We start from the raw sequence: 114290 nt of genomic DNA, 5'->3' as shown, positions 1-114290 counted from the left end.
TGCCAACTTTGCCGAGTCTTACCTCTTGACGGCCAAGTTTGTTAATATCGGTGGCTTGAAGGTTCGGGCGCCGGTGAAGAGTGCGGGCGTGGTCGTCGGGCGGGTCGCCGAGGTACATTTCGACCCGGAAACGTATGAGGCGGTGGTGACCTTCAGCATCGACGGCCGCTATCGCTTTCCCAAGGATACCTTCGCCTTGATCCTGACCGCTGGCTTGCTGGGCGAGCAGTACATCGGACTGGACCCTGGCGGCGATGAGAAGATGCTCAAGGCGGGCGACGTGATCGCTAAGACGCAGTCGGCAGTGGTTCTGGAGAAACTGATCAGCCAATTCATGTTCAACAAGGCATCGGAATGACCCAGTGAACAATAGTATGAAAGGACAAAAGTGAAGCCTGACCGAAGCACGCGCCGGTCGTTCCTGGTCTGTGCCGCCACGATTGTCGCTGCCAGCGGATGCGCGACGACGGCGAACAATCCCAAGGACCCCTTCGAGGGCTTCAACCGTGCGATGTTCGCCGTCAATGAAGGCCTTGATGTCGTCGTCAAACCGGTGGCGCAGGGCTACGATACGGTGGCTCCGCTGCCGGTCAAGGTGGTCGTCGGCAATTTCTTCGGGAATCTCTGGGATGCCTGGACCGCGCTCAACAACCTGCTGCAGGGCAAGGGCGGGGATGCCCTGTCGGATGTCGGGCGGGTGTTGATCAATAGCACGGTCGGGATCGGCGGCGCCTTTGACGTGGCGGGTGAAATGGGGCTGACCAAGCATTCCGAAGAGTTCGGCCAGACGCTTGCCGTGTGGGGCGTCGGTGACGGCCCCTACTTCTACTGGCCACTAATCGGACCGCGTACGACCCGTGATACCTTTGGCTGGATGGTCGACACCTTTTACGATCCGGTGTGGCGACTGGATGACATGGCGCTGCGCAACAGCCTCGTCGCGACGCGATACATCGACTTGCGCGCTACGCTCCTGCCTTCCGACAAGGTGGTCGAAGAGGCCGCTTTTGACAAGTACAACTACATCAGGGATGCATATCTGCAGCATCGCCGCAATGAGGTCTTTGATGGTGATCCGCCGCGCGTCCCCCTTGACGATTAGTCTTCCGCGTCGGCCAACGCAACGGCTGCGCTCACCAGATCTACCCACACTTGCCGGAAAATGTTCATGAAATCACTGGTATCACTGCTGTTTGGCTTGTTTGTCGTGCTCACCTCGTCCTTTGCCCAGGAGAGTTCGCCGGATGGAATGATTCGCCAGGTGACCGACGATGTGCTGACCATCGTTCGCCAGGACACGGACATCCAGAGCGGTAATACGCGCAAGGCGATCGAACTGGTCGATGCCAAGGTGATCCCTTATTTCGATTTTCAGCGAATGACCGCACTGGCCATGGGGCGTGACTGGAACAAGGCGACGCCGGAGCAAAGGAAACGCCTGTCGGAAGAGTTCAAGACACTCTTGGTACGTACCTATTCGAATGCGCTGACCTCCTACAAGAACCAGACCGTGTCCTACAAGCCAAGCAAATTGCAGGCGGGGGACAACGATGTAATCGTCAGGACCGAAATCGTCCAGCCGGGCAGCAAGGCGGTGCCACTCGATTACGCGCTGGCCAAGGAGGGTGACAAATGGAAGGTCTACGATGTCATCGTCGCCGGCGTCAGCCTGGTCACCAATTACCGCGATACTTTCCGCCAGGAAGTTCGCAACAATGGCATTGACGGACTGATCCAGATGCTGGGGAATCGCAACAAGCAACTCGAAGCCGGCAAGAAATGATCGAGCGGACCGAAGGCGGACTGTCCGTCACGGTGCCCATGGTGATCGCCAACGCGCGCACCCTGCTTGAGACAGGGCGCCTCCTCCTGGACACCAGGGGCCAGCAGCCTGCTGCTTCGGTCGTCGACCTGCAGGCCGTCGGAGAGGTGGATTCGTCGGCCTTGGGCGTCGTTCTTGGCTGGCTGCGCACCGCCGGCGAGCGTGACCTGGTGGGGCTGCGTATTGCGAATCCGCCGGCCAGCCTGATCAGCCTGGCGACGCTCTACGGCGTTTCCGAACTACTCCCGCTCGCCTGAACAGGCGGCGCGCCGCCTGTTCGCCAGTGTAGATGCCGTGAGCGTCGCCGTAGCCATTGATCGCGTCGAAAAGCGCTTTGCTTCATTGCGCGCACTGGCCGGCGTTTCGTTGCGGATCGCCGAGGGCGAGTTCTTTGGTCTCCTCGGCCCCAACGGGGCGGGCAAGACCACCCTGATCTCCTGCCTGGCAGGTCTGGCGCGTCCGGATTCGGGCACCCTGACCGTCATGGGACACGACGTCGTCACCGGCTACCGGGACGCGCGGCGCTTGCTTGGCGTGGTGCCGCAGGAACTGGTTTTCGACCCTTTTTTTTCGGTGCGGGAGAGCCTGCGCATCCAGTCGGGCTACTTCGGGATACGCCACAACGACGACTGGATCGACGAGATTCTGGCCAACCTCGATCTGACGGCCAAGGCCGACACCAACATGCGCCGTCTGTCGGGTGGCATGAAGCGGCGGGTGCTGGTCGCGCAGGCGCTGGTGCACAAGCCGCCAGTCATCGTTCTCGACGAACCGACGGCCGGCGTCGATGTCGAGTTGCGGCAGGGCTTGTGGCAATTCGTCCGGCGCCTCAATCGCGACGGCCATACGGTGATCCTGACCACGCATTACCTCGAGGAAGCCGAAGCCTTGTGCGGGCGAATCGCGATGCTCAAAGAGGGGCGTGTGGTCGCCCTCGACACTACTCGCAACCTGCTGGCCCGCGTCTCGGGCCAGGCCCTGCACTTGCGCCTCTCTGGTCCGGCGCCGCTGCCGCCAGCGCTGCGCGCACGGGCGAGCGAAAGCGAGGGGATGTGGACCTTCCAACTCGCGGGCGTCGGCGAGATCGAGCCTTTATTGGTGGCGGTGCGCGAAGCCGGCTGCCTGATGGATGACCTGCGGCTGACCCAGACCGATCTCGAAGACGTCTTTCTCGGCGTCATGCAGAGCAGCAGCCCCCGGCAGGAAACCTCGCGGCCATGAGCGGCTTCCGAACCTTGCTCTACAAGGAGGTGCTGCGCTTCTGGAAGGTGAGTTTCCAGACGGTCGGCGCGCCGGTGCTGACGGCGATGCTCTACCTGATGATCTTCTCGCATGTTCTCGAAGCGCACGTGCAAGTCCACGGGGTGTCCTACGCCGCCTTTCTCATTCCCGGACTGGTGATGATGTCTGCACTGCAGAACGCCTTTGCCAACAGTTCTTCCAGCCTGATTCAGTCGAAGGTGACCGGCAGCGTGGTGTTCGTCCTTCTGCCGCCGATCTCGTACGTCGAGTTTTTTCTGGCCTATGTCGTTGCCGCGATGCTGCGCGGCATGATGGTCGGAGTGGGCGTTCTGCTGGTGACCGTGTGGTTTGCGCTACCGACCTTCGTCGAGCCGCTCTGGATCCTGACCTTCATCGTTCTCGGCGGCGGCATCATGGGAGCGCTGGGTATGGTCGCCGGAATATGGGCCGACAAATTCGACCAGTTGGCGGCCTTTCAGAACTTCCTGATCATGCCGCTGACGATGCTCTCCGGCGTTTTCTACTCGATCCATTCACTACCGCATTTCTGGCAGCAGGTATCGCGTTTCAATCCCGTGTTCTATATGATCGACGGTTTCCGCTTCGGCTTTTTCGGCGTCTCCGACGTGGCGCCCGAGACCAGCCTGGCCGTCGTCGCCACAAGTTTCCTGCTGGTGTCGGCGGCGACGCTGATGCTTCTCAGGAGCGGTTACAAACTGAGGTCCTGAATCATGATGCACCCCGAACAAGTTCACACCATCATAGCGGCAGGTCTGCCCTGCGAGCACCTGCAGGTCATCGGCGATGGCCACCACTTCGAAGCCCTGATCGTCAGTGCCGACTTCGTCGGCAAGAGTCGCGTGCAAAGGCAGCAGCGAGTGAACGAAATTCTGCGTGGGCACTTCAACAGTGGCGAGTTGCACGCCCTTTCGATGAAAACGCAGACCCCCGAAGAGTGGAGTGCCGCGCATGGATAGGCTACTGATCCAAGGCGGCACACCACTGTGTGGCGAAATTGCCATTTCCGGAGCCAAGAACGCGGCCTTGCCGATTCTCTGCGCCTGTCTGCTGACCTCTGAGCCTCTGCAACTCTCCAACGTGCCGCAGCTCAGGGATATCTCGACCATGCTGCGCCTGATCGAGCAGATGGGCGTTGAGGTCAGCCCTGATGGCAGCAATGGCCTGGTACTCGACAGCAAGGGGCTCAATAACCCGCTTGCCCCGTACGACATGGTCAAGACCATGCGCGCATCGATCCTGGTCCTCGGCCCCTTGCTTGCGCGTCACGGTGAGGCACGGGTGTCGTTGCCCGGCGGCTGCGCGATTGGTGCGCGGCCGGTCGAACAGCACATTCGGGGACTGCAGGCCATGGGCGCCGAGATCACTGTCGAGCACGGCTACATCCAGGCCAAGGCCGGGGCTGGCCGCCTCAAGGGTGCCTGCATCGTCACCGACATGGTCACGGTGACCGGTACCGAGAACCTGATGATGGCAGCGGTGCTGGCCGAGGGCGAGACGATCATCGAAAACGCGGCTCGCGAGCCGGAAGTGGTCGACCTGGCCAACTGCCTCGTTTCGATGGGGGCGCAAATCTCCGGGGCCGGTACCGACAAGATTCGCATCCGCGGTGTGGAACGTTTACATGGCGCAAGGCACGCGATCATGGCCGACCGCATCGAGACGGGTACCTACCTTTGTGCTGCCGCAGCTACCGGCGGCAGCATTCGTCTGACCGGGACTTCAGCTGCCTATCTCGACGCAGTGGTCGACAAGCTGCTCGACACCGGCTGTGACATCGTCATCGAGCGCGAGGCGATCACGCTGAACGCGCCGCAGAAACTCCGGGCAGTCAGCATCCGCACCTCACCGTACCCGGCTTTTCCGACCGACATGCAAGCCCAGTTCATGGCCATCAACTGTATTGCCGAGGGGTCGGCGGTGATTCGCGAGACGATCTTCGAGAATCGCTTCATGCACGCCGTCGAACTGATCCGCATGGGAGCCGACATCAGAATCGACGCCAGCAATGCCATGGTCACCGGCGTCGAGCGCCTCGATGGTGCGACGGTAATGGCCACCGACCTGCGCGCGTCAGCCAGTTTGGTCATCGCCGGCCTGGTAGCGCAGGGCGAGACGGTGATCGACCGAATCTATCATCTCGACCGGGGTTACGAACGAATCGAGGAGAAGCTCGGCCAGCTCGGGGCACACGTCAGGCGGGTTCGCTGAGAGCCGACCCGGCCTCCTCCGGTACGTGCGCTGGAGCAGTCCCAGTACCGGGCTTCGCTGGTTGAACCGCAGCCGCCTGCAGTGAAAATCTGCCTACGCTGACTTGCTCTGCTGATCCGCTGGCGAGTCTTCGTGGATCAACTGCAGATCGTTGTCCTGTGCGAAGTGGAGAACAAAGCGATAAGCCATGGGCTCGACTTCATAAAGGCTGCCGTTTACGAAAACGGCCTTTTCACCTTTGTAGTTCCTGGGGCCAACGTAGGGCGAATAACGCATTCGCTTCTCGGCCCCGAACACCGATAACACCCCGCACAGCCGCTCGGCCCAGTCGCTGGGGCGAAACTTCTTGCCGGTGCTGGTTAGGCCGACGATGATGAAAGAGGAGTGCGGTGAAGTGGTCATATCTCGGCAACGTCGTAACAAGGAGACCCGCGAATTACGCTCTTCGATGGTCGTTGAATGCCGGCGACAGAGCCGACGTATCCATTCTACCAGAAACGTGGCCATTTTAGCCGGCGCTTGGAGGCCATTTGCAACGAGGTCGTGGGGATAATCAAGAGGGGGCAACCAGCTCGTCAAGCCGGATGGTGGGCGATAGTGGGATCGAACCACTGACTTCCACCGTGTGAAGGTGGCACTCTACCGCTGAGTTAATCGCCCTGCATTGGTGCAACGATGACCAGCCAGCCCGCTGAAGATGCGCCGCAGCGGCAGGAATCATCCAGACTGTCGGTGTGCGCCCCTTTCTGTTGCCGCCAGCCCCGGACCCTTGTGCGGGCCAGGCTCCAGCCCGCACCACCGGCCGGACAGAGGTGTGGATTACATCACAAGTAGGCAGTTGGGTCAATCAGGAGCTTGTCCAACCAGCCCTGACGCATGACCCCGTCGAATCGGGCCCGTTTGCCGGTAACGCCCGCTTTGGCCGCTGAGGCGGTCAGATGCGGTCAGCTGGCGGCAAAGGAGCGCTTGCGGAGCGCGTGGTGTGGGGTCAGTCAGTGGGATGTGAGAGGTCGTGGGGGCTTCGGTACGATCGCCAAGTGTGCTGGGTCAAGCCAGGGCGCGGCGCAGGAGTTGCGCATGAAGGCGATGGTGCCGCGCACACCGAATTCTTGATACAGGTTGCGTAACTGCCGGGTAAAACGTGCCGCTGTCGTTGACCCGGCCGAAGGCGCCCCGCTGGAAACCCAGCGGCTGCCAGCGCGCCACCAGCGCATCCCACTGTGCCACCACGGCCGCGTCGCGAACGACTTTCCAGGGAGAGCGGTGTGAGTGCCGACAGGGCGCAGTACACGGGAAGCGCCCCAGTGATCACGGGTAAAAAACGTACAGCCGGTAACCTGCCGCGTCAAGCGGTTTCACATCAAGCCACAGGCGCGCCTCGAGGTCGGCGTTGGGCGCAAACGCTTTCTGCTCCAGCGTAGTGGGTGGCAGATAGTCGTCGGGCAGCAGGACGCGGCGGGCGATGGTCCTGTCGCTGGTATCGGTGAGCGCCAGGTCGAGCGCCGGGTACGCCTGCGCATGGCTCGCTCTATTGTGGAGCGTGACTTGCAGCGCCAACAGGGTGCTGCGCCCCGGCTCGCTCTGCAGATCAGAAGCTTCGATGCTGATCTGGTCAGCATCGCGTGGCAGTGGCATGTCGCTGCCCAACGCGCCGCTCAGCGCTTCGAGGGTGGGCTGCAGGCCGGGTGACGCGATGGCGATGGCGGTGCGAAAATGAAAGGCAAGCTGGCCAGCGAGCGTCGCGACAAGGAGCATGGCAACGACCGCGAAAGGCTTGTTGAAGTGCCTGGCAGCCGGTGATCCGCTCGGTTGATTCATCACCCCTCCCAGCCTTCGGCTGTCACCCGCAACCTCTCTTGTTGCGCGCGGCAGATCCAGGCTGTCTGTGGCGGCCGATGCATGGCTGGAAAGCGCACAGCCAGCACCTTCGGCAGACGAGTGGGCAGGCAGATCGGCAAACAGCGCGTCACTCGCCTGCGGGGGAAGGACGCCGGTCGATCCGCCCTCGGCATGAAGCGCGTCTTCCTCGTCAGGCAGCGGAGGCGCGGCAGCAGGAGTCTCGTGGTCAGCGTGGCCCGGCGGCGAGGGGCTGAGAGCGACCACCGACTCGCTGTCGTCGAGCAGCCTCTCGAAGCCACTGAATACCGTGCGGCATTGCCCGCAGCGGACTCTCCCGGCGCGCGCACCGAGCTGCTCGGCGGTGACCAGAAAGATCGTCCGGCAGTTAGGGCAGCAGGTTTTCAAGGCTCTAGGCCTTGACGCCAGTGAGGCATACCCAGCCGTCGCGCGTATCGGCAACAGCGAGCGGCAGCCAGGGGGCGTAGGCAGCGATCAAGTCGTCGGTCTGCTCGAGCAAAATGCCTGAAAGTGCCAGGCGTCCGCCGCGACGGACGTGCCCACTGATCGCCGGCGCCAGTACCTTGAGCGGGTTGGCGAGAATGTTGGCCACGACGACGTCGAACTGCCCGCTCAACTCGCGGCCAGAGTCCTGAAAGCGGGCGCTGACCCCGTTGCGCTGAGCATTGCTTGTCGACGCGGTCACCGCCTGCTCGTCTATATCGACCCCGAGGACTTCGGCGGCTCCGAGTCGGGCGGCGGCAATGGCCAGAATACCGGAACCGCAACCATAATCGAGTACCGACATACCCGTGCTGATGGTTCGCTCAAGCCACTCCAGGCACAGGCGTGTGGTCGGGTGCGAGCCGGTGCCGAAGGCCATTCCCGGGTCCATGACGAGAACCATGGCCGCCGGATCAGGCGCGTCGTGCCATGAGGGAACGATCCACAGGCGCTCCGAGACGCGGATCGGTTCGAACTGCGATTGCGTCACCTGGACCCAGTCCTGCTCGGCGACCTCCTCGTGCGTGAAGGTCGGCAACGCGTCGAGACCCGCCTGCGCAGCACAGGTGCCGATCAGTAGACGGCTATCGGTGTCCGGTTTGACCAGTGCGCTGACGCGTGAGCGGTCCCAGCCCGGTCTGGTAATCGAACCGGGCTCGCCAAACTGTGGTTTTTCGTCCGCCGTCCCGGCGTCCGCATCCTCGATGCTGACGGCCAGCGCGCCGGCCTCGAGCAGCGCGTCAGCAAGCGCCTCGGCGTGCAGGCAGTCGGTCTCGATGCTCAGGGATAGCCAGGCCATCTGATCGGCGCCGGTCAACCGCCCTTCTTGACTTCGTCCTTGGCCGCCAGGCGATGCTCAAGGTAGTGAATGCTCGTCCCGCCCTCCATGAAGCGGGCATCGTGCATCAGTTCCTGATGCAGGGCGATGTTGGTCTTGATGCCTTCGATGCTCATTTCCGACAGTGCTATGCGCATGCGGCGAATGGCCTGGTCGCGGCTATCGCCGTAAGAAATTACCTTGGCGACCATCGAGTCGTAGTTCGGTGGAACGGTGTAACCCTGATAGATGTGCGAGTCGACGCGAATGCCTGGCCCGCCGGGTGGATGATAGAAGCTGATCTTGCCCGGCGACGGGACGAAGGTGTAGGGATCTTCGGCGTTGATGCGGCATTCGATCGCGTGCCCACGAAAACTGAGATCGCGCTGTCTGAAGCGCAGCTTCTCACCCGCAGCGATACGAATCTGCTCGGCCACGAGATCGACGCCGGTAATCTGTTCAGTGACCGGATGCTCGACCTGGATACGGGTGTTCATCTCGATGAAAAAGAACTCGCCGTTCTCGTAGAGGAATTCGAAGGTTCCCGCGCCGCGATAGTTGATCTTTCTGCACGCTTCGGCACAACGTTCGCCGATGCGCACGATGTGGCGGCTCGCAATACCCGGAGCCGGCGCCTCCTCGATGATTTTCTGATGACGACGCTGCATCGAACAATCGCGTTCGCCAAGATAAACCGCATTCCTGAAACTGTCGGCGAGCACCTGAATCTCGATGTGCCGCGGATTCTCAAGGTACTTCTCAAGGTAAACGTTCGGATTGCCGAAGAAGCTCTGCGCCTCTGAACGGGTCATGGTGACGCCGTTGATGAGCGCCGCTTCGGTATGAATGACGCGCATCCCGCGACCGCCACCGCCGCCCGCCGCCTTGATGATCACGGGGTAGCCGACGGCCTTGGCAATCAGCAAGACTTCCCTGGGATCCTCGGGTAACACACCCTCCGAGCCTGGCACACAGGGAACCCCGGTGAGTCGCATGGCCTCCTTGGCCGAGACCTTGTCGCCCATCAGCCGGATCGTTTCGGGACGCGGACCGATAAAGACGAAACCCGACGACTCCACTCGCTCGGCAAAATCGGCGTTCTCGGAGAGGAAACCGTAGCCGGGGTGAATGGCCTGCGCATCGGTGACTTCGGCCGCCGAGATGATGGCGGGAACATTGAGGTAGCTCAGGGCGGAAGGTGCCGGACCAATGCATACCGATTCGTCGGCAAGCCGGACGTACTTGGCCTCACGATCTGCCTCGGAGTGCACGACGACGGTCTTGATGCCCAGTTCGCGACATGCACGCTGGATACGGAGCGCAATCTCTCCGCGATTGGCTATGAGGACTTTCCCGAACATGGCCGAAGGCTCTCCTTACTGTTAAAGTCGCGCCAGCGACTCACGAATCACCCCTCTCCCGCAAGCCGGAATGCGCCCTGCAAGGGAGGGAAACGGTCGTGACCGTTAGCCGATGACGAACAGCGGCTCACCGTATTCTACCGGCTGGCCGTTTTCGATCAGAATAGCCTTGACCGTACCCGCATCTTCGGCTTCGATCTCGTTGAGCAATTTCATGGCTTCAATAATGCACAGCGTGTCGCCAACCTTGACCACACTGCCGACTTCGACAAAGGGCTCGGCGCCCGGACTCGAGGCCCGGTAAAACGTGCCAACCATCGGCGCTTTAAGGACATCACCCTCGGGTAGCTTGGGTTCGAGCGGCACAGTGGCCGCAGCAGGCGCCGTCGCCGAGGTGGGGACAACCGGTGGCGGCGCGTAGGCGTGTTGAGCGCTCGCGCCACCGTTCTTGACGATGCGAACCCGCTCCTCGGCGTCGTTGATCTCGAGTTCGGTGATACTGGACTCTTCGACAAGATCAATGAGTTTCTTCAGTTTTCGCAGATCCATGGATTTTTCTCCCGATGATAATTCTTGCTGACGGTCGTGCCAGGGCCTGGCGCCAGTCCCCCCGATGATCGAAATGCTCTCTGGGCAGGGATTCTACTCCATCCCTCTTCAGGGAGCCGGCGCCATGGCAAGGATCCGTTCCAGTTCGCTCTCCGAGAGGGGCCCCATACGGATCAGGAGCGGCTCGCGCTGAGGACTCAAGACCAGCGTATACGGAAGGCTCAGGCTCGAGTTTCCCAAAGCCTGGGCCAGCACCACGCCTTCCGGTCCGCCAATCAGCAGCGGATAGTTGACCGGCGAGCGTCCGGCAAAGGCTCGCACGCTCTCGGTGGAGTCGAGCGCAATGCCGACGAACTGAACGCCCTGCGCCGCATAGCGGTCCTGCAGACGCGAAAATACCGGCATCTCCTGCCGACAAGGGGGGCACCAGGTGGCCCAGAAGTTAACGACCAGCGTCTTGCCTTGCCATCGCGAGAACGCATGGGGCTGGCCCTGTACATCGTCCAGGTGACTGGCAAAGAGCTGGGCTACCGCATCGGTCGTGACCGCCGACGAAACCATGGGCCTCGTCGCGACAGACTCGGCCCCAAAGTAGAGTCCGGCCAGCAAGGCTGTAATGACGGCAGCCAGGCTGGCCGTCACGACGCTTCCCAGTTTCATCGCCAGGGCCATCAGCTCGCCGCCAACAGCAAATTGACTTCATGCAGGCGCGCTCGTTCGCGAACTCGGCCATCGCGGGTCTTGAAGCTGATGCGTTCGTCGTCACGCGGGTAGATGACCAGGTTGGCGATCACGTCATCATCGGCAACAAGTGTCAGCACCGCCTCGGCACGATCGCTGCGCGGCACGCTGTGCCGGAAAGCGATGCTTTCGTTGAGCAGGAAGATCTCGACGTCCTTGGCGCTGTCGGTGAACAACTGAATATCGATTTCCGTGAAGCGACCTGCCATACCTTCGAGCACCGCGCCGCTCAGATACGGATTGAAACGTTCCATGGTCGCCATCAGTCGGACGGCGGCGCGCAGCAGGTGAAGGTTTCTTGCCTCCTGTTCCTCATGCTGAAACAGCCGCTGATAGGTCCGTAATTCGGCCTCGACTTCGCTGTCGTCGGGCATGGCCACACTGTCCGGCAGGCCAAGATTGCGCGCCGCCTTTCGTTTGGCAAGCGCCAGGTCGGTGATGCCGTCTTCGGCCATCAGTCGCGCAGCCGCGCTGGCAATGAGGGTACGCTGCTGCAAGTTGCGTTGGCGAAGCTGGCGGCTGCTCATGGCGGCGTCCGGTAGTGACGGGGAGGGGCAGCATGTGGTTGGCGACGTTCTGCAACGTCTCGAAAGGTATCTACAGGTTGCAGAACAGCATGTCGAATTCGACATCGTTGTCACAATGGCGTGGCCGATGGTCGCTGTCGGGGCGCGTAAAACGAATGTTCAGGGCATATTTGTTGGCGCTGATTTCGGGAATGAAGGGGTCATGCAGCTTGAGGGAAATGCGTACCATCTGCGAACTGCTCCCGCCAAGCATCAACTGGAAAGCGCCGCCGGTAGCCACGTGATGCTCGGGGTGCCCACTGGCGCGCAACAGGCGGAGAACGATGGTCAACGCGTCACGCAGCGGCAACATTGGCTGCAGCCAGGAAAGCAGCGCCTCGCGCCGAATTCCGGGTGCTTGATGGCGCCAGTAGTGATACGAAGGCAGATCGAATTCGCAGACCCCCCCAGGAATGCTGGCACGACTCTTGATGCTCATCAGCCAGTCGTTGTCGCGCAGGTGCTGGCCGATCTTTCCGGTCATGCCGAGCAGCGCCGCCGAAGCGTGCTCAATCTCGTACAGTGCGCTGGACAGTGCGTCCTCCGAGATATCCGGATTGTTGCGAAAAACCAGCAGGCTTTGCCGTTGGCGTTCGAGTTCCTGGATCAGATCCATTTTCAGGTCGGCGCGCCCAGCCACATCGAGGATCTCGAAGAGTGTCAGGAGCACCACGTGGTGTTCCTGCGAAGCGTCACGCTCCATGAAGCTGCCCGCCTTCTGGAACAGATCCTCCAGGCGCAGCAGTGTGCGTATGCGTTCGTTGAAAGGATATTCGTAGGTGATCACACCTGGCGCCAGCGTCAGTAACAAGAATTTGCCATGATTCTGAATCATTTGCAGCAAAACCTCAACGGCCAGCATGAAGTTACTATCAAAGTCGCGCCGGCGACTCACAAATCTCCCCTCTCCCGCGCGCGCGGGAGAGGGGTCGGGGGGTGAGGGGAAACGGTCATGAATTTCATGATCCGCAGTGTCCTGACAGGTCATGACCGTTTCCCCCGAGCCAGATCAAGATAGTGCTGGTGCAGGGCATCTACCTGCGGTGCCAAAGCATCGAGGCCGCCATCGTTGTGCACCACATCGTCGGCCGCCGCCCGCCGCTCGGCCCGCGAGGCCTGCGTCGCCATGATCGCCCTGACCGCTTCTGCCGTGAGACCGCTGCGCGCCATGACGCGCGAAACCTGCACCGCCTCATCGCAGTCGACGACCAGGATCCGGTCCGCGCGCTGGCGGTAGCCGCCCGACTCAACGAGCAAAGGAACGACGAGCAGCACGTAAGGCGCGGCCACCGCAGCCGCGCAGAGAACTTCACTCTGCTGCCTGATCAGCGGATGAAGTATGGCTTCCAGACCCGCCTTGGCTGACCGATCGGAGAAAACCATGCGGCGCATCACCACCCGGTCCAGGGCCCCGTCCGCCCGTAGCACGTCATCGCCAAAAGCGGCAGCAATTTCCCTCATTGCTCCGCCCTGCGGCCCGGTCAGTTGGTGAGCAATGGCATCCGTATCTACCAGCGCAGCCCCTCGTCGGGCAAAAGAATCGGCGACCGTGCTCTTGCCACTGCCGATGCCACCGGTCAAGCCGACCACGAAACTCATGGCGCTGACTCGCCGTTCACGACGTTCGCTTTGCAGGCGGCGGAACTGGCCTTTGGCAGGAGCGCGACAATCGCCTGGTGCAGCGTTTCGGCCTGTGCTTCAGGTCCACGAATTTCGAGCGTGTTGACCGGCTTGCCGCGACGCTCGCCGACGCGGGCGGATTTGACCCCCTTGGCACGCAGCGCTTCAAGACGCGTGTTGGCGCCAGCCTCGGTACGGTAGGTGCCGAGCGAAATGGCCAACTGGTAGGGCCCGCCGCCCTGCACGACGAAAAACTCCTGGACGCCCAGTTCTTCCAGTTCGGCCGTCTTCCGTTTCGCCTCCTCCTTGCTGGCCAGTGGCGGGACGAAGACCCAGTAGCCGCTGATTTCCGCGCTTGTGCGGCGCGCCGCCTTGAAGCCTGCAAAATGTTCGCCCAGCAATCGCTCGACCTGGTCGGCATCGGCGTTGGCCAGATCCGCCCACAGTTGACAGCTCTCGCCGTCCTTCTTGTTGGTCACTGCCGCCTCCGCCTCGTCCTTCCTGTTCGCGGCGCGCGGTGGCTCACCCCGCGAGACGACCTTCACCTGCTCGGGATGCAACTGCTGCCCGAAGCGGCGCGCGTCCGGGTTGCCCGGCTTGCCGAGGTGACCCTGCGCCCAGGCAAAAAAGAGCAGGTTGGCCAGGACCAGAAGGAAAACGGCGAGACGCAGCAAGACCGTCACCTGATCTTCGGCAGATGTTCCAGCGAAGCCCGGATGGCCTCAGCCGGGTACTCGAAATCCTCCAGATCGCCGGCGAAATAGCGGTCGTACGCGGCCATGTCGAAATGCCCGTGCCCCGTGAGATTGAAAAAGATCGTCCGGGCTTCGCCGTTCTGCCGGCAAAGCACGGCCTCGTCGATCGCCGCGCGGATGGCGTGGTTGGACTCGGGTGCAGGGATGACCCCCTCGGCGCGGGCAAACATCACACCGGCTTCAAAAGTCGCCAGTTGTGCGACGGCCACCGCCTCGATCAGGCCTTCATGGTAGAGCTGTGAGACCAGTGGCGAATCGCCATGGTAGCGCAGGCCGCCGGCATGGATTCCCGGGGGCATGAAATCATGGCCAAGGGTGTACATCTTCATCAGCGGCGTGAAGCCGGACGCGTCGCCGAAGTCGTAGGCGTAGGTGCCCTTGGTCAGCGTCGGACACGAGCTTGGTTCGACGGCAACCAGCCGTGTCGGCCGGCCGTTCCGTCCCCCGGCTGCGTTGTCGGCGACGAACGGAAAAGCAACGCCGGCAAACGACGAACCGCCGCCACAGGGCGCGAAGATCACATCCGGCCAGTCGCCGACCTTCTCGAACTGCTTCCGTGCCTCCTGACCAATGATCGTCTGGTGCAGGGCCACGTGATTGAGCACCGAGCCCAGCGCGTAGCTGGTGTCCGCCCTCGAGGCGGCCTCCTCGACTGCTTCGGAAATGGCGATGCCCAGCGAGCCCTGGTTCTCCGGGTCCCTGGCCAGCAGATCACGGCCGCTCTGGGTCATCTTCGACGGGCTGGCAAACACCTCGGCGCCCCAGGTCTGCATCATCGACCGGCGGAAGGGTTTCTGCTGGTAGCTGATCTTGACCATGTAGACGCGCACCTCGAGGCCAAACATCTGGCCGGCAAAGGCCATCGAACAACCCCATTGTCCGGCGCCGGTTTCGGTCGTGATGCGCTTGATGCCCGCCTGCTGGTTATAGTAGGCCTGTGGTACGGCCGTATTCGGCTTGTGCGAACCGGCCGGAGAAACGCCCTCGTACTTGTAGTAGATTCTCGCCGGGGTGCCGAGCACTTCTTCGAGCCGCCGGGCGCGAATCAGCGGCGACGGGCGCCACAGCCGATAGATTTCGCGCACCGGATCGGGGATCGGGATCCAGCGCTCGGCCGACATTTCCTGCGCCAGGATCGCCGGCGGAAAGATCATTCCCATCTGTTCCGGCGACACCGGCTGGTGATCCGGACCGAGCGGCGGCAGCGGCGGATTGGGCATGTCGGCGACGACGTTGTACCAGTGGGTCGGGATCTCGGACTGTTCGAGCGTGATGCGAAGCGATTCCACGCAGCCTCCCTGCATTTGTTGTTGATCGGTGGTTGATGGCCAAGCGCGAGTATACCCCTTGCGGCCAGCGCTAATCACTCCGGCCAGCCGTACCCGGAGCGCGGGCAAGGTCGGCCACGCCACGTTCGATCTCGCGCTGGACCACTCGGCAGGGGGCAAACGCGGTCATCAGTCGTTGCCAGGCGGCTCGCGCGGCCGCGCTGTTTTCCTGGCTGAAATTGCAGACATAGAGATCCAGCGTCACCGCCTGGGCCTCTGGCCAGGTATGGATGGCAAGATGCGACTCGGCGAGCACCACCGCACCGGTCGCCCCGGCGGGCTCCACGGCGCTGCCGAACTGGTGAAAGAGCAGCCCGACGGGCGTCAGCCCCGGTGTCGAACAGACGGCCAGGCAAAGCTCCCGCAGCACCACCGCGTCAACGAGCAGGCGCGCTGCGCAGCGGCAGTCGTAGAGTTCAGCGATCAGATGCAGGCCGTGCATGGCGTCCTTTCCAATTCCCAGGCCGGGATGCAGTCGCCGATACAGCCTTGGCTACGATGCGGTCCCGGCGCGCGCTGGTCAGCGAAAGAATTTCGCAGACCCAGTCCCGAACCACTTCGCAGCGGTGGTCGTCGGGTACCCGCGGCATGCATTCGTGTCGCCAGCCGGCGAGGTCGGGCACCGCCACCTCGCTATCGCGAACGAAGTGCACTTCCGGCTCAGGGCTGATCCACCAGCCGCCATGGCCGTTGCGAGCGAAGTCGTAAGGCCCGCCGAGGTCGGCGTTGAGCGTGCAAATGATCGTTGATGACCTCGCCGGTCAGGTTGTCGGGCAGCTCGCAGAGTTGCTCGTAGAGGGAGGCAGCGTTCGGTGCGGGCACGGCAGTCATCGAGGTCTCCGTCGGATGGGTCATCTTACCTCAGGCCCAGCCAGAGCCATTGACCATGTCAGCGAAGAGTGCGCGTTTCCAGTCGAGCAGTTTGTCCAGTTTTTCGTCAAAGGTCAGGAAATCGTCGGCGACCCTTAAGGGGTCCACTTTAGGCTCACTGGTCGCCGACCAAGCCCGACGATACGCTCTTCAGCAACCAGGCGGCCTCTCAAGCGCTGGGCAGGAATCATGCGCTGATCCTTGATGTGATCAAGGCTCGTAGGCGCTCTGAGCTCGCGCGTGGTGTGTGGACGCGTCGACCACCTCGAAGCCGCCGTCGGCCGGGAAACCCGGCAGCGTCATCCCGGGCGGCAGCGGCACGCTGTCGAGCGTGGCGTCGATGCTGTTGCGGATGAATTGACCGCGCCACACGCTGTAGAGCGTTGCCGCGACGAGGACCGGGCTTGCTCTGGATAAGTTCGGTAATGCGGCCGGCGCGAAAGCCCGCGTCGTAGCCCGCGTTCAGATAGTAGAGGCCGCCTCCTGGGCGGAGCTGGTTCAGCGGATTGTTGTCCAGCACCGTCCCCGCCGGGTCGTTATTGGCGTTCACGAACCACCCGGCCGGCGGGTTGATCAGATGCGGCATTTCGTCCATCGGCAGGATCTGGTACGGAATCGCCTGATCCGCCTGTGGCGGCCGCGGTAGCCACTCGTTGCCGCCACTGCCGTTGCGGATGAACCATGGCGGCAGGCCGACGACCGTCCCAGCCTGCAAATCCTCTCGCAGTGGGACCTCCGAAGCGGCGAAGTATGCGATGTTGCCCTGAATATCGGCGTAGGCGAAGTTCTGCGTCCCCGAGTCGAAGCACTGCAGGCCGCGCCTGAAGTCGTCAAGGTTGCGCGCACGATTCCAGGTCCAGAAGGTATCCATTTCGCGTGTGCCGCTGAAACCGGTGTACTGCACGCTGATTGCCTGGCCGGCGGCGAGGTCGATCTGCACGATCGGTCCGTTGTTCCGCCGCGGCACGATGAGTGTGGCGGAGGGAACCGACCCGTCCGGAGGAGAAACGAGGTTGTCGGACACGCCATCGCCAATGACGTTGACCAGGTACGCCTCGGGTATCGCGATCACGTGTTCCGGCGCACCCTTGTAAACCTTGTAAACCGTGCTCAGGCCACCCGGCGAACCTGCGTCCGAAATGACCTGCTCCTGGAAGACATCGGTGACATCCAGCGGGCTGACCGTGGAACCCCACGCCATTCCGGTTTCACATCCGCGAGGCGAGGATATGGGTCAGCTCGGTGTCGCTGAGCACGATCGGATTGGTCTTCATGCTCCCGCCGCGGCTGGCGCAGACGATGCGCGCCAGATCGCCATCGCCGATGCCGTAGGCCGCCAGTCGCGGCAGGTCGAGTTCACCTTTTCCTTCCCAGATGCGCAGTGATTCGATGAGCAAGCGGCGCGCGTCGGCGCCGTTGAGTCCCTTCTGCATGGCGAAGCGGCGGCCGATCTCGGCGTATTTCGGCAGGGCCGGGTTGTCCGGGTCGCGCGCTTCGAGCGCGGCGATGTTCGTTGCCGTGGCGCTGGCCACCAACGTTCCACAGACGACACCATGCGGAATCGGGAAGAAGGCGCCGAGCGGCGAGGCCAGACCATGCACCGAACCGAGCCCCGCCTGTGCCAGGCAGATGCCCGACAGCAGCGAAGCGTAGGCCATCTGAGCGCGCGCTGCGGCCGACTGCTGGCGGTGGAGAGTGGGCAGCGCAGCGCGCGCGGCCATGATCCCTGAGCGGGCGAGCGAATCGGTCAGCGGGTTGGCACGCGTCGAGACGAAGGATTCGAGGAGTTGCGTAAACGCATCGAGTCCGTTGGCAGCGATCAGCGCCGGCGTACAGGTGGCAAGCAGATCCGGGTCGACTATTGCCCATTCGGCGACCAGCCTGTCGTCGCGGAACGACTTCTTGAAGCCCCCGGGGACCGACAGCACCGCGTTCTTCGTCGCCTCCGAGCCGGTGCCAGCGGTGGTCGGCACAGCGATGAACGGCGTCGCCGGTCCGCTGTAGGGCAGCTCCGGGCCGACGCCCTCGAGGTGCTCGATCACCGAATTGCCGGGCCGGAGCAGACCGGCGATCGCTTTGGCCGCGTCGAGCGCGCTGCCACCGCCGATGCCGACAACTGCCTCGACTCGCGTGCCACGCAAGGCGGCAACGGTGGCATCGACGAACTCCGGCGACGGCTCGCCGGAGACGCTGACGTGGTCCCACGACAGCTTGTGCGCGCCAAGATTGGCAAAAAGCCGCGTCCCGGCTGCCGATTCGGCAAACGAACGCGCGCCGGTGACGACCAGCAGATGCCGGCCGTAGCCGGCAGCAATGCCGGGCACCTTTCCCAGGCTGCCGCTGCCGAACTCGATGCGCGGCAGGCGGGCGATCGAGAAGGGGGAAAAATGGTGGCTCATGCGGGCAGGAGTCCGTTCATCGGCTCGCCGCGGCGCGGCTCGGCCATCATGCCGGCGACGGCCTCGCGCCAGGCGAGATAGTGCGCGGTTTCCTTGTGCGCTGCGGCGTCGGCGGCCGACGCGTAGGCCTCGTAGAGAATGAAGCGCGCCGGGTCGTCGGGCGCCTGAAGGACATCGAAGCGGCGGTTGCCCGGCTCGCTGATCGACGCCTCGTGATTCGCCCGCGTTGCAAGGATGAAGGCATCGACATCCTCAGGTCTGACGCGAACATGGACGAGCGTGACATGCATGGCGACCTCCCTTGAATTGACCCACACGATTCTACGCTCGGCGCGGGAGCTTCGTGAGCTCCCGAACGAACATCGGTGACCTCGCGCATGAAAGCCCAACAGCCCGCAGCGCCAGCGCAGCGGATTCGGCATGCATCGGTCCTTGAAAGAACAGCGCGGTCAGGACGGCACCGAGGTCGCTCGTCACTTCCGGGCAACCATCAGGAAGACCGGGTATACGGTCGGATTCGGACCATCACCCTTGGTCATTCTGAATACGGTCGTGAAACGTATGTCCTGGAAGCCGGCGGATTCGGCGGTGGCCCCGAGGGCGTCGCGGTCAAAGCCATGGTGACCCTCAAATCCCGGGCCGTGAAAGGATCCGTCTTCGGCATCGAGATCGGCAACGCAGAGGTAACCCGGGGATGCCAGCAGCGCATGGAGATTCTTGAGCATGCCGCTGGTGTCGCTGACGTGATGGAGCGTCATCAAGCTGTAGATCAGGTCGTAACTTTCCTGCGGAAGTGGGTCGGTGACCAGATCCAGTTGCCGGGGCCACATGTTCGTGATGCCGTTGGCAGTGATCTTTTCGTTCAGCACCGCCAGCATTCCTGGCGAGCTATCGGCCAGCGAAATGTGCTCGAGATCGGGCTGCAGGGCGAAGCTCAGCAAGCCGGTTCCACAGCCATATTCGAGCGCGTGCATGGCGGGCGACAGAGGCACCTGGCTTCGGATGCCTTCGGCTACCGCCAGGGCTCGGGAATGCTTGTCTGGATCGGCGTCCCAGGTTGTCGCGCGGGAGTCAAAGTGATGGGTCGAGGGTAGTGTGGTCATGTTTTCAGGGAGACTTTCGGCAGGTGGAAGAGGCGATTGAGAAGACACTTCGCCGTTGATGGATCAGGGTGGCGAAAGCGCCGAGGAGCAGCAGGCCGCCCATGCCGAGCGCCAGACTCAGCGTCGATCCCCAGAGGGCGGGGGCAATCAGGCCGGCAGCGAGCGAGTTGAAACCGGCTTGCAGAAAAGTCTGGCATGAAGCCGCCAGACCGCGCTGTTCGGGGAACAGGTCCAGCGCCTGCAGCGTCAGGCACGGCATGGCCAGCGACATGCCGAGCGTGAAGCCGAAGATCGGTATCACACTCCACGGCAGGGCCGGCGGCAGGGCCACATTCAGACCGATGTTGACCGCTGCGGCGGTAGCCATGATCAGGTAAGCGACGGTGATCGTTCGCGCCAGCGAGAGCTTGCCCGCCAGACGACCGGACAGCCAGGCGCCGATCACCAGCCCGCTCATCGCCGGGCCGAACAACCAGAGAAAACCGGTTTCCGACACCCCCAGATGGCGCATCAAGAAGACTGGCGCCGACAGCACGTAGATGAAGAAGGCGGCGAAATTGAGCGCCAGTGCGCCACAGATCAACAAGAAGGCGGGCGAAGTCAGCACCCTCCAGTAGCTGCGTGCCAGATAGCCGGCGTGCAGCGACTGACGCTGCCCTTGAGGCAGGGTTTCCGGCAACAGATACCAGCACGCCAGCCACAGGGCGACGCTCATCAGCACCAGGAAGGCAAACACCGAACGCCAGCCGAACCACAATTGCAGCCAGCCGCCAAGTACCGGAGCCACCGCCGGCGCGAGGGCGAACATCATGGTGATTTGCGAGATCAGGCGCTGCGCTTGCGGGCCATCGTACAGGTCACGGACGATGGCCCGGCCGATGACGATGCCCGCACCGCCGGTCATTCCCTGCAAGCCGCGCAGCAGCCAGAGGTGTTCGATGCGCGTCGCCAGCATACAACCGGCCGAAGCCAAGGCAAAAAGCGCGACGGTTACCAGGATCACCCGTCGACGCCCGAGCGCATCCGAGATCGCGCCATGCCACAGGGTCATCAGCGAAAAAGGCAGCAGGTAGGCGGTCAGCGTCTGCTGGACTTGCAGGGGACTGGCCTGCAGCGACGCGCCGATGTCGTGAAACGACGGCAGGTAGGTGTCGATCGAGAAGGGGCCGAGCGCTGCCAGCGCTGCCAGCACCAGGGCAATGCCGCGCGGCGCCGGCGTCATTCTCGAATCAGGCACATCAATCCTTCGTAAAGCGGCGGTACTGCACGGCTTCGGCCACATGCTGCGCGTCGATGGTCTGGCAGGCGGCCATGTCGGCAATCGTTCGCGCCACTTTGAGCAAGCGGTGGAAGGCGCGCGCCGACAATTCGAAGCGGCTGATCGCGTGCTTGAGCAGGGCAGCCGCCGCCGCTTCAGGATGGCAGTACTGGTCGATTTCCTTCACCGTCAGACGAGCGTTGGCTTTTCCCTGCCGGGTCATCTGCCTCTCGCGCGCCGCGGCGACACGCGCGCGAACCTTCGCCGACGGTTCGCCGCCAGGCGCCTGTTGCAGCACTTCGGCAGGCAAGGCAGGGACTTCGATCTGCAGATCGATACGGTCGAGCAGAGGGCCCGATAGCTTGCTGCGATAACGCAGAACCTGGTCCGGCGTGCACCGGCATCGGCCGCGCGAGTCGCCGTGATAGCCGCAGGGACAGGGGTTCATTGCCGCGACGAGTTGGAACCGGGCTGGAAACTCGGCCTGCCGCGCGGCCCGCGAGATGTGTATCCGCCCCGCGTCGAGCGGCTCGCGCAGCGCTTCCAGTACCCGGCGATCGAACTCAGTGATCTCATCGAGGAACAGTACACCCTCGTGGGCCAGCGAGATTTCACCCGGATGGGGTACGCTGCCGCCGCCCACCAGTGCCGCTGCGGAGGCGGTATGGTGCGGTGCCCGATAGGGGTGGCAGCGGAAACGCTCGGGACGGAACTGTCCGGCCAGAGAAAGGACGGCCGCCGATTCGAGAGCAGCGTCCAGTGTCATGGGCGGCAGCAGGCCCGGCAGGCGACTGGCGAGCATCGACTTGCCGGTCCCCGGTGGACCGGCAAGGAGGATCGAATGCGCCCCTGCGGCGGCGATTTCCAGCGCGCGCTTGGCGTACGCCTGGCCGCGAACGTCGGCGAGGTCGGCATAGTCGCTGCTGTCGTCGCAGGCCTCATCGACGGCAAGGCACTCGGTCAGCATGCCCTGCCCGGTCAGGTGGGCACAGACTTCGAGCAGGGTGTCGGCGGTGAGTACGCGCACCGTGCTGGCCAGAGCGGCCTCGCGTGCGCTGCTGGCCGGCAGGACAAAGCTGCGCCCGCAGCCGCCGGCGGCGAGGACCATGGCCAGCGCGCCGCGGATCGGCCGCAATTCGCCCGACAGCGACAGCTCGCCGGCAAACTCATGGTCGGCCAGGGCCTGTCTGGGGATCTGACCCGAGGCGGCGAGGATGCCGAGTGCGATCGGCAAATCGAAGCGGCCGGATTCCTTCGGCAGATCGGCCGGCGCGAGGTTCACCGTGATGCGCTTGCTCGGAAAATCGAAACCCGAGTTCTGCAAAGCAGCCCTGACCCGATCACGAGCTTCCTTGACTTCGATCTCGGGCAGCCCAACCAGCGTGACGCTCGGCAAGCCGCCGGCCAGGTGCACCTCGACAGCGACTTCCGGGGCGGAGAGTCCGTCGAGACCACGACTGTGGACGATGGCGAGCGGCATGGCGATGGCTTCGGGAAACCCGCAGTCTAAACAATCCGGGCGAAAAAGGGGCTGCCTGAAGTTCCCGGAGACATACTTCACTGACTGACTCTAGGCCATCGACTGCCGACAGTTCCGTAGGTCGGGGTGACGCAGGAACCCCAACGTAATTCCCGCCCTTCAAATGTTGGGGTTCGTGCCTCACCCCAACAAGCTACAGCGGAACGAGTCCGATTCACAAGGCTGACGCTCAGCGGGCAAGTTAGGGCTCAACGGGCAATGCATATGACACTTTGGTGCCCTCGACCTTCACAACACCGCGGCTGCACAACGAGGCGACTAACTGGGTGAGCTGCTGTTCGGAAAGCTCCTTCTTAAATAGCGCGTGCAGCGTACTCAGAAGGGTCTTTTGTGTCCGGGGCCTTGATGCTTTGCGGCGTATGAGGTCTACGACGGCGACTTCAACCTGAGTCTCTGACGTGCCCGAAAGAGCAGGCTTGAAATAAGGGATGTCCGCGATACATGTGGACCGCTGAGCAAAGACTTTCTTTCCCTTGAGATGCTTTATCAAGGGGTCGAAGCCCGAGTCTTTGGAGATGATGTGAAAGTAGGCAGTCGGGTCTTCGGACGAAAGAACGCCGATGTAGTAGGCAATGTGGAAGTCTAGGGCGTTGTTCCCTGCTGTCTCCAGGACCACGTATTCGGCATTACTGCCAAGGGACTGTAGAGCAGCAGCGAGCGCAACTGGCACCTTCGACTGATTCGGTCCAAGAAATGCCTTCACCTTAAATGGTCCGTCCTTGAGCAAGCCAAGATCCTTTGGCTGGACATTCTCAAAATCGACAAGGACGAAATTTGTTCGCATCGCGTCACCATTTGCGGGATAGGAGGGCCGGCCGAAAGAACTTGAAAACCATCGGGAGACAGTTCTTGGCCCTAACTGCGGCGAATGAGAAAGAGGAGCGTCCGTACTGGCGAAACGGATTACTTCACCGCTGACCACGCGCGGCGCGCCCCAGCGATCAGCGATCCAACTATCCCATGGTCAAGCCGGCTGAGCTGGCTCGTGCGGCGAATTCTCCAGCCGGTCGAGCCGCGCCTCGAGCGCCTTCAGCTTTTCTCGGGTGCGCTGCAGTACCTGCGTCTGGATATCGAACTCTTCACGACTCACCAGATCGAGCTTGGCGAAGACGCTGCCGAGTAGAGCACGGGCGTTCTTTTCGATGTCCGCAGCCGGACTGGCTGCGATCAGCCCACTCAGCCGGGCACCGAGTTCTTCAAGGATTCTGGGGTCGAGCATGGGAGTCTCCGTCAGGCCAAGGGTTTGCAGGGTCAGGCCAGTTTAGCACAGGCACAGCGTATGGCAGTCTGCGCACCAATGTGGTGCGGCGCATCCCGTCGCTGCGCTATCGCAGTGCAGTCTCCCCGCGCGGACGGGATTGGCAAGATCCAACACACTGCTTTATAGAAAAAAATCCTCCTGGCACGGAAAATGCTGAGGACTAGTCAGCATTTCCTTTCTTTCTCTCTTATTCGTTCAACCGGGGTGGTCCAGCCGCCCCAGATTTGGAGTGCACTATGAAACTGGTTACCGCCATCATCAAGCCGTTCAAGCTTGACGAAGTACGAGAAGCGCTGTCGGCGATCGGCGTACAGGGGATCACCGTCACCGAAGTCAAGGGCTTCGGGCGCCAGAAGGGCCACACCGAACTCTATCGCGGAGCCGAATACGTCGTCGACTTCCTGCCCAAGGTGAAAGTCGAAGCGGCGATCAAGGACGATCTCCTGGACCAGGTGATCGAAGCGATCGAAAAATCTGCCAGCACCGGCAAGATCGGCGACGGCAAGATCTTCATCACGACCGTTGAACAAGTCATCCGCATCCGCACCGGCGAAACCGGTGAGGAAGCCCTGTAAGGAGCAAACCATGAGACGCACATTCGCCATTCTCGCCCTGCTCGGCGCCATCAGCATCGGCGCTCCGGCATGGGCTGACGACAAGCCCGCAGCAGCCCCTGCCACAACAACAGCGGTCGCTGCACCGGCGGCAACTCCTGCTGCCGCCTCCACAGCGAGCGCTGAACCGGGTGCTGCAGCCACACCGGCACCGCTGGTGGCCAACAAGGGCGACAACGCTTGGGTGATGGTCAGCGCAGCGCTGGTCATCCTGATGTCTATCCCCGGGCTGGCGCTGTTCTACGGCGGTCTGGTACGCACGAAGAACATGCTCTCGGTGCTGATGCAGGTCTTCGTGACCTTCTCGGTGATCAGCGTGCTGTGGGTGGTCTACGGCTACTCGGTCGCGTTTACCGAGGGCGGCGGCTTCTTTGGCGTGCTCGACAAGGTCTTCCTGAAAGGCGTCACCGTGGAGTCGGTCGCCGCGACCTTCTCCAAGGGGGTGGTTATCTCCGAGTTCGCCTACGTGATTTTCCAGGGCGCTTTCGCAGCGATTACCTGTGGTCTGATCGTCGGTGCCTTCGCCGAACGGGCCAAGTTTGCCGCCATCCTGATCTTCATGGTGATCTGGTTTACGCTCTCCTACCTGCCGATGGCGCACATGGTTTGGTACTGGGCGGGTCCGGATGCCTATCTCGATGCAGCGGCCGGTGAAGCGGCGACCAAAACCGGCGGCTTCCTGTTCCAGAAAGGGGCTCTCGACTTCGCCGGCGGCACCGTCGTGCATATCAACGCCGCCGTGGCCGGTCTGGTCGGCGCGCTGGTCATCGGCAAGCGGATTGGCTACGGCCGCGAATCGATGGCTCCGCATAGCCTGACTTTCACGATGATCGGTGCTTCTCTGCTGTGGTTCGGCTGGTTCGGTTTCAACGCCGGTTCGGCGCTCGAAGCAAGCGGTGCAGCGGCGCTGGCGATGGTCAATACCTGGGTGGCAACCGCCTGTGCGGCGCTATCTTGGATGCTGGCCGAATGGATGATCAAGGGCAAGCCCTCGATGCTCGGTGCCGCTTCCGGTGCAGTCGCAGGCCTGGTGGCGATTACTCCGGCAGCCGGTTTCGTCGGCGTCATGGGCGCCATCGCCATCGGCCTGCTGGCCGGCGTGATCTGTCTGTGGGGCGTCAATGGTCTGAAACGACTGATCGGTGCCGACGATTCGCTCGATGTTTTCGGGGTGCATGGCGTCGGTGGAATTCTCGGTGCGATCCTGACCGGTGTCTTCGTCGACCCGGCGCTTGGCGGTACCGGCGTCTATGACTACGTGACCAACAAGGTCGGCGATTTCGACATGACCGCCCAGGTCATCAGCCAGTTGTGGGGTGTCGGGACGGTGATCATCTGGTCAGGTGTCGTTTCCCTGGTGGCCTTCAAACTGGTCGACATGGTCATCGGTCTGCGCGTGCCGGAAGAAGAAGAACGCGAAGGTCTCGACATCACCTCGCACGGCGAATCGGCCTACCACTACTGATCGGCCTGCCTGTCCGCACTCTCCGTACTCTCCCCTTGGGGCGCCCTTGTGGCGCCCTTTTTTTCTTGGGATTACCCCGGTTTCATTTCCGTTTTCCGGGCCTGGTGGTCCACGAGTCGCGCAGCGTCACGGTCCGGTTGAAGACCGGCGCACCGTCCTTCGCATCGACACGGTCGGCGACGAAGTAGCCGTGGCGCTCGAACTGGAAGCATTCTTCGGCTCTGGCACTCTTCAGGGCCGGTTCGACCCAGGCCTCGATGACCTGCATGCTGTGCGGATTGAGGTCTTCACGGAAGTCTCGGTCGACGCCTTCGGGGTCGCCTTCTTGCCTGGCGCCGGGCGAGGGAACGGAAAACAGGCGGTCGTACAAACGCACTTCGGCAAGCACGGCATCGGCCACCGAAACCCAGTGCAGGTTGCCCTTGACCTTGTAGTTGTCGGCACCGGCAGTGCCGCTCTTCGAGTCCGGCAGGTAGTCACAATGGACCGCGCGGACGGCGCCACTATCGTCGCAGTCGAAGCCGGTGCAGCGAACGACGTAGCCGTGACGCAGGCGCGCCATGTTGCCGGGGTAGAGGCGATGGTAGCCCTTGCTCGGCTGGGCCATGAAATCGTCGCGCTCGATCCACAGTTCGCGGCCAAAGGGTATCGCGCGCTTGCCCAGCTCGGGTTTGAGCGGATGATTGGGCGCCAAGCATTCTTCACTCTGGCCGGGCGGATAGTTGTCGATAATCACCCTGAGCGGGTCGAGGACGGCAATGCGCCGCTCAGCGGATTCGTTGAGCACCTCGCGCATCGTGTCTTCGAGCAGAGAGTACTCGATCAGCGAATCGGAACGTGAGACGCCAACGCGCTCGGCAAACAGGCGAAAGCCGGCAGCCGGATAGCCGCGGCGGCGCGCGCCGACCAGCGTTGGCAGGCGTGGGTCGTCCCAGCCGGCGACGTGCTTCTCCTCGACAAGCTGGATCAGCTTGCGCTTCGAGAGCACGATGTAAGTCAGGTTCAGGCGCGAGAATTCGATCTGCTGCGGCAGCGGCCGCTGCAACAGCCCACCTTCGGCCAGACGCTCGAGGAGCCAGTCGTAGAAGGGGCGCTGGTCAGCGAATTCGAGCGTGCAGATCGAGTGCGTGATGTTTTCCAGCGCGTCCTCGATCGGGTGGGCGTAGGTGTACATCGGATATACGCACCACTGGTCACCTGTGTTGTGGTGGCTGGCATGGCGGATGCGGTAGATCGCCGGATCGCGCAAATTGATGTTCGCCGCCGCCATGTCGATCTTGGCGCGCAGAACGTGTGCGCCGTCAGGGAACTCGCCTTTTTGCATCCGTTTGAAGAGATCCAGGTTCTCCTCGACGCTGCGCTGGCGAAAAACCGAGTCGGTGCCAGCTTCGGTGAGCGTACCGCGCGTCGCGCGCATCTCTTCGGGGCTCTGGCTTTCGACGTAGGCGTGGCCGCTACGGATCAGATATTCCGCGAACTCGACCATCCAGGCGAAGTAGTCGGAGGCAAAATACAGGTTGTCAGTGGCCTCCAACTCGCCTTCGGAGGCCAGTTCATGCCACGAAAAGCCGAGCCAGCGGACAGAATCGATGATCGAATCGACGTACTCCTGCTCCTCCCGCTCCGGATTGGTGTCATCGAAACGAAGGTGACAGCGACCGCCGTAATCCTGGGCCAGCCCGAAGTTGAGGCAGATCGACTTGGCATGACCAAAGTGCAGGTAGCCGTTTGGCTCGGGAGGAAAGCGGGTGCGGATCGTCGCCGGGTCAAGCGCCCCGGCGAGTTGCTGAGTGGCCGGACCGGGACGGCCCGACCATCTGCGCGCCGCGTGCTTGCCGCTGGCGAGATCACCCTCGATGATGTTGCGGATGAAGTTGGTACTGACGAGTGCTGCTGAACTCGCGGCAGTGCTGGTTGGCTCGTGGCTCACGGTGCAATCCTTGATTCGAGAAGCCTCGCATTTTAACCGGCCACCGTGACAAAACCGTCAGATTTCAGTACCTGAGGGCCCCGCGTCGAAGGATCATGTCGCGGCGCGCCGCTGGCCAGGCTTGCGCTGGCCGACCACCAGTCCGACCAGGCCAAGACTCATCAAGCCGAGGGTTAAGGGTTCCGGAACGGAATTGCCGCTATCAAACCGCACCTCGTCGATGAAGGTCCAGGGGCCGTTGGCCATCGCGGATACGCGCACATAGCGGCCGTCGATGCCGAGATCACTGAGGGTCAGGAAACCGTGTGGGGCGGTGCTATAGGCATTGACGTCGTTGGCCGAGGAAGGCGGTACGATCAGAGAGTCCACCAGAGACCAAATGAGGCCGTCAAGGCTGCTGAAGATATCCAGCGAGGGAAGTGTCACATCAAAAAGCGAGTCCTGGGTCGAGCCGACACGTACGCTGTCGATGTGGCGGGTGGTGCCGAAGTCGAAGTCGATATGCACTGTGGGCTTGGAATACCAGCCAACCCATTCACTGCCAGCGTTCGCAGCCCAACCCGCAGCGCCCAGCACGCCATCGGTCAGCTTGCTTGCGCTGGCGTCGTGGTAACACCAGCTACCGCAGCTGGTAGGCTGATCAAACGTGTAGGAGGCAGGTGTGATGGCCGAAGCGCTGGCTGTGCCTTGGGTGAAAAACAGGGCGCAGCCTGCCAGCGCCAGGGAGAGCTTGTGGAGTTCGATCTTGTTCATGTTCTGGGTCCCAGAAGAAATGTGGATGGATGTCGCCGAACAGCAAGTCGACGGACCGCATGTTCCGGCAAGAAGCCAGGGAACTGAGTGTCAAATGTCACCACCGGATGCATATCCTGCAATTGCCGAGTTACGGTTCTCGGCAATTGTCGTTGTGCCGGCAATAGGCGCGGCATGGGCGGTAGGGATTTCACGCAAGGGAATCTCATTCCGTAACGCGGAACGATGCCAACCCCCCCGTTTCTGGACCACAAAAAATATGTCTTATGTCTTATATAAGACTGTTGCCAACACGGGGAAAGGGTTCTATACTTCACTCCATTGGCCGCCCTGGGTTGCTCGCTGCAGTGGTTCCTGATTCGACTCCGGGGTGTCGCCATGGTCCTAACCGAACTTCATAATTTTTTGGAGAGTAAATCGTGAGCACGAGAGAACAGCAGATCGCCGAACTGGAAAAAGACTGGGCGGAAAACCCCCGCTGGAAGGGCATCAAGCGGGGTTACTCCGCGGCCGATGTCGTCCGCCTGCGTGGTTCCTTCCCGATCGAATACACCGTCGCGCGCCGCGGCGCCGAGAAGCTGTGGGATCTGGTCAATAGCGAGCCTTACGTTAACTGCCTCGGTGCGCTGACCGGTGGTCAGGCGATGCAGCAGGTCAAGGCTGGCGTCAAGGCGATCTATCTGTCGGGTTGGCAAGTTGCCGCTGACAACAACTCGTATGCCGCCATGTACCCCGACCAGTCGCTGTATCCAGTCGATTCGGTACCGAAGGTCGTCGAGCGGATCAATAACTCCTTCCGTCGTGCTGACGAAATTCAGTTCTCCAAGCACATCGACGCCGGCGACAAGGGCTACATCGACTACTTCGCGCCGATCGTGGCTGACGCAGAAGCGGGTTTTGGCGGCGTGCTGAACGCTTTTGAACTGATGAAGGCGATGATTCGCGCCGGGGCTGCCGGTGTGCACTGGGAAGACCAGCTCGCCTCGGTCAAGAAGTGCGGCCACATGGGTGGCAAGGTGCTGGTGCCGACGCAGGAGGCTGTCCAGAAGCTGATTGCCGCGCGCTTCGCCGCCGACGTCTGCGGCGTGCCGACGCTGGTCATTGCCCGTACGGATGCCGAAGCGGCTGACCTGCTGACTTCTGACTGCGACGCCAACGACACGCCTTTCGTCACTGGCGAACGGACCGCTGAGGGCTTCTACAAGACCAAAAAGGGTCTCCAGCAGGCGATCTCACGCGCCGTGGCCTACGCCGAATACGCCGATCTCGTGTGGTGTGAAACCGGCACCCCGGATCTCGAATTTGCTCGCCAGTTTGCCGAAGCCGTACGCGCCAAGCACCCCGGGAAGATGCTGGCCTACAACTGTTCGCCGTCGTTCAACTGGAAGAAAAACCTCGACGACGCGACGATCGCCACGTTCCAGAAAGACCTCGGCGCCATGGGCTACAAGTACCAGTTCATCACCCTGGCCGGGATCCACAACATGTGGTATCACATGTTCGATCTGGCGCAGGACTACGTCGCGCGTGGCATGACCGCTTACGTCGAAAAAGTGCAGGAGCCGGAATTCGCGGCGCGTGACCGTGGCTACAGCTTCGTCTCGCACCAGCAGGAAGTCGGTACCGGCTACTTCGACGAAGTCACCACCGTTATTCAGGGCGGTGCATCGTCGGTCACCGCGCTGACGGGTTCGACCGAAGAAGAGCAGTTCCACTAAGCGGCTCGACGCCATCGGACAAGCCGCGCTCTGGCGCGGCTTTTTTTTGCTCGAAGGCGTGCCGTCGTTGTACCTGGTCGCAGCCATTCCGCGAAGCGAGCCGATGGCCGGGGCGAGACTCATGCAGCCGGAGCAGATCGACCCGCGAGACGTGAATCGCCTTCTCGACGGCAGCGGCCACACGCGCCCCGCTGGCTGAGCGCCCGTCCGTCGAACGAGTAGTCGCTGCAACGTGGTCACGCGCACGACCATAAGCCAGGGCACAAGCCATTTGTCGAATAGATTCCGCTTATAATTGAGTGGTCAGTAGTGTCTTGGTACCTCCCCGCCAGGCTTCGCGTGGTGCGGCGCGGCACAGCACTTCGCGGGCTCCTTCTTGGTGGTGGGAGACCGGTGCCGCCAGCGAATGGTGGGCGCGAAAGATCGCGTCCGAACGACCGGAATGATTGAAAACAGGAAAAACGTCACTGATGACCCGGTGGATTGAAGCAATAATTTTCGTTATAGCAATCCGCTAACCAACCGTCATCACTCACCCGGTCAAGCCCATGAACACGAAAGTCTGCGTCAAGTGCAAGCAAGAGAAGACTGTGCTGGAGTTCCACAAGAACTCGCGCAGCTCTGATGGCCTTCATTCGTATTGCAAGGACTGCAATCGGGCTCAGGCGCTGGCGCACATCAGGGCTGAGAAAACCAGGAAAGCCCTGCTGCGAGCCGCGAAGAAAGCTGCGGTGTGTGTCGAGCAGTGAGCAGCAGGTCGGCAGGACCGCGACCGCTCTGTGTGGCAAACGCCGCTCCACCCCGGCTGAAAGTCGGCGTGTGTCGCCGACGCAGAAGCCAGCACTGGGCAGAATTGCTCTCCCGATGCTGGCACATCGCCACCGGCGGCCCCTCGGTCACGGCGCCCAATACTGTGGGTCGCCAAAAGTGGTCTTCAGCTGATCAATGAACAACCGGACGCGCAACGGCAAATGCCGGCGCTGGGGGAATACGGCATAGATGCCCACTGGTGGTGTGGCATAGTCGTCGAGCAAGGAAATCAGCCGCCCACGCCGTAAATCGTCGCCCACCTCCCACAACGATCGCCAGGCCAGGCCCTTGCCGGCCAGTGCCCATTCGTGCAGAACTGCGCCATCGTTGCACTCGAAGGTCCCCGACACCTTGCGGTTGGCCGCCTCACCGCCAGGCACTTCGCTCAGCGTCCAGCCACGCTGCTGGTCAAGAGACAGACAGTTGTGGCGCGACAAATCGCCGGGGGTGCGTGGTGTACCGTAGCGCTCAAGGTAGGCCGGACTGGCGACGACCAGACGGCGCATGTCGCCAAGTTTGCTGCCGGCCAGACTGGAATCGGGCATTTCGCCGATCCGCACGGCACAGTCAACGCCCTCGTTGTGCAGGTCGACCAGGCGATCGGTCAGATCCAGCCGCACGGTGACCTCCGGATTGGCATCCATGAAGGCGGCCACCTGCGGCGCGACGTGCCTGCGCCCGAAGCCGGCCGGTGCCGACACCCTGAGGTGACCGCTGGCACGGACGCCGCCAAGTGAAACCGCCACCTCGGCATTGGCCAGATCGTTGAGTATCCGCTGGCAGTCTTCCAGGAAGGCCTGTCCCTCGAAGGTCAGCGAAAGCTTTCGCGTCGTGCGCAGGAGCAACTTTACTCCGAGGCGCGTTTCAAGGGCATCCAGCCGACGCCCGATCACCGCCGGCGTCACGGACTGGCGCTTTGCCGCCGCCGAGAGGCTGCCGCGCGTCGCTGCCTCGACGAAGGCCTGGAGTTGTTTGATCTGATCCATCGGGCCTATTCGATACCTGGAGTAAAAGATACTTTGAGTTTATTCGCTCTTATCTTCCACTGCAGCATTCAATATAATTCTCGCACCGCACCCTAACCCATCGCCAGGAGCCACCTCATGAGCCTGAACCTGCCCGCCGGTATGCAAATCAACGCGCCGATCCAACCCGGTTACGAAACCATTCTCACCGCTGATGCACTGGCTCTGGTGGCCAAACTGCACCGCGCCTTCGAAGGTCGCCGGCAGGAACTTCTGCAGGCCCGCGTGGCCCGTCAGGCGCGCATCGATGCGGGCGAAATGCCCGACTTTCTGCCTGAAACAAAGCACATTCGTGACGGCGACTGGCGCATTGCGCCCTTGCCCAAGGCTCTGGAACGCCGTCGCACCGAAATCACCGGCCCGGTCGAAGCCAAGATGATCATCAACGCCTACAACTCGGGCGCCGACTCGTACATGAGCGATTTCGAGGACTCGAACAGCCCGAAGTGGGACAACCAGATCCAGGGTCAGGTCAACCTGTACAAGGCCATCCGCCGCCAGCTCTCGTTCACCAATGAAGCCGGCAAGGAATACACGCTCAACGAAAAGATCGCCACGCTGCAGATTCGTCCGCGCGGCTGGCACCTCGATGAGAAGCACGTAACCGTCGACGGCCAACGCGTTTCCGGCGGCATTTTCGACTTCGCTCTGGTCCTTTTCCACAACGCAAAGGAGCAGGTCGCGCGCGGCGATGGCCCGTTCTTCTACCTGCCGAAAATGGAATCGCATCTCGAAGCGCGCCTGTGGAACGACGTCTTCGTCATGGCCCAGGAACTCATCGGCCTGCCGCAGGGAACGATCAAGGCGACCGTTCTCGTCGAAACAATCCTCGCCACCTTCGAGATGGAGGAAATCCTGTACGAACTGCGTGAGCACTCCGCCGGTCTCAACGCCGGCCGCTGGGACTACATCTTTTCCTGTATCAAGAAGTTCAAGAAGAACGCCGACTTCTGCCTCGCCAATCGCGGTGCGATCACCATGGAAGTCCCCTTCATGCGCAGCTATGCCCTGCAACTGGTCAAGATCTGCCACAAGCGAGGGGCTCCGGCGATGGGCGGCATGAGCGCGCTGATTCCGATCAAGAACGATCCGGTGGCCAACGAAAAAGCGCTGGCCGGCATCCGTCACGACAAGACTCGCGACGCCAACGACGGCTTCGACGGCGGTTGGGTGGCCCACCCCGGACTGGTCGCGATCGCTGGCGAGGAGTTCCAGAAGGTGCTCGGCGAGCGCCCGAACCAATGGGAAAAGCAGCGCGACGAAACCTTCACCGCTGCTGACTTTCTCAACTTCCAGCCCGCGCAACCGATTACCGAAGCCGGCGTACGCAACAACATCAACGTCGGCATCCACTACCTCGGCAGTTGGCTCACCGGCAACGGCTGCGTGCCGATCCACAACCTGATGGAAGACGCCGCCACTGCCGAGATCTCTCGTTCGCAAGTCTGGCAGTGGGTCGTCTCACCGAAAGGAGTGCTCGATGACGGCCGCAAGGTCACCGCCGAGATGGTCCGTGGCATGATCGCCGAGGAACTGGTCAAGGTGAAGGCCACGGTCACCGCGCAGGGTGAAGATACCGCCAGCTACGATCAGGCGGCGGTGATTTTCGACAAGATGTCGCTGACACCCGAGTACCCCGAGTTCCTGACCCTGCCGCTGTACGAGGCCATGGACTGAAGTCGCCTGTCGGTTGCCATGGACAGAAAGAGGCCTTGCGCACGCACGTCAAGTTGGCTATCGTGGGGTACCGATCAAGGTTCGCCGTCTGCCAGCGGCGCCTTCATTGACGTATCTACCGTTCAGGCGTGATCTTGGCGGGTTTGAATGGAGACGAGTGTCCACAGCAGTCGCGAGCTTACAAGACAAACGATCTGTCGGGCGTATGTTCACCTTTTTCTCAAGGAGCATCATTCATGGCAATCAGTCTGCAAAAAGGCGGTAACGTCAATCTGAGCAAAGAAGCACCTTCCCTCAGGAAGCTGGTGATCGGGCTCGGTTGGGATCCGCGCGCAACGGATGGCGCCGGCTTCGATCTCGATGGCAGTGCCTTCATGCTGAAGGCGGATGGCAAGGTTCGCTCCGACGCCGACTTCATTTTCTACAACAACCTTAAATCCACCGACGGATCGGTCACCCACGGAGGCGACAATACCAGTGGCGCCGGTGAAGGCGACGACGAAAAGATCATGGTCGACCTGTCGATGGTTCCGCCTGACGTCGACAGAATCGCGGTCGGCGTCACCATTCACGAGGCCGATTCGCGCAAGCAGAACTTCGGCATGGTCGGCAGGGCCTACATCCGCTGCCTTGACGCCAATGGCGACAAGGAGATTGCACGCTACGACCTGTCGGAAGATAGTTCGACTGAAACGGCGATGATTTTCGGCGAGATCTATCGCGCTGGCGCTGAATGGAAATTCAAGGCCGTTGGCCAGGGCTTCGCGGGTGGCCTCGGCCCTCTCGCACGGTCGTTCGGCATCAACGCCTGACCAAACTTCCGGGGTGTCTGAATCCGGCATCCCGGAATGGCTCACTCGGACGAGCCACCTCGTCCCCGGGTAATTTTCTTTTCAGCGCCAGGAATACGGGAATACGCGACATGACAGTGTTTACCTCAACCGGCGATGTTGACCCATTTCTTCACGTCGCACTGCGTAGAGGCGACAAAATCTATTGCGAATCCGATGCAATGGTAATGATGGAGGCGACCCTTGATCTCAAAGGGCGCATGAGCGGGGGTATCGGTAGCGCCATCATGCGCCGTTTTGCCAATGGCGAGTCGTTCTTCCAGCAGCACATCGAAGCGGTCCGTGGCGATGGCGATTGCCTTCTGTCGCCGGTGTTGCCCGGCGCTCTGGAGATTCTCGACGTTGGTACTCGGCAGTACTTGTTGAGCGACGGAGCATTCGTCGCCGCGACATCGGGCACGGAAATGAAGGTGCGCATGCAGAACATCGCGAATGCCCTGTTTGCGCAGTCCGGCGGTTTTTTCGTGATGGAAACCTCTGGTACCGGTCAGGTGGTGGTGTCCGGTTTTGGCTCGATGTTCCAACTCGAAGTCATCCCCGGCAAGGATGTGATCATCGACAATTCCCATGTGGTGTGCTGGGACAGTACCCTGCATTACGAGATTTCCGTGACCACCAGTAGCAGTGCCAGTAGTGGCGGACTGGGTGGGATGATTGGCAACCTGGTCAACAGCGTCACCAGTGGCGAAGGCGTCGTGCTGCGGTTCAGTGGCTCGGGCAAGGTTTTTGTGTGTTCGCGCAATCGCGATGCGTTTGTCGAATGGATGAAGAAAGAGGTGTCCGGCAGCAAGACCAGTCGATAAACTTAGCCGACGTCAGGTAATCAACGACTCAATCAATTAAGGAGAACGGCATGCCGATCAGCCTGCAAAAAGGGCAAAAGATATCCCTCGACAAGGAGGCCGGTGTCCCCCTGACCAGGATAATCATGGGCCTTGCCTGGGATGCAGTGAAGTCCAAGGGCTTCCTCGGCTTTGGCGGCAAGACACCGGACATCGATCTTGATGCGTCATGCATAATGTTCGACGAACAGGGCAAACAGACCGACGCCGTGTGGTTTCGGCAGTTGAAGTCCAAGGATGGTTCGGTCGTTCACACTGGAGACAATCTTACCGGCGCAGGAGACGGCGATGATGAGCAGATCATCGTCGACCTGACGAGAGTACCCGCCAATGTCAAGAGCCTGGTGTTCACAGTCAACAGCTTCACCGGCCAGGATTTCTCGAAAATCGCCAACGCCAGCTGTCGCATCGTCAATGGCAGCGACAACAAGGAAGTGGCACGTTTCGACCTGTCGGCGTTGGGGTCGCACAACGCGCAGATCATGGCCAAAGTCTACCGCCATGGTGGCGAGTGGAAAATGCATGCGATCGGCGAAACCGGCAGTGGCCGCACCTTCGCTGAACTGTTGCCGCAGATTACCCCACACCTTTGAGGTGTTCATCATTCGCCTGGCCTTCAGTCCGGTTTAATACGACCTTCTGTTAAGCGTGGTCATAAAGGACCCGAAAGGCACCCTGGCGGAAGCGCGGACCGTCATCCTGCCGACCGGCCAGCTCGAGGTCAGGGCCGCCGCCGGTCGGTTCAGCCTGGATGAACTCGTCGGTTTTGCGGCGCGTGCCAACACCAAACGAGGCTTCCTCTTCCTGAGCAAGGTCCTGGGCAAGCACTGGCCGGTGACGCCGCAGTCGATGCGCGAAATTCACCTCGAACTGGCGGCTCGCGTACCGACCAATCTGCCGGGGCCGCTGCTCTTCGTCGCGATGGCCGAAACAGCAATCGGCCTGGGTCAGGGTGTTTTTGAAGCGTACCAGGCTGCCTGTCCGGAACGTGCGGCACTGTTCCTGCATACCTCGCGGTATCGCGTCGGTGACGCACCGATCATCGAGTTCGAAGAAGCCCATAGCCACGCGCCGCGACAGATTCTGCATCAGCCGACCGATGCCGCCCTACGTGATCTTTTCCTCACCGCCCGCTCGCTGGTGCTGGTCGATGATGAAATCAGCACGGGCAACACCTTCCTCAATCTGATCGCTGCCTACCGCGCGCTCAACCCGGTGATCAACCGCGTGCATCTGGCAACGATCACCAACTTCATGGGCCGGACCACAGATGCTGCGTTGCGGCGGCGATTCGGTGTCGGCGTGACGATCGGCGCGGCGCTCAGCGGTGAATTCACCTTCACCGTCGGCAAAATGCCGTTGGTAGCGGGCGCCGCCCAGTGCTTCGCCGCCGCCACCGAGAGTGGAGCAAGCGCTGCTTTTGGCAGGCTGGGCATCGATCGTTCCCTATCCGTGCCGACTGAGCTGATCGAAGGTCTGCTCGATACGATCCGCCCAAGCGAGCACACGCTGGTCCTTGGTAGCGGTGAATTCATGCACATGGCGTTTTTGCTGGCCCGCCGACTTGAGGAACAGGGTCTCGACGTAGTGGTTCAATCGACAACCCGTTCTCCGATCCTGCAGTGGGGCGCCGTCAGTCACACGCTGACCTTCCCCGACACCTACGGCGAAGGTGTGGCAAATTTCGTCTATAACGTCGCGCCCGGCCGCTACGACCACGTGTTGGTATGCCACGAGACGCCAGCCAATGCAGCTTTGCATCGACTCGCCAATGCGCTTGGCGGTCGGCTGTTCCATTTTCTTTCCGAGAACGCTGTTGAAGAAATTCCTGTTCGTCGACCTTGACGACACCCTCTTCCAGACGCCCGGCAAATGTGCCAGTGAAGCCGACCTGCGCCCTGCTGCGTCCTTGACAGACGGGTCCCCCTGTTCGTTCACGACTTCCCGACAGCGCGCTTTCTTCGAGTTGATGAACCGTGACATGACCTTGATCCCGGCGACGGCGCGTAATCGCGACGCCATGAATCGGGTCGCTCTGCCGTTCTCCAGTTATGCCATCATTGATTTTGGTGGGGTCGTCCTGGAGCCGGACGGGGCAGTCGATGCCGCCTGGCTCGCTACGATGCGAGTGGACATGGCGGGCGCGCTCGACGGCTTGCACGAGGCGATGGAGGTCATCGACAGTTACTCGAAGCGCGCCGGACTGCAAGGTCGGGCGCGGCTGATCGAAGATTTCTCGACCCCTTTTTACATCGTCCTCAAAGACCCCGAGAAGAAAGCCGAGCGCCTCGAGCAGGTGGACCGCGAGGCCGTCACACCGTGGCTTGAGACGGCGGGCCGGGATTTTTTCATCCATCGCAACGGCAACAATCTGGCGGTGCTGCCCAGGACGCTGAACAAGGCGCGCGCCGTAGAGCACCTGCGCCGGCGACTGGCCGATGAACACGGCGAAATCATGACCCTGGGAATGGGCGACAGCAGGTCGGATGCGCGCTTCATGGCCGCCTGCGACTACGCGATCATTCCCCGGGGTAGCCAGCTTGCGGCCCTGATGGTGGCTGCGTCATGAGTTTCTGCGGCAGCTATCGCCAGGGCGACGTCAGTTTTCTGCTCAAGCGTCTGGCGCAGCCGCCCTTGATTGACATCGTGAGCAAGGAAAGGTTGATCCAGTCCGGTGCGCGGCACTATAGCGAAATGCTCTCGCCGGAAGCGCTGCCGTCATCGCGCTACCTGAAGCTGTTCAAGGACGCTTGCGCCGCCAATCGTCAGCAGATGGCGGGGGATTGCCTGTCGCTGGCAGCGCTGATTGCCGCACGGCGTCACGGCGCTGTTACGCTGGTTTCGCTGGTTCGTGCCGGGACGCCGGTTGGTGTCATTCTCAGGCATCTCCTGCAGAGCGTGATGGGCCGCCAGGTGGTCCACTATTCGCTGTCGATCATTCGCGACCGCGGCATCGACGAAGTAGCGCTACAGCATATTCTGGAACAGGGCCATGCCCCGGAATCGATCGTCTTCATCGACGGGTGGACCGGTAAAGGGGTGATCTCACGCGAGCTTGCGCGGGCAACGTCCGACTTCAACCGACGCCACGGCGTGGCAATCGACAGCGGCCTGTACGTGCTGTCAGACCTCGCCGGGACGGCCGCGTGTGCGGCGTCGGCTATCGACTACCTGATTCCGTCGGGTATTCTCAATGCCACCGTCTCGGGATTGGTCAGCCGCTCGGTGCTGAACGAGTCGATCGGCGCCGGTGATTTTCACGGTTGCGTCTACTATGATATGTTCGAACCCTACGATCTATCGCGCCAGTTTGCCGACGGAATGATCGCCGAGGGCATCGCACAGGCCGCAGGGGCTGGTATCCGAGAAGCTTTGCCGATCGATCACCGCAAGCTGGCAGCCGTCTCCACTGAGTATCTCCTGGCAACGATGGCACAGCATGGGCTGAGTGATCCGAACCTGGTCAAACCCGGTATCGGCGAAGCGACCCGCGTGCTCTTGCGCAGGGTGCCGCGGCTGTTGATCGTGCGCGACGCCGATGCGCCGGATGTCGCGCACCTGAAAGCCCTCGCGACAGAGAAATCGGTGTCCTTGATCGTCGACCCACACTTGCCCTACCAAGCGGTATCGCTTATCAGGAGTGCCCTGGATGGCTAATACAAGAACGCTCGGCGCCTCGCTGTACGTCCCGGCAACGCACCAGGCCTTGCAGCAGATCGCCGATGGCGTATTGCTCGGGGATCTGCGCTCGGTGATCTTTTGTACCGAAGATGCGGTCGCTGATCATGATCTGAGTTACGCCCTGTTCAATCTGTCGCTGACGCTGCAACAGATGATCGAGCTGCCAGCCACGCAACGTTTCGTTCGTGTCCGTAACCCGGACGTAATGAAGCGAGTGCTGGCGATGCCGGGTTCGGAAAAGCTCACTGGCTTTGTCCTGCCGAAGGCGACCCGGCACAACTTCGACGCCTATTTCAGACAGGTTCGCCACACCCACCACCTGCTGATGCCGACGCTCGAGACGGCCGAGGTTTTTGACGAAGCGGAGATGAAGCTGTTTCGTCAATGTCTGGAGCGGCCTGGCGTGCGTGATCGCATTCTGGCACTGCGTATTGGTGGCAACGACCTGCTGGCGCTGCTGGGCTTGCGGCGACCTCGCCAGATGACCATTTACCGGACGCCGCTCGGACCCGTCATTGGCAAGCTGGTGACGACCTTTCGCCCTTACGGTTTTGTGCTGACGGGGCCGGTGTTCGAACATCTGGACACGCCGGCGCTGCTGGCGCAGGAAGTGGAAGAAGATCTGGCACACGGCATGGTCGGCAAGACTGCGATTCATCCGAGCCAGATCGCACTTATCGAGCAACACTATCGCGTAGCACGCCCCGATGTCGAAATGGCGCTACGGATCATCGATGAAGCGAGCCCGGCAGTCTTCAAAATGCACAACTCAATGTGTGAGGTCGCTACCCATCGTGCCTGGGCACATCGCGTCGTCGAGCAGGCGAGGGTTTTTGGCTTGCATCATACGGGTCAAGCGATTGATGCGGTCACTGATGAACATGAGGGTTGAGGATAATGACTGATTTTGCGCGTGGACAGAAGGGAAGACTGGCTGACATGGGATGCCAGGGCGCGTTTCCGATCGTGCTGAAACTTGCGGCGCAAGGAATGGACGTCGATATAGCCTGTTTCGGTCTCGATGCCAACGCTCAGTTGTCCGACGACCGCTACATGGTCTTTTTCAACCAGAAATCCTCCCCCGGCGGCGGCGTGGTGCTGGCCATCGGCGATGGTCAATCGACCTTCACGATCGATGTATCGCGCTTGCCGGATTCGATTCACAAGCTGGTTTTTGCGGCGTCGATTGGCGGCGAAGGAACGATGTGCAAGCTCGGTACGAGCTCGATGCGCCTGGGCAGCACGACCTTCAGTTTTTCTGGTGCCGATTTCCAGGATGAAAAGGCCGTCATCGTTGGAGAAGTGTACAAGCGCGATGGCCAATGGCGTTTTGGTGCGGTCGGTCAGGGGTTCAGCGGCGGACTATCGGCGCTTCTCAGGCATTTCGGCGGTACCGAGGTGGAGGGGACACCGGCACCACCAGTCGTTCCGGAGCCAAAAAAAGTGTCGCTCTCCAAGATCACCCTTGAGAAGCGAGGCGACAGGGTCTCGCTCGCTAAAGCCAGCGGACAGGGCTTTGGTCGCATTCGCGTCAACCTCAACTGGAATCAGGCCTCGCTGCCTGTCGCGGAGTCGAAAGGTTTCTTCAACAAGCTGCTCGGCAAGGAGCAGCCACCTCGTGGCATCGACCTTGATTTGGGGTGTTTTTTTGAACTGAGCAACGGTAGCCCGGGGGGGGTGCAGGCACTCGGCAACAGTTGGGGAAGCTTTGACAGGCCGCCCTTCATCCATCTCGAAGGCGATGATCGCTCCGGCGCCAGCGGCGACGGAGAGAATCTGTTCATCAACGGTGACCGCTTCGATCAGATCAAGCGTATTCTGATCTTCACCTTCATTTATGACGGCGCGCCGAACTGGGCGGTGACCAATGGTGTGGTGACCATCGAGGTGCCCGGTCGGGCGCCGGTGGAAGTCAGGCTAGACAACGGCACCGATGCATCGATGTGCGCGATTGCGATGATCGAGAACAGCGGCGGCAATCTGCAGGTAACCAAGCTGGTCGAGTACTTCAGTCAGGCGGGAAGTGTAAGCACGCACAAACTGGTGAATGATCGATTCGGCTTCGGGCTGCGATTCGCTGCCGGGTCGAAGGACTGATCGCCGCCGGAACCGCGTTGATTACCTTTTCCCTGACTGGAAAATTTTTTGCCGAAAGAATATCGGCAACTATAACGGAGAAAAAATGAAGCATTTTCGGGTGTCATTCGCCGTGACGGTCATCTGCCTGGCATTGGCGGGCTATTGGGGGGCGAAAAATGGCATGGGCGTTGTTCCTGCTGTCGTTCTGGCGATCATTCTGGGAGTGATGGAAGTCAGCTTGTCATTTGACAACGCAGTGGTCAATGCGTCGGTGATCAAGGATATGGATGAGAAGTGGCAGCAGATCTTCCTGACCGTCGGGATTTTGATTGCTGTTTTCGGCATGCGGCTGTTTTTTCCGATCCTGATCGTCTCAATAGCCACCGGACTCGGCTTCCTCAACGTCGCGACGATGGCTCTCGACACCCCCGATGTGTATGCCAGACACCTGCAGGGCAGCTACACCGGCATTGCCGCTTTTGGCGGAATCTTCCTGCTGCTGGTCTTTCTCTCGTTTCTCTTCGACGCCGGGCGGGAACTGCACTGGCTGGGGAAAATTGAAGAAAAACTGGCTTCGCTGGGCAAGATCGACTCCATCGGCATCATGGTGGCGCTGATCGTGCTGTTCGCGATGCAGTACTACCTGCCCGTCGATGACGCATCTCGCCTGACGATACTCATTGCCGGGATCGGCGGGGTTGTTCTGTACACGATCGTCAGCAGTCTCGACGGCTTTTTCGAGGATGAGGAGGCTGGCGGGGCGGCGGTGGCGGCAGGAAAACGCAACGGCGTTGCGGGTTTTCTTTACCTGGAGGTGCTGGACGCCTCGTTTTCTTTTGATGGCGTCATCGGTGCGTTTGCGATCACGCGTGACGTGGTGATCATCATGCTCGGCCTGGCCATCGGGGCAATGTTCGTTCGCTCCCTGACCGTGTATCTCGTTCGGAAAGGCACGCTCGATGAGTTTGTTTTTCTTGAGCACGGTGCCCACTACGCGATCGGTGCGCTTGCGCTGATCATGCTCGCAGGTATTGTCTACCACGTCTCGGAAGTGGTGACTGGCTTGATCGGCGTCGGGTTCATTGTCCTGGCGCTGATTTCATCGATCAAATATAAACGCAGGCTGGCCTCGCGCTCAGCCTGAAGCCATGATAGAGAATGGACGCCAGGTCGTCGCGGCCTTCGACTTCGATGTGACGATCACGACGAGAGACACCTTCCTTCCCTTCCTGACCACGGCGTTCGGCGGGAATGCGGTCGCGATGAAGCTCTTTTGTCTTGCGCCAGAGGCCGCGAAGGTGGCTTTGGGTCTGTCGAACAGGGATCATTTCAAGGAGCGGTTGGTGCGCTCGTTGTTCATGGGCCAGTCCGTAGAGCGCTTGCGCGGCGTCGGCCGGGAACATGCGGCTGAAATCCTGCGCTGGGTCAGGCCCGCCGCTCGTGAGAGGATTGACTGGCACAAGGGAAGAGGAGACCGGCTGGTAATGGTAAGTGCTTCGCTCGATCTCTACCTGGAACCAACGGCCGCGGCGCTGGGCTTCGACGACCTGCTGTGCACGAGCCCGTCGGCCAATCACCTGGTCTTCGACGGCGGCCTCGCGGGGAAGAACTGCCGAGGCCCGGAAAAAGTCAGCCGTTTGCGGAATCTACTGGGAAACCTTGCCGATTTCGAGATCTACGCCTATGGTGACTCGGCGGGCGATCGCGAACTGCTGGAAAAGGCGGATCACGCCTACTTCCGAGTCTTCGAACCCAATTTATCGCAGTCACGATAAGGGGCATTGCAGGGGCATAAGGCAGAGCAAAACCCACACCTGCAGACGTGGGTTACAGAACGTAGCGCGACAGATCCTCGTTCTGCGCCAGTTCGGCAAGACGGCTGTCGACATAGCCGGCATTGATGGCCAGCATTTCGCTGTTCCCCGTGCCGGCCGAGAACGACACCTCTTCGAGCAGCCGCTCCATGACCGTGTACAGTCGGCGCGCACCAATGTTTTCGGTCCGCTCGTTGACCGACCAGGCGATCTCGGCGAGACGCTTGATCCCCTCAGCGGCGAAGTCGAGGCTTACCCCTTCGGTGGCCAGCAGCGCCTGGTATTGCTTGGTCAGACAGGCGTCGGTCTGCGTCAGAATACATTCGAAGTCGGCGACCGACAGCGAATCGAGCTCGACGCGGATCGGAAAGCGGCCTTGCAACTCGGGAATCAGATCCGAGGGTTTGGCCAGGTGGAAAGCCCCGCTGGCAATGAACAGGACGTGATCGGTACGAATCATCCCGTACTTGGTCGACACGGTAGTCCCTTCGACGAGCGGCAGTAGATCGCGCTGCACGCCCTGACGCGAAACGTCGATGCCGTGCGTGTCGCTGCGCGAGGCGATCTTGTCAATTTCATCGAGAAAGACGATGCCGTTCTGCTCGACATTCCTGACCGCATCAAGCTTGACTTCCTCGTCGTTGACCTGCTTCGCCGCTTCCTCATCGATCAGCAGCTTGCGCGCCTCGGAAATCTTCAACTTCCGCGACTTCTTGCGTCCGCCTCCCATGTTCTGGAACATGCCCTGAATCTGCGAGGTCAGTTCCTCCATTCCCGGCGGGGCAAAGATCTCGGCCTGCATCGACGGCGCGGCAACCTCCACCTCGATCTCCTTGTCGTCGAGTTCGCCCTCGCGCAGCTTCTTGCGGAATTTCTGCCGCGTCGTGCTGTCTTCGGTCGTTTGCGCGTCGCTGAAGAAATTACCCCGCGCCGGCGGCAGCAGTGCGTCGAGAACCCGGTCTTCGGCAGCGCCTTCGGCGCGCTCACGAACGCCCTTCATTGCCTGCTCACGGCCACTCTTGACGGCGATCTCGACCAGATCGCGGATGATCGTCTCGACGTCGCGGCCAACGTAGCCGACCTCGGTAAACTTGCTCGCCTCGACCTTGATGAACGGCGCATTGGCCAGGCGTGCCAAACGGCGCGCAATTTCGGTCTTGCCGACGCCGGTTGGTCCGATCATCAGGATGTTCTTTGGCGTGATTTCCTGCCGCAGCGGCTCGGCCACCTGCGCGCGCCGCCAGCGGTTGCGCAGCGCGATGGCGACCGCCTTCTTGGCCTTGCCCTGACCAACGATGTGCTTGTCGAGTTCGTAGACGATTTCCTGCGGAGTCATGGACGACATCATTATTCCAGCACCTCGATGGTGAAGTTCTGATTGGTGTAGATGCACAGATCGCTGGCAATCTGCAGCGACTTGCGGACCACATCGGCGGGGTCGAGTTCGCTGTTTTCGACCAGCGCGCGCGCCGCCGAGTGGGCAAACGCACCACCCGAGCCAATGGCAACGATACCGTACTCGGGCTCGACGACGTCACCATTGCCGGTGATGATCAGTGAATTCTCGCGATCGGCCACCGCCAGCATGGCCTCCAGCCGCCGCAGTGCACGATCGCTGCGCCAGTCCTTGGCCAGTTCAACCGCCGAGCGCAGCAGATTGCCCTGATGCTTGTCGAGTTTGGCCTCGAAACGTTCGAAGAGGGTGAACGCGTCGGCGGTTCCGCCGGCAAAGCCGGCGAGGATCTGCCCCTGATGAATCCGCCGAACCTTGCGCGCGCTGGCCTTGATCACTATGTTGCCGAGCGTCACCTGCCCGTCACCGCCCATGGCCACACACTTGCCGCGACGAACCGACAGGATCGTCGTGCCGTGATACTGCTCCATGCGAAACTCCTGATGGTTGTCCTGATTAATTCCTGGCGAGAACGACGTCGGCCACGCTCTTCAGCCCAACGACGCGGAACAACTCGGCAAGCAAGTAGTTGGTGTGCAGGAAGACGATCTGTCTGCCCGTTCGTCTGACCGTCGTCAGCACGTTGAGCAGCGCTCCGGCACTGAGGAAATCCATCCGCGTCACGTCCGCACAGTCGATCAACACCGGATTATTGGCTGCCGCGTAGGCCGGCAGATCGCCAAAGCGCGCAGCTCTTATGTCGCCCTTGATCACGTACGCATCGGTCACCAACTGGTCGACTGCCGCCAGCGTCAGCGGAACGGCCTCGGCGTTCAGCACCCGATCGGCCTCCCAGGAAGGAGGGGAGATTTCAAAGGTCACTGCATAATTGATCGCCGCTTCTTCGAAAGCCTCCAACTGCCCGGCCAACTGGCAAAACTCGAGCCTCAACAGCCAGCAGCCCCGGTCTTCCGTACGACCCGGCGCAATCCGGCTGTCGAGCAGGGCGGCGACATAATCCCGGCCCAGCAGGTCGATCTCGCGTCGACCCTGGCGAGCCTTCCGCAGCAGGGCAAGAAAGCGCTCGCAGCCGGCAGCATCCAGCCGACGCACCTTTGACAGATCGACACGCAGACGGGAGGTCTTCTCGAGTGCCTGGCCAACGGCGTCGAAACCGACGTTGTTGTCACCGGTCAACTCACCCTTGAAAAACAAGGTTCCAGCCGCCTTGGCCTGCACCGGCAGCGCGACCGCGGCATCGCGCCAGCCTGGCGGTGATTTCTCGAACGATTGCGCGTACTCGATCTCGAGCGCCTCAAATGCGACTTTCTGGCTGGTCAGGCGGAATAGATCAAATAGCATCAGCCACAAGCGCTCACCGGCGCCAGAGCGGTGCAGGCGCGTCGAGTGCTCAAGCAATGCGCGCACCGCGCCATCCTGGCAATTGGCATACAGCATCGCCGCCTCTTCGGCTTCGGCATCGATCGGATCAACTTCGTCCTCGACCTGAAAGCGAGTCTCGGTCTCACTGAACACGAACTCACTCAGATCAAGCGGAGGTAGGTCAGAATCGACGACCGGTGTCGCGAACGGGATATCCGAACGGGCCAACCCGGCGGCAGGTGCCGGCGCAGGCGGCTTGCGCCTCCCGTCCGGCAGTTCGCCGGACAAAGGAGGTATCTCCTCGCGCGCGCGCGGGACGGCCGCTGGCCGAGCGACCATTTTCTTTTCCGGCGATTTCTTGAAAAACGAAAAAACCATGGGCGAGCGGGAGCGGGACTGCGGATGATTGTCGCGACAAAGATGTCGTTGTAACACATCACCCCGCCGACTGCAATTTTCAGCCTTGTCCAGCTATCTAGGAATCCATCGGGAGGCGTCGCTGGGCTTGTCCATGGCTATCGTTTGACAAGAGGTGTTGTTGTCCCGGCACCCGCAAAGGCTGGCGGGAGAGACGCTTGAATGGCCAGGAAGCGCTCGATGATCTCACGGGTAGCCTGTGACATCTTGCTGAAGGTGAGGTCAGGCTGCCTTTGATCGTAGAAATCGAGGGCCATGGCGTCATCGCCGGCGACCGGCGTCCCCGCTGCCGCTGCCCAGAAGACATTGTGGCAGTGGGTCGACGATTCGTGACTGAAAAGGAACAGCAGTGACTCGGCCCCCAGACGGGTTTCTTCGGCGAGTTCGCGGGCTGCCGCCTCAAGGCGGGTTTCATGCGCACCAATGCCCCCGCCAGGGAGTAGCAGTAGCCCGCCCCGGTTCTGCACCAGCAGAATCTGCCCATCGATCTCGACGATGACGGTGGCTCTCTGTCGCTTCATGGTCATTCTCCGATTGCGTCAGCCCGCCATCGGCGGTCGACCAGCGCGCTGCCTTCCAGGCAGCGCACTAGACCAGCGCCAGCCCGTTGTTCTCCACCGCGACCAGGGCCTTGGCCCGGTGGAGGTCCTCGGCGCGGCCGCAGGCGTAGAGGCAACAGGCAAGTTGATTGGCTATCGGTAGCGGCAGCAAGACCTCGCCGGCAAGGACTCGGCGCATCCAGGCGACCGTCGCCTGGGCATCGCAGTTCTCGGGCAGTTGCGGCAGCGTCCTGAGGCTGTCGTGCTCGGCTTCGAAGAGGACGTCGCTGACCCCGTCATGCAGGTACTCGATCATCGGGCGGCGCTTCGGATTGGCGAAGGGCTCGCCTTCGGTACCCCTGAGCAAGAGCGCATGTGCGCCGAGTCCGGTCAGTACAGCGCGCATGCTGGCGATGTAGTCAGGGTGCGTCGCGGCGGCCAGCAGAACGCCTTCGCCGAGGAACGGGTCGAGCATCTTGACCAGACTGTGGGCGCTGTTGCGCACACCGAGACGGCTGCGCAGCGCGAGTTGCCGGTCGAGGCCGGGAGCGATCAAGGGAAGCGGCAGGTAGGCCAGGCCGTGTTCGTCGATCGCCAACTGCGCCTGCTGCAGGCTGCTGCTCGGCAGGATTCCCCAGTGGCGGAAAATCTGCTCGCTGGTGACCCGTCCGTAGTCGTCACTCAAGCCGTGCACCAGGACCGGGACGCCGAAGCGCTGGAGCAGAAGCGCCAGCAGCGGCGTCAGATTGGCGCTGCGACGGGCACCGTTGTAGCTTGGAATGACGACCGGGCGGATGTGCCCGCGGGGGCGCTGCAGGGCAGGCAGGCGTTCATTGGCGGCGCCGAGGAAACCGACCATTTCGTCGACCGTCTCGGTCTTCACGCGCAGAGCGATGGCGATGGCTCCCAACTCGAGGTCGGGCACTTCGCCGTCGAGGATCGCCCCGTAGAGCTGCTGTGCTTGGGCACGAGACATGTCGCGCGCGCCGGTGGCGCCACGTCCGATCTCACTGATGAAAGCCGCGAAGTTCATGCCTCCTCCTGTCATCTGGTCAGACGATGGTTTCGCTGACCGTGCCCAACGCCTGGCTGGCGATCATCTGCTTGAGTTCCGGCAGGCACGAGCCGCAGAAGGTACCGCATTTCCGCTTGTCCTGCACCATCGCCAGCGTCGCGCCGGTGGCCAGGTCGGCGGTAATCTGCGCTACGGTGATGTCGGCACAGTTGCAGAGCACACGACTGCATTGCGGCAGTCTTCCCGGCCGTGTGCCGATCGGCGCCACGGCCCAGCGGATCAGCGCCGCATCGAGAGTCTCGTCGGCCATGACTTCCTTGAGCCAGGACTGGGCCTGCGTTTCGCCGGCCAGGCGAACGCCGATCAGGCGGCCATCCGGGGCCACCGCGCGCTTGCTGATCTGCCGCCGGTGATCGGCATAGACGATTGCGGCGTCGTCGTCGCCGAGACCGAACAAGGTATCGATCTCCCGCAAGCGACTTTCGGGCAGCGCGTGCGCGTTCGCCGCACGGAAAACGACCAGCGGCTCGGCACGTCCGTAGAGCCCGACGCTGGCAAAGGCAAACTCGCCGAGCAGGGTGCGCGCCCTGGCGAGCAGAGCGTGCGCGGTCGATTCTCCGGCCCCGGTCTTGCGCAGGACGACCAGTTGCCACGGCAGCGCCGCCTTGGCGACGGCGACCGCGGCGTGCTTGAGTTCGGGCTGGAATGAGTAGGGGTCGGTAGCCGACAGGGTAAGCGCGTTGACCCCGGCACTGTTCATGAACTGGCTTCCCCAGTGCATCGGCAACCAGGCCCGACCCGGCTTCAGGCCTCCATCGCCGCGGACGCGGATGACGATGCTGCCGCGCCGACTGTCGACCGTGGCCAGATCGCCGGTCGTCAGGCCGCGCTGGCTGAGGTCGGCAGGGTGCATCGAAAGCAGGGGCTCGTCGTCGAGATTGAACAGCCGCGCCACGGTGCCGGTGCGGCTCATGCCGTGCCACTGATCGCGCAGGCGACCGGAGAGCAGGCTGATCGGGTGTGCCGCGTCGGTCGTTTCGGCGCTTGGCCGGTGTTCGACACCGACAAAACGCGCACGGCCGCTGGCTGTTGGAAAGATCCCGTCGGCGTACAGTCGCTGCCGTCCGCTGGTCGCTCCCTCGGGCAGCGGCCACTGTTGCGGGCCGCGCGCGTCGAGCAGGGCATAGCTGATGCCGGTGATGTCGAGATCGCGCCCGCGCGTGCTTTCGCGATGCTCGTTGAAGATCGCTTCGCTGCCCGTGTAGGGAAAGAGTTCCTCGGCCAGCGGCTGTTCAAGGCGGGCACCCAGGCGGCGCGCGAAGTCGACGACGATCTGCCAGTCATGACGCGCTTCGCCGGGTCCGGCCACCGCCGGCATGATGTGCGTGATCCGCCGCTCGGAGTTGGTCAGCGTCCCTTCCTTCTCTCCCCAAGTCGTCGCCGGCAGCATCAGGTCGGCCCAGGCGGCGGTATCGGTATGCGCGTATGCTTCCTGCAGGACCACGAAATCAGCCACCTGCAGGGCTGCGCGTACTGCCGTCTGATCGGGAAGCGACTGCGCGGGGTTGGTGCAGGCGATCCACACGGCCTTGATTTCGCCGCTCTTCAGCGCGGCAAAGAGCTCGACGGCTGTCTTTCCGGGCTGTTCCGGGACCGATGGCACGCCCCACAGGCGTGCCACTTCGGCGCGGTGTTCGGCGTTCGCCAGGTCGCGGTGCGCCGACAGCACGTTGGCCAGGCCGCCCACTTCACGGCCGCCCATGGCGTTGGGCTGTCCGGTGAGCGAGAACGGACCGGCGCCAGGTCGGCCGATCTGAGCGCTTGCCAGATGCAGGTGGATCAACGCCGCGTTGTTGTGCGTTCCGTGCGCCGACTGGTTGAGTCCCTGGCAGTACAGCGACAGCGCTGCGCCGGCGGTGCCGAACCAGCGCGCGGCGGTGATGATGTCGGCTTCGGCGAGACCGCAGATCTCGGCCACGACGGCCGGCGGATAGGCGGCGACGATTTGCTCTAGCGCGGCGAAACCCTCGGTGTGAGCGGCGATGTACGGGCGATCGACCAGCTCCTCGGCGAGCATGACATTCAGCAGACCGTTGTAGAGCGCGATGTCCGTACCCGGCTTGAGCGCCAGGTGCAGGTCGGCAATGGCCGCGCTTTCGCTGCGCCGTGGGTCGATGACGATGATCCGCAGCGCTGGATTGGCGGCCCGGGCATCCTCGATGCGGCGGAAGACGATCGGATGCGCCACCGCCGGGTTGGCGCCGGCAATCAGCAGGCAGTCGGTGAGGGCGATATCCTCGTAGCAACAGGGCGGAGCATCCGCCCCCAGCGTTTGCTTGTAACCGGCAACCGCCGAAGACATGCACAGCCGCGAGTTGGTATCGATATTGTTGGTGCCGATCAGACCCTTGGCGAGCTTGTTGAAGACGTAGTAGTCCTCGGTCAGCAATTGTCCGGAGACGTAGAAGGCAACGCTGTCCGGGCCATGGCTGCGGATGATCGCGGCAAAGCGTTCGGCGGCATGATCCAGCGCGTCGTCCCAGCCGACGCGTTGACGCGGCAGCCCGCGCCGCCGGCGCAGTTCGGGATACAGCAGGCGATCGTCAGGGCGCGCCGTCAGGTGGAGCGAGGCACCCTTGGTGCACAGACGACCCGCGTTGGCCGGATGATCGGGGTCACCGCGCACGCCGACGATCTGCCCGGCTTCGGTGTCGACCAGCAGCCCGCAGCCGACGCCGCAGTAACAACAGGTGGATTTGACTGGTTTGTTCATGGCTTTTGCTCCCGGTAATTCAAAGCAAAAGACGTGCCATGTAAACAGATCAATGGATTGGCATGTCGACAGGCGAGTCGGGCCATGGAAACGCCTCATCGTGGTGCGCCGCAGCGCCTGGCTGCCTCAAGGCAGGGCGGCGGCCTTGCCGGCGGCACGAGCGCTGCTTGCTCGGCCAGTCGTGCCTCAGAGATACCCCTTGCGTTTGAGCATCTGGCCGACGAGCGCGCTGGGCTCGCGCATGGCGGGGGGTAGGGCCGGATTGTCGCAGATGCAGTTCAGGAGATTACGTACCGACATTTCATCCGAGGGCATGAGCATGATGGCGGTCTCCCAGGCCTCCTTCGCTTGCGCGAGATCCCCCAGCTCGTGGTAGGCCGTTCCCAGGTTATTCCAGGCCTCATTGAGGTGGAAGCGGTCGCTCCGCGGATAGTTGTCGATGGCCTTTCTGTACTCATCGATGGCGGCATCGATTCGCCCGTGCTCGCGGTGATCGATGCCCAACAGATAATGGGCGCGCGGGTGTTGCGGATTTTTTTCCAGGCATTGCCGATGACAGATCGCGGATTGCTCCTGGTCGATGTAGCTGTAGACGATGGCATAGCGACACAGAACCTCGGCCGACAGGCCGGCGATTTCTTCCGCCGCCTTCATCCAGCGCAGCGCTTCGCCGTAGTCACCTTCCTCCGACGCGGCCATGCACCCTTGCTCTCGCCGGCCACGGACTCGAAACCATGGACATACAGACTCGGGGCCTCGACGATGAGGTAGACGTCGACCGGGCTCGTGCTGACCATCGCGTCCGAGCGCACCAGGACCCACTCGCCGGCCACCGGTTTCCAGGGCAGCGCAGGGCCGGCGAGGCTTGTACTGGCGCGGCCCTTCATGGGTCAACGCCGTTTCTGCTGGACAGATCGCAGAGCATTCCGACTTCCGCGTGTTCAGCCGATCTGGAACATCAGCGAGTCGGCGCCTGAGTTGAGCGCGACGCTGATCGGTTGCTGATGGGTGGTCGGGCCCCAGAACTGGCGCGGACCGGGCGATGCGAAGAGGTCATTGCTGGCCCAGTCGTCGCGCCGTGAAACGAAGTACTGCATGGCCGGGGAATCCATCCTGACCAGCGCCTTCTCGATCACGAACTCGTCCTGGCCGTGCCGGCGTTCGATGTTCAGCAGGCCGGCAAGCGGGATCGCCTGCGGCGTGCCGCCGCTGGTCAGCCCGGTGATCGTCGCCATGTAGCCGGTGCGGCCGTCGAGGATCAGCGAGCCGGCAGTCAGGCCAAGGTTATAGGTGTAGGCCGCGTCGAACAGCGTCGGCGCGCCGCAACGGCCTTCGTAGCCGAGGAAGTGCTTGTGGGCGGCAAAGGGAACGGCGGCATCGAGTTCCTTGACCCGTTGCTTGGCCATGTCGATCAGCAACTGCTCGGTCGGGATCAGCGAAACCTGCAGGTTGCCGTGCGAGTCACGCTCGGCGAGCAGCATGTTGACGATGTAATCGGGCAGCGAGGCCAGCAGGCTGGCGTTGTCGGCACTGAGCTTGCTGCCGATGAACGCCGGCTTGGCGTCGTCGGCGAGAGCGGCGACCTCGGTCACGTGATGCGCGAGCACATCGTTGAGTTCTGCGATCATGGCGTTCATTTCCGGAATGAACTCGATCAGTCCTTCAGGCGCCAGCAGCACGCCGTAGTTCATTCCCTTGTGCGAGCGCTCGACGATGACCTGCGCGATGCCGTCGATGATGCTGGCCAGCGACATCTTCTTCGCCGCCACTTCTTCGGAGATCAGGGTCATCGCCGGCTTGGTCTGCAGGGCCACTTCGAGCGCGACGTGCGAGGCGGAGCGCCCCATCAGCTTGACGAAATGCCAGTACTTGAGCGAAGAACTGGTGTCCTGCAGGATGTTGCCGACCATTTCGCTGTAGATCCGCGTCGCGGTATCGAAGCCGAACGAAATCGCCAGCAGGTCGCCGATCTGCAGGTCGCCGTCGATCGTCTTCGGCACGCCGATCACCTGCACGCCGGAGCCGTCCGCCTTGACGCCGGAGAACAGCGACTCGGCGAGCACGGCGGCATTGGTGTTGGAATCGTCACCACCCACGACGACGATCGCATCGAGATTGTGCTTGACGCAGGTCTCCCTGACTTGGGCGAACTGCTCGTCGCTCTTGATCTTGGTGCGGTCCGAGCCGAGGAAGTCGAAACCGCCGGTGTTGAGAATGAAGTCGACGTGGGCATCGGTGATCTCGAACAGCGTTCCCTTGAGCAGGCCCTTGGGACCGGCCGTGACGCCGAAGAGCGTGTTGCCGGCGCCGAGAACACGCTTCAGACCACAGACGACGTTGTGGCCACCGGCGGCCGGGCCACCCGAGAAGAGTACGGCGACGCGCTTGCCGTGCACCGCTGCGCTGCTGGGTCCGGCCGAAGTGAGGACGACATTGCCCGACGCGGCGACACTTTGCGGGAACTGTGCGCGCACGCCAGCGCTGTCTTTGGTGCTCAGGACGCGGTCGGTGCTGCGGAAGCTGACCGGCTGCGGCTGGTCGGACGAGCCGAACGCGGCGCAGACCGGGAGGAGATTCTGGCGAACGGCCGATTCGAAAATCGACTTGTGCGCTTCGGTATTGAGTAACTGCTCGACCAGGGTGGTCATGGTGGGATCCTCGGTGGACAAGAAAGGCAAGAAAGGGCCGGCCCATGCCCATACTTGGGCCAGCCCGTTTTCATGCTGTGAACAGTCGCTTACGCCAGCGTGCCGATATTGTTCAGGTCGGTAAAGGCCTGCTTCAGACGGGCGCGGAAAGCGTCTTCACCCTTGCGCAGCCAGGCACGCGGGTCGTAGTACTTCTTGTTCGGTTTTTCGTCGCCTTCCGGATTGCCGATCTGGCCCTGGAGGTAGCCTTCGTTCTTCTTGTAGAAGCCCATCACGCCATCCCAGAAGGCCCACTGCAGGTCGGTGTCGATGTTCATCTTGACGACGCCGTAACCGATCGCTTCGCGGATTTCTTCGAGCGTCGACCCCGATCCACCGTGGAAAACGAAGTTGACCGGGCGGTCGCCTGTGCCGAACTTCTTCTGCACGTAGTCCTGCGAGTTCTTCAGGATGATCGGCTGCAGCTTCACGTTGCCCGGCTTGTAGACGCCGTGCACGTTGCCGAAGGCGGCGGCGATGGTGAAGCGATCGCTGACCTTGGAGAGTTCTTCGTAGGCCAGGGCCACGTCTTCGGGCTGGGTGTAGAGCTTGGAGCTGTCGACACCGGAATTGTCAACGCCGTCTTCTTCGCCACCGGTGACGCCCAGTTCGATTTCCAGCGTCATGCCCATCTTGCTCATACGTTCTAGGTAGCGCTTGCAGATTTCGATGTTCTCCTGGATCGGCTCTTCGGAGAGATCGAGCATGTGCGAGCTGTAGAGCGGCTTGCCGTGCGCCTTGAAGTACTGCTCGCCGGCATCGAGCAGGCCGTCGATCCAGGGCAGCAGTTTCTTGGCTGCGTGGTCGGTGTGCATGACGACGGTCGCGCCATACAGTTCGGCCATCAGATGGATGTGAAAGGCGCCGGAGACGGCGCCGGCGACGCAGGCGCGTTGACTGGCATTGTCGAGCCCCTTGCCGGCGAAGAACTGCGCGCCACCGTTGGAAAACTGAATGATCGCCGGAGCATTGAGTTCCTTGGCGGTTTCGATGACCGCGTTCACCGTGCTGGTGTTGATCACGTTCACCGCCGGAAGAGCGAAGTGCTTTTCCTTGGCCAGATCGAAGATTGCTTGCAACTGGTCGCCACTGGCGACGCCCGGTTTGATTTGTGTGCTCATTTTTTTGCTGGTCCAGATTCGGTTGATCGAGAAAGAGGGTCTCGTAGAGAGAGGAGAACGGACGCAATTCCGGCCGCTTCAGCCGAAGTATCTCTGGCGTTCAGCGACTCGTCAAGCTCCGTCTGCAGGACGCCTGCGCGCGCTCCGGGAAGCACCCGAAAGGCATGAAATGGAAGCGCCGGGAGGAGGGCCTCGCGCACAGCGGGCACTCGCCAACCGGCAATATTTATCGTTTCTTTACAGGTCGCGGCGCGTTCTCTCGGCTGGCATATTCAATGCCCTGATCATCATCGTACATCCGGGGCCGCTGAACCCGGCCCTGGCCGAAGCGGTCAAGACCCGCATCGAAGCCCTGCACCTCGCCGCTCCGGCAGACCGGACACCCGTGCCGATCAAGCTCGTCACGACTTCAGCGCAGCGCATTGCACTGCCGGTCGGCACAATACCCGTTGCGCCCTGGGCCAGAGCAGCGGAGACGCATCTCCCTGCGGCGACGAAAACAGAGAAAATGCCGATATTCCCACTCCGGAGCCGCGTTCATGCTGATCAACTGCGTTGCCTACCGCGAAGGCAAGAAGCTCGCTGATATCGATATCGAGGAAATCAGTGGCTACCTGCGGGATCAGGATTGCTTCGTCTGGGTCGCCCTGAGCGATGCTACCCAGGACGAACTGGAGAAGATGCGCGAGGAATTCGACCTCCATGCGCTTGCCGTCGAAGACGCGAATCACGGCCACCAACGGCCGAAACTCGAGGAGTATGGCGACGGCCTGTTCGCCGTTCTCCACCTGCTCGATATGGAGAACGGCGGGATCGCCGTCGGCGAGTTGGATATTTTTGTCGGCCACAATTTCATCCTCTCGGTACGTAACCGGAGCGGCCAGCATCTGCTGGGGATACGCGAGCGATGCGAACGCGAGCCCGAAGTTCTCAAACAAGGGTCGGGTTTCGTCCTCTATGCTCTGATGGACGCGGTGGTCGACCGCTATTTTCCGATTGTCGACACCATGGAAACGGAACTTGAAGGCATCGAGGAGCGCATCTTCGAGAAGGGGGCTGCGCGCTTCAACATCGAGCGGCTCTACGACCTCAAACGTCGTGTCACCGTCGTCAAGCATGCTGTAGCGCCGCTGATGGAAGCGGTCAGCAAACTTGCCAGCGGTCGCGTGCCGCCGGTCTCGGCGAGCAGCCGCCACTATTTTCGCGATGTCTATGACCACCTGACACGGATCAACGCTCACCTCGACACCCTACGCGACACCATCAGCACCGCCATCCAGGTCAGCCTGTCGTCGGTAGCCATCGAGCAGAACGATGTCGCCAAGCGCCTCGCCGCCTGGGCTGGAATCTTTGCCATCGCTACTGCCTTTGCCGGGATCTGGGGAATGAACTTCAGGTCGATGCCTGAATTGCAGTGGGAATACGGCTACCCCATGGCGCTGCTGATCATCGTCGGTGCCATGGGCTTGCTGTTTTTCCGCTTCCGGCGCATGGGATGGCTATGACCGGATGTCCCGATCCCGATCAACTTCTGGCTCGCGTTCAGGAGGAGGAAGCCAAGGCTACCCGCGGCAAGCTGAAGATCTACTTCGGCGCAGCCGCCGGTGTCGGCAAAACCTGCACCATGCTCAGCGCTGCGCGTGCTGGGTCGGGATGCATATCGACAGGTCGAGAGCTTTGCCAGTCTGGTGGCGATTGCCTTCGAGCGCATGCGCTATGCCGATGTCACGCTGATGGCTTGAGACGACGACGTTGCACGTCGTCGTCTCAAGCCGCCCCAAACGCTACATCACGACTTGCGTCCCCAATTCGACGACGCGATTTGCCGGCAGCCCGAAGAAATTTGCGGCGCTGCCGCCGTTGCGGAACATCGAGACAAAGAGCTTGCCGCGCCAGCGGCACATCTCGGTATTGAGTCGCGGAAGCAGCGTTTCCCGACCGAGGAAGAACGAGGTGTCCATCGGGTCGAAATGGAGCCCGTAGTCGGCACACCCTTCCAGCGCCAGCGGCAGGTTGGGTTGCTCCATGAAACCGTAGAACACCTTGACCTGCCAGAAGTCGCTGTTCATCTTCGCGACCTCGACTCGGCCGGCATCGGTGCCGCGCGGAACGTCGAGGATGTGGACCGAGACCAGCACCATGCGCTGGTGCAATACCTTGTAATGCTTCAGGCTGTGCAGCATGGCGTGAGGCACCTGGTCGGGGTTGGAGGTCAGGAAGACCGCGGTACCCGGTACTCGGGTCGCCTCTTCAACCCCTTTGACGAAAGTCCTGGTGTCCATCGCATCCATCGCCAGATGGGCACTGAGCAGGTCGCGGCCACGTTTCCAGGTCGACAGCAGCAAATAGACGCACAGGCCGAAGAGCAAGGGGAACCAGCCGCCATCGGCGATCTTGACCGAGTTGGCCGCGAAATAGGCCAGATCGATGATCGCGAAGGGCAGGGCACCCAGAAATGCGCGCCAGACCGGCCAGCCCCAGACGTATCTCGCGACGACAAAAGCCAGCAGGTCGGTGATGAACATCGTGCCCGTCACGGCGATGCCGTACGCCGCCGCCAGATTCGACGAACTACCGAAGCCGAGCACCAGCGCGACGACAGCGAAGAGCAGCGTCCAGTTGATGCCTGCCAGGTAGATTTGCCCCATCTGCTGATCCGAAGTGTGGCTGATCTCCATGCGCGGCGAGAAGCCGAGCTGGATCGCCTGCTGCGTGATCGAGAACGCGCCGGAAATCACCGCCTGCGAGGCGATCACCGTTGCCACGGCGGACAGAACGACCATCGGATAGAGCAGCCAGTCCGGCGCCAGCAGGTAGAACGGGTTGGCAATCGCTTGCGGATCGCGCAACAACAGCGCGCCCTGGCCGAAATAGTTGACCACCAGCGCCGGCAGTACCAAGCCAAACCAGGCGACCTGGATAGGCTTGCGCCCGAAGTGCCCCATGTCCGCATACAGCGCTTCGCCGCCCGTCAGCACCAGGACGGCGGCGCCCAGCGAAAAAAACCCGAGAATGGGCTTGTCGGCAAAGAAACGGACGGCGTGCCACGGCCCCAGCGCGCGCAGCACCGCCGGGTCGTGGGCGATGCTGATCAAGCCGAGGATGCCCAGGATCAGGAACCAGAGTACCATGATCGGTCCGAAAAACCTGCCCACGGCGGCTGTGCCGTGACGCTGAACCGCAAACAGCAGCACCAGGACGAGCAAGGAGATCGGCAGTACGTAGGGCTTGAAGGCGGGCGTTGCCACCTCCAGTCCCTCGATCGCCGAGAGCACAGAAATCGCCGGCGTGATGACGCCGTCGCCGTAGAACAGGGCCGCTCCGAACAGGCCAAGCAGCATGATCAGCCTGCGTTGCCACGAGCCCGGCTCGATCGGCCGCAGGGCCAGCGCCATCAAGGCCATGATGCCGCCTTCGCCCTTGTTGTTGGCGCGCATGATGAAGCTCACGTACTTCAGGCTGACGACGATCATCAGCGACCAGAAGATCAGCGAGAGAATGCCGAGGACGTTATCGGGCGTGATCGGGACCGGATGGTGCTCGCCGCCGAAGACCTCCTTCAGCGCATACAGCGGACTGGTACCGATGTCGCCATAGACGACGCCAAGGGCAGCCAGCGAAAGGCCGGCCAGACGGCTCTCGGCGGTGTTTGCAGACATGTTTTCTCTCTTGTTTCAGGATTCAGGATTGGAAGCGATAGCCGACGCCGGTCTCGGTCAGGATGTGCTGCGGCTGGGTGGGGTCCGTCTCGAGCTTCTGGCGTAGCCGGCCGACGTAGATGCGCAGGTAATGGCCCCGGTCGGCATGGCCCGGCCCCCATACCTCGTGGATCAGATGGCGATGGGTGAGCACCTTGCCGCTGTTGGCGAGCATCACCGCCAGCAGGCGATACTCGATTTGCGTCAGGTGAATCTCGGCGCCGCAACGGCTGACGATACGGCGCGAGAGGTCCACCTCGACCTCGCCAAACTGGTGCACAGGCTTCGCGTCACCGTGCCAGTGACGTCTGAGCAGGGCACGCACGCGCGCCAGCAGTTCGCCGACGCCGAAGGGTTTGGCCAGATAGTCATCGGCGCCGGTATCGAGGGCAGCGATCTTGTCGCGCTCCGCCGAGCGGGCCGACAGGATCAGGATCGGCACCGGCGACCAGGAGCGCAGATCGCGGATGAAGTCGATGCCGTTCATGTCGGGCAGGCCAAGGTCGAGGATCACCAGATCGGCCTTGCCGCCGGCGGCTTCGTCGAGCCCTTGTCGCGCCGTGGCCGCCTCGATCGCGACACAAGTCTCCCGGCGCAAGGCATCGCAGACGAAGCGACGGATTTGCGGTTCGTCCTCGACGACGATGACGCGCGCGGTCGTCTCGCTCATGGCGTCGCCTCTTCTTCCATGGCCGGGGGCGTGCCGAGGGGAAGCGTGAAGCGCACGCAGGCACCACCGGGACGGTTCTCGGCGACGATCGTGCCGCCATGGGCCTCGATGATCGCCTTGCAGATCGCCAGGCCCAGGCCCGTGCCAGCCACCGCCGGCTCCCGCTCACCCCTGGCAAACGGATCGAAAACGTGGTCGATGCGAGCGGCGGGAAAGCCGGGGCCGTCGTTCCCTATGCTGACCTCCAGCCATTCCTCGCGCGTGCCGGCGATCACCTGAATCCGCGCCTCTGGCGGCGAATACTTGGCGGCGTTTTCTAGCAGATTGCACAGGACACGTTCGAGCAGAACGGCATCGAAGTGCACCAAGGGAAGATTCCGCGACAGTCCGATTTCAAGTTTGCGGTGGGCGAGAAGACCGGTGAGCAGACGCGCACTCGAGCCGACAACCTCGTCGAAGGGCTGCCATTCCTTGTTCAGGGTGACGGCTCCCGCCTGCAGGCGCGCCATTTCGAGCAGATTCGACATCAGGTGATGCATCGCGTGCGCCTGATCGCGAATGATGCCTGCCGTCTCGATGGCGCCCTCGTCCAGCGGGGGCTGCCGTTGTACCAGCGTATCGGCGAGGCCGACCAGACTCGTCAGCGGTGTCCGCAAGTCGTGCGACAGCGACGACAGGATCGATGTCCGCAAGCGCTCGGCCGAAACCTGCAGTTCGCTGCTCTGCGCTGCCTCGGCGTAGTGCAGCCGTTCGAGCGTGATCGCCAACAGTGACGCGACCGCTTCCAGCAAAGGTCGCAGAGAGCGCACGTGGTCGACGTCGTCCGTCCGTGGCGCCAGGGCCAGCACGCCAAGGACGTGCGCCGGGGCCACGAGCGGCAGAAAGACGATGGCCACGCCCATCCCGGCCAGTGTATCCGTCTCGACGATTGTCCGCCGTTCGTAGGCCGAACGTGCGAAGCCCTGCTCCAGATCATTCAGGTGGTGGCCGCCGTATTCATGAAAGGAGGCAATTTCCCGCTGTGTGTCGGCAACCAGCACGGTGCCCTCCATGTCGACCGTAGCCAGAAAATGCTGTGTGATGTCGGCGACCTGGCCGACCGTCAGCGCGCCGCCAAGATCGCGTGCCAATTGGTACAAAGCTCGCGTCTCGTGTTCTCGCGACTGGGCCTCGGTCGTCCGCTCGGAAAGAAGTGCGCCCAGGTGGGAGGTGATCAGTCCGACGGCCAGCATGACCGCGAAAGTCACCAGATACTGTCCGTCAGCGACGGCAAACGACAGATGTGGCGGAACGAAAAAGAAGTCGAACAGGGCCACAGCAAGGAAGGCCGCCATCACCGCTGGACCTCGCCCAAGCCAGACGGCGGCCACGAACACGGTCAGCAGGAAGATCATCACGATGTTGGCGAGATCGAGCAACTCCCGCAGCGGAAGCGTCCCGAGCATCGTCAGCAGACAGAGGACGGCAGCGACTACGTATCGGGCCCTGCGCCAACTGGATGGCAATGCGGTGTCCATGGCCGGCAAGTGAAGTTCAGACGAGAGGTAGCCAGTGTGCTAAATCGAAAATAAAAATGGTGTAAACATTTGCCCCTGCCGGCAGGGAGCGCTTTTCTTGAGAGAGTGCCACCGAATGCAGCGAGATCGGTTCTCCAGACGACCGACCCGCCTTTTGTCATTGTCGTCGTCTATCTGACCAAGCCCTTTGGGACCGCTGAGTGGCGGCTCTGTGTCGTTTCGTGTAGAAACGGCAGCCAGCCGCCCTCGGACGCCACGCCTGCGCGCGAACCCCAAGCAGCGGGGTGGTGAGCGTTGTGCGCAATGGCAACCCGATCCACCTGACACCGATCGAATACCGGCTGCTCAGCGATCTGATCGCCAATCCCGATTGCGTGCTGACCCGTCGCCAACTGCTGAAAAACGTCTGGGGCCCGGCGCACGTCGAAGACCGAGTTCGCGCCGGAACGTGGAATGTATGGCGGAAGCGGTGGCCAACAGCCATTACCAAGCGCTGCATCACATGTTGAGCGAGTCAAACCGGGATCGGCGCGGCGTGCGTCGGCAGCCGGTCGTCGATGCCAACGCCCATTTACCGTGGGGCGTGACCAAACAAGAACGCAGATGACAAAAATGTAATTCCTGTGTCAGGTCGTTGTCGGTATCGATCGTCAATACTCGTGGATGTGGTGTATTGCCACAGACGAGCCGCTAACCAATCAGAGGAATAGCCATGAAAACCCTGTCCCGCAAGATCCTGATGATCACCTTGGTCACTGCGCTGAGCGCACCAGTCGCCTTGCTGGCTGCCGAGAAAACGGCGCCGGCGAACCCGCCGCACGATCAGATGCAGGCCCGAATGCAGACCATGCAGGCGCGTATGCAAACCATGCAGAAGACTGAAGGCGAAGCTCGCATGCCGATGATGGCGGCACAGATGGACGACATGCAAGCGATGATGAAAGACTTCGGCGCTGGCTGCCCGATGGGCGGTGGCCAAGGCAACACGGGCATGCAGGGTAAGCAAGGGATGCCCATGACGCCCGGAGCGCATGGCAGTCAAGGGAAATAAGGCAAATGATTCACTGGCTGAAACGACTTCTGGCCAGCTTTCGTGATTGGCGGAAGGCCAATGCAGAAGCACATGCCAAGCCGGTACCACATTCGTGCTGCTCGGCAGCGCCGCCAGGCGCTGGCCGCCATCACGACCATGGGGGAAACGCATAAGTGAACCAGTCACCCAATCGCTCGCTGGCGATTTCCGCAAACCAGCGCAACACCCGCCTGCAGCTTTGTCTGCTCGCGCTGGTAATCGTCGCGTTGGCGATCAGCCTGCCGGTCGCGGCGCAAGACATTCAAGTACCGCAGCCGAGCCCCGGGCTGATGCCCAACCCGACGGCAGGCAAGGTCCTGTTCGAGAAGAACTGCGCTTCCTGCCACGGCGCTAAACTGCAAGGCAGCGACAAGGGGCCGCCGATGCTGAGCAAGATCTATGAACCCTCGCATCACGGCGACGCGGCTTTCCAGTTGGCCGTAAAAAGTGGCTCGCGGGCGCACCACTGGCAGTTCGGCGACATGCCGCCTGTTCCCGGCCTGACCCCGGACGACGTCGCGCAGATCACCGCCTATGTGCGGCTCGAGCAGCGCAAGGCCGGCATCCGATAAGGTCACCCTCAGTCGTTGAACCGGATCGGTCGGATGCGTCGGCAACTCGCACCGGCACGTTTTGGCTGCCTGCACCTCGTCAATCGACGTGTACCGGCACCAGGCACGCGATGGCCATGGGCGGCTTAAAGGTGACCCCGGCAGCGCCGACTGACCGGGCTCGAAAACCGACAGTTTTGTAATGATGTGTTCATCTTCCTGACAGTGCCGCGTCGCTATGCCATGCTCGCTCCAGTGCAGTTTTCCCGCCTGCAGAGTGATCCGTCGCACCGCGCCGCACGGCGACGCCATTTCCGCTTGGAGACCATTGAAAGATGACGAATCGTTTGCCGTTTTCGCTCGCCGTTCCACACCCGCCACGGCGGCGATTTGTGCAGGGCCTTGCGGCCGGTGGGGTGCTGGCGGGACTGTCGTCCTTCGTTGGCCGCGCTCTGGCGGCTGCCAGCCAGGGCTCGGCAGCCGCGATGCCGATACTGTCGGGAGCGAACATCAATCTGGTCATCGCCGAAACCGCGGTGAACTTCACCGGCACTCCACGCATGGCGACGACCATCAACGGCTCGATTCCCGCACCCACGCTGCGCCTGCGCGAGGGTGATGAGGTCACCATCCGGGTCACCAATCGCCTGCCCGTAGCGACCTCGATCCACTGGCATGGAATCATCCTGCCCTACCAGATGGACGGCGTGCCCGGCATCAGCTTCCCTGGCATCGCGCCTGGTGCAACCTTCACCTATCGGTTCCGGATCGAGCAGAGTGGTACCTACTGGTACCACTCGCACTCCGGCATGCAGGAGATTACCGGCATGTACGGCACGATCATCATCGAGCCGCGTGACGGCGAAAGGATCCGCGCCGATCGAGACCTGGTGGTGCAGTTGTCCGACTGGACCGCCCAGGACCCGATGCAGGTGTTCGCCAAGCTGAAGAGCAAGAGCGACTACTACAACTACAACCAGCCAACGGCAGTCGAGTTCTTCCGCGATGCCTCGCGCGAGGGTCTGCAGGCGGCGGTCGGCAAGCGCAAGATGTGGAACGAAATGCGCATGAGTCCGACCGACCTGGCCGACCTGTCGGCGGCGACGCTCACCTACCTGATGAATGGCACCACGCCGGCCGGCAACTGGACCGGCCTGTTCCGTCCCGGCGAGCGGCTACGCCTGCGCTTCGTCAACGGCGCCGGCAACACCTTCTACGACGTGCGCATCCCGGGCCTGAAAATGACCGTGGTTCAGGCGGATGGCGTCGATGTCGAGGCGGTAAGCGTCGACGAGTTCCGCTTCGGCCCGGGTGAAACCTACGACGTAATCGTCGAGCCGAAAGACGAGGCCTACACCATTTTCGCGCAATCGATGGACCGCAGCGGGTATGCCCGCGGGACGCTGGCCGTGCGTGAAGGCGTGAGTGCAAACGTGCCCGAAGTCGACGCTCCGGAGCGGCTGACGATGGCCGACATGATGGGCGCGATGGGCACCGGGATGACCAGCCGCGCCATGGGCGGCATGGATCATGCTGCCGCAGGTCAGATGAACCACGGTGCCATGGCCGGCATGAACCACGGCGAGATGGCCATGGATCACAGCCAGCACGGCATGCCCACGGGCGGCCTGGCGACTGCCAGCCAGACCGTGCGTCATGCCCGCACCGAGTACGGCCCGAGTACCGACATGCGCGTGGATATGCCGCGCACCAATCTCGACGACCCGGGTGTCGGCCTGCGCAACAGTGGCCGCAGGGTGCTCACTCTCGCCGACCTGTCGACCATCGGCGGCCCGCTAGACCCGCGCGGGGCAGAGCGCGAGATCGAGCTCCATCTGACCGGCAACATGGAGCGCTACGCCTGGTCGGTCGACGGCCTCGAGTTTGGCCAATCGACCCCGGTGCATTTCAACTACGGCGAACGCCTGCGGGTCATCCTGCACAACGACACGATGATGACCCACCCCATGCACTTGCACGGCATGTGGAGCGAACTCGAATCATCAGACGGGAAATTCCAGGCCCGGCGGCACACGATTCCAGTGCAGCCCGCCCAGCGTTTGAGCTTTCTCGTAACATCGAACGCGCTCGGTCGCTGGGCCTGGCACTGCCACCTTCTGTTCCACATGGACGCGGGCATGTTCCGCGAGGTGGTGGTGACATGAGCGCTTCAGTCAGAAGGGAGAAAACGCTGCAGCGATTCAGCGCGCTGGCCCTGGCCATTGCCTTGTCGGGAGCAGCCACCGCGTGGGCGCAATCGGTGCCAACGGCCGACGAACACGCGGGACATCATGGCGATCCGTCACCAGCGCCCGCCGCCGCACCCGCGACGCCAATGTCCGGAATGAATCACGGAACCATGGAGTCTGCCACCGTGCCCGATGCCGACAGCGGCAAGACGAAGACCCATCCGGCTGATGCTCCGGGCGGCATGGCAGGCATGGACCATGGTGACCTGCAGATGCAGGGCGGCAGGGCGCCCGCCGACGCCCGTGACCCGAACGCTTACTCCGACGGCTATACGCTCGACACGGGCAAGTATGCCCTCCCCGGGCCGGAGCGCTTGCGTCTCGCCGATGAACACAGCTTTGGCACGGTGCTCTTCGACCGCCTGGAGCGGGTGTATGGCGGCGATGGCAATGCCACCTCCTACGATGCGCGAGCCTGGTTCGGCCGCGACTACAATCGCCTGGTACTCAAGGCGGAGGGCAACTACGCCAACAGCAAGCTGGAGGAAGCGCGCAGCGAAGTGCTCTGGGGTCACGCCATCGCCAGCTACTGGGACACGCAGATCGGCGTGCGCTTTGATTCGGGAAAAGGACCCAACCGAACCTGGGCCGCCTTCGGCGTACAAGGACTCGCGCCGTACTGGTTCGAGCTGGACTTGACCGGCTACGTGGGCGATGAAGGACGCACGGCATGGCGCCTGAGTGCCGAGTACGAGCTGCTGCTCACGCAGCGCCTGGTTCTCCAGCCGCGCGTCGAAATCGACGCCTACGGCAAGGACGATACCGCCCGCGGCACCGGCAGCGGCCTCTCCGACGCGGTAGCTGGCTTGCGCCTGCGCTACGAGGTCTCCCGCCAGTTCGCGCCGTATGTGGGCGTCGAATGGACCAGCAAGTTCGGCCAGACAGCCGACTTGGCCCGCGCCGAGGGCACCCGAACAAGTGACACTCTGTGGGTTGCCGGCCTGCGCTTCTGGTTTTGACAAAGAACGCAGAGCTTGCTGCTAAAGAAGCTCAGGAAGCGCGGCTTTATCCCCACCGCCGCCTTGGCAGCCGTACCTGTTGCACGGACTGGTCGGTTACGAGGCGCCGGCACCCAGATCATTTCCTGAAGCGCTGTGCTGGTTGCCGTTGCCACCGGGATGCACTGGGCAAGTTCTCGCACTCGCCGGAAAGGACAGCAGCACGCGCTGGCCGATGCCAACCGAACGGCCAAATGACCTCAAGCCCAAGATCAACTCACAAGAAAGTGATAGAGCCAAGATCTCCATGAACACTGCGATCCCTGTTAGACGAGTGACATCCCTGCTGGGAGGGTTGTTGGCTATCCTTATTTCCGGTTGCGATATGGGGCCGGGGCATATGATGAGCAACTCCGTGGTCCCGGATCGCTATGCGAACAACGGTGAGCGTATCTACTTCACTGGCACCAGCGCATCCGGCGATGCGATCACCCGCAAGGGTGGAAATCTGCACATGCGCATGATGGGCGGCGGTTGCGCAACCTGCCACGGCTCTGACCGTCACGGCGCGCGGATGATGCCCAAATTTTGGGAGACGGCACCGCCCCTTAGCCGCGAGGCACTTTTCGGCGAACACCACGACGGCGATGGTCACGGGGGGCACGAACGGTACACCGATGACACCCTGCGACGCGCAGTCTTCCAGGGTGCCGACCCGGCCGGGAATCCCCTGGATGAGGACATGCCGCGCTGGTCGATGGGCAGTCGCGACTGGGAAGACCTGCTTGCCTACCTGCGCAGCTAAGGAAGGCTTGATCAACTGACGAATCGTGCGAGTAGCTCCGCGCCAAGGCGTCGAGCCGACCTCGGCTAGCTGGTCGAGCGGGCACTTCGTCGTCGGACCCGACCGCGCGAGCCGATGTCTCACGATCTACCGATGTCAACGACGCCGGAGTGATCCGAGTTTGCGCCAGCGGACACCTGGAGAAAAGTGTATGGCTTTTGTTGACTCATCCAAGGCCCATCGATTTCCCTGGTACGTCAGGCTGTTCTTCTGGAATCAGCGGCGCCGCTATGGCTCGGTGCTTGAACCGGCAAAGCTGTGGGGCCGCACGCCCAAGGTTTTCGCCGCGCTCGCCACGCTCTATGGCGCGCTCGACCGGCGGGCATCGCCGTTGGCGCCCGCCTTGCGATCGCTGGTCACCGTGCGGGTGTCGCAGATCAACTGGTGTGCGTTCTGCGTGGATATCAATTCTGCGACCGTGCTGAAACGCGGCGTGGATCCGGGGAAGCTTGCCGACCTCCCGGTTTTCGAGGACAGCACGAAGTTCTCGGAGCAGGAAAAAGCTGCGCTCGCCTATGCAGAGGCGATGACGTGGTCTGACCGACAGACAACACCGAAGCACTTCGCCCGCCTGCGCGTACATTTCGACGATGATGCCATCATCGAGCTAACCGCACTCGTGGCGTTCCAGAATATGTCGAGCAAATTCAATGCAGCACTTGGCGTGGAACCTCAGGGATTTTGCACAGTTTCGCCACGTTGGTGAAGAAGGCGTCCAGTTCAGACTGCACTTTGGACGTGTATCCACCGAGCAGGCAGGCGATCAGGCGGGGAAAACTGAGAATGCCTGTTCGGGATAAAGCCTTCTCCGTCAAACGCGACTAAATGAAAAAAGATTGAGAAAATAGGAGGTTAGAGAACGAGTCAACGACGTTGACATAAAAATCACAGCATATAAAACTTTACCTCTGTATCAATGGGATAGCTACTTTGCCGGGTACATCCCCAACGTTCAACCAGTTTGCCGGCCGCGCTGATGTATTTATGCTATTGGCGTGCTACGTTGAGAGCATTGCTAAAGACCTAGCTGCAGCAGCCACCAGACTTGTGCTTCGGTTTGGCGTCAGCCGGAGTGGAGAAGAACTTTGTCCGACAGCACTCGCCGCAGAAGTAGAACGTTTTCCCATCGCGTTCGGCGTGGACGGCCGTCGCTGGATCCACGGTCATTCCGCACACAGGGTCTCTGGTCACGGCTGTTGCTTCGTTCATGGTCATGTCTCTCCATTGTCAGTTGTGATTGACATTTCGACTTCGGTTTCCCGCGGTCTTGAGATATTTCAGGCAGGGGTATCGTCTCGCGCGGTGGTCATGGCGCCCCATTGCCCCCAGCGCGGGATGAACCCGGGCACGCGAAGCCGGTAGGCGAGGTATTCTTCACCGAACTGTTCCACCATCTTGCGCTCCTCACTTCGCGCCAGCAGGACATAGGCGACAATGATGACGGGGAAGAGCGCGACGGAGAAAATAGTCGGCCAATGGACGATACCTTCGCCAAAGATTGCGATGAAAAGCCCAGTGTATTGGGGGTGTCGCACCAATCCGTAGAGTCCGTCCGTTACGAGACGTTTCTCCTGGCGAGCACGATGGAGGACGCGCCACCCCGCCATGAAAATCCCCAGACCGGTGAACAGAATAAAGTACCCGAGGAGCATCGCGATCATCATGCCCATCTCACCGAAGCCCAGCAGCGTGGACCAAAGGCTGGCATTAAGATCGGTCTGATCGATGCCGAAGAACCGTATGAGCAGGTAGATGGTGAGCGGAAATCCGTACATCTCCGCATAGAGGGCGATGATGAAGGCCTGTATCACGCCGGCACTCGCCCACTCCCTCCATGTCTTGGGCGCGAGATAGCGGTAGAGAAACCACGAAGCCACGACGATCACGATCAGCGCGATGCCCCAGGCTCCGGAATGTTCAATGTGTTCGTTCATGGCGTGGTTTCCTTTTTGGTTCTTGCGGTCACTGTCTTTTGATTCCGATTTTCACGACGTCTCAGGCACATCGAAACCTCGTGTTCTCGTTCTTCAATAGCTTGGTCATTTTTTGGCTTTGGACTTAGGGCCGGCGTTGGCCTCGACTTTATCTTCAGGTTTAGGCTTCGCTTTGGCTTCATGCTCTGACCCGGCCTTCAGTCTCAGCAGCCGCGCGTTGATGGCCACGATCACCGTGCTTACCGCCATCAGCGCCGCCCCCAGGGCGGGTGTGAGCAATACACCCCAGGCGTAGAGCGCGCCGGCCGCCAGCGGAATGGCGACGACGTTGTAGCCAGTCGCCCAGACGAGGTTCTGAATCATCTTGCGATAGGTGGCGCGGGAAAGCTGGACAATGGCAACGACATCGAGCGGGTTGCTGCGCACCAGAATGATGTCCGCGGTTTCCACCGCCACATCGGAACCGGCGCCAATGGCGATGCCCACATCGGCCTGCGCCAGCGCCGGAGCGTCGTTCACGCCGTCGCCGGTCATGGCCACCAGCACGCCGCGGGATTGGACTTCCTTCACTTTGGCGGCCTTGTCCTGGGGCAGGACTTCGGCGAAGTATTCATCCAGTCCGAGCTGGTCCGATACCCATTTGGCCGTCGCCTTATTGTCGCCAGTGAGCATCATGCAGCGGATGTTTAGCGCCTTGAGGGCATCGATGGCCTGCTTCGCCTCGGGCCGGACGATGTCGGCCAGGGCGATTGCGCCTTTCAGCTTCCCGTCGGCGAGGACGAACACCACCGTCTTGCCCTGGGCCTGCAACGGCTGGACGCGCTCATCGCCATGATCGATGTTCTGCTCGCTCAAATAGCCCGGGCTGACCACCTTGATCTCCTTGCCCTCGACCCTGCCTTCGGCGCCTTTGCCGGGGATGCTTTTGAAGTTTTCCACGGGTAGCTTGGTTTCCGAGGCATTGGCAATCGCCTTGGCGATCGGATGCTCGGAGTTGGCATCCACGGAAGCCGCGTATTTGCGCAGAGTGTCTTCGTTGATGTCATCGGCAAGTACCAGAGTGTCGGTCACGCCAAAGCGACCCTCGGTGAGCGTGCCGGTCTTGTCGAAAATGACCGCCTGCAGTTTTCTGGCGCTTTCGAACGCAGGGCGATTGCGAATGAGCAGCCCGTTGCCCGCGGCCAGGGCCGTAGACACCGCGACGACCAGGGGCACGGCGAGACCGAGCGCATGCGGGCAGGCGATCACCATCACGGTCACCGCGCGTTCGATGGCGAAAGCGATTTCCTGGTCCATGAATACCAGCCAGATGAGGAAGGTAATCGCACCGCCGCCCAGCGCTATGATGGTGAGCCACATGGCAGCGGTATCGGCGAGTTTCTGGGTTTTCGACTTGCTTTCCTGAGCCTGCTTCACCAGGTCGATGACCTGCGACAGAAAGGAATCCTTGCCAGTGCCTTTGACCTCGATGGTGAGCGCCCCTTCGCCGTTGATCGAGCCACCAATGACCTTGCCGCCGGCCTTCCTCATGACTGGAGTCGATTCTCCGGTAAGCATCGCTTCATTGACCGAACTCTCGCCCTTGACGACAACACCGTCGGCGGGGATCTTCTCGCCCGGTTTGATCAGAACTTTGTCATCCACCGCCAGTTCGCCCAAGGGCACGTCTTTCACGCTGCCGTCGGGCATGAGTTTGTGCGCGTCGGAGGGCATGAGTTTGGCCAGCGCCTCCAGCGCCTTGGACGCGCCCATCACCGAGTTCATCTCGATCCAGTGCCCCAGCAGCATGATGTCAACCAAGGTGGCCAGCTCCCAGAAGAACACTTTGCCGGTGAGGCCGAACACCACGGCACTGCTGTAGAGATAGGCGGTGCCGATAGCGACGGCGACCAAGGTCATCATTCCGGGCTTAAGGGATTTGATTTCCGCGAACAGTCCCTTGAGGAACGGCCAGCCGCCATACCAGAAGACCGCGGAAGAAAGACCGAACAGAACATAGACGTCGCCGGAGAAGCGGATGGTTTCGCGCAGGCCGACCAGCGATTGCAGCAGCGGCGAGAGGATGAGGATTGGCAGGGTCAGGACCAGCGAGATCCAGAAGCGCTGGCGAAAATCCGCCGCCATGTCAGCATGGTGGTTTTGATGGCCTTGGTGCTCTTTGTGCTCCTTGCCTGTGTGTCCGTGCTCGTTCATCAAGCGCCTCCGGCTATTTCGAGAACGATTTATCGAGGGCCTGTGAGGTGTACCTCGTCGTTCGTTGTGGTTCTGTAGGACATGGCAACGGTTCGGATTCACCTCGCCATACTCTTTGCCCGGTTTCAGCCATTCCGTGCGGGATCTCTTTCCGCAATCCCCAGACATGCCGGGTAATATACGGCGCTCACCGGATACTCCGCTTTTCGTCCAAGTCAGCCTGTACGTCAGCGCACATAAGAGACGAGTACCCGACCGGCAGTCCGGGAAGTCGTCACACGATGGCTTCTATCGGGACGTTCGGCGGTTCCGCACTTATAGTCCCCCATCGATGGCTGGGAACAACGCGGTGTTGGACTTCTCGATAGAATTCGGCGAGAGGATCGGATAGAGGAAAGTGCAGATGGTCACGTTTTTCATCGTCTTGCCGTCGATCAGCGAGCCGACGAGCAGCACCGAAACCTTCTCGTCGGTGTAGATGACCTCCCGGCCGTTGGCGTAGACCTCATAGAGCCCGAGATAGGGCGTCCTGGTAAGGCTGGTGACCGCAGCTCCGAGCTTGGCTTCAACCGCCTTCTTCAGGGCGGCCTCGTCGGCCAGTGTTGGCAGGCTGAATGCGGCGGCAAGGGCGAGCAGTACGAGTTTCTTGGAGATCTGTTTTCTCCGGCTTTGCTGGGTTGGCGTTTCAGAAAGCATCGATTGCGTAGCGCATCACTGCGTTTTCTGGCGCGAATCCAGAAAGCCGATAGAGCTGGATTGACAAGTCATATCGTTTCGCGCGTCGGCGATAAAGATCCCGGGTTTCCTCTCTGTTAAGCATCATCGCGGCTTCCAGCCAATCCGGCGCCCGGCAAGGTGGCACCAAACAGGCGCCGCCGCGGTCGAGAAAACGCAAGCGGCGGACACTCGGAAGGCAGATGACGCCCGTTGCACGTCGGCCCTGGCCCCTGAACAATCAGCTTGTACCGAGATCGCGCCGCCATCGAAACTCACTGCAGATAGCGCTCCGGATCGCGCTCGAACTCCGCCTGGCAGATCGGGCAACAAAGGAGGTATTCATTGCCTTTGTACTGAAGGGTGATGTGCGCCTTGTTGCGGTTGATGCGCTTGCCGCAGACTGGATCGCGGTCCTCGCGCTTTCTTTGTATTGCCTTGCTGTCGTCCCTGCTCATCATTTTCTCCTTGCGTTGCGTTGAAATAGGTCTCTGAAGTCGGCATGACTTGAGTCTTGTGGTGATGCTGCTGCATTCGGGTGTCGCGCGGTCGAGGTCGTTTAGCCGACGGCCAGCAAGCGCCGCTGCGCCCAGGGCAGCAGCAGGCGTCGCAGGTGCGACGGTCCATAGAGCCAGCGCAGAAACGTCGTGGTGTCGCTGATCGGCGCTTGTGCGCGCAGTAACCAGCGATAGCCATGGTTGCCGAGGTGGTCGTAGACCGCTCGATTCAACGCGGCAGTGTCGATCAGGCCCTTCATCTCTCGCCGCCACAGGTCGTCGTAGTCGGTGTTATGTTCCAGCATGCTGCGCGCCGCCATCACGCCCGACAGGATCGCGTATCGCATGCCGAAACCGGCGAACGCGTCCTGAAATCCTGCCTGCTCACCCGCCACCAGGTGGTGTCCACGGCGGGCTGTTGTCGGTACGAAGAAATTGCCCGCGCCACCGTGGAAGCGCGCATGCTGCATCTCGAAACCGAGCAGACGGCGGAAGCGGTCGACGGTGCGCTGGACGTAGGTTCTTTGCTCGGCAAAACCCTTGAACATGCAGCTCTTGACCGTGCCACGACCGCCCATCACCAGAAGATAGGCGTAGCCACCCGGCGCGAGGGCATCGTCGAGGACCAGCCAGAAGCCGTCTGCGAGGGATGTCTCGAAGTGGTAGCCGACCGCGATGACGCTGGCCGAACGCGGGCCGGTGGCCAGGATACCCGCGCCGGGCAATTGGTCCTTGCGGCTGCCGAAACGCAGCTCGACCCCCAGCGACAGGGCCTGATCGAGCAGCGCGCGGTCGAGGCTGCCGCGCCCCGGGCCGCGCTCCACGAGATAGCAGATCGGCGCCGAACTGCGCAGGGGGTAGCGGCGGTCCCAGGCATCGAAGCCGATACCGTGGGTGCAGGGCGCCATAACGAAATCGGTCGTGATTCCAGAACCGCGCAGAACTTCGAGCACGTCGCCCTTGCCAGACCAGTTCTCGAGGCCCTGAAGATCACGTTGGAAGCGATGGCCGACCTCGCGCTGCGCTTCATGCAGCACAACCTTCCTGCCGCCCCGCGCAAGCGTGATCGCGGCAGCCAGACCGGCGGGTCCGGCGCCCACGATCTCGATTGGCGCGAACTCCTGGTGCACTGTGGAAATCGTTCGGGAGGTTTCGTTCTCGGTCATTCGGGAGTCGTTTTCGTCAGGTAGCATTCGCATTTTCTGGTTGCCGAAGAGTGCCCGGTTCAGCGGCAGCCATGCCGGCGACCGGGTTCTGCCGGCTTTACCGCCTGCACACTCGGAAACTGGTCGGGCGACGCTTCAAAGCGATCACGGTTCTCGCGCGACTCGAAATAGACGGGGGTTCCGCGATAGATCGCCATGTGTTTCTCCTTTGCATTGCTGCGGATGGCAAATCCGATCTGGGACTATCCCGGTATTGTTGCCGCTGCCGTGGCCAGAGGATTGGATAAGTCGTCAGTGGCATCCTGCGGGTGGACTACCCTGTAGGTTGTTGATCTCACACTCTTCGGTGAAATGGATGAACCCGCGGCGCAACTTCTCTCCCCAGCCGTTGCCGAGATGTGCCCCGGCTTGATCGAGAGCCGCTTCAATTTGTGTAGCAGTAGCCTGCAGCAGATCGTAGGTCACCACTACTTCCGCGCCATTCACTGCCAAAGATTTGATGCCCATCATTGCGTGGATCTGTGCTTGCAGTTGCTTCGCCTGAGTCTCGTCGAGCGCCCCATCCACGACAAACCGTCGTTGCTTCAACACCACCAGCCCCTGTTTCTTCGGCGCGGGATGACCCGGTGTGCCGACATACAAGTGCGGATGGGCCTCGAAACGCTCGCGACATTGCGCTGAGCAGAACGCATAGTCTCTCCCCTGATAGCAGAAGCGGTAACTATCCGGCTCGACCATCATGTCGCACACCACGTCTTTTACTTTGGTTTCTGTTGGCATCGCTTTCTCCATCAAGTCAGATAGGGGTCCTGCGCAGCCGCAAGGCGTTGCTGATCACCGAGATCGATGAGAGACTCATCGCCGCGGCGGCAAAGATGGGTGAAACGAGAATGCCCAGGAAGGGATACAGGACACCCGCAGCTACCGGCACGCCGGCGGCGTTGTAGACCAGCGCGAAGAACAGGTTTTGCCTGATGTTGCGCATCGTCGCGCGCGCCAGGCGCCGTGCCCGCACGATACCGTTGAGGTCACCCTTCACCAGCGTGAACCCCGCGCTCTCGATGGCCACGTCGGCGCCGGTGCCCATGGCAATGCCGACGTCGGCTTGCGCCAGCGCCGGTGCATCGTTGACGCCATCGCCGGCCATCGCCACCTTGTGGCCTTTGGCCTGCAACTCCTTGATGATCCGCGCCTTGTCCGCGGGCAGTACGTCGGCGCGGATTTCATCGATGCCCAGGCGGCCGGCAACGGCACGCGCCGTGCGTTCGTTGTCGCCGGTCGCCATGATGATCGTCAGGCCCTCGGCGTGCAGCGCCTTGAGCGCTTCAAGCGTCGTCTCCTTGACGGGATCGGCGACGCTCACCAGGCCGGCGATTTCGCTGCCAATGAGGACGAACATCACTGTTTCGCCCTGGTCGCGACGGGCGTTTGCCGCCTCGACGAACTCACTGGACGCGCCGCCATCGAGGCCCAGTTCGGCGAGCAGCGCCGCATTGCCCAGGGCAACAGCCTGACCGTCAACCACGCCCTTGACGCCCTTGCCGGTGAGTGCCTCGAATTCTTCGGCGCTGGCCAGTTCGACGCCACGTTCTTCGGCGCCGCTGACGATCGCCTCGGCGAGCGGGTGTTCAGAGCCACGTTCCAGGCTCGCCGCGAGGCGCAGGACCTCGGCCTCTTCATGTCCGGCAGCGGGCAGCACCGCGACCAGCTTCGGCTTGCCCACCGTCAGCGTGCCGGTCTTGTCGACGATCAGCGTGTCGACCTTGGCGAAGCGCTCCAGGGCCTCGGCGTTCTTGATCAGGACGCCGGCCTGCGCGCCGCGCCCGGTCGCGGTCATGATCGACATCGGCGTCGCCAGGCCCAATGCGCAAGGGCAGGCGATGATCAGCACGGCCACGGCCGCTACCAGCCCATAGGAAAGCGCCGGCGCGGGTCCCCAGATCGCCCAGACGATGAACGCCAGGATGGCGATGCCGATCACGGCCGGAACGAACTTGCCGGCAACCGAGTCGGCGAGCTTCTGAATCGGCGCACGCGAGCGCTGCGCATTGGCCACCATGTCGACGATCTGGCTGAGCACCGTATCGCCTCCGACACGTTTCGCTTCCACAATCAGCGAGCCGGTGCCGTTGATCGTCGCGCCGGTCACCGGGTCGCCAGCGACCTTTTCCACGGGCACCGGCTCGCCCGAGATCATCGACTCGTCGATCGACGAACGGCCGTCGACCACCACGCCGTCTACCGGCACCTTGTCGCCCGGGCGCACGCGCACGCGGTCGCCGACAACGACTTCCTCGAGAAGTATTTCTTCCTCGCGCCCGTCGGCACGGATCACGCGCGCCGTCTTGGCGGCGAGATCGAGCAGCGCTCGGATCGCCGAGCCGGTGCGCGCGCGCGCGCCGAGTTCCATCACCTGACCGAGCAGAACCAGGACGACGATCACCGCGCCGGCCTCGAAATAGACGCCTACATGTCCCTGCGCGTCGCGGAAGCCATCCGGGAACACGCCAGGAAAGAGGACCGCGACGATGCTGAACAGATACGCCGAGCCGACACCCAGGCCGACCAGCGTGAACATGTTGAGGCTGCGGTTGACCACGGACTTGACGCCGCGAACGAAGAAAGGCCAGCCGGCCCACAGTACCACCGGCGTACCCAGGACCAGCTCGACCCATTGCGCCGTGCGCTCACCGAGCAAATCGCGGACGAAGCCCAGACCGAGGAAGGGCCCCATGGTCAACACCAGCAGGGGAACGGTCAGCACCGCACCGATCCATAGCCGGCGCCTGAAATCGACCAGTTCAGGATTGGCGCCTTCGTCGCCGGTCGGAACGCCCATCGGCTCCAGCGCCATGCCGCATTTCGGGCAATCCCCGGGTGCGTCGCGAACGATTTCCGGGTGCATCGGGCAGGTGTATTGCGTGCCGGCAGGTGCTGGAGGCGCTTGCTCCGCTTGCTTCTTGTGCGCGCCGGTCAGGTAGTGCGCCGGGTCCGCCGCAAACTTGTCGCGGCATTTCTGCGAGCAGAAGTGCCAAGTCGTCCTGTCGTACTCGAAGCTCGGCTTGCCCGCGCCAAGAGTGACAGACATGCCGCAGACCAGATCCTTTACCGTCGTGACGTCGGCTGCAGCATGGTCGTGGTGCAAGCCGTGCGTGGCGTGAGAATGTTCGGGCTGGTGATGATGGTCGTTCCCGCTCAACCGTGTTTTCGGGTCCATGGCTGTCCTTTCCAGGTAGTACTGCTAGCAGTTTTGACCTGTGTGTCGCTCACAGGTCAAGCGGTTTTTCTCAAGGCACGATTGCCAGCTGATGCCCTTCGCCGCCGGGAAGCTGGATGGTGTCCAGCAGTTTCAGCGAGGTTTGGTCTACGACCCAGATCTTCGCTTCCTTGCGGCTGGAAACGTAGAGCTTGCCGGTGCCGCGCACAGCACCCAGGTGATACGGCGCGGGTGCGAGCGGCAACACGTGGCGCTCGTCCGTCTGCGGATCGAGTGCCACCAGCTTGTCTTCGGAGATCAGGCTGACAAACAGCCAGCGGCCGTCGTCGCTGATGTCGAGCCCGTGCAGGCGCTTGCCCATCGCGTATTCGCGCTCGACTTTGCCGGTTTCCAGTGAAACCGCGCTGACCGCGCCGCTACGGGCGTTGGCCACGTAAAGCCGTTTGCCATCGGGTGCCAGCAGCATGTGCTCGGGCGAGGCCCCGGCCTCCAGGGTGCGCGTGACTTTCCAGTCCGCCGTATCGATCTCGCTGATCGTGCCGTTGCCACTGTTGCTGACGTAGACGCGCTTGCCATCGGGAGTCACCACCGCGTAGTTCGGCGCCGGCCCGGTGGCGACGGTGTGGACGACCTTGTTCTCGGTCAGATCAGCGACGCTGATGCCGCCACGCGTCGGATGTGTAGACAGCACATAGCGACCATCGGGTGTGATCGCCTGATGATGCGTCCACCCGGCCACCGGGATGGTCGACATGACGTGGCCGTGCGCGGGATGAATCACCGCCAGCTTGCTATTCGGCGTATCGATCGCGGCGCCCTGTGGCAAGGGTGTCTCGGACAGGCTGCCGGCGACCAGGTATTCACCATCCGGGGTGGCGACCAGGCCGTGCGGATTGTCGACGCCGTCGTAAGTGGCGGTGATGCGATTGCTCGCCGCGTCGACGGCGATGACCTTGTTGGCCGAGCCGAGCGGGATGTAGACGGTCAGGCCGGCCCAGGCCGGCTGCGCCGAGAGGGTCATGACCATGGCCGTTGCGGCCAGACTCAAGGTGAATTTCATGTTGATATCCTTTTTTGTGGGAGTAGATTTCGTCAGGCTTTGGTGCGTCTGGTCATAGCGTCCGAGCGCTCGTTTTGTCATCTGACGCCGAATTCCTGGCGCATGTAGCGCACGACCGCCCTGATGTCCTCGTCGCGCAAACCCGGGTTGCCGCCCCGCGGTGGCATCGCCATCGGTGACCCGGGGCTCTGAAAGCCTTCGGCGATACGCTTGACCAGTACCTCGTCAGCGACGGCCAGCGGGCCGTCCGTGGCAGTAAAATCGGGAACGCCAGGCAGCACGCCGCCGCCATCCGCACCATGGCAAGCGACGCAACTGGACTGGTAGGTCGATTCGCCAGTCGCCGTGGCTGCCCCGGCGACCTGGACCACTCCGGCCCCGACGACGCCCAGGCCTGCCAATACGAGCCTCGTGACGCGCGTCATGGACGTTCCTCGTTTTTCCAACTCACTGCTGCGGTCCCGGAAGCGACGGGCCAACGCGGCAGGAAGGCTGGCGTGCGCCGCGCGTAGGGTCCGGTCGCGGCCAAGGTGCCGCTCGCCTGCGCCGCGTAGAGCACGCGCCACGCTGCCCACAGCAGCCAGAAACCGCCTCCAATGAAGACCGTCGAGAGGAGATGGAACGGTCCGAAATGCGGGTTCGATCGCCAGCCGTACATCACTTCCAGCAAGTGACCGGCGTCGTGCCCGAGGAAATCAACGCCCGGAAACTGTTGCGTCAGCCATCCGTAGAGCAGGTAGATAGTCAGCGGGAATCCGTACATCTCGGTGAACAGTGCGACGATGAATGCCGAGAACATGCCCAGCGTTCGCCAGTCGCGCTTGCTGCGCGGCTCGAAAAAACTGAAGGCGAAGAAGATGAACACAGCAGAGTTGATCGCCACCAGCGACCACAGGCCGTAGGCAGGGGTCGAGTCGCTCATTTGTCATCGGCCTTGCTGGATGTGCCGTCGTCACTCCCGTGACCGCCGTGCATGAAAACGTGCATCAGCGGGCAAGCCAGCAGGAACAGCCAGGGCCACCAGGGGGGCAACCAGGCAAGCAGATGGGTGCGGTGCTCGACGGCGAGCAGAATCAGGGCGAACGCGGCGAAGCCGCCGAACACCCATTTGACGCGTCGGCTGGTCCTGTCGTCAGACGGGTCGCGAGGCGTTTCGTTCGCGGAATGGTCATGCGTATTCATGATTCAAGTTCATATCCATGTTTCGGTTACTGTTCAGTTTTTCGCAGATCGCAGCCTGGACCCCGCGAGCTACTGATAGGTCAAGCCTCGGTTGTGAGTTGGCACTCGTCGCCAGTCGCGTCGATCAACGCACAGGTGGCGTGACCGTCGGGTTCGCCGTTGGGCATTCCCGCCCACAGCGCCAGCGCCTGTTCCAGGCGCGCCTGCAGGGCCTGCAGCTCGGCCACTCGTTCGCGCGTTTCGGCGATGCGCCGCTGGACGATCTCTCTGACCACTGGGCACGGCGTTCGGCCGCGATCGGACATGCCGAGAATCTCGGCAATTTCGTCCAGATGGAAGCCGAGCCGCCTGGCGCGCAAGACAAAGCGCAGGCGAGTGACGTCGGCATCCTTGAAGCGACGGTAGCCGTTGTCGGCGTCGATGGCTGGAACCAGTAACCCGATACGCGAGTAATAGCGGACAGTATCCGGTGTGACGCCAACCAGAGTTGCGAGCGCGCTGACTTGCACGATATTTCTCCGGTTCAGAACCAACAATGAGCAGCCCCGCAAGGGGCGTGTTCAGGAACGAGAGTGGTCGCCAGAAGCGATCTGCCGTTGGTCAACGTCTGCTGTCTTGTACGTTCTGCGAACACCAGGTATTCGCACCTGTCCAGCATCTGTCTGACCAGCCGGTTTTCTCGTTTTGCAACATCCTTTACCTTTGCGTATGGTGCCAGTCGGGTCCCCACGAAGAGATGACCGCCGGATTACGATTCAGTCACCTTCGGTGGCATGCGCCGCCATGGGCACTTTTCAGCGAGCAGCAAATCCTCACGAAACGGCCGACTGCTCAAGCATTCGCGGGAGGTGCCGCGGAGGCCAGCGGCAGATGCAGCGTGAAGGTTGTTACGCCAGCGTCGGACGTCACGTCGATTCCACCGCCGTGCATCTCGACGATGCTGCGGGTGATAGCCAGCCCCAGTCCGGCGCCCTCTCCGTGACGGTGTCGCTCTGGGCTTGCGCGATGGAAGCGCTCGAAGATCTGCGACAGTTGATCGGCCGGAATCGTATCGCCGTGATTTCTCACTGCCAGCGTCGCCAAGCTGGCCTGGCGGGAGATGAAAATCTCGACCATGCTTCCTGAGAACGAGTGGCGAAGTCCATTCGACAACAGGTTGGAAAGCGCACGACGCATCATCAGGCGATCAACAGTGACCGTCGCCTCCCCGGCGACGACGATCTGCACACCCTTCTCTTCAGCCAGCGCTTCATAAAAGTCAGTCAGTGCCCGTGCTTCATCGGCCAAATCGACCGCTTCGGCCAAGCGCGGCAGATACGCGTTCTCTGCCTGGGCAAGAAACAGCATGTCGCTGACCATGCGTGCAATGCGCTCGTACTCTTCAAGGTTGGATGCGAGGACTTCCCGGTATTCGTCCGGACTCCGGGTATGTGACAGGGCGACCTCGGTTTGGGTCATCAGGTTCGAGACTGGCGTACGCAACTCGTGGGCCAGATCGGCAGAGAAATCGGACAAACGGCGAAACGATGATTCCAGTCGCCCCAGCATGCCGTTGAACGCGATCACCAGGTCGCGAACTTCGGTCGGTGCATCACGCTCGGCAAGGCGCTCGCCGAGACGTTCGGCTGACAAGCCGCGCGCGGTGGCCGTCATTCGGCGCAGCGGTGCAAGTCCGCTGTGTGCGGCGAACACAGCGAACAGCGCGGCGACGATCGCAGCAAGGAAGATGTCGATCCACAGGCGCTTGCGTACCTCTTCCAGGAAGCGCACCTGATGTGAAATATCGAGTCCGACCAGAGCCCTCAAGCGTGTCGGCCTGGACCAGAAATCGAGCGCCTCAACGCTGGTTTGCAGCCCGATGTATTGCTTGCCGCCTTTTTCCCATATCGTCGTAACATCCGGCGCTGCGTCATCGGCCAGCTGCAGTTCACCGAAGTGGTCCGGGCGAAAGGCATAGATAACCCTGCCCGCGGCGTTGCGTAATACCACCCCCAACATGTCGTGTCCGATGAAGGCATCGTCAAGGCGGCGTGACAGGGTTTCGGACAACTCCGCGCGATGCAGGAGGTTCTTGATGAGCGTCACCTTGCCAGTCAGTTCCTGATCGTCGAGCTCGCGAAGATGACCTTCGACGGCATGTCCCTGTACCAAAACGGCGACAACCAAGAGGAGGGCGGTGAGCAGAGCGAACAGCAGCGCCAGACGCGTGGTCAGTGACCTCGGCCACGGTCGCACGCTCAGCGAGACTCCGGAATTTCGAGCACGTAGCCCATCCCGCGCACGGTGCGGATCAGCTTCGGTTCGAAGGGCTCGTCAACTTTTACACGCAAGCGACGCACCGCGACGTCGATCACATTGGTGTCGCTGTCGAAGTTCATGTCCCACACTTGCGAGGCGATCAGCGAGCGCGGCAACACCTGACCCTGGCGGCGTAGCAGGAGCTCAAGCAGCGCGAATTCCTTGGCCGTGAGATCGATGCGTATGCCCGCGCGACTGACACGGCGGCGCAACAGATCCAGCTCCAGATCCGCGGCCCGCAGCATCTCGACCTCCTGTGATCGCCCACGCCTCAACAGCGTGCGGACGCGGGCAAGCAGCTCGGAAAAGGCAAAGGGCTTGACGAGGTAGTCGTCCGCACCTAGTTCCAGCCCGCGCACCCGGTCTTCCACGCCGTCGCGTGCGGTGAGGAAGAGTACCGGCATCTCGTGGCCGCTGCGGCGCACGGTCTTCAGCACCGCCCAGCCGTCCAGCGACGGCAGCATCACATCGAGCACGATCAGGTCGTAGTCACCGCTCAATGCCAGGTGCAGCCCATCGAGACCATCGCGTGCGAGATCGACAACGAAACCCGCCTCGAGCAAGCCTTTGTGCAAGTAATCGCCCGTCTTTGGCTCATCTTCGACAATCAGGATCTTCATGTGCGTTGCCCTCTGCCAAGTCCTTGTTCGAGATTGTGCCCGCTTGCGGCGCCGGTGGAACCTCATTACAAAAATGTAATTCCCATGTCAGCTTTCAGACGGGGTGACATGCGCATCATCGTGGACTACAGGCGTTTCCCGCTCTGCCGCAAGTCGTTTTGAGCTCGCCGTGCCTCGCGTGGCTGTTATCACTTTCAACGATCGAAGGATTGGACGCTCCATGAAGACATTTGCCTTGTCCGTCGTGCGCTGCCTTACTGCCTTGCTGTTTGTCGTCCCGCCCGCAGCCGTCGCTGCCCCGGACTTGGGTCGGATCTTCGCACTCGCGCCATCCAACGGTAGCGATGGCGTGCTGGCTGCAACCAGGGAGGGCCTCTACCTCGTGCAGCCGGATGGTCGGCTGACCTTGCGCGCCAAGCGCGATGGCGGTTTCCTCGCCCTCGCTATCGACCCGTCCGACGCGAACATGCTGTACGGAAGTGGCCAGTCGGGAGGACTGCTTCGATCAAATGACGGTGGCAACCATTGGCAACGACAGAGTCAGGCTGGGCCCGAAAGCTTCACCCTGCTGACGGTCAGTCCGATCGACGGGAAACGCTTGTACGCTGTCGCCGACGGTGTCTACCGCAGCAGCGACAGCGGTCGCACGTGGACGCGCAGCGGCGATGCACCTGACAAGCTGATGAACATCTCGGCGTCGCCAGGCGGTCTGTATGCGGGCACCGAGGGGGGCTTGCGCTTTTCGTCTGACGATGGTGCTTCCTGGCGACCGGCGTCGATGTTGCGTATTCCGGTGACCATGGTTAGCGCCGAGCCTGACGGAACCCTCTACAGTTTTCAGTTCGGGCAAGGCTTTCTCAAAGCACACGAGCCCGAATTGGCATGGACGCCGCTGGCCAACACCTTCGGCGGACAGGCGATCTTGGTCATGGCTCGAAACGGTAATCAACTGTTTGCCGCTACCCATATCGGCAAGCTCTTCGTCAGCGCAGACGACGGCCGCAGCTGGCAGGCGATCAGCCGGCCACGCGGACCGGAAAGCGCGGCGGAGAAGCGTGGCGAAAAGCTGTTCGCAGGCAATTGCCAGACCTGCCATGGCGCCGCTGGAATAGGTGAAGCGCCACAATTCGGCAAGAGCCTGCAGGGCCTTGCGCCCGCGCTCGACGACAGTGCACACGCCTGGCATCACAGCGATCAGCAGTTGCAGAACACCATCCTCAAGGGGAGTCCGGTACCGAACAGCCGGATGGTGGCTTTCGAGGGGCGCTTGAGCCCCAGCGATGCCGAAGACCTGGTCGCCTATATGAAGAGCCTCTGGAATGAGCGCGCCCTGCGTTGCCAGGGAGCAAAGCACATGAACCCAGGCTGTATGACGCATTGAGGGAAGCGAGCGATTCAGGAGCGCCAACGAAGCGAACGGCGTCCGGTGCCAGCGGCTGGCCGACGGCGCCTGGCCCTCCCAGACCCATGTCCGCTGGGTCAGATAGCCGGCCATGACCTCGCCCTTCTCGCCGTCACGGAACGGCAAACGTACCCCGACGCCCTCGCGACGAAACTGATCGTTGGCCCATTTCTCCGGCAGCTACAACTCGGCATCCACCACGCTGGCCAGGCCATCCCGAGTCACTGCGGCAAAAAGGCCCACCTGACAATTATCGACCTTCCCCAGGCGACCGTTCCACTGCCTCGCCACGCCAGCGGACATCTCTCCCTTCTTCTCAAACGCGCTCTCGTCGAGCAACTGCGCGCTGGGGTAGCCGCAATGGGCGTTGGCATCGACGACCGGTTGCCGACGCACGCCGCGCCGATCCCGGTTTGACTCGCTCAGCATGTGATGCAGCGATTGGTAATCGCTGTTGGCCACCGCTTCCGCCATACATTCCACGTTCCGGCGCGAACTCTGGAACAGCCCCTGCAGATACTGGCACGCCCGGTCCTCTACCGATCCGGTCCACTTTAGACTGCTGCGCAAGAAGATCGAGGACGATCCCAGCGGGCCGAAGCACGTTCTCACCGAAACGGGGGTGGGCTACCGCTTGCTCGGCGTCTTGTCAGGCGGACAGTGAGCCGAGTACCGGCGTGCCAGCCGGGAAGACCATCCCGCCCTCACAGACCAGGAAGTCGATGCGGTTATCGGCCAGCGCCTGCAAGGCCTCTGCCGGGGTGTTGACGATCGGTTCCTCGTGCGCGTTGAAGCTGGTGTTGACCAGCGTCGGCAAGCCGGTGATGCGCTTGAAGGCAGCGAGAATGTCGTAGTAGAGCGGGTTGACCGCTCGCTCGATGATCTGTGGGCGCGCCGTGCCATCGACATGGACCACGGCCGGGATTCTGCTCGCCCACTCGGGCTTGACCCTGGTGGTGATGGTCATGAAGCGGCAGGCATAGCGATTGCGTGCATCGACGTCGTACAGGCGCTCGGCGTCCACGTCCAGGACGAAGGGCGCAAAGGGCATGAACTCGGTGCGTTGCAAGCGCTTGTTGATACTGTCGTTGACCTCGCGCTGCGCCGGGCTGGCCAGAATGCTGCGCGCGCCGAGGGCACGCGGCCCCATTTCCATGGCCCCGTGGAAGATGGCACCGACCCAGTTTTCAGCCAGCAGTTGGGCGGTCTTGTCGACATGATCCGCGCTACGCTCGACACGAAAACCGAGTCGCTCTCCGGCCGCGAGCAGATCCTCGCCGGTGTAGGGCCAGCCGTAGTAGAGGTGGGTGAGGCGATCGCGGGTCAAGCGCGCGAGGCCCTGGCTGGCGATCCAGTAGTCGATGCAGGCGCCGACCGGCAAACCCTCGTCGCCCATCGCCGGGAAAACGAATACCTCGGCAATTCCCGGCAGTGCGGCGACCAACTGGTTCAGGCGAACGTTGGAGAAAACCCCGCCGCTCATTGCGATGTGCCTGGCCGGGTACTTTTTCAGCAAGGCCTGCAGCCAGTTGACGATCACCTCCTCGGTGGCCATCTGGATCGAGGCGGCGATATCCTCGCGCGACAGACCTCTGAACAAGTTCGCCAGCGCTTCGTGCAGCGCCCTGCTGCCGGCCAGCTGGTTATCGATATGACCCTTCTCGTCGACCGGGAACAAGGCGACGATCTGGCTGGCCACTGTCGGCTGGCCAAAAGCCGCCAGACCGGTCAGTTTGCCTTCATGGCGATTGGGCCTGAAGCCGCAGGCGGCAGTGGCGAAGGCATAGGCCAGTCCGATCGAAGCGCCGCCATTCTGTGGCTGGCCGAGCATCGTCTCCTCGCCACCCCAGATTTCGTGCAACTGCTGGTCGGCATAGCGGTACGCCGAGTAGTGCGCGGCGTCGCCGCCGCCGTCACAGCTTACCAAAAGGACGTCATCGGTCCAGTCGCAGTAACGCAGCGATGACAGCACATGTGCGCGGTGGTGGTTGCAGAAGTGTAGCGCGACATCTGTGCGCAGACCCATGTGCTTGCGCAGCCGGGCAAAATCCAGAAAGGCAGCGGCATCGAGGTTCTTCCGGCGGATCATCAGGCTGGCCAGCGAGCGATCACGCTGCTGACCGAGCAACTTGCGGCGCACGTCCTTCAGCGGCACGGCAGCGATTCGGAAACACGACACCGGAAACTTCATGCGCGTAAAGGCCACGGCATCGACCTGTTGGCGGTCGATGCCGGCGATGCGCAGGACTTCGTCAACCGATTGCAGTTGGAAGAAACCGCCATCGTTCTTGACCCGGTTCAGGCGCTCTTCCTTGCAGAAGGCGAGCAGCGTGTCGTCGGCAAACAGGCAGGCGCCCGCGTCGTGCCCGGTGTGAATCCCCAAGATGACCATAAGCTACCATTTCCTTGCTGCCTAGGCCGACCGAATGGCTAGGCCAAAACGCCGCGGATCATAGCATGGTGGCGCCCGGTCAGACGGCGCCTGCCTGACGCAGAAGGCTGATGGCCGCTTCGTCCCAGCCCAGTTCGCCGAGAATGGCGTCGGTGTGCTGCCCCAACGCCGGCACCGCATCCATGCGCGGCGTGAAAGAATCGACTTGGCCGGGAGGCAGCAAGGCCGGAATCGGGCCGGCCGGTGTCGCCACTTCGGTCCATCGTCCGCGTGCCCGCAACTGCGGGTGTTCCCAGACCTCGTGCATGTCGTTCATGCGCGCGTTGGCGATCTGCGCGGCGTCGAGCCTGGCGATCAACTGTTCCGAGCTCAGGTGTGCGAAGCTGGCGACGATCAGCGCGTGCAGCTCGTCACGCGCTGCTGTCCGTCGTGAGTTCGAGGAGAAGCGCGGGTCGCTGGCCACCTCCGGGAGCTCAAGCACCTGCGCACAGAACACTTCCCATTCGCGCTCGTTCTGCAGGCCCAACATCACCGTCTTGCCGTCGCCGGCAGTGAATGGGCCATAGGGGGCGATCGTTGCGTGCGCAGCGCCGGCGCGCGGCGGCGGCGGCGCGCCGTCCAAGGCGTAGTACAGCGGGTAGCTCATCCACTCGACCATGCTTTCCAGCATCGACACCTCGACGTGGCAGCCGCGCCCGCTCTTGCCGCGCTGCAGCAGCGCGGCCAAAATGTTGCTGTAGGCGTACATTGCTGCAGCGATGTCGGCGATCGAGCAGCCCGCCTTGGCCGGCGCGTCGGGCGAACCGGTGATCGAAAGAAAACCCGACTCGCTCTGGATCAGGAGGTCGTAGGCCTTCTTGTCGCGATACGGTCCGTTCGCCCCGTAGCCGGAGATGTCGCAGACGATCAGCCGCGGATGCCGCTCGCACAGCAACTCGTAGGACAGGCCGAGACGCGCCGCGGCGCCGGGCGCCAGGTTCTGCACCAGCACGTCGGCTTGGTCGAGCAGCCTGGCCAGGATGGCCTGCGCCTCGCCGTGTTTCAGGTCGAGCGTCAGGCTCTCCTTCGAACGGTTGGTCCACACGAAATGCGACGCCAGGCCACGCGCGCGCTCGTCGTAGGCGCGGGCAAAATCGCCGCTGTGCGGGCGCTCGACCTTGATCACGCGCGCGCCGAGGTCGGCCAGTTGCCGGGTGCAGAACGGCGCGGCAATCGCATGTTCGAGGGCGATGACGGTCAGTCCGTCGAGTGGACGCATGGCCGGCTGCTCAGAACGACCGCGGCAGCCCGAGCAGATGCTCGGCGACGTAGGAAAAGATCAGGTTGGTCGAAATCGGCGCCACCTGATACAGGCGGGTCTCGCGGAACTTGCGCTCGATGTCGTATTCGGTGGCGAAGCCGAAGCCGCCGTGCGTCTGCAGGCAAACGTTGGCCGCTTCCCACGAGGCCTTGGCGGCGAGGTACTTGGCCATGTTGGCCTCGGCGCCGCAGGGCTGCTGTCCGTCGAACAGCGCGCAGGCCTTGAAACGCATCAGGTTCGCCGCCTCGACTTCGATAAAGGCTTCGGCGATAGGAAACTGCACGCCCTGGTTCTGCCCGATCGGCCGGTCGAAGACAACGCGCTCGTTGGCATAGCGCGTGGCGCGTTCGATGAACCAGTAACCATCGCCGATGCACTCGGCGGCGATCAGCGTCCGCTCGGCATTCAGTCCGTCGAGGAGATACCTGAAGCCCTGCCCCTCCTCGCCGATCAGGTTCTCGGCAGGGATCTCGAGATTGTCGAAGAACAGTTCGTTGGTCTCGTGATTGACCATGTTGGCGATCGGCCGCACCGAGAGGCCGTTGCCCAGCGCATCATGCAGATCGACGATGAAGATCGACATGCCCGCAGATTTTCGCGTCACCTCGGCAAGCGGCGTTGTGCGCGCCAGCAGGATCATCAGGTCTGAATGCTGGATGCGCGAAATCCAGACCTTCTGGCCGTTGACCACGTAGCGTCCGTCCCTCTTCACGGCGGTGGTCCGGATTCGGGTAGTGTCGCTGCCCGTCGTCGGCTCGGTCACCGCCATCGACTGGATACGCAGCTTGCCGGCAGCGATGTCCGGCAGGTACCTCGCCTTCTGCGCAGCGCTGCCGTTGCGCATCAAGGTGCCCATGTTGTACATCTGGCCGTGTACGGCGGCGGCATTGCCGCCGCAGCGGTTGATCTCCTCCATGATCACGCTCGCTGCCGTCAGCCCCAGGCCGGAGCCGCCGTATTCCTCGGGAACTATCGCCGACAGCCAGCCGGCGCCGATTAGCGCAGCGACGAAAGCCTCGGGATAGGCGCGCTGCGCGTCGATGGCGCGGAAATACTCGTCCGGGAATTGGCGGCACAGGTCGCGGATGGCCTCGCGAATCTCCCGGTACTCGTCGTCTGCGTTGAGCATGATGGTAATCGTCTGTCCGGAGGTCACCCGCTGGCGCCGCTTTGCCCGTCGGGATCCACGGTGACAGCGGCTTCTGTTCCATCGGCCGCCTCGCTGTGCTTGATCGGCAGGATGACGCGAAACGTCGTCCCCTGGCCCATTTCGCTTTTCAGTTCGATCCGGCCGTGGTGCGCCTGAATGATCCCGTAGGCAATCGACAAGCCCATGCCGGTCCCCTTTCCGACCGGCTTGCTGGTGAAGAAGGGGTCGAAAATCCTGCTCCGTATACTTTCCGGAATGCCGCTGCCGGTGTCGGCAACTTCAACCCAGACCTCGTCGCCACAAGTTCCCGTGCGAACGGTGATCGTTCCGTAATCGTTGCCCATGGCGTGGGCGGCATTGATCAGCAGGTTCATGAACACCTGGTTCAACTCCCAGGGCAGGCACTCGACCTCGGGCAATGTTCCGTATTCCTTGGCGATGTGCGCTGTACGCGTGACCTCGCTGTTGACCATGTTGATCGTTGAGTCGAGGCCCTTGTGCAGGTCGGCCCACTGCCACTCCCGCACACTATCCTGATGGGAAAATTCCTTCAGGTTCTGGACGATTCTCTTGACCCGCAGAATTCCCTCGCGCGATTCGTGAATCAAGGTCGGGATGTCTTCCTTGAGGAACTCGATATCGACCTTTTGGCATGGCGCTGTTGTCTTCGCTGTCGTCGTCGGCGTGCTGATCGACAACTCGGCGGCCTCGTTGGCTTCGACGATGGCCAGAAGGTCGGCGACGTAAGCTCCCAGCGAGCCGAGATTGGAATAGACGAAACTGATCGGGTTGTTGATTTCGTGAGCCACTCCCGCGGCAAGCTGGCCGAGCGAGGCGAGTTTTTCCGACTGCAAGAGCCTCTGGCTAGCGTGTTCGAGCTGTGCGCTGCGCTGTTCGACCAGGGTTTCCAGTTGCGCCTGGTAGGTGCGCAAGTCGCTTTCCGCCTTGCGCCGCGCGGTTACATCCTGCAGGGTCTCGATGGCGCCGGCGATCTGCCCTGCCTCGTCGAACAGCGGTGCGGCCGTAAAGTAAAGCCAGCAGCCGCCATCGCCGAAATGCGGGAAAAAGTCCTCGGCTTCGACAGCGCTCTCGATCAGCGACGAGCGCTTCAGGCGCTTGTCGTGATAGTTTTGTTCGAGAAGGTCATCGACAGCGCCGCTGACGATCAGATCAGCCATCACCGGCCGCTCCGCGGGATAGAAAGGGACCCACTGCCGTCGCGTGCCAAGCATGTCGCTGGCCGGCACGCCGGTAATCGCGGCACAGGCACGGTTCCAGTGGGTCAGCTTGTGATCAGCGTCGATGACAAAGGCCGGCACCGGGCTGCCATCGACTATCTGTCTCAGCAGGCGCTGCAGGCTACATCGCCCTGCGTCCCGGTGCTTGCGCTCGGTGAGGTCGGCGAAGGAGGCGATCAGCGTCGCTTGTCCGCCGACCTGGACAAGGCTGACCTTGGCTGCGACGAGCCGGACCTGCCCGTCCTTGGCAAGCAGGCGAAACTCGTGGCTGCTCGTCCCCGCCTCGTTGCGCAGACAGGCATCGGTAAACTGGCGCCAGTCCGGCTGGTCGTCTTCATGGGCCAGGTCAAGGTAGCCAAGGGCCGCCAGTTCGCTGCGCGAACGTCCGCTCAAACGTTCCATTGCCGTATTGGCAAACAGAATCTGCCCCCCCCGATGGGCGAATACCGAACTGCTCACCGCATCGAGCAACGCAAAAGGGGAATCGCCGCAGGTCATCTGCGGTGCTGCGTTCAGTTCAGGTCCCACGACCGTCATCGCTTTCGTCAAGGTATCTGTTCACCTTCCAAGTTTAGTCCTCAAATCGCCTGAGAGGTCAGCCGCCAACGTTCTCGATATGTTCGATCATCAACTGCGGCGTTTGCACCCCATTGAAATCATTGATCGCCAGCCGGTAAGCGGCGCGTATCGTTCCGCTCGGCGCCCGAGGAAAGTTGAACTGGATCGCATCGAGCTGCTGCGTCCCCTTGCGCAGCCGCAACTTGAGGTGCTTGTCCTTGAGGATGCGCTGGCTCTCGACGACGAACTCGTCGGCGAAAATCGGCGCCGGAAAACCCTGGCCCCAGACTTCGACTTCGAGCAGTCGCGCGGTGGCGATCGAGAAATACGCCGATTCCAGCGCACCGTCGGTTTCGAGCGTGCGCGTGCGGTCGGCCGGCGCCAGCAGCTCGTCGGCGACCTGGGCAAACAGTTCGCGAAAGCACTCGAAATCGCTCTCCCGGATCGTCACGCCAGCAGCCATCGCGTGCCCGCCAAAGCGCAGCAGCAGGCCGGGCGCACGCTTGCCGACCAGATCCAGTGCATCGCGCAGATGCAGGCCGGCAATCGAACGACCCGAGCCCTTGATTTCGCCGTTGTCACCGCGGGCGAAGGCAAAGGCGGGGCGGTGCAGCTTCTCCTTGATTCGTGCCGCGACGATGCCGACGACTCCCTGGTGCCAGCCAGCGTCGAAGAGCGACACGCCGGCGGCGGCCGCGGGGTTGGCGCCAAGGGCGGTGCCAGGAGTGGCGTCAAGAGCGGCAGCCGCTTGCGCGAGTTGACTCAGCGCCTGTTCCTGCATTCCGGCTTCGATTTCCCGCCGTTCGCGATTGAGCGCGTCGAGCTGTTGCGCGATGTTCATCGCGCGTCCTTCGTCATCGGTGATCAGGCACTCGATGCCCAGCGACATGTCGGCGAGGCGGCCGGCGGCATTCAGGCGCGGGCCGATCATGAAGCCGAGGTCGAAGCCCGAGGCCTGTGCCGGATTGCGTCCGGCAGCGCGGAAGATGGCCCGCAGGCCGGGCGTCAGCCGGCCCTGGCGGATGCGCTGCAGGCCTTGACTGACGAGCACACGGTTGTTGTGGTCAAGTCTGACGACGTCGGCGACGGTACCCAGCGCGACGAGGTCGAGCAAGGTCGCCAGCGGCGGCTCGCTGCGCCCGCTACCCTCGGTGAACCAGTGGCGCATGCGCAGCTCGGCGCGCAGCGCGAGCATGACGTAGAAGATGACGCCGACGCCGGCCAGGCACTTGCTGGGGAACTCGCAGTGCGCCAGGTTGGGGTTGACGATGCAGTCGGCAGCGGGCAACTCGTCGCCGGCCAGGTGGTGGTCGGTGATCAGCGTCGCGATTCCCAACTGGCGCGCGCGGGCAACGCCGTCGACGCTGGCGATGCCGTTATCGACGGTGACGATCAGGTCGGGCTTGCCCGTCGCGGCCAGGTCGACGATGTCGGGTGACAGGCCGTAGCCGTAGGTGAAGCGGTTCGGTACCAGATAATCGGCGTGTGCGCCGAAGGCGCGTAGCGCCCGGATGCCGACCGCGCAGGCCGTCGCGCCGTCGCAGTCGTAGTCGGCGACGATCAGGATACTGGCCTTTGCGGCAATGGCGTCGGCGAGCAGGACGGCGGCCTCGGCAGCGTGGGTCAGCATGGCCGGCGGCAGCAGCGACGGCAACGCGTAATCGAGTTCGCTGCGCGTCCTGATGCCGCGCGCCGCATAGATACGGGCAAGCAAGGGATGCAAGCCCTGTTGTTCGAGCTGCCACTGTGCGCGCTGCGCGATCGGGCGGCTGACGATGCGCGTCATGGTTCGCCTCTGGCCAGTGACTGGGCGGTGGCGGCCAGCGGCTCCGCGCGGCGCCAGGCCCTCCACTGATCACTGCGACCGCTCTCCCAGGCCAGCGTGGCGTAAGCTGTCGACGCTTCCAGACGCACTCGCTGCACCTTGCCGCCGGCCAGCGCCTTCTGCAGCGGTGCGAACCAGCGCGCTTCGAGGTCGAGCAGGCCGGCGCGCCAGGCGGCGGCGTCTTCATACTGCACCGGCGCCTGCAGCGCGTCGAGGACGACCAGTTGCCGGCTGCCGGCAGGCGCTCGTGCCAACAACGCGCCGGCATCATCGGGCAGCGGCTGCACCGGAACGCCGAAAGCACGACCGAGGCCACGCGCCAGCGGGTTGTTGGCCCAGATGGCGCCAAAGCGGCTCGCGGTGACTGCCGGAAGAACGCCTGCGCCCCACAGCCACAGGCTGTTGACCGTCGGTCGGCCTTCTTCTTCGCGTCTCTCGTTGGCCGGATGCTGGTGCAGGACCATCTGGGCCTCGTTGAGCAACTGGCGCAGCCAGCGGACCTGTGATGTCTCCGGCAGTTGCCGGCCGACACGGCGGCCGGCAACCGTGGACAGCGGCAGGACATCGAAGTGACCAAGATCGATCGTCCCGGCAAGCTGGAGATACCACCGATCGGCAGCAGCGACGTGAAAAGTGCCGACGTCGGAGAACTGCCGATTGAGGTGGCCAACGATCGCCGCGGCCTCGGCGCCTTCGATTCCCAGGCTGCCGCCGTCGGCAAGAATCAGGCGCTCCTGGTGCAAGCGTAGATGCACCGGGTCGGCGCACAGCCAGCAAGCGTCGGAGACGGCCGCCAGGGTGGTCTCGCCGAGCACTCGGAAAGCGGCGTAGGCGACGTTGTCGGCCAGCCCGAAGGCGTCGCAGAGCGTCGCCTCGAGCGACTGCGGCGGCCGCCGGCTGAGCTGACTGCGCGCGATCAGCGTGCCAAGCCCAGGGCAAGCCAGAGCGGCGAAGGTTTCCTGGTCGTCCGGTTCAGGCCAGACCAGTTCGGGAACAACGACGGTGAGCTGCATGGCGGGCTGGGCGGCCGGTGGACGGTCGCTGAAAAGGGAATGGCGAAGCAGGTCATGGTATCAAACCTCAGCCAAGCCAAGGGGGCCGGCGTAGCCCGCATCCGATGACCTGGCGCCGCCTCGAAGACCCCGTGAGCACCGTCGACGGGGCAGGCCAAGTGTCGAAAAATTTTACACTCGCTCCTCCGCGATCAGGCATCGAGACTGTGCCATTATCGCAACAATCTAATTAATATAACGAATGTTTCTGGTAGCGGTTCGCGGCATAAAAATTGCTTTCTCGCTGAACAGGGGCGATCGAGTTCGAGAATTCGGCCCCGACGAGGCGGCGTGCGGTAGTTTGTCCCGATTCTGCGCCCCGGCGTCTACTTTCCCTGATTACCGAACAGCCGTCTGTGAAGGAATACACCATGAAGCCAAACTCAAGCCCTGTTTCCAGGATTTCGCTCGTCACGGCGCTGCTGTTCGGCGCCCTGCCGTTCAGCGCGCAAGCCAGCCACTCGGACGATTTTACCGTCTGGGACGCGGGGGGCAACGTTGTCGAATACGTGCAGATCAGCGAGGCCGATGAAGTCCGTAACGGCCCGGATTTCGTTTATAGACTCACCACCGCGGGCGACCCAAGCCAATTTGGCAACTATACGACGCTTTTCGATGATCCCCATAATCCGACAACCTCGATTGGTGACGTCTTCGGTGTTGTAGAAGATGGTCTTGATCCAAACGGGGTACAACTGTACGTCTTGGCGTTTTCGTCCGATACAGAAAATCAGCTTCCGTACGGAGGAGGGGGGCCGGGAGGCGTGCCAGGCCCAGGCGGCAACTACTGGGAAGAAGACCTCGCTGCATTTGACGCGACGATGTACCTCGCCTTTGATCTGCGGGCACTTGGCTGGACGGCAGCTTTCCGTTCCGACAACGCGCTCAACAACATTCCCGAACCCGCTTCGCTGAGCCTGCTCGCCCTCGGCGCGCTTGGACTTCTGGCCAGCCGCCGGAGGCAGAAACCAGCGGCGTGATCGTCGCCGCCAAGGCTCATCGCTGCCCGTCAGGCTCTGTTGACAGGCAGCGACGAGCGGCAAGGAGCCGAGGCAGACGCTAGGCTTCTTTTTAACGTCGATCATTGACGCGGAAGCTGGTTGTGATAACTTTGGCGGCAAAGTAAAGTCGCCTGTCACGCGGCTTTTTGCACGCCCGTAGCGGTCAGACGACGACCTCGCGGGCGGCTGGAGGACATCAGCCATGAAACACCGATTGGCGCAAAATAATGCGCAGGGGGATGCGGTCGCCGTTCTGCCGGTGACCACCGTCCCCGGAAGGATGGTGCGGCGATTGACGCCGGACCAACGCAGTGCAGACATCAAGGCGTTTGGTCGGGAGATCCGCGACTCGAAACAAAGCGCCGCCGAATTTCTCCGCCGGGCGGGGCTCATCGACGACTGTGGACAGCTCACCGAACCGTATCGCCGGTAATGCCGGGCATCTGGTCGGAGTACGAGTTTCAGCCCAGTTTCGTGCTGGGCTTTCACGGTTGCGACAAGAGCACCGCGGAGCGGCTCCTTCGCGGCGAGGAGCCTCATCTCAAGTGGTCAGAGAAGAAGTATGACTGGCTGGGGCACGGCATCTACTTCTGGGAGGGAAACCCAGGCCGAGCGCTGCAATGGGCCAACCATCGACAACAGGAAGGAAAGATCGCCGATCCATTCGTCCTTGGGGCGATCATCGATCTGAAGCACTGCCTGGACCTTTTCGATGGCGATGGACTGCAACAGGTCGCCGACGGTCACCGAGAGCTGATAGAAACATTCAAGAAGATCGGCACTCCCCCGCCCAAGAACCTGGGGCCGACGCCGGACAAGGCGGGCCGCTTTCTGGACTGCGCGGTGATCAACTACTTGCACACCTACCGGGAATTGCGCGGTGAACTGCCTTACGACACCATCCGTGCGCCATTCCTGGAAGGCCGTCCTTTGTACCCGCGGGCGGGGTTTCGCAAACACAACCACATCCAGATATGCGTTCGCGAGACTGCATGCCTAAAGGGCTACTTTCGACCGATCGCCGGCGCCTGCGGTAGCGCGTAGCTTGGGGTGAGCTTGCGAACCCCAACAACCAACCCTCCGAGAGGGTTCTTGCGATCCACACTCGTCGGCTGCGAAACGCGTGATCAGGGCTGCTTCGGCGAGTGATGGCAAAGTGTTGGGCTTCGCAAGCCCACTACAGCGGTCTTTCATTCGTTTCCGTGCCGGCGGCTGCCAGCACGGAGAGCAGCGGAAAAGAGTAGCATAATGGCCTTGCCGTTACGGCACTCCAAAAATGCCCCCTGAGATGAGCTTCCGCCGCTGATGGCCCTCCCTTACGAGTTGCTGATCGGCCTGCGCTACACGCGGGCCAAGAAGCACAACCACTTCATTTCGTTCATCTCGCTGATTTCGATGTTCGGCATCGCGCTCGGCGTCGCCGCTCTGATCGTCGTTCTGTCGGTAATGAACGGTTTTCAGACCGAGCTCCGGGGACGGATTCTTGCTGTCGTCTCGCACGTGGAGATCACCGGCGCCAACGGCGAGATGGCCGGCTGGGAAGGTGTTGCCACGCAGGCCGCCGGCCAGCCACACGTGACCGGCGCGGCGCCCTTCGTCCAGGCGCAGGGTATGCTGGCCTACGGGCAGGCGGTGCGTGGCGCTCTGGTGCGCGGCATTCTGCCGGACCAGGAAGGCAAGGTGGCCGATTTTGGCGCACACATGAAACGCGGCCAGCTCAACGCGCTGACCCCCGACAGCTTCAACATCATTCTCGGCGCCGAGCTGGCGCGCGCGCTCGGCGTCTCGGTCGGCGAACGCGTGACGCTGATCGCGCCCCAGGGCGTCGTGACGCCAGCCGGTGTCGTGCCGCGGCTCAAGACGTTCACCGTCGTCGGGCTGTTCGAGGTCGGCATGTTCGAGTACGACAGCGGGCTGGCGCTGATCCACCTCAGCGATGCGCAGCGCCTTTATCGCATGGATGACCGGGTTTCCGGCGTGCGCCTGAAACTCGACGACCTCTTTCTGGCGCCGCGCGTGGCGCGCGCGCTGGCCAGCACACTCGACACCGATGCTTTCATCAGCGACTGGACACAGAGCCATGCCAACTTCTTTCGTGCCGTACAGATCGAGAAGAACATGATGTTCATCATCCTGTCGCTGATCATTGCCGTCGCAGCGTTCAATATCGTCTCGACACTGGTCATGGCGGTGACCGATAAACAGGCCGACATCGCCATCCTGCGCACGCTCGGCGCCAGCCCGATGAGCATCATGGCGGTGTTCATCGTTCAAGGCGCACTGATCGGCTTCATCGGCCTCGGCCTTGGTGTCGCCGGCGGCGTGGCGCTGGCGCTCAATGTCGATGTCGTCGTGCCGTTCATCGAGCGCCTGCTCGGCACGCAGTTTCTCGCCAAGGAGGTCTATTACATCTCCAACCTGCCCTCCGAACTTCAGTGGCGCGACGTGACGACGATCACCGGCGTCGCCTTTGTGCTGGCGCTGGTGGCGACGCTCTATCCCAGTTGGCGAGCGGCACGGGTCAATCCCGCGGCGGCGCTGCGCTATGAGTGAACTGGTACTGGCCTGTCAGGGCCTGCGCAAGATCTTTCGCCAGGGCGATTCCGACGTGCCGGTCCTGCTCGGCGTCGACCTCGAAGTACGCGTCGCCGAGCGCGTGGCGATCGTCGGCTCGTCGGGTTCAGGCAAGAGCACGCTGCTGCACCTGCTCGGCGGTCTCGATACCGCCAGTGGCGGCAAGGTCCAGCTGATGGGCCACGATCTCGAGACCATCGATGACGCCGAGTGCGGTGTCCTGCGCAATCGCCACCTCGGCTTCGTCTACCAGTTTCATCATCTGCTGTCCGAGTTCACCGCGCTCGAGAACGTCGCCATGCCGCTCTTCATCCGGCGGCTGCCGAAGGCCGAGGCCGAAGCACGCGCCGCGGCAGTGCTCACCGAGGTGGGGCTCGGGCACCGCCTGCAGCACACCCCATCGGAGCTGTCGGGAGGCGAGCGCCAGCGGGCGGCGATCGCCCGAGCGCTGGTCACCGAGCCGGCTTGCGTGCTCGCTGATGAGCCAACCGGCAATCTCGACCGGCAGACCGCCGAGAGCGTGTTCGAATTGATGCTGGCGCTCAATCGCTCGCGGCAGACGAGCTTTGTCGTCGTCACCCACGACCCGGCGCTGGCTGGCCGCGTCGGGCGAATCCTGACCCTGCGCGATGGCTGCCTGCATGCGTCCGGCGAGGGCCAAGGAGAAGATTGATGACCGACAAGAAATCGGCAGTTCGGGCCCGGCAACGTGCTTTCGCCGTCAGCCTCATGCAGCACCTGGTCGTCCCGACCTTCGTCCTCGACCCCAGTGGTCAGGTAATCATCTGGAACCATGCCTGCGAACGCCTGACCGGCGTGCCGGCGGCCGATGTCGTCGGTACCACCAACCACTGGCAAGCCTTTTATTCAGAGCCCCGGCTCTGTCTGGCTGACGTTCTCGCCCAGGGCCGAATTGCCGAACTGGCAACGCTCTACTCTGAGCATACCGAACCCTCCGAGAACGGCTACGGACTCAGGGCCGAGACCTGGTGCCTCATGCCCCGGCTGGGTTGCCGCCTCTATCTGGCCGTCGACGCCGGCCCGATCTACGCCGACGACGGCCAACTGATTGCCGTCGTCGAAACTCTGCGCGACATGACCGAGCAGAAGAATGCCCAGCTCGCCCTGCAACAACTCGCCACTTGCGATGGCTTGACCGGAATTGCCAATCGGCGCAGCTTTGACGAGAGATTGCAGGTCGAGTGGAGCCGCTGCCGGCGCCGGGGCGAAGCGCTATCGCTGATCATGGCCGACGTGGACCAGTTCAAGCGCTACAACGACCACTACGGACACCAGGGCGGCGATGGTTGTCTCAAGGCGGTGGCCGGAATCCTGCAGCGGCAGATCTTCCGTGCCGCCGACCTGCCGGCGCGATACGGCGGCGAGGAATTTGCCGTCATCCTGCCGAGCACAGACCTTGAGTGTGCGCACTCCGTGGCGGACCGTCTACGGGGCAAAGTCGAGGCTCTGGAATTGCCGCATGCGACCAGTGATGTTGGCCCCTGGGTGACGCTCAGCCTGGGCGTGGCGACTTGCGTTCCCGACCTGGCAACGGGCCCGGACTTGCTCATCGGGGAAGCCGACCTCGCTCTCTACGCGGCCAAGGCAGGCGGCCGCAACCGCGTCTGCGTGGCGGCGCAAGCGGCATCGGCAGAGTCGTGACCGCTGGCGGTCGGTTCGTGCCGAACCGGAAGCTGGAAGCCCGGGTGGCGGCCAGCGTGGGCGGGCTGAATGCGGTCGCTCCCCACTTCCAGGCGGCCGTCGACGTGCCGCGGGGAGGGGTGCTGTTTGCGCTACCCGCCTTATTGGCAGTGGGGCTGCTCGAAGGAGGTGAGGAGCTGACGCTGCCACCGGGTTACTACGGGATCGACGGTATGTTGATGTTGATCGCCTTCATGGCCTTGGCGCGACTGGAATCGGTCGAGTCCCTGCGCTCGTGTGCGCCTGGCGAGTGGGGCAAGCTACTGGGTCTCGATCGGATTCCCGAAGTGCGCACCCTGCGCGAGAAGATTGTGCTCCTGAGCCAGGGCGATCATACCGAAAGATTGGTCACCCGAGGAATTCCTTCCCTGGCCTTCAATCCTGCTCAGCCCGTGGCTTCACCGCTGGCCGACACCTCGGCCTGCACCCGCATGGCCGGCAGCACAAGACGAAAACGTGAACCAACACCGACTTGACTGCTGACTTCGATCCTCCCCCGGTGTCGCTGCGCAATGCTGTAAGCCAACGACAAGCCGAGCCCGGTTCCCTTGCCGACCGGCTTGGTGGTAAAGAAGGGATCGAAGATGCGGCTCAATTCATGCGCCGGAATTCCCTGGCCGGTGTCCTCGACCTCGACCCAGACCTCGGCGCCAGCGAAACCCGTACGCAGCGTGATGGTTCCGTGGCTTTCGATCGCCTGGGCAGCGTTGACCAGAAGGTTCATGAAGACCTGGTGGATCTGCGCCGCGATGCATTCGACCTTGGGCAAGCCGGCGTACTCCTTCTCCACCAGTGCCTTGTACTTGACTTCGTTCCAGACAATGTTGAGCGTACTGTCCAGTCCGTCCTCGAGGTCGGCGAACTGCCACTCGGCCGTGCCGACGCGCGAGAAGTCCTTGAGGTCCTGGACGATCTTGCGGACGCGTTGCATGCCGTCGAGCGATTCATCGATCAGTGCGCCTATGTCCGCCCGCAGGTAGTCGAGTTCGGCGGCGTCTCTGGCCGCGGCAATCGTTTTCATCACTGCCGGATGCGCCGCGAGGATCGGGTCGGCCGCCTGGTAGGCGTCGAGAACTCGCAGCAGGTCGCCAACTTCGCACCTGAGACTGCTGAGGTTGGCATTGACGAAGGCCACGGGGTTGTTGATCTCGTGCGCCACCCCAGCCGCCAGTTGACCGATCGACGCCATTTTCTCCGACTGCAGGAGCTGGCTTTGTGTTTCCTCCAGGCGACGGTTGATCGCCGTGAGTCGCTCGACGTTGGCGCGTAGCGCCAGTTTGGCCGAGCGCTGATCGGTGACGTCGCGAAAAACGACGACGCTGCCGACGGTGCGCTCGGGGGTGCCGATCCGCGCGCCGGCCATTTCGACCGGGAAGCTACTGCCGTCCCGGCGCCAGAACAACTCGTCGTCCGAACGGCACGGCTGCCCGGTCAAGCAGGCGCGATGTATCGGGCAATCCTCGACCGGATAAGGCGTGCCGTCGGCTCGCGTGTGGTGGAACATCTGGTGCGCGAACTGGCCGCGCATTTCGCCAGCGCTCCAGCCGAGCAGGTGTTCCGCCGCCGCATTGGCGTAAGTGATTCTGCCCTCGGCGTCGGTGCCGTACAATCCCTCGGCCATCGATTCGAGGATCGAGGCCTGGCCTTGCTGCAAGATCTCCAACGCCTGGCGGTCCGCGCGCAGACTGCTGACCGTCCGGTCGAGCGCGCCGACGATGCGCCCGAACTCGCCGCTGTGGCTGCCGCCGATGCGCGTTTCGAGGTCGCCGGCGGCGATCCGCGTCAAAGCGTCCTCGATCACGCCGAGCCTGGTCATCACATGGTCGAAGATGCGGCGTGAAAAACCGAAGAAGATCGCCATGCCGGCGGCGAGCAGCAGCCCCAGGCCAATCAATGTCTGCCGGTAGACGCCTTGCGCCACAGCGTAGGCCACCTCCACGTGGCTTTGCTCAAGCTCGATCAGCCGGCTGAGCGGCGCCATGACCTGCAACCGGATGTCCCACCACTCCTGGCTGAGGAGCGCAGCGATCGCCGGCCGGTCGTCGACAGCAAGGAGATGGTCGATGCGGTCCAGCAAAGCCGGCAAAGCGCTCAACGGCGGATCAATCGCCGCGATCAGCGTCTTCTCTTCTTCGTCTGCTCCGTCGGCGAGCGCTGCGCGATAGCGTCGCCAGCCGAGCGCAAGGTCACGTCGGGCGCCGACGAGGTGGCTGCGAGCACCGACGGCGCTGGTATCGCCGTTGAGCACCCCGTACATCCGCGCGGGTATGCTGGTGAGTTGCGTGTAGACCTCGACAAGCTGCTGCGTTGCGTAGACTTCCTCGGTCAACACCTCGCGCAAACTCTCCTGACCGCGCCATGTGCCCCACACGCCGAGACCGGCGACGCCGGCCAGGATCAGGCTGGCGAGCGTGATGAAGAGCAGCAATCCTTGGCGGATACTCAGCTTCAACGTTGGGGTAGTGCTTTCCAATTCAGGTGAGCCTCCTGCACAACGCGTATTGCAGGGCTGATTTTTCCGTGGCTGGCGGCGATAGCGGAAAACACGAGCGGCCATCTCTGGCAGGATACGGTTACCAACACCCTCATCATGGCGCCCGCGAAATACCTCCTGATGGATACTACGCGACGGGGATAAATCAAGCAATGGTGGGCCGTGCTCTGGCCTTTTTGCTGCGGCGGGCTTATCCTTGGCTGCTCAAGCACCATCACGCGTTCGCGTCCGGCACAGCGCGCCGGCAGCCGCTGCCGCCTGCCGGGGCGCGCGAGCCGACCAGGGAACCTTGGAACCATGTCTGAGCCATGCCCGTCTGCATCGCCACGGCAATCGCTGCAGCGCCGCGCTGTGTCGCAGGCTGCGAAGGCGCGCGCCAAGGCCTTCTCGCGCTATCTTGGCGGCGGCATCCTGAGCATGGGCCTGGTCCTTGGCGCAGCGGCCCTGTTCAAGCGGGATGTGCTGGCAAGCGAATACCGGATCATCCTGCCGATAGACGGCAGCCACCCCAGCGTAGTGAGTTCACCATGACCGATTCCACAGCCCCGAATCCCGGCGCAAGCTTGCCGGCAACCGACCGGCCACCTTCGCTCCTGCTGGTCGACGACGAGGCGAGCATCCTGTCTTCGCTGCGCCGTTTACTACGCCCCAGTGGCTACCGGGTACACACCGCCGAAAGCGGCGCCGCTGGCCTCGAGGTTCTCGCTCGCGAAGACATCGACCTCATCATTTCCGACATGCGCATGCCGGAAATGGACGGCGCACGCTTCCTCGAAGAGGCTCGCAAGCGCTGGCCGCAGGTGTCGCGCATTCTGCTCACCGGACATTCGGACGTCACTTCGACGATTGCTGCCATCAACCGCGGCGAGATCTACCGCTACATCGCCAAGCCGTGGGACGACAACGATCTGCTGCTGACCATCCGCGACGCGCTCGAGCGCTCGCGCTTGAAGGCCGAGAACATCCGTCTGCTGGCACTGACGCAGACGCAGAACGACGAGTTGTGGCGTCTCAACACCGATCTCGAACAACGCGTCCGTGAACGTACCGCCGAGATTCAAGACGTCAATAGTCTCCTCAGCGTGGCCAACCAGCAGCTCAAGCAGAACTTCATCGTCTCGGTCAAGATGTTCTCCGGGCTGATCGAGATGCGTGGTGGCGCGGTCGCCGGTCATTCACGCCGGGTTGCCGACCTGGCTCGCCGCACAGCCGAGAAAATGGGCATGGACGGGCGGGAACAGCAGGACATTTTTCTTGCCGGCCTGCTACACGACATCGGCAAGATCGGATTTGCCGACGAGTTGCTGACCAAGCCCGTATCACGTATGGCCGGCGAAGAACTCAGTCGCTACCGCAAACACGCCCTGGCCGGCGAGCAGGCCTTGATGCCACTCGACCAGCTCAAGGACGTTGCCTTGACCATCCGCTTGCATCACGAGCGCTTCGACGGCGAAGGCTGGCCTGAAAAACGACAGGGACTGAGCATTCCGCTGGCTGCGCGCATCCTTGCGGTGGCCAACGATTACGACGGTTTGCAGTGCGGCATCCTCTACGACAAGCGCTTGAGCGAAAGCGAGGCCAAGGGCATGCTCGTCAAGGCGCGCGGCAAGCGCTACGACGCGAGTGTGGTCGACGCCTTCCTCGACATGCTCGGCGGAGCCTCTCACGAAAGCCAGCACGATATCCTGGTCACGGCCGCAGAACTCAGGCCGGGGATGGCCCTTGCGCGTGACCTCGCCGGCCGCGACGGCGCTTTGCTGCTTGCCGCCGACTACCTGCTCGACGCTGTTGTCATCCGCCAGATTCAGGAATACGCGCGGCGCGAAGGTCCGATTCCGCCACTGCACATCCGCCCCGACCGCAAGTGACGAACCCGTATCGGAGGTCCCCATGAGCCGCATCCTGATCGTTGATGACGAAAGTTCGATCCTCAAGTCGTTGCGTCGGCTGCTGCTGCTCGCGCCCGGCAGCGCCGCCGGGCGCAGCGACCGGTTTGATGTCGATTGCTGCGAAGATCCGTTCGAGGCGCTCAAGAAAGCGCGCTACACAGCGTATGACCTGGTCCTGTCCGACTACCGCATGCCGGGAATGGACGGCGTTCAGTTCCTGCAGGCGTTTCGCGCGCTGCAGCCGGGTGCGCCACGCCTGATTCTCTCCGGCTACGCCGATCTCAATGGGCTCATCCGGGCGATCAACGAGGCGCAGATCACCCGCTTCATCGCCAAACCCTGGAACGACTACGAGCTGATCTCGGCCATCGGCCAGGCGCTTGCCCTGCGCGACGCGACGCTGGAAAACCAGCATCTCGCCAACCAGATGCGCCTTGCGCAGGGCAGCCTGACCGCGGAGCAAGTAGAACGTTGCCGGCTCGAAGCCGAGGAACCCGGCATCACCTACGTCAATTGGGGGCCAGACGGCTCTGTGCTGATTGACGAAACGCTGGTCGACGACTGATCGCGGACCGCGATGTTCGAGCTCGACCAGGATTCCTCGTTCGTGCTGCTGGCTGATCGGATCTTTGGCCGACATCGCCGTGGTCTACGCTGGCGGCGCGGGCGAGTAAACGAGGCCACTTCATGATTCCCGATCTTCCCCGGATCACCGTCGATCAACTCCAGGTCGGTATGTATGTCGACCTCGAACTCGGTTGGCTGAAACATCCCTTCCCCTTCAGCCGTTTCAAGATCAGTTCCACGGAGCAGATCGCGACCATCCGCAGCCTGGGGCTGAAGACCGTTCGCTACGACCCGGCGCTGAGCGACATCGCTCCGCCACCGCAGACGGCGCTGCCGACCGATCCGCCGGCCGAAGCCAGGCCGGATATCACGTCGACGCTCGCCGCCAAGAACGTCATGACGGAACAGATCAAGGCGCAGCGCGAGACTGCAGCGCGCATCGAGAATGCCTTTATCAATTCAGCGCAAACCATTCGCGACATCGAGAAGAATCTGCTGGCCCGGCCGACGGAGGCCGTACGCCAGGCGACGGAACTGGTGACCCAGATTGCCGAGTCGATCCTGTGTGCTCCGGAACTTGCGATTCATGTCATGGGCGACAAGATGGGCGGTGAGGAATTGTATTTTCATGCCTTGAACGTCACCATGCTGTCGCTGATGATGGCGCGCGAACTCCACCTGCCGCAAGAGATGGTTGGCGCACTGGGCATGGGGGCGCTGTTTCACGATATCGGGAGGCGGGATATCCCAAGCAGGATTCTCAGGAAAACGGACGCACTGACGCCGGCCGAGCGCCACTTGTACGAGATGCATTGTCAGTACGGCGTGGCCATCGGCCAGCAACTGAAGTTTGCCCCGGCCATCCTGGCCATCATCCGAGCGCACCACGAATCCTATGATGGTACGGGTTATCCCGACAAGCTCATGGGCGAGTCGATCGGCTTGCTCTCGCGCATCGTGGCCATTGCCAACCATTACGATGAGCTGTGCAATCCGCTCAATATCGGCGATGCCCTGACGCCACACGAGGCGCTTTCGGTGATGTTCGCCAGACTGCGCGGCAAATTCGATCCAACGCTGCTGAAGGTGGTCATCCGTTGTCTTGGCGTCTATCCGCCAGGGACGATCGTGCAACTCTCCAATGGCGTCATCGGCATGGTCGCGACCGTCAATACGGACAAGCCGATGAAACCGATGATCCTGATCTACGACGCGAAGATTCCCCAACATGAAGCGCTGCTGGTCGACCTGGCGCGCGAAACGCACGTCAATATTGCCAAGCCGGTCAGGCCGGCACAAGTGCCGGGGGAAGTTTACAACTACCTCAGTCCACGCAAGCGGGTCAGCTATTATTTTGATGCCGGCCAGCCCGGACAGGAAACATTCGCCCGATGAGCAGCCTTGAGCAATTGATGCTGAATTACAGCCCGTACATGATGCTCCTGGTTGAGCCCGGCCATTTGCGCATCCTGGTGGCCAATCGGGTCGTCGAGCAGACACTCGGCTATGCCAGCGAGGAACTGGCGGCGATGACCATCACGGACATCGAAAGCTCGTTGCAGGACGTCTTCTATTGGGAAGAGGTTCGCAACGGTCAGTATCAGGACATTGACGGCCAGGAGGGGCTCTATCTTTGCGCCGATGGTTCCCTGCTGACGGTCACGAAATCCGTTCGCATGCTTGATCATCACGGGACGCCCCTGTTGCTTGTCCAGGCGAGGGATATTCAGCACGAGCGCAAGGTCGAGGACGCTCTGGAACAAACCCTGTCGCAACTGCGGGCAACGCTGGAATCGACCGGCAATGGCATCCTGGTGATCGATTGGCAGGGCAGAATCGCCAGCATGAACCGTCTGTTCAGCAGCATGTGGGAGATCCCCGAGGACCTGCTGCTCGACCGGGACGATTCGGCGATCCTCGAATTCATGGTGCAGCAGGTCGTTGAGGACGATGCCTGTCGCACACGCTTGCAAGCGATTGCCGACAGCAGCGAAACCGAAGACCTCTTTCGGCTCAAGGATGCCCGGGTTTTCGAATGCAGATCGCGCCCGCAGTATCTCGGCGAGCGCATCGTCGGCCGAGTTTTCGGCTATAACGATATCACCGAAAGGACGCGGGCCGAGGAGGCGCTGCGCGATTCACGCGCCAGGCTGGAGGAAAGAGTAAGGGAACGTACGGCCGACCTGCAGACCGCCAACGCGACTCTGGAGGCCGAGAAGCTGCATCAGGAAGAACTGATCGACAAACTCGAAGACACCCACCATAAGCTGCTGCAATCGGAAAAAATGGCCTCGATTGGTCAACTGGCGGCCGGCGTGGCGCACGAGATCAATAACCCGATAGGATTCGTCAACTCCAATCTCGGGACCATGCAGCGCTATGCCGAGGATATCTTCCGGCTGCTCGCGGCATACGAGAAAGTGGAAGGATCGCTGGCCAGTGGCGTGCTCGACGATATCACCCGGCTGAAGAACGAAATCGATGCCGCGTTTTTGCGCGAAGATATTGGCAACCTGCTGACCGAGTCGGTGGACGGCTTGCAGCGTGTGAAACGCATCGTGCAGGACCTGAAGGAATTCTCTCGCGTGGACGGTTCGGAGCCCGAGTGGGCCGATCTGGAAGCGGGGATCGAGAGCACGCTGAATGTGGTGTCGAACGAACTCAAGGACAAGGCCGAAGTGGTCAGGGAGTATGGCCACATCGCCCAAATCCGCTGTTTTCCTTCGCAACTCAATCAGGTGTTCATGAACCTGCTGCTCAATGCGGCGCATGCGATCGACAGCCACGGCAGCATCACGGTGCGTACCGGCCATGATCGGGAGAGCGTCTGGGTAGAAGTGGCAGATACCGGCAAGGGTATCAAGCCCGAACATCTGGAGAAGATCTTTGACCCGTTCTTCACCACCAAGCCAGTCGGCAAAGGCACCGGACTGGGGCTCTCGCTGGCCTACGGGATAGTGCATCAGCACGGTGGCCATATCGAGGTCAGCAGCGAATTCGGTAAGGGTTCGATTTTCAGGGTGATTCTGCCGAGTAATCCGGCCTGACCGGGACCTCACGTGGTCACGGCCGCACTTCATCGGCGCAGCGCAATTGATTTTTGTTGGAGTTCAAGGAACAAGGAAGATGGCTTTCATGCCCTGGAGTGAACACTTCGTCACCGCTATCGAATTCGTCGATCGCCAGCATCGGGGACTCGTCGATCTGCGCACTACGATCGCGCTGCTGCTCGCCAGCGGCGAAGCCACGCTTCGCGCCGACGCCGCAGCAGGCAAGGCAGGAGGTACCCCGTGAGCGGCGAAAGCGCACACGAAGCGCTCCACGATGAGCTTGGCCTGCTGGTCATTCGCGTCGATGCGCAACTCGCGGTCTGCTATGTCAATGCCTTCTGCCTGCGCCTGCTTGGCTACGACCGCCTCGATCAGGTTTTCCAGTGGCCGCTGGCGGATCTGCTGAAACTGGACGCAACCGAGTCGCAGGAGTTCCTGGCCCTGGTCAGTGAGGTGGGTGCGTACGGCTACCTCGGCGCCCTCGCGACGACGGTAACCGCGAGCGGCGGCCAACGGTTCCGAATTTCGTGGTCGCTCGAACGCCACGCCGGTAGCGATGCCATCCGCGCGCCGATCTGCGTGGTGGGCGCCGATGTGACGCGCGTGCACCAGAACATGAAGGCCGCGGCGCTTTTTCGTGACGTCGCGCAGCACAACCCGCTGTCGATCATCATCACTGACGCCCACCTGTCGATCGTCTTCGCGAATCCGGCAGCATCGGCGATCAGCGGCTACTCCGCCGAGGATCTCATCGGCAGCTCGCCGCGCCTGTTCCGTTCCGGGCTGACACCCGAGGCGACCTACCGCGAGTTGTGGGCAGCGCTCCATGCCGGCACGGTGTGGACCGGCGAGTTCACCAATCAGCGCAAGGACGGCGCGATCTATCGCCAAAGAATGACCATCTCCCCGATCGTCGACGACCAGGGATGCGTCAGCTCCTACTTCTCGATCGCCGAAGAAGTCTCGAAAGAGCGTGAACTGGAAGATCGGCTGGAGGCTTTGACGAGCACCGATGCGCTCACCGGACTGCATAACCGTGCCGGCTTCATGAACGAACTGACGCGACTGGCCCTGCTCGCCGACGATCAAGGGACCGGAATCTCCGTCGTGCACGTCGACATCGATGACTTCGCGAACGTCAACCGTCTGCTCGGGCACGTATGCGCCGATCGCCTGCTGATCGAGATCGGACGTCGGCTTGGCGCCACCGTACGCGACGCCGACATCGTCGCCCGACTCGGTAACGACGAATTCGGCTTGCTGTTCGCCGTTCCTGAGTCGCCGTCGCTGGACGACGGCCTCGATGTCTCGGAACGTCTGCTCGCGGCCATTCGCGCGCCCCTCACCATCGATGACCATGAGCTTGAGGTCAGCTCGTCGATCGGCATCGCGTGTTTTCCGGACGACGGCAAGCAGGCCGGTGAGCTCCTGGCGCGCGCCGCCAGTGCGACACAAATGGCCAAGCGCGCCGGTGGCGATAGCGTCGCCCATTACAACGCGCTGCTGGCCAACGAGGATTCTGGCCGCCAGGAGTTGCTCGCAGCGTTGCGCCAGGCTGTGGCAAGCAAGCAACTGCTGCTTCATTACCAGCCGCAGGTCAGCCTGCAGACAGGAGCCGTCATCGGTCTCGAGGCGCTGGTACGCTGGCAGCATCCAGAAAAAGGTCTCATCCTACCCGGGCACTTCATTCCGGCTGCCGAGGAAAGCGGCTTGATCATCGCCATCGGCGAATGGGTCCTTGCCGAGGCCTGCCGCCAGATGCGGCAATGGCTGGACGCCGGCCTGCCGTCGATCAAGGTCGCCGTCAACCTCTCGGCGCGTCATTTCCGCTTCGCCAATCTCCACCTGACCGTCGGCGATGCACTTGCCGCGCACCGGATTGACGCGTGGGCGCTAGAGATCGAGATCACCGAAGGAGCGATGATGCACGATGTGGCGGTCGCCGCCAGCACCAGCCAGCGCCTCAAGGAAATTGGCGTGCGACTGTCGCTCGATGATTTCGGTACCGGCTATTCTTCGCTTGCCTACCTGTCGCGCTTTCCCATCGACGTGGTCAAGATCGACCAGTCCTTTGTCCGCGACGTGACCACCAATCCGACCAACGCCGCCATTGTGCAGGCCATCGTCGCCATGTCGCACACGCTCGGCAAGGTCACCCTCGCCGAGGGCGTCGAGACCGAGGAACAAATGCAATACCTGCGCCGCATTGACTGCGACGAGATGCAGGGTTATTTCTTCTCGCGACCCCTGCCGGCCGATGAAATCGCCACCCTGCGCCACCGCGGTCAACGCCTCCACTTCGGCGCCGGAAAGAGCGATGCCCTGCCCACGCTGCTGTTGGTCGACGACGAACCCAACATTCTTTCGGCACTCAACCGGCTGTTGCGTCGGGAAGGCTACCGGGTGCTCGCCGCCGGCAGCGCCGAGGCTGCATTTGCCATCCTGGCTCGCGAGGAAGTCGAGGTGATCCTCACCGACCAGCGAATGCCGATGATGACCGGCGTCGAACTGCTCGCCCGCGTCAAGACCCTCTATCCGAGAACGGTACGCCTGGTCCTTTCAGGCTATTCAGAGATCAGCGTCGTCACCGACGCGATCAACAGGGGGGCGGTATATAAGTACCTCAACAAGCCCTGGGACGATGAACACCTCAGAAACGAGATCCGCGACGCTTTTCGCATGTGGAAGGAGCGCTTCGGCCAGGAGACGAAGGACTGACGGCACCCGTATTGCCCACCTCCGCTCACGACATCATGCCGAAGCCAAGCAGCCGAACCCGCTCGCGAAACTTGTCCACCTGGTCGCTGCGCACGACCAGCATTCTTGGCCCAGCGCGCAAACACAGTGAGCCCGTTTCCCGGCGACCGGCAATTTCATCGGCGATGTCGGTGTCGCGGCACTCGATCAGCACGGCGCTGCCGACCGTCTTCAGCGCCTGGCCATTACGCTCGCAGAACTGGAGGAATGAATCCACTGACTCGGGCAGCGGCAGTTCGTGAGCGCTTGCCAGAAAGCCCTTCAATTCGGCGATGGCGTGGCCTTTCTCCATGGCCAGCAGCGCTTTGTCCCGATCCAGCCGCCAGCCTCCGTGCTCCGCCACGGCCCAGCTTTCGAGCAGCAGCGCTTCCTCGGCAGCGAGGGCGCCAGCGACGACATTTACCCGCAGGTCGGGCGACACGGACAAGGCCACGCTGCTGACGATGGCCAGCGGCCGGTAGGCGGCCTCGAGGCCAAGCAGGTAAGCGCCGAGGGGCGTCACGCGGAAGGCGGTCAGGCCATCGTAGCGACTCAGAAAGGACAGCTCGTCGGTGCCCCACAGGTCGCTGAAGTCATTCCTGGCGTCGGCGGGATCATGGTAAGCCACATCCACCAGGCCGAGCGTTGCCGCGTATTCAAAAAGGACGGCCAGCAGGTAGCGTTCCTGCAGGATGTTCCAGCCGCCCGATCCGTTGAAACCCAGGCTGCCGTACTGGCGTTCGCAGAGGTAGAGTTTCCAGGTATCGTGAGTCACCTCAAAGTGCCGATCGGACGCTCGCATGAAGCGAGAGAAGTCGTCGAAGGTGATCCAGCGGCCGACCGGGCAGTCGCGCAAAGTCTCTTCAATCGGCGCGCGCCGGGGAGCGGCAGCGGTCATCACACGCCCCTTGGAGTTCTGCCCCTTGATCGTGTCAACGCGGCTGAATTCGTCGAACAGGGTCGTCTTGAGCCACTTTCGCCAAAGCCCGCGCAGCACTTCCGCCGACGGCATGCTCAGGCCCTTGATGCCCGCCGGGCTGATTACCAGGCGAGTTCCTACACGCACCGCCAGTCCGCCGGCCTGCAGCAACATCGGCCAGGCAAAGGCCTTGATCGGGCCGATTTCCTGGCCCCATCGCTCCTTCTTCTCGACCGACGGGTAAAAGTCACCCCCTGCCAGTTTTTCGCTGAGCAAGCGCAGGGTGGCGGTGCCCGGCGTCGAAGTCTTCTCGCTGACCAGAACACGTGCCTGTTCGATGGTGCGCAACATCACCGCCACTTCCTGCAAGGCTTCACGCTCGGTCAGGCGGATCGTCAAGCTTTCGTCCTCGGCCAGGGTTTCGGAACTCTGGAGGCTCAACGGTGCGGGCGGCAACACGAACGCCTGCAGACGCGCCTGGAGGTCGGTCGGAACGCAATAGCAAGATTCATCAGGCGAGTAGTGAAGGAACAGGGCCAGGGCCGAGCTCTTGCTCGCGGAATAGCCGGACGATTTTGCACTAGCTACCTGAAACGAGGGCACGCGCAGGTACCTGGCGCGAAAGCATCGCTCCGAATACTCACCGCGCGGGTGATGCACGGCCTCGGCGACGGCAGCTTTCTGCGTCTCGTCGAGGGCCGACCAGATGGCCTGCACTCCAGGGCCGAGCAGCGTGCCGACGATTCGTTCAACCAGTTCGTCCTTGCGGCCCGCGCTTCCGGCGCCCGGCAGGTGGCTCACCAGGTCCTTCAACTCCGCCACCGTATGGCGGGCCAGCGAATCTCTCAAAGTCATCGACATGATGGGTCCCCCTGCGGATGAGCCAGGATCGGCGCAGCGGCAGTTGATGGTGCGCCGGGTCCCGGCGAGTGAATCGGCAAGATGACGCGGAATGTGGTGCCCTGGCCGAGTTCGCTGCGCACGTCGATATGCCCCTGGTGTTTCCGAATGATCCCGTAAGAAACCGCCAGGCCAAGGCCAGTGCCGCTACCTACAGGCTTGGTGGTAAAGAAAGGCTCGAAAATATGCGCCAGGTTGCCAGGCGAGATGCCGACCCCGGAGTCCTCGACCTCGACCCAGACCGTATCGGCCTCACGGCCAGTGCGCAGCGCAATGGTCCCTCGTTCGCCGATGGCATGAGCGGCGTTGATCAGCAGGTTCATGAAGACCTGGCTCAACTGCGAGGGCAAGCAGTGAATATCAGGCAGATCGCCGTAGTCTTTGACCAGGGTGACCCTGTATTTCAGCTCGTTCCAGACCATATTCAGGGTGCTGTCGAGGCACTTGTGGAGGTCGACGGTCTGCCACTCCGCTCCATCGGAATGCGAGAATTCACGCATGTCACGGACGATGCACTTGACCCGCTCCAGGCCATCCTTCGTCTCGGCGAGCAGCGCGATGGCATCGTGACGCACGAAGTCGAGGTCAAAATCACGCGCCAGACGGTCCGCTTCCTGCAGCACCGGGTCACCGGGCGAACAGCTTTTGGCTGCCCGGTGGTAGGCATCCACCAGTCGCAGCAGGCCGGTCAGGTACTCCTTGAGCGAACCGAGATTGGAATAGACAAAGCCGACGGGATTGTTGATTTCGTGCGCAACGCCGGCGGCCAACTGGCCGATGGCTGCCATTTTTTCGGACTGCAGCAGTTGTCCCTGCGTTTGCTCCAGCTTCTCGTTGAGCGCTATCAGTGTGCTGTTGCTGCGGGTCAGTTGCTCGAGGGCGGAGCGCCGCTCCGTTTCGGCCTGCTTGCGCCGGGTGATGTCCTGTGCGGCGCTGATCAGGTACAGAGGCGCACCGCTGTCGTTGCGCAACAGATATACCGAGAGGCTGGCCCAGACAATGCCGCCATCCTTGCGAACGTAACGCTTCTCCAGGGCGTAGCGATCGGAGCTGCCGTCAAGCAGCGCGTTGATGTTTTCCAGATCGGTCGGCAGATCTTCCGGGAAAGTGATCTGCTGAAAAGTAAGTCCTTGCGACAGGGCCTCGTCGCGGGAATAAGCGATGATCCGGCAATACTCCTGATTGATTTGCAGAAACCTTCCCGTGGTCGATACCTGGGCGATACCGACGGCGGCGTGGTCAAAAACGGCACGCAAAAGCGACTCACTTTCTTTCAGCGTTGCTTCCGCCATGTTGCGCCGGGTGATGTCGCGGGCGATCTGCGAACCGCCGATGATCTGCCCCTCCTTGTTCCGAATGGGCGAGACGGTGAGCGAAACGTCGATCCGGCGGCCGTCTTTGGCGACGTGCACCGTCTCGACATCCCTGATCGATTCGCCACGCCGGATCGTAGCGAGCATCTGCTCCTCTTCGTTCTGATGTTCGGGAGGAACGAGGAGAAGCATCGAGTGCCCCAGGATTTCTTCCTCACGGTAGCCGAAAATATCCTCGGCGGCGCGGTTCCAACTGGTGATCATGCCGTCCAGCGTCGCACCGACGATGGCGTCCCCGGACGATTGGACGATCGCCGCCATCAGCATTCGATCTTCCTGCGCGCTATCCGCCGCCGCCTTCATCGCCAACCTCAGGGCTTCCTCGACGAGCCTGCGCTCGGCGATCTCGCTCTGCAAATCCCGGTTGGCTTGCCGCAACTGATCGGGGCTGGGCAATTTCAGGGCATGCGGCAGCAAGGGCCAAAGGGCGAAGGCGGTGACCACCGAAATGACGGCGGTAAGCGCCTTGAGCAGCGCATCCAGGCCATACATCGGCTGCCACAGGACGATAGCGCCCATCAGGTGCGTTGCACCGCAGGCCATGATGAAGGCGGCGAACAGCCACAAAAGCCAGCGGTAGGGAAAGTCCTTGCGCCGCCGTGCGAAGTGGCCGATGGCCAAGGGCATGGAAAAATACGCCAGGAAAATAAGGATGTCGCTGACCACGTAAGTCAACACCAGCGGCGGCGACCAACTGAGGCAATAGCCGTGGGGAAGATAGTCGTTTACGGCCAACAAGCGGCCCAATTCGTTGATCATGATCGTGCTTTCCACTGAACAGGACGTGGTCGTTTTGTCGGCAGAGCACCACGCCGATACCCCTGCGTACATGGTAGCAAAAGAATCCTCGCGCATGAGCGCCGGCAAGCTCTCCGTGCAGGACAATAGAGACCATCTACAGTCGACCTTGCGCCAGCCCAAGGAAATGCGCGCTCGACCCGGATTTTCAGGTCTAATGCCTCATGCGCATCAGTATCATTGCCTTCGCCCTTGGCGTTGGCTTCATCCAGATGCAGGAGACGCTACCGGAGTGGCCGCTCGTCGCCGGCTTGCTGGCCATGGCTTTCTCGCTCCTGCTCTGGCCCGGACGCCATCGGAACGTGCTTGGACGAGTGGCGTCGCCGCTGCTCTGCGCACTGCTCGGCCTGGCGTGGGCGGTGCTGCTCGCCGAATATCGCCTGCAAGACTACCTGCCAGCCGAGTGGGAGGGCCGCGATGTGCAGATCGTCGGAGTGGTCGCCGTGCTGCCGCATGCCTTCGAGCGCGGCGAGCGCTTCGAGTTTGACGTCGAGTCGGTCGACGCGCCTGGCGCGCGACTGCCGCAACGAATCATGCTCTCCTGGTATCACGGCGTTCTCGAGGACGAGTGGCGCGAAAAGCTGGCGCTTCGTCCGGGTGAGCGCTGGCGCTTCACCGTTCGCCTCAAACGTCCGCACGGCAACGCCAACCCGCATGGCTTCGACTACGAGGCCTGGCTCTTCGAGCGCGGCCTGCGGGCGACGGGTTACGTGCGTCCGCGCGCTGTCGCAGAACGTCTCGACGACTTCATTTTGCGGCCTGACTATGTCATCGAGCGCTGGCGCGAACGAATACGCCGATCGTTCTTCGAGGTCCTGCCCGATGCGCCCTACGGAGGCATTCTGGCAGCGCTGGCGATCGGTGACGAACAGGCGATTCCCAGCGACCAATGGCGCTTGTTCAGGCAGACCGGAGTGACGCATCTGATGTCTATCTAGGGACCAACTAATCAAACTTTTTTAGGCATCACCTTCTATGGCCGGCATACCTTTGGGGACCGGCATTTCACCTGGTGAAAGGTCATTTCACAGGATGACAGGCGCCAGCAAACAGCAAGGCGTGCGCCGTTTCGGTAGGCTTCTACTATGATGTGGTAATGATCGCGAGTTCTCCGTAGTGACGACCCGTCTGCTAGCAAGAATATAAGACATTGCTGGCGGTAAGACTACGCGGTGCTATGATAAGTACCTGTGACGCCTTTGTGGCAATAACCAACTTGACGAGCGAACTAAGCTCTAAGAGTTGCTCGATTAGGGAGTTATTTCGATGAGTAACGATAATATCCATTCCCTAGAATCCTATCGTGACTTAGCTAGAGACAGGATAGCAGTTTGCCGATCGCTGTGCCTTCTTAACCCTCGCGGCTATCGAGAGCCTCTAGCGCACCTTGTCATGCAACTATCCCGCTTCCCACCTGATGTTTACGACGATGATGAGTTGCTAGACATCGCCAGTAGATTCGTTGAAGAAGAGACCATCCTCAGATCTATTATCCCACACGAGTGGGAACGTCTCACTCTTCTTCTGAAAAATGTCCACCGAAGACGTTTGGTTATTCTGCTGCAAAGATTATACGAAAAGCGTCTTGACGAGGGAAAAATAAAACATCACCCCATAGCGGGCATTGCGCGCTCAGCCTTTGGTGATGCTCTAGCAGCAGGAGTAGCAGGAGTAGCAGGAGCAGCACTTGGATTTGTGGCATCTTATATACCTATTGGCACAAGCGTGCTAGCAGGGATAAATTGGCGAGTAAAACTGCTATTGCGAGACATGGGGGGCGCTGGGTTCGGAAATTCCGCACTCACTGCAGGCGATACGGTCGCACTCACTGCATACTACCCTCGAACAGCAGTTTGTGATAAAGACTATCTCTTCGTTGTGTATGCTCATTTGCCTAAGCTAACAGCACTCATAGAAAACGATGTAAGCGGGCTTTCGAATGCTCTTGGCGATGGAGGTTCTAAACCGAATCGCGCTAAGCATAATGTTCCACTGGCGCTTAACACACCAATTTCAGTCGTTCCCCAGTGTGATGATGTTTGCTTTGAGCCAAGCGAATTAACAAAAAAATGGAACGGGAGTTATAAGCGCTTCCTTTTTTCTTTTGAACCTAAAGAAGAATTAGCCGAACAGACGATCGTAATTAATCTCTCAATTCAAGTAGCTGGGATAGAAATCGCTATGATACGCAATTGTGCAATAGAAATTGTCGGGGCGAAATCGCCCAAGATGAGCGGAAATTCTCTTGCTCAGGCAAAGCTATCCAGTCAGACATCGACTCTTTATCAAAAAATCTTTGTGTCGTACTCAAGGCAAGATAGTGAAGTTGCCGAATCATACGATTTGGCACAGAAGGCTTTAGGGAATGAGACTTTTATCGACGTTGAAAATCTCCGCTCGGGTGAGAACTGGAGAGCAGGCCTAGCAAAGGCAATTGATATTGCCGACGTTTTCCAACTCTTCTGGTCCCACAATTCCAAGGACTCTGAATACTGCCGAGAGGTAATCGTTTAGCCCCCCGCTCGCCGGCACCGCCCCTCAATCAGGCGGCAGCCGGTAGCGG

At 62.0% G+C, this 114290-nt stretch carries 111 protein-coding genes, 1 tRNA gene and 2 pseudogenes (1 of these 114 running past the window's edge); 50 read left to right on the top strand and 64 right to left on the bottom strand.

Annotated features, from left to right (window positions below):
• The 8 genes from mlaD to murA all read left to right on the top strand — a co-directional run.
• A protein-coding gene (gene mlaD, locus ACCAA_RS18410; RefSeq protein ID WP_186408703.1) for an outer membrane lipid asymmetry maintenance protein MlaD crosses the window boundary here: on the top strand, positions 1–358 show its 3' portion. The gene continues 98 nt to the left of window position 1, outside the view; 358 of the gene's 456 nt are visible here — the last part of the coding sequence; its start codon lies beyond the left edge, outside the window; it ends in the stop codon at positions 356–358.
• A gap of 30 nt (positions 359–388) precedes the next feature.
• Positions 389–1102, top strand: coding sequence for an MlaA family lipoprotein (locus tag ACCAA_RS18405; protein ID WP_186408702.1), 714 nt, complete (start codon positions 389–391; stop codon positions 1100–1102).
• 66 nt (positions 1103–1168) lie between these two features.
• A complete protein-coding gene (locus ACCAA_RS18400) occupies positions 1169–1783 on the top strand; it encodes an MlaC/ttg2D family ABC transporter substrate-binding protein (RefSeq protein WP_245754666.1) in 615 nt (204 codons plus the stop codon).
• Entirely contained in the window at positions 1780–2079 is a 300-nt protein-coding gene (locus tag ACCAA_RS18395; RefSeq protein ID WP_186408700.1) for an STAS domain-containing protein, read from the top strand. Before ACCAA_RS18400 ends, ACCAA_RS18395 begins: the two co-directional genes overlap by 4 nt.
• A gap of 37 nt (positions 2080–2116) precedes the next feature.
• Positions 2117–3043 (top strand): ABC transporter ATP-binding protein, encoded by a 927-nt coding sequence (locus tag ACCAA_RS18390; protein WP_186408699.1) that lies wholly within the window; start codon positions 2117–2119, stop codon positions 3041–3043.
• The gene (locus ACCAA_RS18385; RefSeq protein ID WP_186408698.1) at positions 3040–3792 is read left to right on the top strand and encodes an ABC transporter permease; all 753 of its coding nucleotides are present in this window, start codon (positions 3040–3042) and stop codon (positions 3790–3792) included. The genes ACCAA_RS18390 and ACCAA_RS18385 overlap by 4 nt, the downstream gene beginning before the upstream one ends.
• Positions 3793–3795: 3 nt before the next feature.
• Positions 3796–4041 (top strand): BolA family protein, encoded by a 246-nt coding sequence (locus ACCAA_RS18380; RefSeq protein WP_186408697.1) that lies wholly within the window; start codon positions 3796–3798, stop codon positions 4039–4041.
• Positions 4034–5293: a UDP-N-acetylglucosamine 1-carboxyvinyltransferase gene (gene murA, locus ACCAA_RS18375; RefSeq protein ID WP_186408696.1), complete on the top strand. Its 1260-nt coding sequence runs from the start codon at positions 4034–4036 to the stop codon at positions 5291–5293. Before ACCAA_RS18380 ends, murA begins: the two co-directional genes overlap by 8 nt.
• A gap of 93 nt (positions 5294–5386) precedes the next feature.
• Here murA and ACCAA_RS18370 read toward each other — a convergent pair whose 3' ends face one another.
• The 22 genes from ACCAA_RS18370 to ACCAA_RS18265 form a co-directional block, all read right to left on the bottom strand.
• Positions 5387–5695: a DUF3579 domain-containing protein gene (locus ACCAA_RS18370; RefSeq protein WP_186408695.1), complete on the bottom strand. Its 309-nt coding sequence runs from the start codon at positions 5693–5695 to the stop codon at positions 5387–5389.
• Between the two features lie 183 nt (positions 5696–5878).
• A tRNA-Val gene (locus tag ACCAA_RS18365) sits at positions 5879–5953 on the bottom strand.
• A 648-nt stretch (positions 5954–6601) separates the two neighbouring features.
• A complete protein-coding gene (locus ACCAA_RS18360; RefSeq protein ID WP_186408694.1) occupies positions 6602–7537 on the bottom strand; it encodes a DUF3426 domain-containing protein in 936 nt (311 codons plus the stop codon).
• A 4-nt stretch (positions 7538–7541) separates the two neighbouring features.
• Positions 7542–8432, bottom strand: a complete 891-nt coding sequence (prmA, locus tag ACCAA_RS18355) for a 50S ribosomal protein L11 methyltransferase (RefSeq protein ID WP_186408693.1) — start codon at positions 8430–8432, stop codon at positions 7542–7544.
• 14 nt (positions 8433–8446) lie between these two features.
• Complete coding sequence (gene accC, locus ACCAA_RS18350; RefSeq protein ID WP_186408692.1) at positions 8447–9811, bottom strand: acetyl-CoA carboxylase biotin carboxylase subunit; 1365 nt, start codon at positions 9809–9811, stop codon at positions 8447–8449.
• 105 nt (positions 9812–9916) lie between these two features.
• Complete coding sequence (gene accB, locus ACCAA_RS18345; protein ID WP_186408691.1) at positions 9917–10360, bottom strand: acetyl-CoA carboxylase biotin carboxyl carrier protein; 444 nt, start codon at positions 10358–10360, stop codon at positions 9917–9919.
• A 108-nt stretch (positions 10361–10468) separates the two neighbouring features.
• Positions 10469–11032 (bottom strand): TlpA family protein disulfide reductase, encoded by a 564-nt coding sequence (locus ACCAA_RS18340; protein WP_186408690.1) that lies wholly within the window; start codon positions 11030–11032, stop codon positions 10469–10471.
• The gene (locus tag ACCAA_RS18335; RefSeq protein ID WP_186408689.1) at positions 11032–11628 is read right to left on the bottom strand and encodes a hypothetical protein; all 597 of its coding nucleotides are present in this window, start codon (positions 11626–11628) and stop codon (positions 11032–11034) included. Before ACCAA_RS18335 ends, ACCAA_RS18340 begins: the two co-directional genes overlap by 1 nt.
• 70 nt (positions 11629–11698) lie before the next feature.
• A complete protein-coding gene (gene zapD, locus ACCAA_RS18330) occupies positions 11699–12454 on the bottom strand; it encodes a cell division protein ZapD (protein WP_186408728.1) in 756 nt (251 codons plus the stop codon).
• A 197-nt stretch (positions 12455–12651) separates the two neighbouring features.
• The gene (gene coaE, locus ACCAA_RS18325; protein ID WP_186408688.1) at positions 12652–13266 is read right to left on the bottom strand and encodes a dephospho-CoA kinase; all 615 of its coding nucleotides are present in this window, start codon (positions 13264–13266) and stop codon (positions 12652–12654) included.
• Entirely contained in the window at positions 13263–13970 is a 708-nt protein-coding gene (locus ACCAA_RS18320) for an SPOR domain-containing protein (protein WP_186408687.1), read from the bottom strand. The genes coaE and ACCAA_RS18320 overlap by 4 nt, the downstream gene beginning before the upstream one ends.
• Entirely contained in the window at positions 13967–15331 is a 1365-nt protein-coding gene (locus ACCAA_RS18315) for a TrpB-like pyridoxal phosphate-dependent enzyme (protein ID WP_186408686.1), read from the bottom strand. The genes ACCAA_RS18320 and ACCAA_RS18315 overlap by 4 nt, the downstream gene beginning before the upstream one ends.
• A gap of 70 nt (positions 15332–15401) precedes the next feature.
• Positions 15402–15812: an adenosylmethionine decarboxylase gene (gene speD, locus ACCAA_RS18310; RefSeq protein ID WP_186408685.1), complete on the bottom strand. Its 411-nt coding sequence runs from the start codon at positions 15810–15812 to the stop codon at positions 15402–15404.
• A 218-nt stretch (positions 15813–16030) separates the two neighbouring features.
• Positions 16031–16201, bottom strand: coding sequence for a hypothetical protein (locus tag ACCAA_RS18305; RefSeq protein ID WP_186408684.1), 171 nt, complete (start codon positions 16199–16201; stop codon positions 16031–16033).
• Between the two features lie 226 nt (positions 16202–16427).
• The gene (locus ACCAA_RS18300; protein ID WP_186408683.1) at positions 16428–17441 is read right to left on the bottom strand and encodes a penicillin acylase family protein; all 1014 of its coding nucleotides are present in this window, start codon (positions 17439–17441) and stop codon (positions 16428–16430) included.
• A gap of 7 nt (positions 17442–17448) precedes the next feature.
• The gene (locus tag ACCAA_RS18295) at positions 17449–18639 is read right to left on the bottom strand and encodes an iron-containing alcohol dehydrogenase (protein WP_186408682.1); all 1191 of its coding nucleotides are present in this window, start codon (positions 18637–18639) and stop codon (positions 17449–17451) included.
• The gene (locus ACCAA_RS18290; protein ID WP_186408681.1) at positions 18636–18929 is read right to left on the bottom strand and encodes an antibiotic biosynthesis monooxygenase; all 294 of its coding nucleotides are present in this window, start codon (positions 18927–18929) and stop codon (positions 18636–18638) included. The genes ACCAA_RS18295 and ACCAA_RS18290 overlap by 4 nt, the downstream gene beginning before the upstream one ends.
• A 183-nt stretch (positions 18930–19112) precedes the next feature.
• Positions 19113–19742, bottom strand: coding sequence for a class I SAM-dependent methyltransferase (locus ACCAA_RS18285; protein ID WP_186408680.1), 630 nt, complete (start codon positions 19740–19742; stop codon positions 19113–19115).
• 4 nt (positions 19743–19746) lie between these two features.
• Entirely contained in the window at positions 19747–20964 is a 1218-nt protein-coding gene (locus ACCAA_RS18280; RefSeq protein ID WP_186408727.1) for a multidrug effflux MFS transporter, read from the bottom strand.
• A 16-nt stretch (positions 20965–20980) separates the two neighbouring features.
• The gene (locus ACCAA_RS18275) at positions 20981–22480 is read right to left on the bottom strand and encodes a YifB family Mg chelatase-like AAA ATPase (RefSeq protein WP_186408679.1); all 1500 of its coding nucleotides are present in this window, start codon (positions 22478–22480) and stop codon (positions 20981–20983) included.
• A 241-nt stretch (positions 22481–22721) separates the two neighbouring features.
• Positions 22722–23324 carry a PIN domain-containing protein gene (locus tag ACCAA_RS18270; RefSeq protein WP_186408678.1) on the bottom strand — a complete coding sequence of 201 codons (603 nt, stop codon included), beginning with the start codon at positions 23322–23324 and terminating at the stop codon, positions 22722–22724.
• A gap of 180 nt (positions 23325–23504) precedes the next feature.
• On the bottom strand, positions 23505–23759 hold the full coding sequence (locus ACCAA_RS18265) for an accessory factor UbiK family protein (protein WP_186408677.1): 255 nt from the start codon (positions 23757–23759) through the stop codon (positions 23505–23507).
• Between the two features lie 278 nt (positions 23760–24037).
• On the opposite strand from ACCAA_RS18265, the gene glnK reads away from it, so the two are divergent.
• A complete protein-coding gene (glnK, locus tag ACCAA_RS18260) occupies positions 24038–24376 on the top strand; it encodes a P-II family nitrogen regulator (RefSeq protein ID WP_186408676.1) in 339 nt (112 codons plus the stop codon).
• Positions 24377–24386: 10 nt separating this feature from the next.
• Positions 24387–25880: an ammonium transporter gene (locus tag ACCAA_RS18255; RefSeq protein WP_186408675.1), complete on the top strand. Its 1494-nt coding sequence runs from the start codon at positions 24387–24389 to the stop codon at positions 25878–25880.
• 82 nt (positions 25881–25962) lie between these two features.
• Here ACCAA_RS18255 and ACCAA_RS18250 read toward each other — a convergent pair whose 3' ends face one another.
• Positions 25963–27810, bottom strand: a complete 1848-nt coding sequence (locus tag ACCAA_RS18250; protein WP_186408674.1) for a glutamine--tRNA ligase/YqeY domain fusion protein — start codon at positions 27808–27810, stop codon at positions 25963–25965.
• A 93-nt stretch (positions 27811–27903) separates the two neighbouring features.
• Positions 27904–28563, bottom strand: a complete 660-nt coding sequence (locus tag ACCAA_RS18245; protein ID WP_186408726.1) for a discoidin domain-containing protein — start codon at positions 28561–28563, stop codon at positions 27904–27906.
• 419 nt (positions 28564–28982) lie between these two features.
• Between ACCAA_RS18245 and aceA the strand changes: the two genes are divergently transcribed.
• On the top strand, positions 28983–30281 hold the full coding sequence (gene aceA, locus ACCAA_RS18240; protein WP_186408673.1) for an isocitrate lyase: 1299 nt from the start codon (positions 28983–28985) through the stop codon (positions 30279–30281).
• An 896-nt stretch (positions 30282–31177) separates the two neighbouring features.
• Here the strand turns inward: aceA and ACCAA_RS18235 are convergent.
• Positions 31178–32077, bottom strand: coding sequence for a LysR family transcriptional regulator (locus tag ACCAA_RS18235; RefSeq protein WP_186408672.1), 900 nt, complete (start codon positions 32075–32077; stop codon positions 31178–31180).
• A gap of 117 nt (positions 32078–32194) precedes the next feature.
• Here ACCAA_RS18235 and aceB point away from each other — a divergent pair, with 117 nt between their 5' ends.
• From aceB to ACCAA_RS18180, 11 genes are all read left to right on the top strand, one after another.
• Entirely contained in the window at positions 32195–33793 is a 1599-nt protein-coding gene (gene aceB / locus ACCAA_RS18230) for a malate synthase A (RefSeq protein WP_186408671.1), read from the top strand.
• Positions 33794–34029: 236 nt separating this feature from the next.
• Entirely contained in the window at positions 34030–34605 is a 576-nt protein-coding gene (locus tag ACCAA_RS18225) for a TerD family protein (RefSeq protein ID WP_186408670.1), read from the top strand.
• A gap of 110 nt (positions 34606–34715) precedes the next feature.
• Complete coding sequence (locus tag ACCAA_RS18220; protein WP_186408669.1) at positions 34716–35447, top strand: TIGR00266 family protein; 732 nt, start codon at positions 34716–34718, stop codon at positions 35445–35447.
• A 50-nt stretch (positions 35448–35497) separates the two neighbouring features.
• Positions 35498–36079: a TerD family protein gene (locus ACCAA_RS18215; RefSeq protein ID WP_186408668.1), complete on the top strand. Its 582-nt coding sequence runs from the start codon at positions 35498–35500 to the stop codon at positions 36077–36079.
• A 55-nt stretch (positions 36080–36134) separates the two neighbouring features.
• Entirely contained in the window at positions 36135–37331 is a 1197-nt protein-coding gene (locus tag ACCAA_RS18210) for a phosphoribosyltransferase domain-containing protein (protein ID WP_245754664.1), read from the top strand.
• Positions 37303–38055 (top strand): HAD family hydrolase, encoded by a 753-nt coding sequence (locus ACCAA_RS18205; protein WP_186408667.1) that lies wholly within the window; start codon positions 37303–37305, stop codon positions 38053–38055. Before ACCAA_RS18210 ends, ACCAA_RS18205 begins: the two co-directional genes overlap by 29 nt.
• Complete coding sequence (locus ACCAA_RS18200; protein ID WP_186408666.1) at positions 38052–39143, top strand: cysteine protease StiP family protein; 1092 nt, start codon at positions 38052–38054, stop codon at positions 39141–39143. Before ACCAA_RS18205 ends, ACCAA_RS18200 begins: the two co-directional genes overlap by 4 nt.
• Positions 39136–40059: an HpcH/HpaI aldolase/citrate lyase family protein gene (locus ACCAA_RS18195; RefSeq protein ID WP_186408665.1), complete on the top strand. Its 924-nt coding sequence runs from the start codon at positions 39136–39138 to the stop codon at positions 40057–40059. The genes ACCAA_RS18200 and ACCAA_RS18195 overlap by 8 nt, the downstream gene beginning before the upstream one ends.
• A gap of 98 nt (positions 40060–40157) precedes the next feature.
• Positions 40158–41264: a TerD family protein gene (locus tag ACCAA_RS18190; RefSeq protein WP_342674069.1), complete on the top strand. Its 1107-nt coding sequence runs from the start codon at positions 40158–40160 to the stop codon at positions 41262–41264.
• Between the two features lie 85 nt (positions 41265–41349).
• Positions 41350–42390, top strand: a complete 1041-nt coding sequence (locus ACCAA_RS18185) for a DUF475 domain-containing protein (protein WP_186408724.1) — start codon at positions 41350–41352, stop codon at positions 42388–42390.
• Positions 42391–42394: 4 nt separating this feature from the next.
• Positions 42395–43021, top strand: coding sequence for an HAD-IB family hydrolase (locus ACCAA_RS18180; RefSeq protein WP_186408663.1), 627 nt, complete (start codon positions 42395–42397; stop codon positions 43019–43021).
• A gap of 52 nt (positions 43022–43073) precedes the next feature.
• Here the strand turns inward: ACCAA_RS18180 and hslU are convergent, their stop codons facing one another.
• The 9 genes from hslU to fbaA form a co-directional block, all read right to left on the bottom strand.
• The gene (gene hslU, locus ACCAA_RS18175) at positions 43074–44405 is read right to left on the bottom strand and encodes an ATP-dependent protease ATPase subunit HslU (protein WP_186408723.1); all 1332 of its coding nucleotides are present in this window, start codon (positions 44403–44405) and stop codon (positions 43074–43076) included.
• A 2-nt stretch (positions 44406–44407) separates the two neighbouring features.
• Positions 44408–44944: an ATP-dependent protease subunit HslV gene (hslV, locus tag ACCAA_RS18170; RefSeq protein WP_186408662.1), complete on the bottom strand. Its 537-nt coding sequence runs from the start codon at positions 44942–44944 to the stop codon at positions 44408–44410.
• A 25-nt stretch (positions 44945–44969) separates the two neighbouring features.
• Complete coding sequence (locus tag ACCAA_RS18165) at positions 44970–46175, bottom strand: STAS domain-containing protein (protein ID WP_186408661.1); 1206 nt, start codon at positions 46173–46175, stop codon at positions 44970–44972.
• 176 nt (positions 46176–46351) lie between these two features.
• Positions 46352–46774 (bottom strand): NUDIX domain-containing protein, encoded by a 423-nt coding sequence (locus ACCAA_RS18160; RefSeq protein WP_186408660.1) that lies wholly within the window; start codon positions 46772–46774, stop codon positions 46352–46354.
• Between the two features lie 67 nt (positions 46775–46841).
• Positions 46842–47825 (bottom strand): DNA-binding protein YbiB, encoded by a 984-nt coding sequence (gene ybiB, locus ACCAA_RS18155; protein WP_186408659.1) that lies wholly within the window; start codon positions 47823–47825, stop codon positions 46842–46844.
• Positions 47826–47844: 19 nt separating this feature from the next.
• On the bottom strand, positions 47845–50580 hold the full coding sequence (locus tag ACCAA_RS18150) for a nitrate reductase (RefSeq protein WP_186408658.1): 2736 nt from the start codon (positions 50578–50580) through the stop codon (positions 47845–47847).
• Between the two features lie 186 nt (positions 50581–50766).
• Positions 50767–51279, bottom strand: coding sequence for a tetratricopeptide repeat protein (locus ACCAA_RS18145; RefSeq protein ID WP_186408657.1), 513 nt, complete (start codon positions 51277–51279; stop codon positions 50767–50769).
• 242 nt (positions 51280–51521) lie between these two features.
• The gene (locus tag ACCAA_RS18140; protein ID WP_186408656.1) at positions 51522–53228 is read right to left on the bottom strand and encodes a diphosphate--fructose-6-phosphate 1-phosphotransferase; all 1707 of its coding nucleotides are present in this window, start codon (positions 53226–53228) and stop codon (positions 51522–51524) included.
• An 89-nt stretch (positions 53229–53317) separates the two neighbouring features.
• A complete protein-coding gene (gene fbaA, locus ACCAA_RS18135) occupies positions 53318–54388 on the bottom strand; it encodes a class II fructose-bisphosphate aldolase (protein WP_186408655.1) in 1071 nt (356 codons plus the stop codon).
• Positions 54389–54927: 539 nt separating this feature from the next.
• Here fbaA and corA point away from each other — a divergent pair.
• The 3 genes and pseudogenes from corA to ACCAA_RS18120 all read left to right on the top strand — a co-directional run bounded on the left by corA (position 54928) and on the right by ACCAA_RS18120 (position 56130).
• Complete coding sequence (gene corA / locus ACCAA_RS18130; RefSeq protein WP_186408654.1) at positions 54928–55893, top strand: magnesium/cobalt transporter CorA; 966 nt, start codon at positions 54928–54930, stop codon at positions 55891–55893.
• Positions 55890–56030: pseudogene (locus ACCAA_RS18125) on the top strand (hypothetical protein); the annotation flags it as partial. The gene corA and the pseudogene ACCAA_RS18125, both read left to right, overlap by 4 nt.
• Entirely contained in the window at positions 55993–56130 is a 138-nt protein-coding gene (locus ACCAA_RS18120; RefSeq protein ID WP_186408729.1) for a hypothetical protein, read from the top strand. The pseudogene ACCAA_RS18125 and the gene ACCAA_RS18120, both read left to right, overlap by 38 nt.
• A gap of 42 nt (positions 56131–56172) precedes the next feature.
• Here ACCAA_RS18120 and ACCAA_RS18115 read toward each other — a convergent pair whose 3' ends face one another.
• The 3 genes from ACCAA_RS18115 to ACCAA_RS18105 are packed head-to-tail and all read right to left on the bottom strand — an operon-like array spanning position 56173 to position 60273.
• Positions 56173–58047, bottom strand: a complete 1875-nt coding sequence (locus ACCAA_RS18115; RefSeq protein WP_186408653.1) for a potassium transporter Kup — start codon at positions 58045–58047, stop codon at positions 56173–56175.
• Positions 58048–58069: 22 nt separating this feature from the next.
• The gene (locus tag ACCAA_RS18110; RefSeq protein WP_186408652.1) at positions 58070–58756 is read right to left on the bottom strand and encodes a response regulator; all 687 of its coding nucleotides are present in this window, start codon (positions 58754–58756) and stop codon (positions 58070–58072) included.
• A complete protein-coding gene (locus ACCAA_RS18105; protein WP_186408651.1) occupies positions 58753–60273 on the bottom strand; it encodes a DUF4118 domain-containing protein in 1521 nt (506 codons plus the stop codon). The genes ACCAA_RS18110 and ACCAA_RS18105 overlap by 4 nt, the downstream gene beginning before the upstream one ends.
• Positions 60274–60560: 287 nt before the next feature.
• Here ACCAA_RS18105 and ACCAA_RS22785 point away from each other — a divergent pair, with 287 nt between their 5' ends.
• The 7 genes from ACCAA_RS22785 to ACCAA_RS18070 all read left to right on the top strand — a co-directional run bounded on the left by ACCAA_RS22785 (position 60561) and on the right by ACCAA_RS18070 (position 66633).
• The gene (locus ACCAA_RS22785; RefSeq protein ID WP_425394499.1) at positions 60561–60782 is read left to right on the top strand and encodes a winged helix-turn-helix domain-containing protein; all 222 of its coding nucleotides are present in this window, start codon (positions 60561–60563) and stop codon (positions 60780–60782) included.
• Positions 60783–60985: 203 nt separating this feature from the next.
• Positions 60986–61324 carry a hypothetical protein gene (locus ACCAA_RS18095; protein ID WP_186408650.1) on the top strand — a complete coding sequence of 113 codons (339 nt, stop codon included), beginning with the start codon at positions 60986–60988 and terminating at the stop codon, positions 61322–61324.
• Positions 61325–61479: 155 nt separating this feature from the next.
• Positions 61480–61917: a c-type cytochrome gene (locus ACCAA_RS22240; protein WP_245754662.1), complete on the top strand. Its 438-nt coding sequence runs from the start codon at positions 61480–61482 to the stop codon at positions 61915–61917.
• Positions 61918–62231: 314 nt separating this feature from the next.
• Positions 62232–64061 (top strand): copper resistance system multicopper oxidase, encoded by a 1830-nt coding sequence (locus ACCAA_RS18085; RefSeq protein ID WP_186408649.1) that lies wholly within the window; start codon positions 62232–62234, stop codon positions 64059–64061.
• Entirely contained in the window at positions 64058–65104 is a 1047-nt protein-coding gene (locus ACCAA_RS18080) for a copper resistance protein B (RefSeq protein ID WP_186408648.1), read from the top strand. The genes ACCAA_RS18085 and ACCAA_RS18080 overlap by 4 nt, the downstream gene beginning before the upstream one ends.
• A 286-nt stretch (positions 65105–65390) precedes the next feature.
• Positions 65391–65888 carry a cytochrome C-like protein gene (locus ACCAA_RS18075; protein WP_245754661.1) on the top strand — a complete coding sequence of 166 codons (498 nt, stop codon included), beginning with the start codon at positions 65391–65393 and terminating at the stop codon, positions 65886–65888.
• Positions 65889–66078: 190 nt separating this feature from the next.
• Entirely contained in the window at positions 66079–66633 is a 555-nt protein-coding gene (locus ACCAA_RS18070) for a carboxymuconolactone decarboxylase family protein (RefSeq protein WP_186408647.1), read from the top strand.
• Positions 66634–66950: 317 nt separating this feature from the next.
• Here ACCAA_RS18070 and ACCAA_RS18065 read toward each other — a convergent pair whose 3' ends face one another.
• The 17 genes and pseudogenes from ACCAA_RS18065 to ACCAA_RS17985 all read right to left on the bottom strand — a co-directional run bounded on the left by ACCAA_RS18065 (position 66951) and on the right by ACCAA_RS17985 (position 80808).
• On the bottom strand, positions 66951–67136 hold the full coding sequence (locus tag ACCAA_RS18065; protein ID WP_342674070.1) for a YHS domain-containing protein: 186 nt from the start codon (positions 67134–67136) through the stop codon (positions 66951–66953).
• A 68-nt stretch (positions 67137–67204) separates the two neighbouring features.
• Positions 67205–67861, bottom strand: a complete 657-nt coding sequence (locus ACCAA_RS18060; protein ID WP_186408645.1) for a methyltransferase family protein — start codon at positions 67859–67861, stop codon at positions 67205–67207.
• A gap of 105 nt (positions 67862–67966) precedes the next feature.
• Positions 67967–70054, bottom strand: coding sequence for a copper-translocating P-type ATPase (locus ACCAA_RS18055; protein WP_186408644.1), 2088 nt, complete (start codon positions 70052–70054; stop codon positions 67967–67969).
• Between the two features lie 315 nt (positions 70055–70369).
• Positions 70370–70750, bottom strand: coding sequence for a disulfide isomerase DsbC N-terminal domain-containing protein (locus ACCAA_RS18050; protein WP_245754660.1), 381 nt, complete (start codon positions 70748–70750; stop codon positions 70370–70372).
• Entirely contained in the window at positions 70740–70949 is a 210-nt protein-coding gene (locus tag ACCAA_RS18045) for a hypothetical protein (protein ID WP_186408643.1), read from the bottom strand. The genes ACCAA_RS18050 and ACCAA_RS18045 overlap by 11 nt, the downstream gene beginning before the upstream one ends.
• A 94-nt stretch (positions 70950–71043) precedes the next feature.
• The gene (locus tag ACCAA_RS18040; RefSeq protein WP_186408642.1) at positions 71044–71229 is read right to left on the bottom strand and encodes a YHS domain-containing protein; all 186 of its coding nucleotides are present in this window, start codon (positions 71227–71229) and stop codon (positions 71044–71046) included.
• A gap of 98 nt (positions 71230–71327) precedes the next feature.
• On the bottom strand, positions 71328–72431 hold the full coding sequence (locus ACCAA_RS18035; protein WP_245754659.1) for an NAD(P)/FAD-dependent oxidoreductase: 1104 nt from the start codon (positions 72429–72431) through the stop codon (positions 71328–71330).
• A gap of 59 nt (positions 72432–72490) precedes the next feature.
• A complete protein-coding gene (locus ACCAA_RS18030; protein WP_186408640.1) occupies positions 72491–72628 on the bottom strand; it encodes a hypothetical protein in 138 nt (45 codons plus the stop codon).
• A 94-nt stretch (positions 72629–72722) separates the two neighbouring features.
• Positions 72723–73211 (bottom strand): YHS domain-containing protein, encoded by a 489-nt coding sequence (locus ACCAA_RS18025; RefSeq protein ID WP_186408639.1) that lies wholly within the window; start codon positions 73209–73211, stop codon positions 72723–72725.
• Positions 73212–73227: 16 nt separating this feature from the next.
• Positions 73228–75648 (bottom strand): heavy metal translocating P-type ATPase, encoded by a 2421-nt coding sequence (locus ACCAA_RS18020; RefSeq protein WP_186408638.1) that lies wholly within the window; start codon positions 75646–75648, stop codon positions 73228–73230.
• 70 nt (positions 75649–75718) lie between these two features.
• Positions 75719–76708, bottom strand: coding sequence for a YncE family protein (locus ACCAA_RS18015; protein ID WP_245754658.1), 990 nt, complete (start codon positions 76706–76708; stop codon positions 75719–75721).
• 77 nt (positions 76709–76785) lie between these two features.
• Positions 76786–77133, bottom strand: coding sequence for a c-type cytochrome (locus ACCAA_RS18010; RefSeq protein WP_186408637.1), 348 nt, complete (start codon positions 77131–77133; stop codon positions 76786–76788).
• Positions 77134–77180: 47 nt separating this feature from the next.
• A pseudogene (locus tag ACCAA_RS18005) lies at positions 77181–77630 on the bottom strand (isoprenylcysteine carboxylmethyltransferase family protein); the annotation flags it as partial.
• Positions 77627–77890, bottom strand: coding sequence for a DUF2933 domain-containing protein (locus ACCAA_RS18000; protein ID WP_186408636.1), 264 nt, complete (start codon positions 77888–77890; stop codon positions 77627–77629). The pseudogene ACCAA_RS18005 and the gene ACCAA_RS18000, both read right to left, overlap by 4 nt.
• Positions 77891–77970: 80 nt before the next feature.
• The gene (locus ACCAA_RS17995; RefSeq protein WP_186408635.1) at positions 77971–78399 is read right to left on the bottom strand and encodes a MerR family DNA-binding protein; all 429 of its coding nucleotides are present in this window, start codon (positions 78397–78399) and stop codon (positions 77971–77973) included.
• Between the two features lie 322 nt (positions 78400–78721).
• Positions 78722–80131, bottom strand: coding sequence for a heavy metal sensor histidine kinase (locus ACCAA_RS17990; protein WP_186408718.1), 1410 nt, complete (start codon positions 80129–80131; stop codon positions 78722–78724).
• Positions 80128–80808 (bottom strand): heavy metal response regulator transcription factor, encoded by a 681-nt coding sequence (locus ACCAA_RS17985; protein WP_186408634.1) that lies wholly within the window; start codon positions 80806–80808, stop codon positions 80128–80130. Before ACCAA_RS17985 ends, ACCAA_RS17990 begins: the two co-directional genes overlap by 4 nt.
• Positions 80809–81028: 220 nt before the next feature.
• Between ACCAA_RS17985 and ACCAA_RS17980 the strand changes: the two genes are divergently transcribed.
• Complete coding sequence (locus tag ACCAA_RS17980) at positions 81029–82189, top strand: c-type cytochrome (protein WP_186408633.1); 1161 nt, start codon at positions 81029–81031, stop codon at positions 82187–82189.
• Positions 82190–82390: 201 nt separating this feature from the next.
• Here the strand turns inward: ACCAA_RS17980 and ACCAA_RS17975 are convergent, their stop codons facing one another.
• Complete coding sequence (locus ACCAA_RS17975; RefSeq protein WP_186408632.1) at positions 82391–82780, bottom strand: transposase; 390 nt, start codon at positions 82778–82780, stop codon at positions 82391–82393.
• Here ACCAA_RS17975 and ACCAA_RS22780 point away from each other — a divergent pair.
• Positions 82770–82874 carry a hypothetical protein gene (locus ACCAA_RS22780; protein ID WP_425394500.1) on the top strand — a complete coding sequence of 35 codons (105 nt, stop codon included), beginning with the start codon at positions 82770–82772 and terminating at the stop codon, positions 82872–82874. The genes ACCAA_RS17975 and ACCAA_RS22780 overlap by 11 nt on opposite strands.
• Here ACCAA_RS22780 and ACCAA_RS17970 read toward each other — a convergent pair.
• The 6 genes from ACCAA_RS17970 to ACCAA_RS17945 form a co-directional block, all read right to left on the bottom strand.
• Positions 82860–84602: a carbamoyltransferase C-terminal domain-containing protein gene (locus ACCAA_RS17970; protein WP_186408631.1), complete on the bottom strand. Its 1743-nt coding sequence runs from the start codon at positions 84600–84602 to the stop codon at positions 82860–82862. The genes ACCAA_RS22780 and ACCAA_RS17970 overlap by 15 nt on opposite strands.
• Positions 84603–84681: 79 nt before the next feature.
• Positions 84682–85860, bottom strand: coding sequence for a CaiB/BaiF CoA transferase family protein (locus ACCAA_RS17965; protein ID WP_186408630.1), 1179 nt, complete (start codon positions 85858–85860; stop codon positions 84682–84684).
• Positions 85861–85870: 10 nt separating this feature from the next.
• Complete coding sequence (locus tag ACCAA_RS17960; RefSeq protein WP_186408629.1) at positions 85871–87031, bottom strand: acyl-CoA dehydrogenase family protein; 1161 nt, start codon at positions 87029–87031, stop codon at positions 85871–85873.
• Positions 87032–87054: 23 nt separating this feature from the next.
• Complete coding sequence (locus tag ACCAA_RS17955; RefSeq protein WP_186408628.1) at positions 87055–88827, bottom strand: ATP-binding protein; 1773 nt, start codon at positions 88825–88827, stop codon at positions 87055–87057.
• Between the two features lie 58 nt (positions 88828–88885).
• Entirely contained in the window at positions 88886–90634 is a 1749-nt protein-coding gene (gene recJ, locus ACCAA_RS17950) for a single-stranded-DNA-specific exonuclease RecJ (RefSeq protein ID WP_186408627.1), read from the bottom strand.
• A complete protein-coding gene (locus ACCAA_RS17945; protein ID WP_186408626.1) occupies positions 90631–91686 on the bottom strand; it encodes a hypothetical protein in 1056 nt (351 codons plus the stop codon). The genes recJ and ACCAA_RS17945 overlap by 4 nt, the downstream gene beginning before the upstream one ends.
• 410 nt (positions 91687–92096) lie before the next feature.
• Here ACCAA_RS17945 and ACCAA_RS17940 point away from each other — a divergent pair, with 410 nt between their 5' ends.
• From ACCAA_RS17940 to ACCAA_RS17910, 7 genes are all read left to right on the top strand, one after another.
• Positions 92097–92705, top strand: coding sequence for a PEP-CTERM sorting domain-containing protein (locus ACCAA_RS17940; protein WP_186408625.1), 609 nt, complete (start codon positions 92097–92099; stop codon positions 92703–92705).
• A 223-nt stretch (positions 92706–92928) separates the two neighbouring features.
• Positions 92929–93159, top strand: a complete 231-nt coding sequence (locus tag ACCAA_RS17935; RefSeq protein WP_186408624.1) for a hypothetical protein — start codon at positions 92929–92931, stop codon at positions 93157–93159.
• Positions 93159–93770 (top strand): hypothetical protein, encoded by a 612-nt coding sequence (locus ACCAA_RS17930; RefSeq protein WP_186408623.1) that lies wholly within the window; start codon positions 93159–93161, stop codon positions 93768–93770. The genes ACCAA_RS17935 and ACCAA_RS17930 overlap by 1 nt, the downstream gene beginning before the upstream one ends.
• 261 nt (positions 93771–94031) lie before the next feature.
• A complete protein-coding gene (locus tag ACCAA_RS17925; protein ID WP_186408622.1) occupies positions 94032–95279 on the top strand; it encodes a lipoprotein-releasing ABC transporter permease subunit in 1248 nt (415 codons plus the stop codon).
• Entirely contained in the window at positions 95272–95973 is a 702-nt protein-coding gene (lolD, locus tag ACCAA_RS17920; RefSeq protein WP_186408621.1) for a lipoprotein-releasing ABC transporter ATP-binding protein LolD, read from the top strand. Before ACCAA_RS17925 ends, lolD begins: the two co-directional genes overlap by 8 nt.
• Positions 95973–96962, top strand: a complete 990-nt coding sequence (locus tag ACCAA_RS17915) for a sensor domain-containing diguanylate cyclase (RefSeq protein ID WP_186408620.1) — start codon at positions 95973–95975, stop codon at positions 96960–96962. Before lolD ends, ACCAA_RS17915 begins: the two co-directional genes overlap by 1 nt.
• A gap of 17 nt (positions 96963–96979) precedes the next feature.
• Entirely contained in the window at positions 96980–97477 is a 498-nt protein-coding gene (locus ACCAA_RS17910) for a putative transposase (protein ID WP_186408619.1), read from the top strand.
• Here ACCAA_RS17910 and ACCAA_RS22630 read toward each other — a convergent pair.
• Entirely contained in the window at positions 97387–99474 is a 2088-nt protein-coding gene (locus ACCAA_RS22630; protein WP_186408618.1) for an ATP-binding protein, read from the bottom strand. The two genes, ACCAA_RS17910 and ACCAA_RS22630, sit on opposite strands and share 91 nt — an antisense overlap.
• 318 nt (positions 99475–99792) lie before the next feature.
• Here ACCAA_RS22630 and ACCAA_RS17900 point away from each other — a divergent pair, with 318 nt between their 5' ends.
• The 7 genes from ACCAA_RS17900 (at position 99793) to ACCAA_RS17870 (ending at position 107719) form a co-directional block, all read left to right on the top strand.
• Positions 99793–100026, top strand: a complete 234-nt coding sequence (locus ACCAA_RS17900) for a hypothetical protein (RefSeq protein WP_186408617.1) — start codon at positions 99793–99795, stop codon at positions 100024–100026.
• Positions 100023–101363, top strand: coding sequence for a response regulator c-di-GMP phosphodiesterase, NosR family (gene nosR / locus ACCAA_RS17895; RefSeq protein ID WP_186408616.1), 1341 nt, complete (start codon positions 100023–100025; stop codon positions 101361–101363). The genes ACCAA_RS17900 and nosR overlap by 4 nt, the downstream gene beginning before the upstream one ends.
• 22 nt (positions 101364–101385) lie before the next feature.
• On the top strand, positions 101386–101949 hold the full coding sequence (locus ACCAA_RS17890; protein ID WP_186408615.1) for a response regulator: 564 nt from the start codon (positions 101386–101388) through the stop codon (positions 101947–101949).
• Positions 101950–102071: 122 nt separating this feature from the next.
• On the top strand, positions 102072–103346 hold the full coding sequence (locus ACCAA_RS17885; protein WP_186408614.1) for a cyclic di-GMP phosphodiesterase: 1275 nt from the start codon (positions 102072–102074) through the stop codon (positions 103344–103346).
• Positions 103343–104998: an ATP-binding protein gene (locus tag ACCAA_RS17880; RefSeq protein WP_186408613.1), complete on the top strand. Its 1656-nt coding sequence runs from the start codon at positions 103343–103345 to the stop codon at positions 104996–104998. The genes ACCAA_RS17885 and ACCAA_RS17880 overlap by 4 nt, the downstream gene beginning before the upstream one ends.
• Before the next feature lie 79 nt (positions 104999–105077).
• Positions 105078–105245 (top strand): hypothetical protein, encoded by a 168-nt coding sequence (locus tag ACCAA_RS17875; protein ID WP_186408612.1) that lies wholly within the window; start codon positions 105078–105080, stop codon positions 105243–105245.
• Positions 105242–107719 (top strand): EAL domain-containing protein, encoded by a 2478-nt coding sequence (locus tag ACCAA_RS17870; RefSeq protein ID WP_186408611.1) that lies wholly within the window; start codon positions 105242–105244, stop codon positions 107717–107719. Before ACCAA_RS17875 ends, ACCAA_RS17870 begins: the two co-directional genes overlap by 4 nt.
• A 25-nt stretch (positions 107720–107744) precedes the next feature.
• Here the strand turns inward: ACCAA_RS17870 and ACCAA_RS17865 are convergent, their stop codons facing one another.
• Positions 107745–109517: a hypothetical protein gene (locus tag ACCAA_RS17865; protein ID WP_186408610.1), complete on the bottom strand. Its 1773-nt coding sequence runs from the start codon at positions 109515–109517 to the stop codon at positions 107745–107747.
• On the bottom strand, positions 109508–111688 hold the full coding sequence (locus ACCAA_RS17860) for a PAS domain-containing sensor histidine kinase (protein WP_186408609.1): 2181 nt from the start codon (positions 111686–111688) through the stop codon (positions 109508–109510). The genes ACCAA_RS17865 and ACCAA_RS17860 overlap by 10 nt, the downstream gene beginning before the upstream one ends.
• A 203-nt stretch (positions 111689–111891) precedes the next feature.
• On the opposite strand from ACCAA_RS17860, the gene ACCAA_RS17855 reads away from it, so the two are divergent.
• The gene (locus ACCAA_RS17855; RefSeq protein ID WP_186408608.1) at positions 111892–112665 is read left to right on the top strand and encodes a ComEC/Rec2 family competence protein; all 774 of its coding nucleotides are present in this window, start codon (positions 111892–111894) and stop codon (positions 112663–112665) included.
• Positions 112666–112993: 328 nt separating this feature from the next.
• Positions 112994–114241 carry a toll/interleukin-1 receptor domain-containing protein gene (locus ACCAA_RS17850; RefSeq protein ID WP_186408607.1) on the top strand — a complete coding sequence of 416 codons (1248 nt, stop codon included), beginning with the start codon at positions 112994–112996 and terminating at the stop codon, positions 114239–114241.
• Positions 114242–114290: the final 49 nt, after the last annotated feature.

The organism is Candidatus Accumulibacter aalborgensis (genome assembly GCF_900089955.1).
Classification (GTDB): domain Bacteria; phylum Pseudomonadota; class Gammaproteobacteria; order Burkholderiales; family Rhodocyclaceae; genus Accumulibacter; species Accumulibacter aalborgensis.
The sequence above is the reverse complement of the archived record's forward strand: the minus strand, read 5'-3'. Positions and strand labels throughout refer to the sequence as shown.

Bases quoted from the DNA above. Each gene is read 5' to 3' on its own strand.
- ACCAA_RS18140 (WP_186408656.1), bottom strand. From the start codon at position 53,228: ATGACCACCCTGGTCGAGCAGTTACTCAATACCGAAGCGCACAAGTCG.
- ACCAA_RS18300 (WP_186408683.1), bottom strand. From the start codon at position 17,441: ATGGCGTGGGGTTCCACGGTCAGCCCGCTGGATGTCACCGATGTCTTC.
- ACCAA_RS17930 (WP_186408623.1), top strand. From the start codon at position 93,159: ATGCCGGGCATCTGGTCGGAGTACGAGTTTCAGCCCAGTTTCGTGCTG.
- ACCAA_RS18275 (WP_186408679.1), bottom strand. From the start codon at position 22,480: ATGCCGCTCGCCATCGTCCACAGTCGTGGTCTCGACGGACTCTCCGCC.
- ACCAA_RS18290 (WP_186408681.1), bottom strand. From the start codon at position 18,929: ATGCATGTCACGCTCGTCCATGTTCGCGTCAGACCTGAGGATGTCGAT.
- ACCAA_RS18070 (WP_186408647.1), top strand. From the start codon at position 66,079: ATGGCTTTTGTTGACTCATCCAAGGCCCATCGATTTCCCTGGTACGTC.
- ACCAA_RS18075 (WP_245754661.1), top strand. From the start codon at position 65,391: ATGAACACTGCGATCCCTGTTAGACGAGTGACATCCCTGCTGGGAGGG.
- ACCAA_RS17900 (WP_186408617.1), top strand. From the start codon at position 99,793: ATGTCTGAGCCATGCCCGTCTGCATCGCCACGGCAATCGCTGCAGCGC.
- ACCAA_RS17965 (WP_186408630.1), bottom strand. From the start codon at position 85,860: ATGCGTCCACTCGACGGACTGACCGTCATCGCCCTCGAACATGCGATT.
- ACCAA_RS18255 (WP_186408675.1), top strand. From the start codon at position 24,387: ATGAGACGCACATTCGCCATTCTCGCCCTGCTCGGCGCCATCAGCATC.
- ACCAA_RS18030 (WP_186408640.1), bottom strand. From the start codon at position 72,628: ATGGCGATCTATCGCGGAACCCCCGTCTATTTCGAGTCGCGCGAGAAC.
- ACCAA_RS18295 (WP_186408682.1), bottom strand. From the start codon at position 18,639: ATGAGCCACCATTTTTCCCCCTTCTCGATCGCCCGCCTGCCGCGCATC.
- ACCAA_RS18035 (WP_245754659.1), bottom strand. From the start codon at position 72,431: ATGACCGAGAACGAAACCTCCCGAACGATTTCCACAGTGCACCAGGAG.
- ACCAA_RS18305 (WP_186408684.1), bottom strand. From the start codon at position 16,201: ATGACTGCCGTGCCCGCACCGAACGCTGCCTCCCTCTACGAGCAACTC.
- ACCAA_RS18015 (WP_245754658.1), bottom strand. From the start codon at position 76,708: ATGAAATTCACCTTGAGTCTGGCCGCAACGGCCATGGTCATGACCCTC.
- ACCAA_RS18285 (WP_186408680.1), bottom strand. From the start codon at position 19,742: ATGACCACACTACCCTCGACCCATCACTTTGACTCCCGCGCGACAACC.
- ACCAA_RS18060 (WP_186408645.1), bottom strand. From the start codon at position 67,861: ATGAACGAACACATTGAACATTCCGGAGCCTGGGGCATCGCGCTGATC.
- ACCAA_RS18145 (WP_186408657.1), bottom strand. From the start codon at position 51,279: ATGGCCGCGTCGGAGGAAGGTGACTACGGCGAAGCGCTGCGCTGGATG.
- ACCAA_RS17945 (WP_186408626.1), bottom strand. From the start codon at position 91,686: ATGCAGCTCACCGTCGTTGTTCCCGAACTGGTCTGGCCTGAACCGGAC.
- ACCAA_RS18065 (WP_342674070.1), bottom strand. From the start codon at position 67,136: ATGAACGAAGCAACAGCCGTGACCAGAGACCCTGTGTGCGGAATGACC.
- ACCAA_RS18190 (WP_342674069.1), top strand. From the start codon at position 40,158: ATGGACGTCGATATAGCCTGTTTCGGTCTCGATGCCAACGCTCAGTTG.
- ACCAA_RS18270 (WP_186408678.1), bottom strand. From the start codon at position 23,324: ATGCGAACAAATTTCGTCCTTGTCGATTTTGAGAATGTCCAGCCAAAG.
- ACCAA_RS18215 (WP_186408668.1), top strand. From the start codon at position 35,498: ATGCCGATCAGCCTGCAAAAAGGGCAAAAGATATCCCTCGACAAGGAG.
- ACCAA_RS18000 (WP_186408636.1), bottom strand. From the start codon at position 77,890: ATGAATACGCATGACCATTCCGCGAACGAAACGCCTCGCGACCCGTCT.
- ACCAA_RS17885 (WP_186408614.1), top strand. From the start codon at position 102,072: ATGATTCCCGATCTTCCCCGGATCACCGTCGATCAACTCCAGGTCGGT.
- ACCAA_RS18265 (WP_186408677.1), bottom strand. From the start codon at position 23,759: ATGCTCGACCCCAGAATCCTTGAAGAACTCGGTGCCCGGCTGAGTGGG.
- ACCAA_RS17985 (WP_186408634.1), bottom strand. From the start codon at position 80,808: ATGAAGATCCTGATTGTCGAAGATGAGCCAAAGACGGGCGATTACTTG.
- ACCAA_RS18385 (WP_186408698.1), top strand. From the start codon at position 3,040: ATGAGCGGCTTCCGAACCTTGCTCTACAAGGAGGTGCTGCGCTTCTGG.
- ACCAA_RS18010 (WP_186408637.1), bottom strand. From the start codon at position 77,133: ATGACGCGCGTCACGAGGCTCGTATTGGCAGGCCTGGGCGTCGTCGGG.
- ACCAA_RS17860 (WP_186408609.1), bottom strand. From the start codon at position 111,688: ATGATCAACGAATTGGGCCGCTTGTTGGCCGTAAACGACTATCTTCCC.
- ACCAA_RS18020 (WP_186408638.1), bottom strand. From the start codon at position 75,648: ATGGACCCGAAAACACGGTTGAGCGGGAACGACCATCATCACCAGCCC.
- ACCAA_RS18195 (WP_186408665.1), top strand. From the start codon at position 39,136: ATGGCTAATACAAGAACGCTCGGCGCCTCGCTGTACGTCCCGGCAACG.
- fbaA (WP_186408655.1), bottom strand. From the start codon at position 54,388: ATGAGCACACAAATCAAACCGGGCGTCGCCAGTGGCGACCAGTTGCAA.
- ACCAA_RS18200 (WP_186408666.1), top strand. From the start codon at position 38,052: ATGAGTTTCTGCGGCAGCTATCGCCAGGGCGACGTCAGTTTTCTGCTC.
- prmA (WP_186408693.1), bottom strand. From the start codon at position 8,432: ATGGCCTGGCTATCCCTGAGCATCGAGACCGACTGCCTGCACGCCGAG.
- ACCAA_RS17935 (WP_186408624.1), top strand. From the start codon at position 92,929: ATGAAACACCGATTGGCGCAAAATAATGCGCAGGGGGATGCGGTCGCC.
- ACCAA_RS18245 (WP_186408726.1), bottom strand. From the start codon at position 28,563: ATGAACAAGATCGAACTCCACAAGCTCTCCCTGGCGCTGGCAGGCTGC.
- ACCAA_RS18085 (WP_186408649.1), top strand. From the start codon at position 62,232: ATGACGAATCGTTTGCCGTTTTCGCTCGCCGTTCCACACCCGCCACGG.
- ACCAA_RS18335 (WP_186408689.1), bottom strand. From the start codon at position 11,628: ATGAGCAGCCGCCAGCTTCGCCAACGCAACTTGCAGCAGCGTACCCTC.
- ACCAA_RS18050 (WP_245754660.1), bottom strand. From the start codon at position 70,750: ATGCTTTCTGAAACGCCAACCCAGCAAAGCCGGAGAAAACAGATCTCC.
- ACCAA_RS18165 (WP_186408661.1), bottom strand. From the start codon at position 46,175: ATGGTCGCTCGGCCAGCGGCCGTCCCGCGCGCGCGCGAGGAGATACCT.
- ACCAA_RS17855 (WP_186408608.1), top strand. From the start codon at position 111,892: ATGCGCATCAGTATCATTGCCTTCGCCCTTGGCGTTGGCTTCATCCAG.
- ACCAA_RS18180 (WP_186408663.1), top strand. From the start codon at position 42,395: ATGATAGAGAATGGACGCCAGGTCGTCGCGGCCTTCGACTTCGATGTG.
- ACCAA_RS18370 (WP_186408695.1), bottom strand. From the start codon at position 5,695: ATGACCACTTCACCGCACTCCTCTTTCATCATCGTCGGCCTAACCAGC.
- hslU (WP_186408723.1), bottom strand. From the start codon at position 44,405: ATGTCGTCCATGACTCCGCAGGAAATCGTCTACGAACTCGACAAGCAC.
- ACCAA_RS18080 (WP_186408648.1), top strand. From the start codon at position 64,058: ATGAGCGCTTCAGTCAGAAGGGAGAAAACGCTGCAGCGATTCAGCGCG.
- ACCAA_RS18115 (WP_186408653.1), bottom strand. From the start codon at position 58,047: ATGTCTGCAAACACCGCCGAGAGCCGTCTGGCCGGCCTTTCGCTGGCT.
- ACCAA_RS18110 (WP_186408652.1), bottom strand. From the start codon at position 58,756: ATGAGCGAGACGACCGCGCGCGTCATCGTCGTCGAGGACGAACCGCAA.
- aceB (WP_186408671.1), top strand. From the start codon at position 32,195: ATGAGCCTGAACCTGCCCGCCGGTATGCAAATCAACGCGCCGATCCAA.
- ACCAA_RS18055 (WP_186408644.1), bottom strand. From the start codon at position 70,054: ATGAACGAGCACGGACACACAGGCAAGGAGCACAAAGAGCACCAAGGC.
- ybiB (WP_186408659.1), bottom strand. From the start codon at position 47,825: ATGAACTTCGCGGCTTTCATCAGTGAGATCGGACGTGGCGCCACCGGC.
- ACCAA_RS17955 (WP_186408628.1), bottom strand. From the start codon at position 88,827: ATGACGGTCGTGGGACCTGAACTGAACGCAGCACCGCAGATGACCTGC.
- ACCAA_RS17875 (WP_186408612.1), top strand. From the start codon at position 105,078: ATGGCTTTCATGCCCTGGAGTGAACACTTCGTCACCGCTATCGAATTC.
- ACCAA_RS17980 (WP_186408633.1), top strand. From the start codon at position 81,029: ATGAAGACATTTGCCTTGTCCGTCGTGCGCTGCCTTACTGCCTTGCTG.
- ACCAA_RS17915 (WP_186408620.1), top strand. From the start codon at position 95,973: ATGACCGACAAGAAATCGGCAGTTCGGGCCCGGCAACGTGCTTTCGCC.
- ACCAA_RS17925 (WP_186408622.1), top strand. From the start codon at position 94,032: ATGGCCCTCCCTTACGAGTTGCTGATCGGCCTGCGCTACACGCGGGCC.
- ACCAA_RS17960 (WP_186408629.1), bottom strand. From the start codon at position 87,031: ATGCTCAACGCAGACGACGAGTACCGGGAGATTCGCGAGGCCATCCGC.
- ACCAA_RS18025 (WP_186408639.1), bottom strand. From the start codon at position 73,211: ATGCCAACAGAAACCAAAGTAAAAGACGTGGTGTGCGACATGATGGTC.
- ACCAA_RS17940 (WP_186408625.1), top strand. From the start codon at position 92,097: ATGAAGCCAAACTCAAGCCCTGTTTCCAGGATTTCGCTCGTCACGGCG.
- glnK (WP_186408676.1), top strand. From the start codon at position 24,038: ATGAAACTGGTTACCGCCATCATCAAGCCGTTCAAGCTTGACGAAGTA.
- accC (WP_186408692.1), bottom strand. From the start codon at position 9,811: ATGTTCGGGAAAGTCCTCATAGCCAATCGCGGAGAGATTGCGCTCCGT.
- ACCAA_RS18400 (WP_245754666.1), top strand. From the start codon at position 1,169: ATGAAATCACTGGTATCACTGCTGTTTGGCTTGTTTGTCGTGCTCACC.
- ACCAA_RS17865 (WP_186408610.1), bottom strand. From the start codon at position 109,517: ATGTCGATGACTTTGAGAGATTCGCTGGCCCGCCATACGGTGGCGGAG.
- ACCAA_RS18160 (WP_186408660.1), bottom strand. From the start codon at position 46,774: ATGAAGCGACAGAGAGCCACCGTCATCGTCGAGATCGATGGGCAGATT.
- speD (WP_186408685.1), bottom strand. From the start codon at position 15,812: ATGCACGGCCTGCATCTGATCGCTGAACTCTACGACTGCCGCTGCGCA.
- ACCAA_RS18235 (WP_186408672.1), bottom strand. From the start codon at position 32,077: ATGGATCAGATCAAACAACTCCAGGCCTTCGTCGAGGCAGCGACGCGC.
- ACCAA_RS18220 (WP_186408669.1), top strand. From the start codon at position 34,716: ATGACAGTGTTTACCTCAACCGGCGATGTTGACCCATTTCTTCACGTC.
- ACCAA_RS18150 (WP_186408658.1), bottom strand. From the start codon at position 50,580: ATGAACAAACCAGTCAAATCCACCTGTTGTTACTGCGGCGTCGGCTGC.
- coaE (WP_186408688.1), bottom strand. From the start codon at position 13,266: ATGAGTTTCGTGGTCGGCTTGACCGGTGGCATCGGCAGTGGCAAGAGC.
- nosR (WP_186408616.1), top strand. From the start codon at position 100,023: ATGACCGATTCCACAGCCCCGAATCCCGGCGCAAGCTTGCCGGCAACC.
- ACCAA_RS18185 (WP_186408724.1), top strand. From the start codon at position 41,350: ATGAAGCATTTTCGGGTGTCATTCGCCGTGACGGTCATCTGCCTGGCA.
- ACCAA_RS18225 (WP_186408670.1), top strand. From the start codon at position 34,030: ATGGCAATCAGTCTGCAAAAAGGCGGTAACGTCAATCTGAGCAAAGAA.
- ACCAA_RS18340 (WP_186408690.1), bottom strand. From the start codon at position 11,032: ATGGCCCTGGCGATGAAACTGGGAAGCGTCGTGACGGCCAGCCTGGCT.
- lolD (WP_186408621.1), top strand. From the start codon at position 95,272: ATGAGTGAACTGGTACTGGCCTGTCAGGGCCTGCGCAAGATCTTTCGC.
- murA (WP_186408696.1), top strand. From the start codon at position 4,034: ATGGATAGGCTACTGATCCAAGGCGGCACACCACTGTGTGGCGAAATT.
- ACCAA_RS17880 (WP_186408613.1), top strand. From the start codon at position 103,343: ATGAGCAGCCTTGAGCAATTGATGCTGAATTACAGCCCGTACATGATG.
- recJ (WP_186408627.1), bottom strand. From the start codon at position 90,634: ATGACGCGCATCGTCAGCCGCCCGATCGCGCAGCGCGCACAGTGGCAG.
- ACCAA_RS18095 (WP_186408650.1), top strand. From the start codon at position 60,986: ATGAAAACCCTGTCCCGCAAGATCCTGATGATCACCTTGGTCACTGCG.
- ACCAA_RS17970 (WP_186408631.1), bottom strand. From the start codon at position 84,602: ATGGTCATCTTGGGGATTCACACCGGGCACGACGCGGGCGCCTGCCTG.
- ACCAA_RS18280 (WP_186408727.1), bottom strand. From the start codon at position 20,964: ATGACGCCGGCGCCGCGCGGCATTGCCCTGGTGCTGGCAGCGCTGGCA.
- ACCAA_RS18040 (WP_186408642.1), bottom strand. From the start codon at position 71,229: ATGATGAGCAGGGACGACAGCAAGGCAATACAAAGAAAGCGCGAGGAC.
- ACCAA_RS18395 (WP_186408700.1), top strand. From the start codon at position 1,780: ATGATCGAGCGGACCGAAGGCGGACTGTCCGTCACGGTGCCCATGGTG.
- ACCAA_RS18380 (WP_186408697.1), top strand. From the start codon at position 3,796: ATGATGCACCCCGAACAAGTTCACACCATCATAGCGGCAGGTCTGCCC.
- accB (WP_186408691.1), bottom strand. From the start codon at position 10,360: ATGGATCTGCGAAAACTGAAGAAACTCATTGATCTTGTCGAAGAGTCC.
- corA (WP_186408654.1), top strand. From the start codon at position 54,928: ATGCTGATCAACTGCGTTGCCTACCGCGAAGGCAAGAAGCTCGCTGAT.
- ACCAA_RS17850 (WP_186408607.1), top strand. From the start codon at position 112,994: ATGAGTAACGATAATATCCATTCCCTAGAATCCTATCGTGACTTAGCT.
- ACCAA_RS18105 (WP_186408651.1), bottom strand. From the start codon at position 60,273: ATGGACACCGCATTGCCATCCAGTTGGCGCAGGGCCCGATACGTAGTC.
- hslV (WP_186408662.1), bottom strand. From the start codon at position 44,944: ATGGAGCAGTATCACGGCACGACGATCCTGTCGGTTCGTCGCGGCAAG.
- ACCAA_RS17890 (WP_186408615.1), top strand. From the start codon at position 101,386: ATGAGCCGCATCCTGATCGTTGATGACGAAAGTTCGATCCTCAAGTCG.